Consider the following 115343-nt stretch of genomic DNA (forward strand, 5'->3'; position numbering starts at 1 on the left):
ATCATGACTTCGGCCGCGCTCGCGACCGCGGAACGCATGGCGCAATCGCTCGTGCAGGCATAAGGAGACTTTCGCATGGACAAGAAACTGAATATCTCCGACGTGACGCTGCGCGACGGCAGCCACGCGATCCGCCATCAATACTCGATTCAGAACGTGCAGGACATCGCGCGCGCGTTGGATAAAGCGAAGGTCGACAGCATCGAAGTGGCGCACGGCGACGGGCTGCAAGGTTCGAGCTTCAACTACGGCTTCGGCGCGCATAGCGACCTCGAATGGATCGAGGCGGTGGCCGAGGTGGTCACGCATGCGCAGATCGCGACACTGCTGTTGCCCGGCATCGGCACGATTCACGATCTGAAGGCGGCGTACCAGGCCGGCGCGCGCATCGTGCGCGTCGCGACCCATTGCACCGAGGCGGATATTTCGAAGCAGCACATCGAATATGCGCGCGAACTTGGCATGGACACGGTCGGCTTCCTGATGATGAGCCACATGACCACGCCGGAAAACCTCGCGGTCGAAGCCAGGAAGATGGAGAGCTACGGCGCCACCTGTATCTACGTGGTGGACTCGGGCGGCGCGCTGACGATGAACGACGTGCGCGCACGTTTTCGCGCATTGAAGGCGGTGCTCAAGCCGGAGACAAAGACGGGCATGCACGCGCACCACAATCTGTCGCTGGGCGTGGCGAATTCGATGGTCGCGGTGGAAGAGGGCTGCGACCGCATCGACGCGTCGCTCGCCGGTATGGGCGCGGGCGCGGGCAATGCGCCGCTCGAAGTGTTCATCGCCGCGGCGGAACGCGCCGGCTGGAATCACGGCACCGATCTGTACACGCTGATGGACGCCGCCGACGACATCGTGCGTCCGTTGCAGGACCGTCCGGTGCGGGTCGATCGCGAGACGCTGGCGCTCGGCTATGCAGGCGTGTATTCGAGCTTCCTGCGGCATGCGGAAGTGGCCGCGAAGAAATATGGGCTCAAGACGGTCGACATCCTGGTCGAGTTGGGCAAGCGCCGCATGGTCGGCGGCCAGGAGGACATGATCGTCGACGTCGCGCTGGATCTGACGCGCGCGTCCGCCAAGGAGATTGTTGCCTGATGACCTGACGTGCACGGCTGCGGCGCGCGTGAGCCGTGCATTGTCGAGACCGCCAGCAATATCGCCACAAGAGCGATGCTGATTCAACCGGATCGGCCGTCGTCGCACGGTCGGCGGCATGTATCTGGGTATCGTCGTTGCGCTGGCGGCGTTGCTGGGCGCGAGCGGCGGCACGTCGATGGCATGGGGCGGCTTGCTGGCGGGGTTGTTTCTCGTCGGCGGGCAGTCGGTGTTGTACGCGCTCGCCAGCAGCCTTTACCCGACTGAAGTTCGCGGCACGGGAGTGGGCGCCGCCGTCGCGGTGGGGCGCATGGGCTCGATTCTCGGGCCGTTGATCGCCGGGCAGTTGCTGGCGATCGGTCAAGGCGCTTCTGTGCTGTTGAGCGCGAGCATTCCGTTGATCGCCATCGCGGCAATCGCGGCATGGCTCGTGGTCAGCAAGTCCGCGCCTCGTTATACCCCGGCTGCCGTGCAGTAGATCCGCGGCCTGACAAACTGTGCGGGCTCGCTATCGATGGCGGCCCGCAGTCACTTAACTCGTGAAACAAAGGGATTCAACATGAGCTCACAAGCACCGGCATTCACCGAAGCGTCGACCAGCCGATTCGTTCGTATCACGGAAGACGGGCGCGACATGCAGCTCCACTACAACGATGTGGGGCGGGGCGCGGAAACGGTCGTGATGCTGCACGGCTCGGGACCGGGCGCGACCGGCTGGGCGAACTTCAATCGCAATGTCGAGCCGCTCGTGGCCGCAGGGTATCGGGTCATCCTGATGGATTGCCTGGGCTGGGGCAAGAGCGATCCGATCGTCTGCAAGGGCTCGCGCTCCGAGCTCAACGCGCGTTCGTTGAAGAGCCTGCTCGACGCGCTCGACCTCGCGCGCGTGCATATCATCGGCAACTCGATGGGCGGGCATAGTGCGGTGGCGTTCGCGCTGGCCGAGCCGAAGCGTGTCGGCAAGCTGGTATTGATGGGCGGCGGCACGGGCGGTCCCAGCCAGTTCGTGCCGATGCCGACCGAAGGCATCAAGCTGCTGCAAGGCGTCTACAAGGAGCCGACCATCGAGAACCTGCAGCGCATGATGAACATCTTCGTGTTCGACGCAAAAGCGCTGACCGAAGATCTGATGAAGGCGCGGCTCGACAATATCCTCGCGCGCCGCGACCACCTGGAGAACTTTGTCGCGAGCCTCGCGGCGAATCCGAAGCAGTTCAACGACTTCGGTCCGCGGCTTGGCGAAGTGTCCGCGCCAACCTTGGTGATCTGGGGACGCGACGATCGCTTCGTGCCGATGGACGTGGGTCTGCGCCTCGTCGCCGGGATGCAGAATGCGGACATGCATATCTTCAGCCGCTGCGGTCATTGGGCTCAGTGGGAGCATGCGGAGAAGTTCAACCGGATGGTGGTCGAGTTTCTGGGCCGCTAAGCCTGTTTGCAACCTGTTCGCGACCGGCGCTCGGCAAGCCGTTGTGACGGCTTGCCGAGCGCTGGCGCATTAACATGAATCGCAGCGCGCGGCCCGCTGCGCGGCAGCCGACGTTGGCTTTTGAGTTAGCCTTCGCGAGGCGCTGCCCGAGATCACGAAGCTGAGTGCCGCGGCCACCATACGCCGATTCCGCCGTAGAGCATCACCCAACCAAAACCCTGCATCAACGCAGCATGCACGATGCTGCCCGATGGGTCGATTCGTGCTAGCGCGGGAATTCCCGCTCGGATTGCTTCGACATCTCCCGCCGCAATCTTTTCTGCCAACCAACCGAGTTCCGCTGTGTCGGGCGTGGCCGGCAGGCTCGTCTTCAGATTTTGGATACCGACACGCTCACTGCCGGCAAGATAGCGTTGCTGTGCACCAAAACTGTGCAAAACGAGTTTTAACGTGAGCGAGTGTTTGTTAAGCGTCTGCAGCAAACCTTTGATTGAGGGCGCATGCTGATGCGTATGATTCCCGCCGGCCAGCTATTTTGACCGTTGAGTCATCTATAAGACATCTGTCTTAAGACAGGGTGTATTGGCCTCTAAGCCTTATCTGGCGGGGCTCGACCCCGTTGAGCGTGGTTCCGCGACATGTTTGTTTAGCAGCGAATCGAGGAAAACGCGCATATACTCACGGTCGGGCCGTAAAAAGTAGTGCGCGTAGGTTGCGCTGCGTTTTTGCTGTTTCGTCGCAACTTCGCTAGCTCAGCGCTACCACGCTCTGTCTATCACTTCATTTAGCAAAGCATCGAACATGTCCACATCGCCGAAGATCATCTACACCCTGACCGACGAAGCGCCTGCTCTGGCGACTTACTCGCTGCTGCCGATCGTCAAGGCGTTCACGCGCTCGTCCGACGTGATCGTTGAAACGCGCGACATCTCGCTCGCCGGCCGGATCATTGCTGCATTTCCGGACTACCTGACCGCGCAACAGAAGGGTTCCGACGATCTGGCGGAACTGGGTGGACTCACCACGCGTCCGGAAGCGAACATCGTCAAGCTGCCGAACATCAGCGCTTCGGTGCCGCAACTGAAGGCCGCGATCACCGAACTGCGCGACCAGGGCTACAAGCTGCCGGCCTATCCGGACGTCGCGACGACCGACGCCGAAAAGGACGTCAAGGCTCGCTACGACAAGATCAAGGGCAGCGCGGTCAACCCGGTGCTGCGCGAAGGCAATTCGGACCGCCGCGCGCCGCTGTCGGTCAAGAACTACGCACGCAAGCACCCGCACAAGATGGGCGCGTGGAGCGCGGACTCGAAGTCGCACGTCGCGCATATGAGCGGCGGCGATTTCTACGGCAGCGAAAAATCGGCGCTGATCGCAGCAGCCGGCGCGGTGAAGATCGAACTGACGGCCGCTGACGGCACGAAGACGGTCCTGAAGGAAAAGACGGCCGTGCAAGCGGGCGAGATCATCGACGCTTCGTTGCTGGGCAAGAACGCGCTGCGCAGCTTCATCGAAGCGGAAATCGCCGATGCGAAGAGCAAGGGCGTGCTGTTCTCGGTGCACCTGAAGGCCACGATGATGAAGGTGTCGGATCCGATCATCTTCGGTCACGTGGTGTCGGTGTTCTACAAGGACGTGCTGACCAAGCACGCCGACGCGCTGGCGCAAGTCGGTTTCAACCCGAACAACGGTATCGGCGATCTGTACGCGCGCCTGAAGGATCTGCCGGCCGCTACGGTTGAAGCGATCGAAGCCGACATCAAGGCTCAATACGCGCAACGCCCGCAACTGGCGATGGTCAATTCGGACAAGGGCATCACCAGCCTGCACGTGCCGAGCGACGTGATCGTCGACGCGTCGATGCCGGCGATGATTCGCGAGTCGGGCAAGATGTGGGGCGCGGACGGCGCACTGCACGACGCCAAGGCGGTGATTCCGGACCGTTGCTACGCCGACGTTTATCAGGCGGTGATCGAAGACTGCAAGAAGCACGGCGCGTTCGACCCGGTCACGATGGGCACGGTGCCTAACGTCGGCCTGATGGCGCAAGCCGCTGAAGAATACGGCTCACACGACAAGACGTTCCAGATTCCGGCCAACGGCGTGGTCCGCGTGACCGACGCAGCCGGTACGGTGCTGATCGAACAGCCGGTGGAAGCGGGCGACATCTGGCGCATGTGCCAGACCAAGGACGCGCCGGTCCAGGATTGGGTCAAGCTGGCGGTCAACCGCGCCCGCGCCACCAACACGCCGGCCGTTTTCTGGCTGGACGCGGCTCGTGCGCACGACGCGCAGATCATCAAGAAGGTCGAGCAATACCTGAAGAACCACGACACCAGCGGTCTGGACATCCGCGTGATGACGCCGGTCGACGCGACCAGGTTCTCGGTCGAGCGCATCCGCGCCGGCAAGGACACGATCTCGGTCACCGGCAACGTGCTGCGCGACTACCTGACCGACCTGTTCCCGATCATGGAACTGGGCACCAGCGCGAAGATGCTGTCGATCGTCCCGCTGATGGCCGGTGGCGGCATGTTCGAAACCGGCGCCGGCGGTTCGGCACCGAAGCACGTTCAGCAACTGGTTGAAGAAGGTTTCCTGCGTTGGGATTCGCTGGGTGAATTCCTGGCGCTGGCCGCGTCGCTCGAACACCTGAGCAATGCGTATCACAACCCGAAGGCGCAGGTTCTGGCCAAGACGCTGGACCAGGCTACCGGCAAGTTCCTCGACAACGACAAGTCGCCGGCGCGCAAGGTTGGCGGTATCGACAACCGCGGCAGCCACTTCTACCTCGCGATGTACTGGGCCGAAGCACTGGCCGCGCAAACCGAAGACGCGGCGCTGCAGGCGCAGTTCGCCGGCGTGGCGAAGGCCATGGCCGACAACGAAGCGAAGATCGTCGAAGAACTGGGTGCGGCGCAGGGCAAGCCGATGAACATCGGCGGTTACTATCGCCCGAATGTCGAACTGACGAGCCAGGCAATGCGTCCGAGCGCGACGCTGAACAAGATCGTGGACTCGGTTGCTTGACCCGGTTGCCAATATACCCACGCAAGCAGCGAAGTACCCGCTGAAGTAAGCAGTAAGCACGACGATGGCGCTCAAGAGCGCCATCGTCGTTTCTACTTCCACGTGGCCAGCGGTCATGCCGACCATCACACGTGAACGATTTCCCAATCGGCCAGTTTCTCTGGAATTTCAAGCGTCGACGTGTCGTCGCCTTCTGGCAGATGCGGGCAGATCAAGCCGCGCGCGAGGTCGTCGGCCGCCTGTTGCGGGCTGGAAAACTCTCCGAGGGTTTCGTTGCCGTAGGTTGCCTCCCAACCGTCCTGTCCCGGCAAAATGTAGAACGCTCCCTGGGTCGAGCCAAAGCGAAAGCCTTTCATTTTTAGTCTCCCAATTGCCATTTAAAAAACCACGATGCCCTGGTGGCTTCATGCGTAAGTTGAGGAACCGGGCCGACAGCGTTTTTCCCGGCTCATCCAACTCGACTGCGTGAAGCGCCTGCTCTTGTGAAGGAGTCTACGTCAGCGGACTGCGGCGCAAGTGGCTGTTGGATAGTTCGATCTATCAAAAAATAGCGTTTAAAAATAAAGGCTTGCAAGCATCATTTTGTGATGTGCAACGTGGGGCGACATTGCGAAATGGCGAATTTGTGCCACGCACCACGATTTTTTACGAAGCAACGCATCATTCCGCATCGTGAAATTTTGGCGTCCCGCGCGATCCTTGGAGCGTGAGCCGGGTGGCAATGCGGCTCGCAGGGCGCCTTCGTCCGGTTCAAGCCAGAATCTGGCGGAGAAATCCAAGCATGATGCGATTGAATTGCGCCGGCCTTTGCAGCGGCGCGAAATGGCTGACGCCAGGCAGCATGATCAACTCCGCGCCAGGAATGCTGCGGGCGAGATAGTCGGCGTGCTCCGGCTTGATGAACTCGTCGTGCTCGCTCTGCACGATCGCAACCGGCACACGGATCTGAGCCAGTTGCTGCGCCGAGTAGTTGGGCTGCGTTCTCATCATTTCGCTGACTGCGCCGACGAACGCGTCGAAGTCGTCAGGCGTCGCCGACAGTTGCGCGTAGTCTCTGGCATGCCGGCCGAAGCATCGGTCGATCACCGGTGTCGGCACAAACGGCTTCGTGCCGCTCGGGTCCATGTTGCAGCCGAAGAAGAACACGCCCGCCACGCGCCCGGGCGCGATGCTGGCCAGCACCATCGCGATGCAGGCGCCGTCGCTCCAGCCCACCATCGCAGCCCTGTCCAGATGCAGTGTGTCCATCACGGCCAGAACATCGGATGCCATCAACTCGTACCGGTAGGGGCGCGTGTCGCGCGTGCTGCGGCCGTGGCCGCGGCTGTCGATCACCACCACGCGATGACCCGACTCGACCAGCGCCGGAACCTGATAGCCCCAATTGCCGCTATGCCCGAGGCCGCCGTGCAGCAGAATCACAGGCGCGCCGTCGCCATATGCCGCGTACCAGATGCGCGCGCCGTCGTGCTCGACGTAGCCGCTTTCGTCCGATGACGGCAACGGCGCCGCGCCGTGTGCTTCGAAATGTTCGAGGTTATCGTCGTGTTGGGCAGTCGAGGGTGCCATCGTTGTCTCCATTGCGTCTGGACTCGTCAGGCTGCACGCTTCACACCCACCCGAGCCAACGCCACCACGTCGCGGCGAACAGCAGAAGCAGCAGATACCCGAAGATCGTCAGCACGATACCGACGCGCGCGAACTGGCGCGCGGTGAACGTGTCCGTGGCGAGGCACACCATGTTTTGCGGCGCGTTGATCGGCAGCACGAAGCCGAAGCTGACCACGTAGCCGAGCAGCATCGTCATGCCGAGCCGGCTGAAGTCGCCCTGCATCGACTGCAGCACGGCGATCAGGATCGGCAGCATCGCGGAGGTCAACGCGGTGGCACTGGCGAAACCCAGGTGAATGAGGATCAGGAACGCGGAGAGAATCGCAAACGCGGTGAACGCGCTCGCCTGATCGAGGCCGGTGTGATGCGCGACGAGGTCGCCGAGCCACTGGCCGGCGGTGGTGGTGAGCAAGGCCGTGCCGAGACTGATGCCGACCCCGAAGACGATCACCGTCCCCCATGGAACGCGGCTTTGCACGGTTTTCCAGTCCATCACGCCGACGCGCGGCAGCATCAGGATCACGAGGCCCACATAGGTGACGGAGGTGGTGTCGAACGGATGCAGCTTGCCTTCGGTCGCCCAGAAGAACAGCAGGCCGATGGCGACGCCGAGCAGGCGCTTTTGCGGACCGGTCATCGGCCCGAGTTCGCGCAGCGAGCGCGCGACCGCTTCCTTGCCGCCGGCGATGCTGTCGGACTCGGGCGGCAGCATCTTCAGCACGATGAACAGCAGCGCGGCCGACATGATGATCGCCCACGGCGCGCCGGCGATCAGCCAGTCGAGCCACGTGACGCGCGCGCCGAGCATCTTGTCCATGAAGCCGACCGTCAGCAGATTCTGCGCGGCCGCTGTCAGGATGCCGACGTTCCAGATACTGGTGCCCTGGGCGACCACGATCATGATGCCGGCCGCGATATTCGAACGCTTGTCCACGCCGAACGCCGAGATCACGCCGATCATGATCGGCACGACGCAGGCGCTGCGCGCGGTGGCGCTCGGCACCACCAGCGACAGAACGATCGTCACGGCGATCGAGCCGATCAGGATGCGCCGCGTCGTGGTGCCGATCAACGACAGCGTGACGAGCGCGATGCGCTTGTCGAGGCCGGTGATCGTCATCGCCGCGGAGATGAACAGGGCGCCGGTCACCAGCGCGAGCGCCGAATTCGAAAAGCCGGCGAGCCCCATGCTGATTCCCGCCGACGTGCCGTAGATCACGCTCGGGTCTTTGATGGTGGGCGCGGTGCCAATCAGAAACGCGATTAGCGAAGTGATGATGATCGCGCTGGCTTCGTACGAGACGGCTTCGGTCAACCAGACGACCACGGCGAACGCGAGAATGGCGAGCATGCGATGCCCGGCTGGCGGCAGCGTGGCGGGCAGCGGCAGCAGCAACACGACGATCATTGCGACGACGCTCGCGACCAAACCGATCGGCACGCTGTGTTTGGCCGGAGGGGAACCCGCACCGGGTTGAGCTTCGGGTTTCGATACGCTCATGCTTGTCGCTCCTTAGGTGGCGTGCTGCTTGCCTTATCCTTCGTTTCAAGCGGTGGCATTGATGATCGAAAACCGCTGTCCTTGACGGCCTCGATCTGGAAATCGAAATGACGGCGGCAATCCCTGCGCGCCCCGCTGATTGAATCACCGAACCCGTGCAGGGGTCAATCGCGTCTGACGCGCTCGCGTGGGCATTGCCTTTGTGAATCCGATGCGCGTTCGCCGAGCGTTTCAACAGCACGATGAAGCAACAGGTCATTCATGCTCGCGTCTTCGGAAGCGACATGGGCGAGCACGCGCGTTCAGTGAGTTGCGGTGAATTCGAGCAAATATTCGCGCCGATTGCACACACGAGCGATTTCAAATGCAGGCAGCTGCGGCTAGCCGTCAACCGCCCGCTTTACTCAACTCGTGCGCACGCCGCAACCGTTCGCGGCTGTTGCTCAGATGCATGCGCATCGCCGCACGCGCATCGTCGGCGTCCCGCCGTTCGATCGCGCGATAAATCATCTGGTGCTCGCCGAGCACGTTGCGCAGATGCTCGATATGGTCGAGTTCCGCGATCTCGGCGGAACCGAGCCGCGTGCGCGGGCTCACCGCGCGGCCGAGCTGGCTGAGCACGTCGAAGAAATAGCGATTACCGCTTGCGCGCGCGATCTGCAGATGGAACTCGATGTCGTGCGCGAGCGTATCGGTGCTGCCGCGTTCAAGTTCGGACTCGAAGCGCTCCAACGCCGCGCGAATCTGCTTGAGGTTCTGCTCGGTGCGTCGTGTGGCGGCGAGCGCGGCTGCGGCGGCTTCGACGTCGATACGAAATTCGATGATGGCCATCACGTCCAGCATGCTGGACAGGTCGGCGGCGGCCAGCTGCATTGGCTTTTCGGCGGCGGGCGCGAGCACGAATGTGCCGATGCCGTGACGCGTCTCGACCACGTTAGCCGCTTGCAGGCGCGAAATTGCCTCGCGAACCACGGAGCGGCTCACGGAAAGCTGCTTCATCATCGCGACTTCGGTGGGAATGCGGTCCCCCGGCCTCAGAGCGCCGCGGCGAATTTCATCGGAAAGGGTGGCCACCACCTTCTCAGTTAGGCTGCTCATTTTTGTGGCTTGTTGACTAATCGGCTGGAATGCAGAAGTTCGCGCGTGAGTGACGGTGTCGGGCGGATTGGGCCGGCCATCATAGCGCCGGTCGGCATCGGGAGCGTTCCCATGGCCGGATTTCCCGGAAAGTATCGCACAGGACTTTACTCGATTCTCGCGCGTTCGACGGCGCTCGCTCCGGCTATTTTGCCAGCGGTTATAAACGTGCGATGCCGGTGGGGTTGAGAAAGTTGGCGCGTTGATATGGACCGCTGCGCTTCTTCCCAAGGATGGTTTGCAGGCGGGTGTCATGGCAGTTGCTCTTAAGTGCGTTTCCAAATGAAGTTCAAGTCATCCGACGTCCTAGCTCAATTGGGTCCAGCCTCGGCGGAGCGGTCGCTTAGTCCCGTAATCGCCATATAAACAAGGGATATTACAGGGTAAACACCCGATTGGAATCCATCAATAGACGGAGGTAAACTGTCATCAGACAACATATCACACGTTAGGCCGCCGGCGTGGCCGATACTGGAGGCAACTTTGACATCCGCTCTCACCCCCGCACTCGACCCGCTGGATTCGGCGGTTTCGAAGGTCAAGCGGCACGTGTTGCCGCTCTTTCTGATCATGTTCATCGCGAACTACGTCGACCGTGTGAACATCGGCTTCGTCAATTCGCACATGCAGACGGACCTGGGCATCGGCGCTGCGGCTTACGGCCTCGGCAGCGGGTTGTTCTTTATCGGCTATGCGCTGTTCGAAGTGCCGTCGAACGTGTTGATGCAGAAGTACGGCGCGCGCGCGTGGCTTACTCGCATCATGGGCACGTGGGGGCTGGTCGCGGCGGCGGTGGCGCTCGTGATCGCGGCGTGCGGGCTGTTTGCGTCGACGTCGGGCAATCCGGTCATGTCGTTCGTGGCGATCTGCTTTTCGGCGATCGGCTTCAAGGCGGCTTCGTCGCTTTTCTGGCCGATCCCGCAGGGCTACCTCGATGCACGTGTGGCAGCCGGCGTGATCGCGCTGATCAATTCGGTGGGCAACCTCGGCGGCTTCTTCGCGCCGGCCACGTTCGGTTATCTGCAGCAGCACACCGGTTCGATTACCGGCGGTCTGTATGGTCTGGGCGTGGCGTCGCTGCTCGCGGCAGCGGCCGGCTTCCTGACACGCAATCGCCGCAGTGATCGCGCCATGCTGCCCGACCAGTTGCACAGCAAAGCACATTGACTACACTGACGCTCACCGCGCTCAGTCACGAGTCACGCGCTTGCCAGTTTACATCCGGTATCGGTGTCGAACGCGATCGTACGTCGCGATGATTTCCAGCGGCCGGCTTACTTACTCAACGGATCTTATTTCCATGTCCACGAAACCCACTGAATCGAACGCCACGCCGATCGTCACCGAGCTGCGCGTCGTGCCGGTCGCCGGCCGCGACAGCATGTTGTTGAATCTGAGCGGCGCGCATGGTCCGTTCTTCACGCGCAACATCGTCATTCTGCGCGACAGCGCCGGACATACCGGCGTCGGCGAAGTACCGGGCGGCGAGAGCATCCGCAAGACGATCGACGACGCGCGTCCGTTCGTCGTCGGTCAGTCGATCGGCAATTTGCAAGCTATCCTGAACAAAGCGCGCACGCAGTTCGCCGACCGCGACGCCGGCGGCCGCGGCCTGCAAACGTTCGATCTGCGCACCACGATTCACGCGGTGACCGCGCTCGAAGCCGCCCTGCTCGACCTGCTCGGCCAGCACCTGGGTGTGCCGGTCGCGGCCTTGCTCGGCGAAGGCCAGCAGCGCGACGAAGTGGAAATGCTCGGCTATCTGTTCTATATCGGCGATCGCAAGAAGACCGATCTGCCGTACGTGAGCGGCGCCGATGGCCGTGACGACTGGGAGCGGGTCCGCACTGAACAAGCGCTGACGCCTGAAGCCGTCGTGCGGCTGGCCGAGGCCGCGCAGGCGCGCTACGGTTTCAACGACTTCAAGCTCAAGGGCGGCGTGCTGCCCGGCGACGCGGAAATCGAAGCGGTCACCGCGCTCGCCGAACGCTTCCCCAACGCGCGCGTGACGCTCGACCCGAACGGCGCATGGTCGCTGGCGGAAGCGGTGCGCCTGTGCCGCGACCAGCACGACGTGCTCGCTTATGCGGAAGATCCGTGCGGTGCGGAAAACGGCTATTCGGGCCGCGAAGTGATGGCCGAATTCCGCCGCGCGACGGGCCTGCCGACGGCGACCAACATGATCGCCACCGACTGGCGTCAGATGGGTCACGCGATCCAGTTGCAGTCGGTGGATATTCCGCTGGCCGATCCGCATTTCTGGACCATGCAGGGCTCGGTGCGCGTCGCGCAGATGTGCAACGACTGGGGCCTGACGTGGGGCTCGCACTCGAACAATCACTTCGACATTTCGCTGGCGATGTTCACGCACGTGGCGGCCGCGGCGCCGGGCAAGATCACGGCGATCGACACGCACTGGATCTGGCAGGACGGTCAGCGTTTGACGCGCGAGCCGCTGCAAATCGTCGGCGGCAAGGTCAAGGTGCCGCAGGCGGCGGGACTCGGTGTCGAGCTGGATATGGACGAGCTCGAGAAGGCGCATGCGCTGTATCAGCAGCATGGACTGGGCGCACGCGATGACGGTGTGGCGATGCAGTATCTGATTCCGAACTGGAAGTTCGATAACAAGCGCCCGTGTCTGGTGCGCTGAAGCTTTGATGAGGCGGGCGGCGGCGCGGGAGATTGCGCTTGCTCGCCCGTGCTTGACGCCGCTTATGCGAGGGCACCACCTCGAGACGTAGCTGGAGCGCCGATCAACTCCGCCGAAACACCACATGCGAGATCCGTTGCACCAGCAACGCCGCCGCCAGCGACGCAACGGCAGTCAGCCACACGCCGATATGAATCGACTGCACCAGCGCATCGCGTGCGGTATCGATCAACGCCAGCGTATCGAGCCCTGACGATTTCATATCCGCGAAGAGCTTCAACCGCGACGCTTCATCGATCAGAATACGCAGATCGACGAAGCGAGGCCGCCATTGCGACGCGGCCGGTTCGCCGAGCACGCTCATCGTGCGCGTGACGACGTCACGGTAGTGATGCGACACCACGGTCGCGACAATGCTCGTGCCGAGCATGCCGCCCACCATCCGCGTGGACTGCAGCAGCGCGGTCGTGATGCCGAAGCGTTCACGCCCGGCAATCTCCTGCCCGAACACATTCAGATTGTTGAGGATGAAACCGAGGCCGATGCCGATCGCGCCCATAGGCAATACGATCCGCAAGTGCGGCGTAGCGGGATTCGCGAACGTCAGCGCGATCGACGCGAACAGCAGCAGCACGAAGCCGATCGTCAGAATCTGCGTGGGCTTCTTCATGTGAATCACGATGCGCGTGTTCAGCAAGCTGCCGAGCGCGATACAGGCCGCGATCGGCGTCGCGATCAGGCCGGCCTGTTGCGGCGACAAGCCGAAGCCGCCTTGCAGCAACAACGGCGCGAAGAAGATCAGCGAAAACATCACGAAGCCGGACAGCATGCCGAGCGTGAACAGCGTCACGAGCCGCGGATCCTTGAACAGGTCGAGCGGAATGATCGGATGCGTGGCGCGCTTTTCGCACACGAACAACGCGATCGCGCCGGCGATCACGCACACCCCCAATATGACGTTGCCGCTGGTCAGCCCATTCTTCGGCACGGCTTCGATGAAAGTCTGCAAGCCGGCGAGCACCGCGGCGACCAGCGCCGCGCCGAGCCAGTCGATCTTGACCTCGCCTTGCTGCGGACGCCGGAAGCTCGGCAGATGCGCCCAGATGAAATAGAGCGCGGCGGCGCCGACCGGCAGATTGATCAGGAAGGTGGAGCGCCAGCCCCAGTGTTCGCTCATCCAGCCGCCCAGCGACGGCCCGGCGGCCGTGCCGATCCCGTAGGCGGCGGCCAGCACCACTTGCCAGCGCACTCGCGTGCGTGCGTCGGGAAACAGATCCGGTATCGATGCGAACGCGGTGCCGACCATCATCCCGCCGCCGACGCCTTGCAAGCCGCGCGCGATCACCAGAAACAGCATGTCGTTGGCGACGCCGCACAACACCGAGGCCACCGTGAACGTGATCACCGCGGCGATCACGAAACGCTTGCGGCCGAAGTAGTCGCCGAGCCGCCCGAACACCGGCACTGTCACCACCGACGCCAGCAGGTACGCGCTGGCAATCCATGCGAAGTACTCGAAGCCATGCAGTTCGGCGACGATGGAAGGCAACGCGGTGCTGACGACCGTCTGGTCGAGCGCGACCAGCATGTTGACGAGGCCGATGCCGAGCATCGCAAAGAGGGCGTTTCGAAAGGGCAGAGCAGTGGCAGTCGGGTTCACGGAGCTGGCAAAGGGCTGATCAGGGTGGGCGCCGCGCGGCGGGTCGCGGGCCAGGGTCTTGACGACTATGTCTTCTAGTTGTCTGACCTCTTGTCGGGGATTATACGGGTTTTCACTTAGTCAAAACTATTTCTCGCTAGTTCGAAAGAGATCGGCGCATCGTGGGATCGCGCTTTCGCGGCAGCCTACGCGCAGAGAGGCCAGCCGCGCAGCGCGTGCATAGCGTCGGTTGCTGACCAACGCGGGACCATGGACGCGCCGATGGAGGCGATTGAGGCCGGCTCCCGCTATCCCGACCGGGAAAATCAACCGATCTTTGCCGTCACCCGATTGACTCAGTCAACTGGTCGTCGCGCTCTTTACAATCAAATTGGATAATGGCTTCATAAGTGATTCATGAATTGTCCAAAAGTTTGAGTAAAGCTGATTCCCGATCGAATAAATAATTTTTTGGCAAGGAATTGGATGGTTTTATTTCCGCAGCGCTTCCGGAATAAAAAAGGCCGACACAATGTGTCGGCCTAAAGATTCTGGCGTCCGAGGATTGCTTGCCAGAACCTGAGAGACGTTAGCCAGGCGATCTTGCGATGGGCCGGCTGGCCTTTCATCTTGTCAGAGACGCTGCGGGGCTTCGGCAGAACCTGCCGCACTGGCGCTATGCTAGCGGCTTCGTCCACCCCGAGGAGCAACCGATGAAACAGCCAGCAGGATCGATGATCACTTTTAGCCGCCCCGACGGCCAGCAGGTTCAGGGCTATCTCGCGAAGCCGCAGAAACTGGAGGGCGCGCCGGCCATCGTCGTGATTCAGGAGTGGTGGGGCGTGAACGAGCAGATTCGCGGCGTCGCGGACCGGCTTGCGCAGGCCGGCTATCTGGCGCTGGTGCCCGATCTCTACCGCGGCAAAACGACGGTCGAAGAGGAAGAGGCACACCATCTGATGAGCGGACTCGATTTCGGCGATGCGGCCACTCAGGACGTGCGCGGCGCGGTCGACTATCTGAAGCAGCACGCGGCGAAAGTCGCCGTGACCGGCTACTGCATGGGCGGCGCGCTCACCTGGCTCGCGCTGTGCAATATTCCTGACGTGGCGGCCGGCGTGGTGTGGTACGGCTTCCCGCCGCTGGAGTATATCGACGCGTCGAAAATCAAGGTGCCGGTGATCGGTCACTGGGCTTCGCAAGACGAGTTCTTCCCCGCTGAAACGGTCGACGCGCTGGAGAAAAAGCTGACCGAGGCCAACGTCGATGTCGAGTTCCATCGCTATCTGGCGCATCACGCGTTCGCGAATGAAACGGCGGTCGGGCCGGGCCGTATCGCCAAGACGCAGTTCGATCCGGTCTGGTCGCAGCAAGCGTGGGACCGCACGCTGACGTTCTTCGGCCGCACGTTGTGGAAGTGAGCGGCACGCTGGCCGGTCAGGAAGCGGTTCGCCTGGCATGGAAGCGTCGGGACTTCGCCGGTCATTCATGGCGCTCTTGAGGCCGAGCGGCGATGACGCGCTCAATCGTGTCCCTGAATGCTTGCGGTGTGCCGACACGTTGGCGCGGCACACCGGCAAGCCTTCCTTTAAAAACCAGAACGGCAAGAGACGCTTCACGCTCAGAGCTTCGAGCCGCCATCCACATGCAGCGTTTCGCCGGTAATCCAGCGCGCGTCGTCCGACGCCAGAAAGGCCACTGCGCCGCCGATGTCGTCGGGCTGAGCCACGCGTTTCAACGCCTGCATGATTCAACGTGAGTTCGCGTCCCGCGTCGGTCTTCGTGAAGTTCGACATGTCCGTTTCGACGACACCCGGCGCGACCGCATTCACACGGATGCCTCGTTCGCCGAGCGCCGACGCGAAATGCTTGACGAGCGTATCCACGGCGCCTTTGGTGGCCGCATAGGCCGGCAGCGTGCCGACCGCTGCACGCGCCGCGAGCGACGACAGCAGGACCACGCTGCTGCCCTTGCACATCACCGGCAGCAACTGCTGCATGAGAAAGTAAGGCGCGCGCACGTTCACGGCGAACAGATCGTCGAAATCTTCGACGGTCGTTTCCTCGATACTGACCGCTTTCGAAATGCCGGCGTTCGCGACCAGAATGTCGAGGCGCTGACCGACCACCGCGCGTACCTGTTTCGCCAGCGCGTGCGGACCGTCCGCGTTGCGCAGATTCGCGGCGACCTTCTGCGCGTTGCCGCCAGCCGCGCGAATTTCGGCGACCACGGCGTCCGCTTCTTTTTCTCCGCTGCTGTAGTGAACGAGAACCTGCGCGCCCGCTTTGGCGAGTGCGAGGGCGCTGGCGCGGCCGATGCCGCGTGAAGCGCCCGTCACGAGCGCGGTCTTTCCGGTGAGGTTGTTCATGGCGGGACTCCGTTGAGTTGATTGGAATGCCTGTGGGGTAGCGGGCGTTCGTGCGCGTGCTTGCGTGTTTGTTTGCGCAGTTCAGTCGTTGCCGGACAGAAACTGTCCGACGTGTGCGACGAAGCGCTCCGGATACTGATACAGCGAGCCGTGGTTCGCATCGGGGTAAATGATCAACTGCGCATTCGGGATGTGCTGCTGAAGAATCCACGAATTGATCGAGTAGATGATCACGTCGTTGTCGCCGTTGATCACGAGCGTCGGCTGCTTCAGCGCCTTCAGATAGTCGAACGGGTTCTCGCGCGGTGCGCCCCACTTGGCGAGCGCGGCGAGCTGGGCCGGCGCGACCTTGTCGTTGGCTTCGGGATCGCGTCCTTCGGTGCGTAGACGAAAGCGTTGCAGGAACCTGCGGCCGGCGGCCTGGCTCGCGTCAGATGGCGAGAAGTGCACACGCAGCCACAGATGATCCGGTTGCGCGTACGTGGCGCCGAAAATGTCCTGCGCTTCGGGCGTGAGCGAGTCCATCGCTTCGCCGCTGCGCGGGCCGGTGCCGACCAGAATCAGACGGCGCACCAGCTCCGGTTCGGCGAGCGCCAGCGTTTGCGCGATCAGCCCGCCCATCGAAAAGCCCAGCACGTCGACCGTCGTGAGACCGAGCGCCTTGATGAACGCAGCGGCATTGGCCGCCGTCTCTTCGATCGATTCCGGCACTTCGCCGGACGTGCTGGCGATGCCCGCGTTGTTGAACAGGATCACTTCGCGTGTCTGCGCAAGGCCGTCGGTGACGGCCGGATCCCAATGGTCCATCGTGCCGGTGAAGTGGACGTTGAACACGAGCGGCACGCCCCCCGTCTTGCCAAAGCGGCGATACGCGAAGCGGATGCCATTGGCTTCGACGTACTGCGTCGGGACGGTTTGATGAGTATGGCGGGGCGCGGCAACGACGTTCGAATCGATCGGCTGGTTCATTTCCGGTTCCTCTGCGATATAGATGAAAGGCATGGAGCGAGGGCGGGTGTCAGGCCGGGTGGTCTTCGGTCTGTCTTCCGCGTCGCTGCCTGATGGGTAATGTAGTGATGACTTGCGCAAAGGAAAAAGACTTTGTAGGCTGATGGGCATGCCCGTGAGGCATGCCTTGTCGCACGACTCAGCGAGGGGTGCATGGAGCTTCGACATCTACGGTATTTCATGGCGGCCGCCGAAACCGGCAGCCTGACGGTGGCCGGCGCAACGGCGCCTGCATACGTCGCAGCCGTCGCTGAGCCGCCAGATCCGCGATCTTCGCCAGTGCTGAAGCTCTTTCTTTCCAGAGCCGACGAATTGATGGCGCAGGTCGCGTCGCATTCAAGCTGAATCGACGAAGCGCGCACGCTGTTCGTATGCCGCTCGCGCGCGCGGCTATGCTTGCTGCATGACTCTGATCAAGCATGCGACTACCAACGTCCCGCGCGTGAAGTTTTCGCCGTCTGCGGCTATGATGCGCAAATAACGAAACCGGCGGGGAAAACCTTGAAGACCGATTCCGTAGCGACGCACGCAGCCGCCACGGCTTGCGTCTACAGCCACTTTGATACGCACCACGAAACACCACGCGCGCAAGTGCTCGCATGGCGAGACCGTCTGGGTCATTTCCTCGACGTGCCGATCTCGCGCCAGCAACTGGCCGATGGCTTCAACGGCAGTATCGACAGCTACCGCGTTGCCGATCTGACCTTCATGGATTGCCAGACCGATCCGATTTCGCAAACCCGGTCGGTCGCGCGCATTTCCACGGATTCGGTCCGCCAGTTCGTGTTTCATGTGGCCGTCGAAGGCACGATCGAAACCGGCGCGGGTCTTTACCCGAAACGCAAGGCGGTGCAGTCCGAGCCGGGCATTCTCGCGCTCGATATGAACCAGCCGATGCAGATGACACGCAGCGCCTGCCGGGTGCTGGCGTTTTTTCTGCCGCGTGAGTTGGTGGAAACCGTGTTGCCGGAAGCGGAGTCGATTCATGGCCGCGCGATCGAATATCACTCACCGCTCGCCCGGATGATTCCGGCGCATCTTGCCCACCTGTGCAAGACACTGCCCACGATGAGCGCGCCCGATGCGTACGACGCGATGCGCACCTGTGCGATGTTGATTGCGGCGGCCTTCGGCAAGGAGGCCGGGCTGACCGGCAATGCGCGCGCGGCGGCGCGCACCGCGATGTTCGCGACGGCACGCCGCTATATCGACGCGAATCTCGGGCAGATGGATCTCACGCTCGAAAACGTGCTCGCCGCATCGCAACTTTCGCGGCCCACGCTGTACCGGCTGTTCGAGCCCGAGGGCGGGCTGGTCACTTATATTCGCAACCGCCGGTTGCGCGAGGCGGCCGATGAATTGCATCGCTACCCGCACAAAGCGATCGTCGAGGTCGCTTATGGTTTGGGGTTCAATAGCGCGTCGGATTTCAATCGCGCGTTTCGTCGTGCGTATGACATGTCACCGAGCGATTTCCGGGCGCTGACGCTTCGGCAAACGCCTTGAGGTCTCGCTATAACCGGAGTCGATCAGGGCAATGCGCCCGGCTCGACTGACGCTGGCCGATATTAACGGGCCAACCTTATGGCATGCTTAGCCGCCGCATTGAGCGGACGCGTCCTCGCGTCGAGACGTGTAATCTGTCGGCACGCAAGCTCAATCGCTCAATGAACGCGCGTCGGCAACCGAAGCCACGCAGCGTGGGCAATCAATCAAATTAAAGGAGATGAGAACGTGGTGAAGATCGATCCGGAGCGCTTGCTGAGCGACCTCAAACGGCTGCGCAGTTTCGGCGCGACCGGCCCGGGCGTGGTCCGGCTTGCGCTTTCGCCGGTGGATCTGGCGTCGCGCCAGTGGCTCGTCGAACGGATGACGCAGGCGGGACTCGACGCTGGCATCGACGGCATCGGGACTGTGTTCGGGCGTTCGCGCAACCGTGGTCCGGCACTCGTGATCGGTTCTCATACCGATACGCAGCCGACCGGCGGCTGGCTCGATGGCGCGATGGGCGTGATCTACGGACTGGAGATCGTGCGCACGCTGGCGGAAAACGTCGCGACGAAGCATCTGGCGGTGGACGTGGCGTCGTGGATCGATGAAGAGGGCACCTTTTCCGGCTTGCTCGGCAGCCGCAGCTTCGTGGGCGATGCCCTCGACGAGTCGATTCGCGGCGCTACGAATCGGCAAGGCCAGCATCTCGAAGACGTGCTCGAAGCCGCGGGCCTGGCCGCACGGCCGCGTGCACGCTTCGAACCCGGCCGCCAGGTCGCCTATCTCGAGCCGCATATCGAGCAGGGCGGCCGGCTGGAAGCGGCTGGGAAATCCATCGGCGTCGTCACCACGATTGTCGGGCTTCGCGAGTTGCGCTTGCGCTTCACGGGCCAGCGCAACCACGCGGGCACCACGCCGATGGCAATCCGGCGCGACGCCGGCGCGGCGCTGGTCGCCTTTATCGCAACGATGAACGACGCGTTCGCGCAGCTCGCGGATGCCGACACCGTCTGGACCGTGGGCCGCATCGAGCTCGACCCGGGCTCGCTGAGCGTCGTGCCGGGCGCGGCCGACATGTATCTGCAATTCCGCGATGCGAATGCCGCGCGCTTGCAGGCGATGGAAAGCAGACTCGCCGAACTGGTGCGGGACTTCAATGCGCGCAATGGGGTGAGTGCGGAGATGACGACCATTGACGAGCCGATGGAACCGGTGAGCATGCAGTCAGCGCTTGCGGAGCATCTCGCCAGAGCCGCCGAGGCGGTTGCGCCCGGGCAATGGCTTCGCATGCCGAGCGGGGCGGCGCACGACGCGCAGGTCATCGCGCGCTGCATGCCGGCCTGCATGATGTTCGTGCCGAGCATCGGCGGCGTGAGTCACGACTTCATCGAGGATACGGCCGAGGAGCACATCGTCCTCGGCTGCCAGGTCGCGGCCACGGCTGCGGCCGCGATTCTGCAAGACCAGTGGGCGAAGCGGTCGTGACGAGCGTTGGCGTCGCTGATGCAGCCGATGAACCGCCAACGCCGTCACGCGTCTTCCGCCGTACCCGTTATTTCCATTTCGAGCCGAGTTTATCCAGCCCGGCTTTCATCAGGTCTTCCGGCACCATCGCAATGCGCATTTCGCAGTCGGCGTTGAACTTCAGGAACCATGGCTCCGCGAGCGCGGGAATGGCCGACGCATCGTCGATGTTCACTGCGAGCACCGCGCCACGTTTGCCACTCTGCTCGGTGAAGTAGACGGTTTCGGGTTTCGTCTCGTCGAGTATCTTCGCCATCACTTCGCCGATGCTGCCATCGCGCACCATCGTGTTGAACGGTTCGTGCGGTATTTGTATGTTGAGAAGCATGCGCATGTCTTCCTCCTGGTTGATGCCCAACGGGCATCTTAAGGATAGGAGCTTTATGCGTCGCTGTTAGGGTCCATGTCGGCCGATTCATGGTTCATGGCGGCCGCCGCCAAAGTTGCCGCGAGTTCCGGTTGCGCTTCCTTGCGTTCGCTGTAGCGATCGGTCAGATAATCAGAACGGTCGCGCACCAGCAGCGTGAACTTGTACAACTCTTCCATCACGTCGACCACGCGGTCGTAATAGGCTGAAGGTTTCATCCGCCCATCGGCATCGAATTCCTGGTAAGCCTTCGCGACAGATGATTGATTGGGGATCGTCACCATCCGCATCCAGCGGCCCAGCACACGCAACGCGTTGACCGCGTTGAACGACTGCGAACCGCCGCAAACTTGCATCACGGCGAGCGTGCGTCCTTGCGTCGGACGCACGCCGCCGCTTTCGAGCGGCAGCCAGTCGATCTGATTCTTGAAGACGGCCGTCAGCGTGCCGTGCCGTTCCGGGCTGCACCACACCTGTCCTTCCGACCACGCCGATAGTGTGCGCAGTTCGACGACCTTCGGGTGATCGGCGGCAACGCTGTCCGTGAGCGGCAGATCGTGGGGGTCGAAGACCCGCGTGTCAGCGCCGAAATGGCGCAAGATGCGTTCGGCTTCGAGTGTGAGAAGCCGGCTGAACGAAGTGGGACGCAACGATCCGTAGAGCAGCAGGATTCGCGGCGCGTGTTGCGAGACCGTCCGTGGTTCGAGCTTTTGCGGGTCCGGCGTGTGCAAATGTGGGCCGCTGATATTCGGAAGATGTTCCGGCATTAACGGATCCTCCGTCCTGTACTGTCGACCACCTGCTCGCCGTCTTCCTTGGCAAACGCGCGTTGCTGCCCGGCGGGCAGGATATCGAGCACCAGCTCGGACGGCCGGCATAAACGCACGCCGAGCGGCGTGACCACGATCGGGCGATTGATCAGGATAGGGTGGGCGAGCATTGCATCGAGCAATTGCGTATCGGTCAGGGACGCGTTCGCGAGGCCGAGTTCGTCGTACGGCGTGCCTTTTTCGCGCAGCACGGCGCGCACGGTGAGCCCCGCGCGCTCGATCAGACTTTTTAACGTGTCCCGATCGGGCGGATTCTTCAGATACTCGATGACTTCCGGTTCGATGCCTGCATTGCGGAGCATCGCCAGCGTATTGCGCGACGTGCCGCAATCCGGGTTGTGGTAAATGGTGACGCTCATACACGTTGTCCTTTGATGCGGTGTTTTGCCTCGTACCAGTGCTGCGAACGATTGACGACACTGACCACCAGCAGCATGACTGGCACTTCGATCAGCACGCCGACCACGGTGGCCAGCGCCGCGCCCGAATGAAAACCGAACAGACTGATCGCCGTGGCGACCGCCAGCTCGAAGAAGTTGCTCGCGCCGATCAGACTCGACGGACCCGCGACGCAATGCGCGACACTAAGCCGGCGATTGAGCAGATAGGCGAGGCCGGAGTTGAAGAACACCTGGATCAGAATGGGCACCGCGAGCATCGCGATCACGAGCGGCTGTTCAACGATGGCCTGGCCCTGGAACGCGAACAGAAGGACGAGCGTCGCGAGTAGCGCGCTGATCGAAAAAGGCCCGAGACGCGCTATCGCCTGCTGGAGATGCGCGTCGCCTCTGGCCAGCAGGCGCCGGCGCAGCCACTGCGCGAGGATGACTGGAAGCACGATGTACAGGCCGACCGAAACGATCAAGGTGTCCCACGGCACGGTAATCGCGGACAAACCCAGCAGCAGGGCCACGAGCGGCGCGAAGGCGACGATCATGATCGAGTCGTTGAGCGCGACTTGCGACAAGGTGAAATACGGATCGCCCTTGCACAGTTGCGACCAGACGAACACCATCGCCGTGCACGGCGCGGCGGCGAGCAGAATCAGACCGGCGATATAGCTGTCGAGCTGAGCGGCGGAAAGCCATGGCGCGAATACATGCCGGATGAAAATCCAGCCGAGCACCGCCATCGAAAATGGTTTGACGAACCAGTTCACGAATAGCGTGACGCCGATGCCGCGCCATTGGCTTTTCACTTGCGTCATCGCGGCGAAATCGATCTTGACCAGCATCGGAATGATCATTACCCAGATCAGCACGCCGACTGGAAGATTGACCTGCGCGACCTGCATGCGCGCTATGGCCTGAAACAGCCAGGGCAGTACCTGCCCGAACAGTATGCCGCCGACGATGCACAGCGCGACCCATACCGTCAGGTAACGTTCGAAGAAGCCGATCGCGGGCCGCGCGTCGGGAATCGTGGTGTATGTGGTGGTCATTTTTCGCAGCAGCCAGGCAGATTGCTCGCCGCGCACGTCGCGCCGGCGCAGCAGTTTTCCGTCAGGAAGCCGATCAGGCTGGTCATCGCGTCGAAGTTTGCTGTGTAGAAGATGAAACGACCTTCCTGGCGCGACTTGACCAGCTCCGCGTGCGACAGGTCCTTCAAGTGGAAGGACAGGCTCGAAGGGGAGACCCCCAACTGCTGCGCGATTTCACCGGCGGCCATGCCATCCGGCCCGGCGACGATTAGTGAGCGGAAAATCGCGAGCCGCGATTCATGAGCGAGCGCGCCGAGCGCGCGTACCACGAGGTTCGAGTCCATGCCTCGAACCATACGCTATTTGTTTTTATATTTCAAGAAGTGTTGAAATGACGTGACGGCACATGCAATGGTGCTTGCGATGATATGGCCGCATAGACGGGTGTTGCCGTGTCGTGTCACGACGCGTTCAACTCTACCCGGTAATCGCGCGGCAACGGCTTGCCGCGCATCCGGTCAGTTGCCGAACAGCGATGCTTGCGTCCCACGGCTCGGTGCGTGGCGTGCGGGCTTCGCCTGTGCGTTGACCTCGGTTGCCCGCGTCTGAATTGGCGTCTGCGCCCGCGTATCGGCCGCCGCTTCCAGCGAAGTCTGGCCGGCTTCCAGGGACAGCAGAAGCATCTTGTTGGCCAATCCACCAGCAAAACCGGTCAGCTCGCCGGACGCGCCGATCACGCGATGGCACGGCGCGACGATGGAGATCGGATTCCTGCCGTTCGCCGCGCCGACTGCCCGCACCGCGTTGACATTGCCGATCTGCTGCGCGATCTCCGCGTAGCTGCGCGTCTGGCCGAACGGGATCGTCAACAGCGCGTGCCAGACTTTCTTCTGGAAGTCCGTGCCCTGAAAGTCGAGCGTGAGATCGAATTCGTGCCGCGTGCCGGCGAAATACTCGTTTAACTGCCGCTCGGTTTCGATCAGCACGGCACGGTCATTCGCTTCGACCAACTCGCCGAGACGCACCCGGTTCGGCTTGTCGTTCTCCCACAGAATCGCTGCGAGGCGCTCACCGCTGGCTACGAGCTTCAGCTGGCCGACCGGCGAATCCATCAACTTGTATGCGTACGTCACTTTGCTTGCTCCTGACTGGTTGGAGGTACAGAGGCGGACGAGGCCGGTCTGCGAACCCGCGCTGAAAGCGCGCCCATATTCGACAGAGTGAACCTTGTTGTCTGTGGAGACACTCCAGATCTTGCTATCTGATTCGTACTCGTCCTTCATGTTCCAGCAACCATGGCTGGAAAGCGCCCGACCTGTCACTGTACAGTCCTTTTCGATTCCATTCATAAGATGTTGCCGGCTTCGCGGCCCGATTAGACACTCACGTATCCGGATCGATCCGCTCCAACAAAAAGCTTGCAACCGCATCCTGCCCGCGACTCAGTAGAATTGATACCTTCGATACGACGCGCACCGCTACCCGGACAACTTCCTTACCATTGTGACGACGACATTAGAACAACTGCGGGCCGGACAACTGACGGGCACGCGCCAGCTCAAACTGGCGTGCGGCCTCGACGAATTTCCGCGCGAGATTTTCGAGCTCGCCGACACGCTGGAAGTACTCGACCTCTCGGGCAACGCACTCTCGACGCTGCCCGACGATTTGCCGCGACTGAGCAAACTGCGCATCCTCTTCGCGTCCGATAACCCGTTCACCGAGTTGCCGGAAGTGCTGGGCGAGTGCTCCCAATTGAGCATGGTCGGCTTCAAGGCGAACCGCATCCGCAAGGTGTCGGGCAAAGCGCTCGCACCGCAATTACGTTGGCTGATCCTCACCGACAACGAGATCGAAGCGTTGCCCGCGGAGATCGGCGGCTGTACGCAATTGCAGAAGCTGATGCTGGCAGGCAACCGGCTGCGCGCGCTTCCCGACGAACTGGCCGCCTGCTCGCGACTCGAACTGCTGCGTCTCGCGGCGAACCAGCTCAGCGGACTGCCGGACTGGTTGCTGCGTTTGCCGCGGCTCTCATGGCTGGCTTACGCGGGCAATCCGTTCAGCGAGGCGCTGGAGACGGCGGCGCTGAGCGATACGCCGATCGCCGGGATTCGATGGGATGAACTGAAACTCGAACAGCAATTGGGCGAGGGGGCTTCCGGCGTCATCTATCGCGCGCAACTACTGGCGGACGGCAACCGCGCGGCGCGCGCGGTCGCTGTCAAGCTGTTCAAAGGCTCTGTGACCAGCGACGGCTTGCCCGACTGCGAAATGGCCGCTTGCATCCGAGGCGGCGACCATGCGAACCTGATTCCGGTGGCGGGAAAGGTGCAGGATCATCCGGCGAACACGCACGGTCTCGTGATGGAACTGATCGACCCGCAATTCGGGAACCTCGCCGGTCCCCCGAGCCTCGCATCGTGCACGCGCGACATCTACGCCGCCGACGCGCGCTTCGAAGCGGGTGTCGTCTTGGGCATCGCGTATGGTATTGCAGCGGCGGCGAGTCATTTGCATCAGCGAGGCGTCATGCACGGCGATCTGTACGCGCACAATATTCTGCATGGCGACGAGGGGCGGGCGCTGTTGGGCGATTTCGGTGCAGCCTCTTTCTATGCCGCTGACGATCGCGATACCGGCGTTGCGCTTCAGCGCCTGGAAGTGAGGGCGTATGGCTGTCTGCTCGAAGAGTTGATCGACCGCTGCGACGTTCTGGACGCACAGGCGGATATCGCATCGAAGCTCATCGCGTTGAAGGACCGTTGCCTGAGCGAAGCGATCGACAGCCGGCCGCTGTTCGATGAAATCGCGGCCCGTTTGCTCGCGCTGAAGGGCGATTGATGAACAGCACGCGTGGACCGAGGCGTTGTCAGCGGCTCGCTGCGCATTCATTTGAACGCAGCACGGTTATTCATCGGCCCGGCCCAGGAGGAGAGAACCCATGACGCAGAACATGCGCCGTCGCACGCTGCTTGCCGGCGCGCTGGCCGCCGCCGGACTGAGCGGGGCGACACGTGTCGACGCGCAGGGCGGCAAGCTGAAGATCGCGCTCGTGCTGAAATCGCTCACCGATCCATATACGGTGGCGATGGCCGACGCCGCGCAGAATTACCAGCAGCATTACGCGTCGCAATTCGGGTTAACGATTCGGGGAACGGTGACAACTGGTTGCGCGTTTCAGTCCTGTGCAAGCCGGGGGTTAGCGGGCGACATCCGCAAACACGCGAAACTGGATGGATGGTTGCGGAAATTGATGGGTATTGACATGTCGATGTCTGCATTATCATCAGGAATGCAGATGGAAATGACGTGGCCGTGCATGACGCGATGCGCCATCGGGCAACAGCATGCACCTGCGATGACACTTAGCAATAATGCCGCAGGTTGATCATCGTATAGGCGAGCGTTTTGAATGCGTAGTGGACCGCACTGAGACGTTCGAAGCGCAGTAGCAGCCGGCGGAACTTATCTTCCCAGGCAAAGACACGCTCAATGGTCCTGAAGCGCTCCTCGAAGATGGCCGGGTCGAAGCGCAGCTTCCGACCACGCTTCGGTGTTTTACGGCCACGCGGGTTCTCTGGAATGTTCGGAACCATGCCCCGGTTGAAAATGGCCTTGCGGTTGGCCCGGCAGTCGTAGACGCCGTCCAGGCTGACGCGCACGCCTTTCAGGTCCATGCCGATGGCGCGCGCCATCTGGCTCAGTCTGGGCAGCGCGTCACACAGCAGGGGCGATTCGTTGCGGTTGCCCGCAGCGGTGACGAACGGCGCGATGACGTTGCAGTCACGATCGCAGAAGGCCACCACCTTGTCGCCTTTCAGATGTTTATGACCACTGTAACCGAGATTGTCGCCGCCTTTTTTCGCCGCCGTCGTGCCGTCGCCGTGAATGACCGTCAGATCGAGCAACTGATCCCTATGAAGCTTGCCGACCGAGCCCGCAAAGATGGCGTCCATGCAACCCGCCGCCTGCCAGCGCCGCATCGCGCGGTAGATGCGGGTGTGGTGAATTTCAGGACGACCCAGGCAATCCTTATCGATCGGCAGTGCCTTCCACTGGCATCCCATATAAAGCACCTGCAGAACGTAGTTGAATATCCGGTGCAAACTTAGCTGCGGCGGCGGTCCGCGCCGACCGCGGATCAGGTGGGGCAAGACAAATTCTTCAAACTGCGCAAGGCTCAGTCTCACCGGAATCGCTTGCCAGCGGTGCTTTCCATCCATTCAGGGCATCCATAAATCTGGACTTTAACCGATCCGGCGCCCAATAGACGATCATCCAGTCCCTGCAAGGCCCGCAGACAAATTCGATCACTAGAAAAAACGCGCAACCAGTCGGTTGAAGGCGGTGACTGAACGCCGCAAGCAGACAGAGCTGTCGAGGGTGATTGAAACGCCGCTGCAACTGGTCACTGCCGCGACTCGTTGAACGCGGGAGAACGATGGCAGCTCGCCCGCGTTGCAGCGGTTGCGGTAAGCGGCCTGCGGTCGCCCGGCGGGCTGGTCTCGCACCGTGCGCGCTCAGGTGTCCAAGCGTGCCCAACCGCGCTCGCCGTTCACGCGCCGGAGCCTGCGGGATACCGCTTCGAGCGGCTTGGCACCGGTTTTTCGCGTGTCGCTCGGCTGAGCAGCATGGGTATTTCGTCGAGATGCAGCAGTGTCAGGTCGCCCCCATATACAAGCCCCGTATCGACGTTGATGACGTTTGCACGCACCATCGGCTTGCGCGATGGCGTGTGTCCGACGACGACGGCCGCCACGCCGTCGATGTGGCCGCCGGGTTCACGCCATCCCGACGCGAGCCGCTGCAACAGTTGCGCGGCGGCGCGCCGCAACGAGGCCCATCCGGTTGCTTTGCGTGACTTCCAGCGCGAGCGATCCCAGATCACTTTGCGGCGAATCGGCCCGTTACGGTTCTCCTGTTCGAGTGCCCGGACCATTTGAGACCAGGATTGCAGCGGCACATTCGCATGCACGATGCCGATCAGGCCAAAGTCCGTTTCGATTTCGATCGCATAGGGCAGCGCTGCCATGTAGCTCACGATGTCGTTCACCGACTGCGTGTCTTGCGCCATATCGAGCAGCCATTCGCCGCCATTGCAGCGAACCGACGAATCCTTGCCGCCGTGCCGATGCCAGCGCACGATGATGTCCTCGTGATTTCCACGCACCGATTGAATGCCGTACCGTCGCACAACTTCGAGTACGGACGGCGATTCGAAGCCTCTGTCCACCAGATCGCCGACAGCGAAGAGCCTGTCGCGCGACGGGTCGTACTGACGCAACTCCAGTTCGCGTCGAAGTGGAGCGAAACAGCCGTGCAGGTCGCCTACGACGAAGTCACGGCCGGAGGTGTTCTTTCTATAGCGTCGGACTGGTGAGAATGTCTGCTGCATGTTGTCACCGCCAGGAGGTTAGCGTGGAAACGACGAAAGGCTTCTGATTGGTTGGCGCGCGCGTGTGGCGTGTATGCGGTGTTGGCCCGGGAGCCACTCTCGCCGGTTAGTGCCTCGGTGTGGGAGAGCAGTGGCGGCCTTGCCTCAGCGCTTGCAGCGCGCGTCATTTGATTGTCATGAACTGCACGGGTAACGCGCTTGCCCGGCGATGTTGTGCGCACCTTGCAGTGTCGATCGCCAATTGACGGCTAGCAGTGTCGATTTGTAACGAGGTGTGTTGACGAGGATGGGCTTCAGTCGTCCGGTCCGAGGTTTTCGCTGCGCAGCAGCCCGGACAACCGGGTGCTGGCAGGGCCACGTGACATTGCCGCTCGGGCTGACCCAATAGAGATACTTACTGTCCGTTACAAGTGATGCGCCATTGCACCTCGTCTTTCCACTTGATGGGGTTTCGGAACCGATGCACTGGACAGAACAAACGTGTTTCGCGAAGCGCGCTCCTGGTCTCGGGAAGCAACCCAAAGACGTTGACTTTTCTCTCCGCATTTATGCCGCGATTCATTGCGCATGAGCGTGGATTGCCAGAGCAGCTCATCATCATGTATTTGACAGTTGCCGGCATCGTCGCCATCGTGCACACAATCTATTCAGTCACTACCGTAAAAGTCTCAGATCCATTTCGGACAGGAGAGTCAGGCTACACTCCCGGTTCATCCAAGGTGCCTGACCAAATGACCCGAATGCAGAGTGTCGTCGACGTGCATGTTCTGTTCCTGAACGACAAGGACGAGTGTCTTTTCATCCAGAGAGCCAACACCGGACACAGAGACGGTCAGTACTCGCTGGTCGCAGGTCATCTTGAACCCGGGGAATCCATCGAGGCGTGTGCGATCCGCGAGTCGAAGGAAGAGGCGGGCGTGACGATTGCACCTGGCGCGCTCGACTTCACGCTGGTGATGAGGCGTGATTCGGAACAGAACCGCATCAGCTTCTTTCTGTCATGCCGATCGTGGCAAGGCATTCTGACAAATATGGAGCCGCACAAATGCTCCGGCTTTGTCTGGGCGAAACTGGACAACCCTCCCGCTCCGACCGTCGATTACGTTGCAAATGCGCTCGAACGCATTCGCGAGGGCGTCCTGCTTGCCGATTTCAAGGCGTAGGCGCGCTGACTCGGGCATTGAGCTACATGCAGATCGACCACCGCCGCATTCCCATGCAGCGGCGCGGCAAAAGAAGGCGTTTCAAACGCCTCCATGAGTGCTTCTAAACTGACTGGGCGCGGAAGTGGCGCAGGTCTACGCGACATTGCCGACGGGGCTCGGCGAGCCGCCCAAGCGCCTGGTCGGCTGGGCCAAGGTCGCGCTCGCCGCCGGTGCAACGCAAACCGTCAGCGTGACGATTCCGGCGCAACGCTTCGCGACCTGGGATGTGGGCAGTCACGCGTGGAAGGTGAACAGCGGCACTTACACGCTGCTCGCGGGCACGTCGTCGCGTGATGTCAATGCGCTGACGGCAAGCGTGAGCTCGAGCGCGCACTGACGAAGCATCGCGTCTAAGGAACGGGGCTTCGGCGTTGTGCCGCGCCGAAGCCCCGCCGACACGAGCTAGTCTCGCCAGCTCAACGGTCGCGCGGCAAAAGTAATCTGCACGGATTCACCTCGATTGCAGTCATGAGTTCCTGAAGCAGATCACACTCTCATGGTTGGCCTTTCAGTGCCGGGTGGGAATACACACCACGATCCGTCATCGTGTCTGAAGAAAAAAATCGCCAGCAAGCCGGTCGAATGTAACGCTTCGACGCACACATAGCGTCTCTGATTCGCACCCATGCGACTAAACCGTGTGACGTGAGCTGGCATCGCCGCAGTGGGCGCCAGCCACTTTTCGACCAGCAAGCGCAGGGACCTTTGACCGGTGTTCATCGTCGTCTCCTTCGAACTCTTTCCTGTCGCGCAATGGCGAGCGCTGTTCTGCTACGAAACCGAGCGCGGAAAAAATCTTGCGGCTCGCCTTCGCCCAGCTAAATGCATGGGTCATGCCAATCTCGTCGCTGTGATGTCAAGCCGTTGATTTTATGGATGTTTCTGTACGTCTAATGGCGCTTGAACAGGTGCCGGTTGCGCAAAGCGTTCGATTTCCGGACGGTGCTGTATTTCGGGCATAGAATTCAGACGGAGGTGCGAGCCTGTATGGCGAGTGGGTCGTGAATGATCGCTGATGGGCACAGCCGCACACGGAGACAGCATGAAAGAGACAGGCACGCCAATGGACTGGTTTTCCAGTCCGGATCGGGACGCGAGCGTGATGGCGGCGTGGGAGCGTTTGATTCAAGGCGACCAGCCGCCCCCCGGTGCCCTGCGTGGGGTCGTTGACGATTCCTGGCACCGATGCCTCGATGGCCGGGTGGCCCCCGATGCTGCCGGTGCCCCATTGCCGCTCGAAGAAGGGGCCCTGTTCGACTTGCGCATCAGGAACGATCGCCTGATGCATGCCAGCGTGCCGCTGATCCAGCAGACACGTGAGTTCCTTTCGCAGACGGGGACCATTCTGCTGCTCACGGATCCGGACGGCCTGATCCTCGAACTGGCCGGCGACACGCGTATCGTAGAACCGGCCGGCGAGGTCCGGTTGATACCGGGTTGTAACTGGACCGAGCTCAGTTGTGGCACCAACGCGATCGGCACCGCCCTCGCTTTGCAGCAGCCGGTACAGATCCATGGTTCGGAGCATTTCTGCGCGGGTATCAAGCAGTGGACGTGTTCTGCCACGGTGATCCGCGATCCGCTCGACGGCACCGTACTCGGCGTACTCGATGTGTCGGGGCTTGCGCAAACCTACAGCCAGCATAGCCTGCCGTTTATCGTCTCGATGGCCGGGCGGATCGAGAGCCGACTTGGGAAGCTCGCAATGGAGCGCCGGTTGCGCCTGATGGAGCGATGTATGGCTTACTGCTCCGGTCGTACGGACGGCGTCGTCGTGGTGGACGAGTCGGGACGTCTCGTCAGAGCCAACCCGCAGGCGCCAGCGGCTTTTGCGCGGCTTGGCGCATCAGGCGCACTGGACAACGCTTTTCCGATCCCCGACATCGCCAGGATTGCAGGCGGGTCCATGTCGCCGCAAGCACCGGCGTGGTTGCGCCTCGCACGAATTGAACGCGTCACCGAAGGCGCCGACACCCTCGGCTTCATGTTGATTGCGCCGGCTGGCGCTCGGCGCGCCGCTTCGTTGTCCGACGCGATGCCGGTCGCCGAGCCCACGCCTCGGGCGGCGTTCTCTCGCATCGTCGGCGCGAGCCCTGCACTGCGCGCGGCAATCCAGAAGGCGCAGCAACTGGCCAAAGCCTCGGTCCCGGTACTCCTGCTGGGCGAAACCGGCGTCGGCAAGGAGTTGTTCGCGCAAGGCATTCATCAAGCCAGCTCGAGGGCAGACGGCCCCTTCGTCGCCCTGAACTGCGGTGGCTTGTCCCGCGATTTGTTGAGCAGCGAGCTGTTTGGTTACGCGGAAGGCGCGTTCACCGGCGCACGCAGGTCAGGCATGACCGGGAAAATCGAAGCGGCCAATCACGGCACGCTGTTCCTCGACGAGATCGGCGAAATGCCGCTCGACATCCAGCCGCATTTGCTGCGTGTGCTGGAGGAAGGGGAGCTCTATCGGTTGGGCGAGACCGTGCCTCGCAAGGTCGACTTCCGTTTGATCGCCGCCACGCATCGTGACCTGCGTGCGGATGTCGCTGACGGGAAATTCCGCATGGATCTGTATTACCGGCTGGCCGTCACCAACATCTCGATACCGCCGCTGCGCGAACGCAAGACGGATTTGCCCGAGATGATCGAGCACTGGTTGAGCGTCTCGCGCGAGCGGTACGGCGTAACCCATGCCGTCTTCGACGACGTGGCGTATGGATGCCTGCTGAACTACGCCTGGCCAGGTAACGTCCGCGAGATGCGAAATGCGATCGAGGGTGCGGTACTTATGGCCCGCGACGGAATCATTACCGTCGCCGAGCTGCCACCCGAAATCGGTGCTTTGGCCGTTTCTCCTGGGGGCGTTCGAGATCCGGCGTCCGCCGGGATGTCTGCGCTTGCGCGCCAGAAGGTCCGCTCGCTGGAAACGGCGGAAGCAGAGTCGATTCGCTTTGCGATCCAGCAATGCCAGGGCAACCTGACCGAGGCGGCCGCGCAGCTCGGCATAGCAAAAAGCACGCTGTATCAGAAGATCCGGAAGTACGCGTTGGTGCGTGACCCTGGCGTCACCCGGCGCGTCAGCCGATGACGTTGAATGCGCTCTACTAGTTCTCGCACGTCACGCTTTCCGTCAGCCCTGCGTTCGAATTCCGCTCTCCAAACGGCCAACCGTTCAGGAACCGGTCGTTGTGCGACAGGTCTCGTCCACCGCGAGCGTGCCGGTAGTTCCCCGCAAAGCCCTTCTATTCAATAGTTTGCCGACCAGACGCCGATTCGGCAGTCAGTGGCATATCCCTTGCCTTTAGCTCCTCCGAAGCGAATCGCAATCACCGCTTCGCAGCGCGCCTCCCCGTCGAGGCGATGTTCAATCAAGGAGAGCTGGAGACACTAATGGAACAGCAACTTTCACACGTCCAGGTACTGGGCATCGATGCCGGCGGCACGATGACCGATACCTTCTTCGTGCGCTCGGATGGCCGCTTCGTGGTTGGTAAGGCCCAAAGCAATCCCGCAGACGAGTCGTTGGCGATTCTGGAGTCATCCAAAGACGCACTAGCGCAGTGGGCGCGCGAAGTGGACGAGGTCTATCCCGAACTGGTGACCTGCGTCTATTCCGGTACGGCGATGTTGAATCGCGTCGTTCAGCGCAAGGGCCTGGATGTCGGGCTCATTTGCAATCGCGGCTTCGAGCAGATTCATTCGATGGGGCGGGCCATCCAGAGTTATCTCGGCTACGCGCTGGAAGAGCGCATCCACCTGAACACCCACCGCTACGATGAACCGCTTGTCCCGCTTTCGCGTACCCGGGGCGTGACGGAACGCACCGACGTTCAGGGTGAAATCGTCATCCCACTGCGCGAAAACGAAGTGCGCCAGGCGACGCGCGAGCTCGTGAATGCCGGATCGAAGGCGATTGCCATTTGTCTTCTGCAGTCGCACAAGAATGAATCGAGCGAAAAACGCGCTCGCGATGTCTGCCGCGACGAACTGAAGCAAATCGGCGTGGACATCCCGGTCTTCGCGTCGGTCGACTACTACCCGTCGCGCAAGGAAAGCCACCGCACGAATACCACCATTCTCGAAGCCTACGCGGCCGAACCGTCCCGGCAGACGCTGAAGAAGGTCAGCGACCGCTTCAGGAAGCACGGTGCCAGGTTTGATCTGCGGGTGATGGCCACGCACGGCGGGACGATCAGCTGGAAGGCCAAGGAGCTCGCACGCACCATTGTCTCCGGTCCGATCGGGGGCGTCATCGGCTCGCGGCTGCTTGGCGAAAGACTGGGCTACGAGAACATCGCGTGCAGCGATATCGGCGGCACCAGTTTCGACATGGCGCTGATCACCAAGGGCAACTTCGCGATCGCCTCCGATCCGGACATGGCTCGTCTGGTGCTGTCGCTGCCGCTGGTAGCGATGGATTCGGTGGGCGCGGGAGCGGGCAGCTTTGTGCGGCTCGATCCTTATAGCGGTTCCATCAAGCTCGGGCCCGATAGCGCGGGTTATCGCGTGGGTACATGCTGGCCGGAAAGCGGACTCGATACGGTGTCGGTGTCCGACTGCCATGTGGTGCTGGGCTATCTCAACCCGCACAACTTCCTCGGCGGCGCGATCAAGCTCGACGTCGAACGCGCACGGCAGCACATCAAGGCCCAGATCGCCGATCCGCTTGGCCTCTCGGTGGAAGATGCCGCTGCAGGCGTGATCGAACTGCTCGATCTCAGCCTGCACGAGTACCTGCGCGCCAACATCAGCGCGAAGGGTTACAACCCCACCGACTTCGTGTGCTTCTCGTACGGCGGGGCTGGACCGGTGCATACCTACGGCTATACGGAAGGCCTGGGCTTCAAGGACGTGATCGTCCCTGCATGGGCAGCCGGATTCTCCGCGTTCGGCTGCGCATGCGCCGACTTCGAGTACCGCTACGACAAAAGCGTGGATATCGCGGTCGCGCCGGACGCGCCCGACGAACAGAAAGCGGCAGCCTGCTCGGTCATCCAGGAAGCGTGGCAGGAACTGGCCGACAAGGTCGTCGAGGAGTTCGTCATCAACGGCTTCAAGCTGGAGGACATCACGCTGTTGCCCGGCTACCGGATGCAGTACATGGGACAACTGAACGACCTCGAGATTACTTCGCCGATCAGCGGCGCCGCCACTGCCGCAGACTGGAAGAAGATTACCGACGCGTTCGAGGAGACCTACTCGCGGGTGTACGCGAGTTCCGCCCGCTCACCGGAACTGGGCTTTAGCGCCACGGGCGCGATCATGCGCGGCCTTGTCGCCACGCAGAAGCCCGTGCTGCCTGAGGATCCGGAGGCGGGCGAAACGCCGCCCAAGTCCGCGTATCTCGGCAAGCGTCCGTTCTATCGCCACAAGACGTGGGTCGAAGCCGACCTCTGGCAGATGGAGTCGCTCATGGCGGGTAACCACATCGTGGGGCCAGCCATCATCGAGTCCGCCTCCACCACCTTCGTCGTGCCGGATGGTTTCGAAACCACGCTCGACAAGCACCGTCTGTTCCATCTGCAAGAAGTGAAGTAAGGAGACGAAAATGAACCTCATGTCATCCAGGGAAGTCGGCCAGTCCGATCTGCTCGCCAACGGCAAGACCCTGAAAGCATTCCGCGCCGAGATCATGGAACGCACCAGCAAGACGGGCCATTACAACGGGCTCGCCCGGCTCGAATTGCGCGAGAAGGACCCGATCGGCTACGAGAAGCTGTTCTCCAAGATCCGCGGCGGTCTCGTGCACGCTCGCGAAACCGCCAAGAAGATCGCTGCGTCGCCGATCGTGGAGCAGGAAGGGGAACTGTGCTTCACCCTGTACAACGCGGTCGGCGACTGCGTGCTGACCTCCACCGGCATCATCATTCACGTCGGCACGATGGGCGCCGCGATCAAGTACATGATCGAGAACAATTGGGAGGACAACCCGGGCATCAACCCGGGGGACATGTTCACCAATAACGACTGCTCTATCGGCAATGTCCATCCTTGCGACATCGCGACGATCGTGCCGATCTTCTGGGCCGACAAGCTCATCGGCTGGGTAGGCGGGGTGACGCACGTGATCGACACCGGTGCGGTGACGCCGGGCTCCATGTCGACGGGCCAGGTCCAGCGCTTCGGCGACGGCTACCAGATCACCTGCCGCAAGACGGGCGTGAACGACCAGCCGCTGCGCGACTGGCTTCATGAAAGCCAGCGCTCGGTGCGTACGCCGAAGTACTGGATCCTGGACGAGCGCACGCGGATCGCCGGTTGCCACATGATCCGGGACATGGTGGAAGAGATCATCGCCACCGAGGGCTTTGAAGCCTACGAGAAATTCAGCTACGAGGTTATCGAAGAGGGCCGTCGCGGCTTGCAAAGCCGCATCAAGGCGATGACGCTGCCCGGCAAGTACCGCAAGGTAGCCTTTGTCGATGTGCCCTATGCGCACGAGGATATCCAGACGCCTTCGGCCTTTGCCAAGATCGACACCATCATGCACTCGCCGGTGGAAATGACGATCCGGCCCGACGCTACATGGCGACTGGATTTCGAAGGCGCGAGCCGCTGGGGATGGCACACCTATAACGCGCACCACGTGGCGTTCACAAGTGGCATCTGGGTCATGATGACCCAGACCCTGGTGCCGACCCAGCGCATCAACGACGGCGCCTACTTCGGCACGGAGTTCCGTCTGCCCAAGGGCACGTGGATGAATCCGGACGATCGCCGCACCGGGCACGCCTATGCCTGGCACTTCCTGGTATCGGGGTGGAGTGCCATGTGGCGGGGGCTCGGCCAGGCGTACTTCAGCCGTGGCTATCTGGAAGAAGTCAACGCCGGCAACGCCAACACATCGAACTGGCTGCAAGGCGGCGGCATCAACCAGGACGGCGAGGTGCACGCGGTCAACAGCTTCGAGGCCTCGTCGTGTGGCACGGGCGCCGGCGCCATCAAGGACGGTCTCAATCATGCGGCCGCGATCTGGAACCCCGAAGGCGACATGGGCGACATCGAGATCTGGGAGATGGCCGAACCGTTGCTCTATCTCGGGCGCAACGTCAAAGCCAATTCCGGCGGCTATGGCAAGTACCGCGGCGGGTGTGGTTTCGAAACCCTGCGCATGGTCTGGAAAGCCCAGGACTGGACCATGTTCTTCATGGGCAATGGCTACATGAACAGCGACTGGGGCTTCATGGGCGGCTATCCGTCGGCCACCGGCTACCGGTTCGAAGCGCACCAGACGGGCCTCAAAGCGCGCATCGCGCAGGGACTCTCGCTGCCGCTCGGCGGCGACACGAATCCCGACGCACCGGACTACGAGCGGCACATCGATGCGACTTCCAAGGTCAAGCGCGACAAGCAATGCATGACGACCGAGGATTGCTACGAAAACCACGACCTGTACCTCAATTACCTGCGCGGCGGTCCGGGCTTTGGTGATCCGCTCGATCGGGAAACAGAAGCCATTGCAAAGGATCTCAACAACGGATTTCTGCTTCCGGAGTTTGCCGAGAAGGTCTATGGCGCGGTGTTGGCGCAGGACACAACGGGGATCTGGACGGTCGATGCGCAACAGACCCTGAAGCGCCGTGGCGAATTCCGCAAGGAGCGGCTTGCCCGCTCGTTGCCGACGCGCGAATGGATGAAGGAAGAGCGTGAACGGGTCCTCACCAAACATGCGTCGCGCCCCGTGCGTCACATGTTTGCAACCAGCTTCGGGTTGTCGCAGAAATTCCTCGACGACTTCCGGAAGTTCTGGGAGCTGCCTGCCGACTGGAACATGACCGAGGCAGAACTGGACGTGCCGTCCTACGGCTCGAAGTACAGGATGGATCTCTCGTTGCTGCCCGACGTGACCACCGTGGTTCAGGTCGAAGAGTAATCGGTCCCGATATCGAAGCGAATCAAGGAGTAGCGAAATGTCTGCTTACACGAAAGAACAGGTCGGCAATCTGGTCGATGGACGACTCGACTGGGATACGACCGTACGCATGTTGTCCATGCCGAAGGATCATGAGCGCTTTAGTCAGTATCTCGAAGTGTTGCAGGGAAAAGTCTCGTGGCCCGACAAGATTGTCTTGCCGCTAGGACCGCACCTGCATATCGTGCAGGCCGCGAAAAGCAAACACTGGCTGGTCAAATGCGACTGCGGCCATGAGTTCTGCGACTACCGCGAAAACTGGAAACTGTCTGCCAACGTCTATGTGCGCGACACAGAGGAGGCCATGCTCGAAGTCTATCCGCAACTCATGGCGCCCGACACCCAGTGGCAGGTCTACCGCGAGTACTACTGTCCGAGTTGCGGAACCATGCACGACGTCGAAGCACCGACGCCGTGGTATCCGGTGATTCACGATTTCGAGCCGGACATTGAGGCGTTCTACAAGGACTGGCTGCAGTTGCCGGTTCCCGAGCGCGCTGACTAGCGCTTGGCTCAGGGCGCAGTTGTCTCGCGCCCGGTTCTCGCAGCGGGCGGCGCCCTTCCATCGAATGGCGCCGCCGCACTGTGGCTCGCAGTGTGGCTTTCTCACAGCCCGCACGTTGTTTGATGCGCCGCAGCGAGCGGACTGCGCGCGCCTGCGAGCCGCTTATCCTGACCGTTCGAAAATCGAACGCGACCCGTGCGGCCATCGTCCGGAAATCAACCGTTCGCTGGAGCGCTGAGTTTCCTCTTCAGGTGTGCTCGCGGTGGCATCGATCTTGCCCTTCTTCTCGCACGAGCCGGCTGCATCCGCCATGTTGCGGTGCGGTATAAGACGGCATGAAGAAGGAGACAAGTCATGGATATGCCGGATGCCACGCAGATGTTCTCGAACCCTGGCGACGAAGCGTTCGTCATGGCCGCCTGGGAGCGGTTTCTGAGCGGCGGAGAAGCACCGCATAGTGTCGTGCGGCACCTCGTTGACACGTCGTGGCAGCGCTGCCTCGATTGGCAGGTGGATCCCACGCTGGGCCATGCGCCGCCGCCGCTGGACGAACATCTACTGTATTCGTTGCAACACAGTCACCGCGATCTGGTCGAGGCGAGTGCTCCGGTGATGGCGCATGCACGCGACTTTCTTGCGCAAACCGAAACGGTCATGGCGCTTGCCGAGCCGGCCGGCACCATCCTGAATCTCGAAGGGGACCCCGCTACGATTGCTTCCGCACACGGGATTCAGCTCCTGCCCGGCGCGTCCTGGAACGAGATGATCTGCGGCACCAATGCGATCGGCACGGCGATCGAGGTCGGCCAGCCCGTGCAGATTCATTCTGCCGAACACTTCTGCGCCGGCATCAAGCGCTGGACCTGCTCAGCGAATGCGATCCGCGACCCGCGCGACGGTACGATTATCGGCGTCATCGACGTGTCCGGCCTATCCGAATCCTACAATCGTCACAGCCTGGCGCTGGTCGTCACGGCCGCCAGCCGGATCGAGAGCCGTCTTGCTGCGCGGACTATGGAATTGCGCTATCGGCTGCTGGATCGCTGCATGAAGCGCCTCGCGATGCTGGCGTCTGACGGCGCCGTGGTGTTCGACCATGGCGGCTATCCGATCAAGGCCAATGAGCACGCTGAAGCTGCGATTGCGGCAGCCGGCGGCGATTTTTCGCTCGCCCGGCCTGGACGGATCCTGGCGCTCGCCACCGACTCCGCAGTCACCAGTGTGACATCCACGGATCTGCCTCACTGGCTCCAGCCCGAGTGGATCGAGCCGGTGATCGACGATGGCAGGCGCATCGGCAGCTTGCTGATCGTGCCGTTCGCGCAACGCCACGGTTCTGCGCGCAAGGTCAGCGGCGCATCCCGTTGCGGCGCCGCGGGTGTATCGACGGCCGGCTTCGAGCGCATCCAGGGTGAAGCGCCGGCATTGCTCGAGGCCGTGGACAAGGCCCGGCAGATCGCGCGTTCACGTGCGCCGGTGGTGTTGCTCGGCGAGACTGGCGTGGGTAAGGAACTGTTCGCCAAGGGAATCCACCACGCGAGCCAGGCGAAGGAGGGGCCTTTTATTGCGCTCAACTGCGGCGGCCTGTCACGCGAACTGCTCGCCAGCGAACTCTTCGGCTATGGCGATGGCGCCTTTACCGGTGCGCGCCGAGGAGGCGCGCTAGGCAAGATCGAAGCAGCCAATGACGGGACCTTGTTTCTCGACGAAATCGGCGAAATGCCGGTCGATCTGCAGACGCATTTCCTGCGTGTGCTGGAACAGGGGGAGATCTATCGGCTCGGCGAAAGCGTCCCAAGGAAGGTCACCTTTCGTCTCGTCGCGGCGACCAATCGCGACTTGAGAAAGGAGGTCTCAGAAGGGCGTTTTCGAATGGACTTCTTCTATCGCGTCGCGGTGACCAGTATCCGCATTCCGCCGCTGCGCGACCGTCCAGGGGACATTCGCCGCCTCACGGAATATCTGGTCCAGAAGGTCGCGACGGAGCTTGGGCGGGCTTGCCCGCCGGTGGACGACGAAGTGGTTGCCGCGCTCTGTGCGTATTCATGGCCGGGGAACGTCCGGGAGCTTCAGAACGTGGTGGAAAGCATGCTTCTCACGGCAGGCTCAGGGAGTCTTACGCTCGCTGATCTGCCACCGGAGTTGCGCGCGAGCGATGAGCCGAGCCGCGCCGGATGCGACGAACTTTTGTCCCGCGACGGCCGGGGCAGCATGGAAGCGTCGGAGCTGGGGGCGATCCGCAGCGCGATCGCCCTCTCTCGCGGCAACCTGACCTCCGCCGCCAGGCACCTGGGTATTGCAAAGAGTACGCTGTACCAGAAGCTCAGGAAATACGGCCTGGATCGAACGCTGGTTGAAATCCGGGACCAGGGCCGTTAGGAGATTCGGCGACTGAAGCTAACTGGCGGACATTGAAGCCGCCATCGATGATGCCGAACGTAATGACCGCACTTTGCGCGCGCCGCAGAAACCGCTGCCAGCCGTCCTGCGCTCGCACTCACAGCACAACCCACTGGCGCAATACGGGCGAGCACTTGGGCGCCTGTTTCTGCTCCGTATGCTCGCCAGGACGGAAGTAGGACCGGTTATACGCTTTAATCGGGCGCGGCATGGTTCTATTTTCAAGGAGAGATGTCAGCGACCACACTGGTGTCGACGCTTAATCGACGGTGAAATCAGCAGGCACCTGTGGTTCTTTGGCGTAACGGAACACATTCAGGTCGTCAAACTGGATTGCGGGCGTCCGGCCGGATATGAGGTCCGCAAGAAGCTGCGCTGAGCCGCACGACATAGTCCACCCCAGCGTGCCATGCCCGGTGTTGAGGTAGAGGTTGGGTATTGCAGTGTGGCCGACGATTGGCGTTCCATCTGGTGTCATCGGACGCAAGCCGGTCCAGAAAGTAGCCTTCGATGTATCGCCACCGCCAGGAAAGAGGTCGTTCACACACATCTCCAACGTGTCGCGGCGAGCCTCACGCAGACGCTTGTCGAAGCCTACGATTTCAGCCATACCGCCCACCCGGATGCGCTTGTCGAATCGTGTGATGGCAATCTTGTAGGTCTCGTCGAGAACGGTTGATACCGGCGCGCGTGCTTCATCGGCGATAGGAGCAGTGATGGAATACCCTTTGAGCGGATAGACCGGAATCTTGACGAGACCGGACAGGAAGTTCGTCGAGTAGGAGCCGAATGCGACGACGAACACATCGGCATGGATCAGTTTTGCGCCATGACGCACGCCGACGACTTTGCCGCCCTCAACGAGAAGACCGTCCACCTGCGTGTTGTAGCGGAACGTCACGCCGGCTTCCTCGGCCAACGCGGCGAGTCGAGTAGTGAACAACTGGCAGTCGCCGGTCTCATCGCCCGGTAAGCGCAGTCCGCCGGTCAGCTTGTGCGCGGTCGCAGCAAGTGCGGGCTCTGCCCGAGCAAGCTGGTCTCTGGTCAGCAACTCGTACGGGACATTCGCTTCCTTCAGAACAGCGATGTCCTTGGCTGCACCATCAAACTGCTGCTGCGTCCGAAACACCTGCAGGGTGCCGCCCGTCCGCCCCTCGTACTGAATGCCGGTTTCGGCCCGGAGCACCTTCAGGCAGTCGCGGCTGTATTGCGCGAGTCGAACCATACGGTTCTTGTTGATCGCATAGCGCTCCGCCGTGCAGTTTTGCAGCATCTGCCACATCCACTGAAGCTGGAACTGCTTGTCTGCGTCGTCCGGTCTGATAGCAAGTGGGGCGTGCTTCTGGAACATCCACTTCACTGCCTTGAGCGGAACGCCCGGCGCCGCCCACGGCGCAGCGTAGCCCGGCGAAATTTGCCCCGCGTTTGCGAAGCTGGTTTCCAGCGCGGGGCCTTGCTCCCGGTCGATGACCACGACGTCATGGCCGGCGCGAGCAAGGTAATACGCGCTTGTCACCCCAACGACCCCACTGCCCAGAACAACGACTCGCATGTCAATCGACCCCGACGTCAGGAAAAAGAATTAAGCAGGTAGAAAATTCTGCCGAACCGCGTGATATTCAGTGGATTGTTGGATGCTAATTAAACTTAGGCAGTTTGGGATATTGTTTATCCGGGTTTTTTGGTTGAAAGAACTAGATGTGCCACTGCGACGCCATCGAAAGGCGAGGTTCTCGGGCTTACCCGTGTTGCGGCATCCGGACCCGCCGTATAGCAGTCGTTAGCGCATCCAGTGCCTTCGCTTCGTTTTCGGCAGCGATCCGGCAGGTCGCGGCGTGCTGACCGGACACGATGAAGGCTGCCTGACTGAGTAGCCGCCGGTGGTCGGCGGCCCCGCTAGCGGAAACCATGAGGCCCATGACGGCCTTCCGCGCAGATACGTCCACCGTGTCGACGCCGATTCGGTCTCTCGCTGCGATGAGAGATCAAGCCGGATCGTCGGCACGCGGAAGTGATACTGAAAACAAGGTCTCCACATCGTTGGACCGCACTTCGATCGCGCCGTGATGGGCCTTGGCGATTTCGCTTGCGATATACAGACCCAGGCCAAGGTTACCCGCCCTGTCGTCTGTGCCCTCATGGACCGACCCACGCATCAACGGATCGAACATACGCTCAAGCATTGACGCCTCGATAGCGGGTCCACAGTTGCTTACCTCGATACGAACATGCGTTACGTCGCCAGTCACCGTCACGCACACGGGAGTGTCTTGCGCTCCATACTTGATTGCATTAGTGACAAGGTTTCCCAGCAATTGCTGCAGGCGCGGGCCGTCCCAGACCCCCTGAGAGTCACCGCTTACACGCAACTCGATCTGTCGGTCAGGATGAATGGCTCGTAGTTCGTCCAACTCGTCATCAAGCACATTCGCCAGATTGACGCTCGTGGGCGTTATTTTGATGCCCAAGCCAAGTTTGGTCCTGTTGAAATCGGTGATGTCATCAAGCAATGCCTGCATTCGGGCTCCGCTGCGGATCAGCCGGGCGGCGGCACCCGATACCCGGTCCCCGGCATTAAGTGCCGCCAGATACGACGCAGTGACCTGAATCGCCTGAAGGGGATTCCGCATGTCATGGCCCAGCATGCCAAGCAGGAGGTTACGGTTTTGCTCGACCTGCATACTGAATAAGGTGACCGATTCAGCCAGCGCCTGATCGATCGCTTCGTTGAAGCGGATTACGTCGTCCAGATCAGGCGATTCGGGCACGCAATCGTCCATCCAAAGGCGCAGCACGCTCGCGCGCAGTGCGCGATATTCAGCGGCGAGCTGATTGATATTGAAGCCCGCCCGTGCCCTCAGAAGAGCATGTGTTTGTGCGGCTGTTTCGGTCGCATCGGTGAGCCGGGGGGCCCTCCCCAATGATTTTTCACGTTGGGCCTCTCTGGTCTGCGAACTTCGCAAGTCCTTTGCCACGGCATGCAGGATCTGCTCCGCGTGATCGCGCAACCCCAACGATTCCATGTTTGCCGCCGCCGGCAGGAGGGTAGCGGCGAACGCCTCCCATTGCGCGAGAATCGGCTCCATGTCTCTCAAGATAAAGTCAGCCAGTCGCATGGGCGTCTCCAAAACGGGAACGAAGCGTCGAGGTCCGATTAATGCAACTATGTTACGCGGAAATCAGGGGCGAACTTTGAGCAGCAGAAAGCCCGCCGGCCAACGGACAGAACAGACAGTGCAGTCATGCCTTAAGCCAGGGACGCCTGACCAAATGCAGCTCCCCCAACTTTTGCACGCCCTCACGCAAGGCGACCGATCCCGATCTCAAGGTACGAAATTTGCGCGACCTCATGTCATGCGTCGCGAGACGGCCGACGCATTGCCCGGTATGCGCGTCGTGCCGGTATCGAGTATCGCGTTTGCCACGTCGGAGACCGCCATGACTACCAATATCGATCCGACGGCTGCGCCGCAGAGCCAAACCGACCCATGGCTGGGGAAACTGGGCCCAGGCCTCGTGACCGGGGCTGCAGATGACGATCCCAGCGGCATCGCGACGTACTCGCAGGCCGGCGCAGCCTTCGGCTACAACATTCTATGGACCGTGCTGCTGACCTATCCGCTAATGGTTGCGATCCAGATGATCAGCGCAAGAATCGGCCGGGCAAGCGGCCACGGGCTGGCGACGAACCTGCGGCGTCACTATCCGGTTTCGCTGCTCTATGGTGCGGTCACACTGCTGCTGGTCGCCAATACGATCAACATCGCGGCGGACCTGTCAGCCATGGGCGCCGCCGTCAACCTGCTCGTGGGAGGTCCCACTCGCGTTTATACAATCGCGCTGGCCGCGCTGTCGCTCGTGTTGCAGGTCTTTGTGCCGTACAAGCGATACGTCCGCGTGCTCAAGTGGCTGACGCTTGCACTGCTCGCCTATGTCGGGGTCGTGTTCGCCGTCAGGATTCCGTGGATGACCGTTGCCGTTCGGACTGTCGTTCCGCACATTACGTGGAGCGGCAGCTACGCGACGACAATCGTCGCGGTATTGGGTACGACCATCAGCCCCTATCTGTTTTTCTGGCAGGCGTCACAGGAGGTCGAGGAACTTCAGGCGGCCGACGGCGAAGTTGCGCTAAAGAAAGCGCCGTCGCAGGGCCGGCGGCAACTCGAACGCATCGGCATCGACACCTGGATCGGTATGGGCTTTTCGAACCTCATCGCGTTTTTCATCCTGCTGACGGCCGCCGCGACACTCCACGCACATGGCGTGACCGATATCCAGACCTCGTCGCAGGCCGCTGCCGCGCTCGAGCCGATCGCCGGAAAATTCGCGTTCCTGCTGTTCAGTGTCGGTATTGTCGGTACCGGACTGCTTGCGCTACCGGTGCTGGCGGGGTCCGCCGCCTACGCGATGGCCGGTGCATTCAGCTGGAAGAGCAGTCTGGAACATGAACCGAGGCTCGCGAAGCGGTTTTACGCGATCATTGTTCTCGCGACACTTGCCGGTCTCGCGCTGGGTTTCACGTCACTCGATCCGATCAAGGCGCTTTACTGGAGCGCCGTCATTAACGGCGTGGCGTCGGTCCCGATCATGGTGCTGATGATGAAAATGGCCTCCCATCCCCGCGTCATGGGCGAGTTCTGCATACGGGGAACCCTGCGGATCGTCGGCTGGATGGCGACCATTGTGATGGGCATTGCCGTCGCGACGATGTTCGTGATCTCCGCGGTGACGTAATCGCCGCGAGCGGGGTTTCATGAGCGGGGCAGTGCAATCTGCATGCCGGTGACACCGCAAACGCTGTTCCCGGCACGCACCGTCGAGGGATACCCTGTTTAGTCACCGCCACACGGATCAGTGTTCGACTGCCTTCCGATTGAAGGTTTAAAGGGAGGGACGACGATCATGCCGCCGAAAAGGTCGCAGACCGCGGGCACGTTCGCGCGGAGCCCGCGCGGGTATGCCGCTTGCGACCGTACCAGCATCATCTTTTTCAGGAGGTGGATCATGGGCTCTATCAACCCGCAACGTGGCACCCGCCGTGGCGGAGCGAACATCGTGGGCGGTGGTGTCGGCGCAGGGCCGGGGCCGGACATCATGGCTGCGGCAACGCTCGATGGAAACAAGGTCATGTCCTCGGACGGCGAACACGTAGGCAAGATCTCCGACATCATGCTGGACGTCCAGAACGGACGCATCGCCTATGCTGTGCTGTCCGAGGGAGGTTTCCTCGGGATGGGTTCTAACCTGCACGCCATTCCGTGGAATGCGCTCACGCTCGACACGGATGAGAAGTGCTTCTATGTCGACATAGCAGCGCAGCTCCTCAAGGACGATTCGGGGTTCGACAAGGATCACTGGCCAATGATGGCGGATCCGAAGTGGGGAGCTTCAACGCACAGCTACTACAACAGGCAGCCGTACTGGATAACAACCCAGGAAGTGATGGACGACGACCTTTCGACCAGGCCAGGCGAGCATTAGAAACTGAGCGGAGGGTTAGCCTGTCGCAATGGATCTCTACACCGCCGCGTTCTACGTGGTGGCGTAGAGACCCGGCCATCAGGCAAGGCCGTCACCCCGCACGGATCCCGCAATGGACCGTTTGAGTCAAACCTGCTAAGCACGCATCAGTCGGATGTCCGTCCCTGCCGATTGCGCAAGCGCCCTGCCTTCACCTGTCGAGGCGTGACTGCCTGCCCGGCGGCTGCCGGATCAACGCAATTCGACGCACATCGGCTGGTGATCCGAAGCGCGGCTGTGCGGCTCGACATCGCACACTGCAATCCGTGGCATGAGGTTATCCGTGACGAAGATGAAGTCGCACGCGAAGGGGCCTTCGGGCCACTGCTCGCGATCGTACAGACCGACGGTGGCGGCGCGCAACTCGCCAGGGTGCGCGCAAGCCCATGCGTCGACGAAGGCGGGAGCGTCTGGAATGGGGTCGAGCATCCGGCGATACGCGGCATCCTCGAACGCGCTGTTGAAGTCGCCACAGAGAATGGCGCTCGTCGGCCGCGCTGTGTCGGCGAACGGACTGTCCAGTTTTTCGCCCTTCGCGGGACGACGCGCATGATCGCACGCTTCGTGATGCAACGCCCGCAGTCTTCCGACTTGCGCGAGCCGCTGAATTTCCGAATAGAACTCCAGATGCGTGCTGATGATACGCAGCGGGCCGATATTGGTCTCGATTACCGCTTCGAGCGCGACGCGCAGCATCGATGGTTTGGCCGGATCCGCCGGCCACGGCAGTGAATGCCGAAGCACTTGCCTGACGGGCAATCGGGTCACGATAGCATTGCCGAATTGCCGGCGTTGACGGCCCGCCCCCGGCGACGGAAGATCGGAGCCGATCGCGTCGATGACCGTCATGTCCGGCAGCAGCCCGGCCAACTCGGAGAACTGGTCGGCGCACGGGTGGCCCTTCAGTCCGCCGGCTGCCGGCTCCCGGTCGAAGCCGCGTGTGACTTCCTGTAGGCACATGACGTCGAAGTCGCATAGCGCACGCGCTTCCCGCACGATCCGGCCGAGGTCCACCTGGCCGTCCACACCGCAACCCCACTGAATGTTCCAGTCGACGAGCTTCATGGCGTCCTCCCAGGCAAGGCAAGTTACCAGTTTATCGCTGCGTTACCGATGCGTTGCGGGCTGGCGTCCCGCCATCGTCGGCGTAATTGCGCTCAACCGGATCGCGGATTGCTGGTTCGTATCTGTCTCGTTCGACCTGGTGAATGTGGTGTAACGAATGAGCAAGGCGGCTGCCTGTCCATTGCGCGTTTTGGCACGCGCCTGCACCTGATGCTGCTAAACGGAGCGGCGAGCACGTTTCGATGGTCGGTCCGACTCCACCAACGGCAGGGCGCATCGAGCGTGACGCGTGAGCACCCCCTATGCGAAGCGACCGAGAGGCCGCTTCGCGTCACGGCCCCACTCACGGCACCGACTGCACAAAGGCGGCGCGCATGGGCAATCAGGGCAGCGCGTAAGCAATCACATAGTCGCCCATCCTGGTGCCAAACGCGTTGAATACCGCATATACCATCACCACACCGCTGATGATCAGCGTGACGCCCAGTGCGATGGCCGGCGACTTCGGCGACGCGGCGAAGCGGCGATAGACGAACGGTAGCAGCAGCCAGATACCGCCGATCAGCAGCTATATCCCCGACAGGGCCGCAAAGACGACGGTCAGCGCGCGCGCTATCGAAAAAGAGTCGGACCTTTGCATCCTGCTACCTCCAGAGAATACTGCAGCGGGAAGAGACGAACGCCCGGCGAGCGAGATGACTTGATCTATCCAAAGTCAAGACCGACGTTCGATCAGCGCTGGCACGATTCATACCGCGCTGCGCTCAACGGCGTCATGTGCCCCTCATTCCTCACGCCCTCACACACCGAAACCCCGCATACACATACTGATAATGCGGCTGAAACCAGTTTCGGAAAGCCGGTCGCAGCATGCAGCGCGCAGTGCGCGCCGAACCGCCTTTGAGCACGTAATGCTGCCCGTCGAAAAAATTGGCCGAATAGCCGAGATAAAACGGAAACGCTTCGAAGCCGGGCAGCGCGTCGAATACCGTCGAGGTCCATTCCCAGCCATTGCCGAATTGACCTTCCACGCCGAACGCGCTGACGTTCTCCGGATGCGCGTCGACCGGCTTCGGATCCCAACTGCGAAAATCGAAATTGCCCGACGCCGCGAGCGGTGCGCCGTGTGCCGCACGTTGCCATTGCGCCTCGGTGGGTAAGGCCTTGCCGGCCCAGCGTGCGTAAGCGCTGGCTTCAGCATGGCTCACGTACACGGGCCAGTCGAGCGGCAACGGCACTTCGTCGAACATCGTGCGCAGCATCCATGCGCCATCCACGCCGCCTGTTTCGACACTTGCCTCGCGCCGCGACCAGCAGGCGGGATGCTCGATGTGCTCGGCCTCCTTCCATGCCCAATCTTTCTCCGACCACCACTTCGGTTCACGATAGCCGCCGCCCTCGATGAACTCGAGAAACGCGCCGTTCGTCACCATGTGGCGATCGATCTCGAAGGCGGGCACGTCGATACGCATTTCGCCGAACTCGTTGTCCCAACCGAAATGGCCGGCATCGCGCGACATGCCGAGCACCGTTGCGCCGGCCGGCACGCTGATCATCGACGACAACGCTTCCCGACGGTCTGGATGCGTCACCACGGCCTCGCGCAGTTCGGTGACCTTCTGTGCAAGAGGCAATTGATGAAGCATGTACGCCAGCGTTTCGGCATGCATCAACCGATGTTCGATCGCGACGTTCAGCAGTTGCCCGGATACCTCAGCATGCGCGCCGTCACGGCCGAACTGCGCCACATCCGCGCGGCCAGCGAGCGCATGGTCGATCTGCTCGCGCGCCCGCAACGCATACTCGCGTACGGTGTCGAGCGACGGCCAGTCACCCGGTTGATCGGTCGGGAAGCTGCCGTCGACAGGGTCGATGCCGAAAGCGAAAAGCTGGTCGAGTTCAGGCGCGAACGCGGGCAACTCGCACACGCGGTGATCGAGCAGATTGCGATCGAAAGCTTCCAGATGGCCGATGTAAAACACCATCCGGTGCCGCTCACGGATCGGCCGTTCATACAGAAATTCGGGTTTGACGATCGCAAACAATGCGTCAGTGATCTGACGCGCGTCGATCAGACGCTGGACGAGCGGGTGACGTGGGGCGGGGTCGCGATTCATTTCGCCGGGTCTCCTTGCGGGGGACGGACTAAAGACTGTACCCGCTCGCAGGAGCCATGCCAAGGCGAAAGCGCGCTAAAAGAAGGTGGGCGGGCGCCGGCCAGCCCCCGGCATGCGCGTCAGATCTGCCGCAGGCCTGCCAGATCGACGATCCGGATGTGCTTGCCTTGTGTGTCGATCAGGCCGCGCTTTTGAAATCTTGACAGGGTGCGGCTCACGGTTTCGAGCGTCATGCCTAGGTAGCTGCCCATGTCCTCGCGCGTCATGCGCAAGTTGAATTCGGCCGAAGAATAGCCTCGTTGCGCATTGCGCTCCGACACGTCTAGCAGGAAGGCGGCGACCCGTTCGTCCGCGGACAGTGAGCCGAGCATCATCATCTGCGCGGCTTCACGAACGATCTGCGCGCCCAGCAGTTTGTGCATGCGCTCCTGCATCGAGCTGATTTCGCGGCACAGCAGCTTGAGCGCGCTGTAGGGGACGATGCAGACTGTGCTGTCTTCGAGGGCGACGGCGCTGCATGCGTGCACGTCCTCGCTGATGCCGTCGAGCCCGAGCGCTTCGCCGGCGAGGCGCAGCCCCGTGACCTGCTCGCGGCCGTCACGGTGCGCCATGACGGTTTTCAGCGACCCGGAACGCACCGCGTAAATGCTGTCGAAATGGTCGCCGCTGCGATACAGGGCTTCGCCGCGCTGTACGGAGCGCGCCGTGCAGATGAGCGTTTCCAGCTTCGAGAGTTCGTCGGACGACAGGCCTTGGGGCATGCAGAGCTGCCGCATCGAACAGCTCGAGCAGCGAGCGGCGGTGCGAGCGGTCGCCCGCACCGGTGCCGCCCGCCGGCCGCTGCGCGCCGGCGACGAACTTGCGGCGGAACCGTCGGTGCCGGTGGAGCGGGTAACAGCGGAAGGAGTAAGCATGTTCTGCGGGCGATTATCAGAGTGATGGCGGATTGTCCCACCCGCCGCACCCCCGATTTGGCGACATAGTGACGCGTTCAGTTGGTTAGGCGTCTTGAGCGATGTCGCGCTCTTGTGGGTGAATGGGCTATGGACTGCTACGTATCTTGTGAGCGGGTGTATCGGCTCGGGTTTCAGCGATGAATTGCGTTGCGCGCTGCCGCCCTACGCACCAGGTGGCAGCCGCAATGCGCTTGGTAGCTGGCTCTCAGGCGGGTTCCTTATCCTGACCTGCGGCGGAGGGAATCAGCAGCACGGGTAAGGTTGCCTGGCGCACGCAGCGCTCGGCGACGCTGCCGAGGATCAGCCGTTGAAAACCGCGCCGACCATGCGTGCCCATGACCAGCAGGTCCGCATTGAATTCGGCGGCGGCCTTTAGCACGATATCCGAAACATCGCCGAGCGAGGATGCCTCGCTGACGGCGGGGTCACCCTTCACGCCTTGTTCGGCCATGGTTTGGGCGAATTCCGCGCGGAGTTCCCTGCCTTCTTCGACCAGACGGTTGCGCAGTATGGACGGGTCGTAGCCGGGCGCTTCGAAATACATGGGCGTGTTTTCGACGACATAGAACGGCCGCAGAACAGCACCGTTGGATTTGGCGAGCGCGAGGGCTGCTTCGAATGCACGGCGGGAAGTATGGCTGCCGTCGACAGCTACAAGAATGCGTGTGTACATATCGACTCCGCGTCTGAAAAATGCGCATGCCGCAGCCGTTTCACACGGCCAGGCTCGTTGGTCTTTTATACCAACGAAGCTTAGATCATTGCTGAAAAAGATGCACTCAACCAGGATGTAAATCAAACACTTGTCAAATTTTCGATGACGACGTTTTGGCCGGCAAGCCCGATATGACGGGCGTCGGCGACGCCTGGATCAACTCAGTACGCGTATCTGTAGTGAATCCTCGGCAGGGTTGGCCTTACAATTAGGACATGTTCAGACAAGCTGCCTCAGCCCCGCTGATGACCGAGCGCAAAACCACGGGCTTGCCCGACAAGATCTACGGCGACATCCTCAATCGCATTCTCGAAGGCGAGTACAAGGAAGGGGAGCGCTTGCCGACCGAGCACGCGCTGGCCGAACGCTTTGCGACGTCGCGGCCGACCGTGCGCGAAGCGCTGGCGCGCTTGCGGGCGGACGGGATCATCATGACGCGGCACGGCTCGGGCACGATGGTCGCGCGGCGGCCCGATCCGGACGTGCGCCGCTTTGCGCCGCTCGAAACGCTGTCCGATATTCGCCGCTGCTATGAATTTCGCATCGTGACCGAGGCCGGCGCGGCCGAGCAGGCGGCGCTCAAAGCCGATTCCGACGACATCGCCGCGATTCAGCACGCCTGGAACGAGCTGGAGCGCATTATCGAAACTCGCGGCATCGGCGCGCAGGACGACTTGATGTTCCATCTGGCGGTGGCGCGCGCTTCGAAGAACCCGTTTTTCATCACGGTCATGTCGTTCATCGAAGAGCAGATCCTGTTCAGCATGAACCTGTCGCGCAACCTGTCGCTCGTCAAGACAGTGGAGCGGCAGCGGCTCGTCCAGGCCGAGCATATGGAGGTGCTCGACGCGATTCGTCGCAAGGATCCCGCGGCTGCTGGAACGGCGATGCGCGCACATCTCGCCAACGCGCTCGACCGGATGTTCGGCTCCTGAGTTTCCCGGCGCTGCCGATGCGCCGCAGGGTGCGGCGATCCCGGCAACGCGCATACCCTAAGCCGCAAACCAGGCCGCAGCTAAGCCGCAATAAGCCGCAGCTAAGCCTCAGCTAAGCCGCAGCTAAGCCGCAACTAAGCCGCAACTAAGCCGCAACTAAGCCGCAACTAAGCCGCGGCCGCCATCGGTCCGAACAAGGCGGTGAGGGTCTTGGGACTCACCGCGACATTCAGCGCCACCGCCCGCTCGACACCGATCTGCACCGGCGCGCCGAACCGGCTGATGTCAATGCCGGTCCTGCGCAGCAGCCGTTCGATCGGCGTGGTGGTCACGGTGACGTAGCGCGTGATGCCCATCCGCTGCGCGAACCTCATGACTTCCTGGATAGCCTGAATCGTCATGTCCGTGAAGCCGAACGACTGTTCTTCGCCACCGGTCTCGATCGCAAACCGGCTCAGTTCCCAGATATGCCGCCCGACCGGTGCCGGCGCACCGTGCAGCAATTGGGGGAAGGTGTCCTTCAGCATATTGGGCCCCTCGGTCGGCATCAGGCGCCAACAGCCGCGCAGCTGCCGGTCCTCCCCCTGGATCAGCATGTAGTGCGGCCCGAGGGCGTCGTAGCCGTCGATCTCCATGCCCGCGATGGTCGGGACATCCCACCCGAGCCGCCCGTGAAACACCCGAGCCCGCAGCCGGTACATCTCGTTGATGTCCGCGTTGTCAAATTCCTGCCGCATTCCAATCCGAATCGCTGTTTGCATGACGTTCTCCTGAACGTGTTGGGATACCAATACGCTGGAAAACTTATGCATTCTGAATCGTCCTGCCACCTACCTACCTGGATAGGTGTGCATGCTTATCGGGTAACGCAGAATTCGAGACACGTATCCGCACCCAACCGACAAGGCACAAAATGGAACTTCTCGAAAATCACTGGCAACCGCAAACCGGCCTTCCGACGCGCCCGGCGGAGGTCTCCTCGGCGGTGGATCGCGTGCTGATCATTGCTTACCGCAAGAAGAAAAAAGAGAGCCAGCGCCGCTTCTGGGCACGCTTCGGCGTCACCCAGTCGCGCGGCAGCCGGTTCGAATCCGGTGCCGAAATCCCGGCGCCGGTGTCGATCCTGCTGGGTCTGTACTTCACCAAAACCGTTTCCGACGCCGATCTGGGCCGTGCCGAACGGGTTCTGTACAGCCGCGACGCCGCTGCGCTGCTCAACCCGGGTCAATAAGCCCGAGTTGCGCCGCAATCACGGCTGCCGCACGCCGCGAATTCACACCGAATTTCGTCCTGATGTTTTTCATGTGGAAGTTCACTACGGCTTCCGAACAGTTCAGGATATGGGATATTTCCCACGTGGATTTGCCGCGTGCGGTCCATTTCAGGCATTCGCGTTCGCGCGGCGTGAGCTTGGGCAATAAGGTCTGAGCGTGCGTATTCAGATGGCGCTGGCTGGTGTCGATAACCAGGTCGCGCAATAACACCAGATTCGGCAACGCGGCGTTGACATGGCGCTGGAATGCGTCGGTCGGATTGCTGTCATTGACGAAGCACATCATGCCGGCTTGCTGGTTCGGCCCATGAATCGGTACCGTCACCCCGGCGCGCAGGCCGTATGAGCGGGCTTCCTCGTACAGGCATTGTTGCGCCGTGGTCGCGAAAATTTCCGGCGACCAGATCAGCGGCGCGGCGCGCGCCATGCAGTGCTCGACGGTCGGGTCGATATGCACCAGCCCCTCCTTGTCATACGTCTGGCGCCATGCCGGCGCGTAGGTGCTGCGTATGTATGCATCTTCCAGACGCATGGTCGGGCGCGGCAGCATGGCGACCAAAAGCCTGTCGAAGCCCCACGTCTCGGCGAGGCCCGCAATTGCACCGAACCATTCCGCCTCGTCGGCGGCGTCCAGTAGCGGTGCCATCTGCTCGATAAAATGTAGCGACAATTTCTTAACTCTCTCAGGCTCGCAAACATCCCGTTGCGGTTAATTGCGGTACGGCATTCCGTCCGGCTGCTTTTATCTGCACAATCTATCACCAAAAAATATTTCGCAACGGCGGGCGAGCTTTCAAAAGACAGCACGGCAGTGGCGGCTCCGCGACGAAACGGATGAATCGCTATTCTTATCTGTTTGTTAGCCTGATTAAGGTTCACCGGCCATTGAAATAGGTAATTCTCTCGCAGCGGTCATTTTGATGCCTTTCGCCGGCAATATTATTACCGATTGATTTTTATTAACCGCTATGCCGAATTGTTGGGCAAAACCACGCTAATTGCCTATGCCGGTGGTTGCTGCCCACAATGTGGCGATGTCGTGCGCTATCCGCCAGGCTCTATTGTCATGTAAAAGTGACACTTCGCAGTTCACTATCTTTCGGTTCGGGTAATGAGCTGGCGCCGATGCTATTAGACCCAAGTTGTTTGACAACATTGCGAAGCCAATGCAAATCTGCGCGAGTTCGGCCTCGCGGCATGGACCACGGGCTCGGGGTGTGTCGCGCCGCGCATGGTCATGGCCTTGCTGCAAGCGGCCAAAAGCGGCGATCGCGAGACCGCGCAACGTCTTTACGACGCGTTCATGCCGCTTGAAACCCTGCGCGACGACATCTCGCTGATCCGCGTGCTGCACGATGCGGTCACGTTCTCGCAGATCGCCGGCATGGGGCCGATTTTGCCGCTGCTCAGTTCGACGCCGCCCGAACATCATGCGAAGATCAGCCAGGCCGCGCGAGCACTGCTCGCACTGGAGCGCAAATTCGCGCACACCAACCCATCCATCTCCCAACCCCAAGCACCAGCATGACCGACAACAGCCGACGCTATCCCGATCCCGCCATCCGCGTATTCGATCCACGCTTCAAGTCGCTGATCCTGGCCTCCGCTTCCGTCGAGTGTCTGTATCAAGGCACGCGTTGGTCGGAAGGACCGGTGTGGTTCGGCGACGGACGTTATCTGCTGTGGAGCGACATCCCCAACGACCGCATTCTGCGCTGGGACGAACCGAGCGGCACGGTCAGCACGTTCCGGCAGTCGTCGAACAATGCGAACGGCCACACGCGCGATCGCCAGGGCCGGCTCGTCAGTTGCGAGCACCTGACGCGCCGCGTGACGCGCACCGAATACGACGGCTCGATGACCGTGCTCGCCGACCGTTATCGCGGCAAGCGTTTCAATTCGCCGAACGACGTGGTCGTGAAATCGGACGGCTCCATCTGGTTCACCGATCCGACCTTCGGTATCGACAGCTTCTACGAAGGCGAGCGCCAGGAGTCGGAGCTGGCGGCGTGCGTGTACCGGATCGACGGCCAATCGGGCGACGTGTCGATGGTCGCCGACGCTGTGCTCGGGCCCAACGGCCTCGCGTTTTCGCCGGACGAGTCGGTGTTGTACATCGTCGAATCGCGTGGCGAGCCGCGCAAGATTCGCGCATTCGATGTCGACGGCAACGGCACGACGCTATCGAACAACCGCGTGCTGATCGACGCGGGCCCCGGCACGCCGGACGGCTTGCGCATCGATGTCCACGGCAATCTGTGGTGCGGCTGGGGCATGGGCACCGACGAGCTCGACGGCGTGCGCGTCTTCACGGCGCAAGGCGAGCCGCTCGGCCACATTGCATTGCCGGAGCGCTGCGCAAACGTGTGCTTCGGCGGACGCCATCGCAACCGGCTGTTCATGGCGGCGAGCCACGGGCTGTATTCGCTGTATGTGAACACGCAGGGCGTGCAGGGCGGCTGATCGCGCATCACGGCGCAACGCATGCTCCGGTTGCTTGACAACGAATCGTCCGACCTCATCGTCGGCTCCGGGTTTGCCCTTGGATGCAGCGAGCAAACCATTGAGCAACAAGGATTCCTCGCAAAAACAGCCAATTTCGGAGGCGCGCGCCGTCGCGAGTATTTGCTTGACATCGGCTGTTCCGCTTCGCTATGTTCCGTTGGTAGAGAGACACCGTCGGCAGCGCATCTGACCGGCGGACTTCCATACCAGGAAGCGAGGAGACACAATGACTGTTTCGCGCAGGTTGTCGTTCAAGCTGGTATTCGTATGTCTCGCGGCGAGCGCCGCTTTCGCATCCGCCGCGCACGCGGCCGATCCGGTCACGATCAACATCGTCGACGTGGCCGGCAATCTCCAACTCACGCAAAAAGGCTTCGAGGCCTTCAAGGCGAAGTATCCGAACCTCGTCGCCAACCTCACGTTCACGAACGCGCCCGCACCGCAGTTGCCCGGCAAGATCAAGGCGATGCAGGCGGCGGGCCGCTCCGACATCGATCTCGTGCTGACCGGCACCGACGCGCTGGCCGCCGGCATCGAACAGAATCTGTGGATCAAGCTGCTGCCCGACAACGCGGCGCAGTTCCCCGGCGTGCTCGACAAATACGCGCCGGGTCCGCGCAAGATGCAGGACCTCGCGCAAGGCTACGGTCTCGAAGTCGCGTATATGCCGGCGGGTCCGCTGCTCGAATACAACCCCGCCAAAGTCAGCGATCCGCCGAAGACACCCGAGCAGCTCTTGCAATGGTGCAAGGCGCATCCGGACAAGCTGATCTACGCACGGCCGGCCAACTCCGGTCCGGGCCGCACGTTCCTGATGGGCTTGCCGTATGTGCTCGGCGACAAGGACCCGCAGGACCCGATTCACGGCTGGGACAAGACGTGGGCCTTCCTCAAGCAGCTAAACGATTGCATTCCTTACTATCCGGGCGGCACGTCGGCGGTGATGAAGGAACTCGGCGAGGGTACGCGCGACATGACCGTAACGGTGACGGGCTGGGACATCAATCCGCGCGCGCTCGGTATCGTGCCGGCCGAATTCCGCGTGCAGTCATTCGACAACATGACGTGGGTGAACGACGCGCACTACATGGTGATTCCGAAGGGCGTGCCGAAGGAAAAGCTCGACGTGATCTACAAGATGATGAACTTCATGCTCGAACCGGCGCAGCAGGCCATGACCTATGACGACGGCTATTTCTATCCCGGTCCGGCGATCAAGGGCGTGACTATCGGGCAGTCGCCCGAGCACAGCCAGGAAGTGCTGAAGAAGTATGGCCGGCCGGAGTATGCGAAGCTGCTGGCCGAGCGTCCGCATGTGCTGCCTTTGAACGCGGCAGCGATGGTCGCGGCTTTCAGGAAGTGGGACAGCGAGGTCGGCGCACAGAAGACCAGGTAGCCCACGCATCAGCCAGGCATGCCGTCGCGATTCACGCGTGACATGTCGACACGTCGGTACGTGACGCGTGTCACGCGTATCAGGAAACCGCCATGAAGCATCACTTTGAGCAGTTGCGGCTCGATTCGGTGAGCCGCAGTTTCACGAACGCGCAAGGCCAGCCGATCGCGGCGCTGCAGGAACTCGATCTGACGATCCAGCGCGGCGAGTTCATCGCGTTGCTGGGGCCTTCCGGTTGCGGCAAATCGACCGCGCTCAACTGCATCGCCGGTTTGCAGCCGTTGAGCGGCGGCGGCATCTGGCTTGATGACAAACGAATCGACGTGCTGCCGCCGGAAAAGCGCGGCTTCGGCATGGTGTTTCAGAACTACGCGCTGTTTCCGCACATGAGCGTGCTCGATAACGTCGGCTTCGGGTTGAAGATGCGCGGCGTCGGCAAAAGCGAATCCATGCGCCGCGCGCGCGAAGCGCTGCAACTCGTGCAACTGGTCGGGCATGAACACAAGCTGCCCGGCCAACTGTCCGGCGGGCAGCAGCAGCGCGTGGCGATTGCGCGCGCGATCGTGATTGAGCCGCCGCTGATTCTGATGGACGAGCCGCTGTCGAATCTCGATACGAAACTGCGCATCGAAATGCGCGCGGAGATTCGCCGCATCCATAGCCAGCTCGAACGCGCGACGCTCTACGTGACGCACGATCAGGATGAGGCGCTGTCGATGGCGGACCGCATCGTCGTGATGAAAGAGGGCGTGGTGCAGCAGGTCGCCACGCCGAAAGAGGTCTACACGCGGCCGCACAATCTGCATGTCGCGCGTTTCATGGGCTATCGCAACGTGGCTGAATTCACGCTCGACGGAACGCAAGGCGAAGCCGTCGCGGTGAGCGCGAACGGCGTGCGTCTGCTCGGCACGCCGATGGCCGGCTTCGACAGCAAACGCGTCGGCGTCGCGCTGCGTCCCGAGGATATGGAGTTAGCCGCGCCCGGCGCGGACAACGCATTCGACGCGCTGGTGAACGCCGTCGAATACGGTGGCCACGATTCGTTGCTGCGTGTGCAGACCGCGTTCGGCGATTTGTGGGCGCGCATCGTCGGCGAATTCGCCGAAGGCGAGCGCATCAGTCTGCGGGTGCCGCCGTCAAGCGTGCTCGTCTACGCCGCCGAGGCCGCATGAACACGCCCACGCTGTCGCCGCCGGGTTCCCCGCCGCTCGCGCCGCGCGACGCCAAGGCGTGGCTGGTCACGCCGGCGTTGCTGTTCATCGTCGCGTTGTTCATCTATCCGTTCGCGTACGGTCTCGTGTTGTCGTTCCGGCCGATGAACGGCGGCGGCCCGTGGGCCAACTATCTGACGTTCTTCACCGACACGTCGATGTGGCCGACGATACTCGTGACCCTGAAGCTCGCGGTGCCCGCGACGTTCATCAACGTCGGCGTGTCGGTGCCGGTGGCGTTCGCGTTGCGCCGCTATTCGCGCTATCAGAAGATCGTCACGACGCTGCTGGTGATTCCCGTCACGCTCGGCACGGTGCTGATCGCCGACGGCATGCTGACCTACTTCGGCCCGAACGGCTGGTTTCCGCAAGCGTTGCAGGGCCTGCATCTGTACACGCGCGAAGTGCGCCTCACGCATAACTTCTGGGGCGTGCTGATCTCGCTGATCGTGTCGGGCTTTCCGTTCGCGTTTCTGCTCACCCTGTCGTACGTGACCGGCATTGACCCCACGCTCGCGAGCGCGGCAGCGACGCTCGGCGCGAGTCCGTGGCAGCAGTTTCGCCGCATCTATTTGCCGCTGCTGATGCCGGGGTTGACGATGGCGGCGTGCCTGTCGTTCGTGCAGGCGTTCTCGGTGTTTCCGTCGGCGGTGCTGCTCGGCGCGCCCGCGGGTCCGACGCGCGTGATGTCGATCGCCGCGGCCGAAGCCGCGTTCGAAAGCTACGATTATTCGCTCGCATCCGCGATCGCGATGGTGATGGGCTTCGTGCAATTGGTGGTGGTCGCCGCGCTGCTCGGCGCGCGCCGCTTCTTCTACAGCGGTCCGACAACCGGAGGCAAAGGCTGATGACGACCGAGCGTCGTGCGGCGCAGCCCGCGTGGTCCGCGTCCGCTTCGAAACACCACGACGACGACGGCGCGCGTGAACCCGCCAGGCGCGAGGCGCAGCGCGCCAGCGTGCCGGGCCGCGTCTGGCGGGTGCTGGTGCGGGCCGTGATGGTGTTCTTCCTGCTCAACGTGGTGTTGCTGATTGCCACCGTCGCGGTCAATTCGGTGGCGACGCGTTGGTTCGGCACCTTGTTGCCGCAAGGCTTCACGCTGCACTGGTACGTGCAGGCGTGGCGCGATTTCCAGCTCGCGAGCGTGCTGTGGGTGACCATCGAGGTGGTCGGCGCGGTCGTGCTGCTGTCGGTGCTGCTCGGCGTGCCGGCCGCGTATGCGCTCGCGCGCGTGCAATTTCCGGGCAAGCGCATCGCGATGCTGATCTTCCTGCTGCCGTTGATGGTGCCGCCTGTCACGTACGGCATTCCGATGGCGACCGTGATGTACAAGGTCGGCCTCGCCGGCACGCTGAGCGGCGTGATTCTGGCGAACCTCGTGCCGGCACTACCGTTCGTGATTCTGGTGATGACGCCGTTCATCGAGCAGATCGACCCCAATCTCGAAGCGGCCGCGCGCATTTTCGGCGCCAACACGTTCCGTTATTTCCGCTATGTGCTGCTGCCGTTGCTGGTGCCCGGCATGCTCGCGGCCGGACTGCTGGTGCTGGTGCGCACCATCGGCATGTTCGAATTGACTTTCTTCACCGCGGGCCCTGCGACGCAAACGCTGGTGGTCGCGTTGTACTACGCTGTATTTTCAACCGGCGTGCGCGCCCCGCAATCGATCGATGCGATGGCGATGATCTACATGGCGATCACGCTGATCTGGGTGCTGATCGCACTGCAATTCGTGAGCCCGACGCAGATCGTGTCGCGCGTGAAGGAGCAGAAGCGCTGAAGCCCTCCCGACGACATTCGTGGAGCAGACGTTGACGAAGAGAAAGACCCCCGAGGAGTTGCGCAGCCACCGCTGGTACGGGGTGAACGATCTGCGTTCGTTCGGCCATCGCTCGCGCACCGCGCAGATGGGTTACAACCGCGAGGAGTACGCGGGCAAGCCGGTCATCGCGATTCTCAACACGTGGAGCGAGATCAACGCGTGCCACACGCATTTCAAGCAGCGTGTCGAGGAGGTGAAGCGCGGCATCTGGCAAGCCGGCGGCTTTCCGGTCGAGCTGCCGGTGCAGACGCTCTCCGAGCCGTTCCAGAAACCCACCACGATGCTGTACCGCAATTTCCTCGCGATGGAAGCAGAAGAAACGCTGCGCTCCTATCCCGCCGACGGCGTCGTGCTGATGGGCGGTTGCGACAAGACCACGCCCGCTTTGCTGATGGGCGCGATCTCGATGGACCTGCCGGCGATCTTCTTGCCCGCCGGCCCGATGCTGCGCGGCAACTGGAATGGCGTGACGCTCGGTTCCGGCTCGGACGTGTGGAAGTACTGGGCCGAACTGCGCGCGCAGACGATCACGCAGGACGACTGGCAAGGCATCGAAGGCGGCATCGCGCGCTCGCCGGGGCACTGCATGACGATGGGCACCGCGTCGACCATGACGAGCGCCGCCGAAGCGCTCGGCTTCACGCTACCCGGCTTCGCGTCGATTCCCGCCGCGGATTCGCGGCACGCGCAGATGGCGGTGAAGACCGGCATGCGCGTCGTCGAGATGGTGTGGGAGGATCTCAAGCCGTCGGATCTGCTCACCGCCGGCTCGGTCGACAACGCCGTGACCACGTGCCTCGCGCTCTCCGGTTCGACCAACGCGATCGTGCACATGATCGCGCTCGCGCGCCGCGCGGGCATCGAGTTGACGCTCGATCGCTATGACGACATCTCGCGCCGCACGCCGGTGCTGGCAAACGTCCGGCCGACCGGCGCCTATCTGATGGAAGATTTTTTCTATGCGGGCGGCTTGCGGGCGCTGCTCGCCGAACTGGGCGACCTGATCGACCGTGCGCAGAAAACCGTCAACGGCCGCACGCTTGGCGAGAACATCGAAGGCGCGCGGATATTCAACGACGATGTGATTCGCCGCCGCGACAAGCCGCTGCTGCCCAACAGCGGGCTCGCGGTACTGCGCGGCAATATCGCGCCCGACGGCGCCGTGATCAAACCCGGCGCGGCCGAGCCGCGACTGCTGCTGCATACCGGCCGCGCGGTGGTGTTCAAGGACTACAATGACATGGCCGCGCGCATCGATGACGACGCGCTCGACATCGACGAGAACTGCGTGATCGTGCTTCAGCATGCCGGGCCGGTGGGCGCGCCGGGCATGCCCGAATGGGGGCAATTGCCGATACCGCGCAAGCTGCTGCAAAAGGGCGTGCGCGATATGGTGCGTATCTCGGATGCGCGCATGAGCGGCACGAGTTATGGCGCGTGCGTGCTGCACGTCGCGCCGGAGTCGTTCGTCGGCGGGCCGTTTGCGCTGGTGCAAAGCGGCGACATGATCGAGCTGGACGTGCTGCGGCGCAAGCTCAACCTGCTGGTGTCGGACGCAGAACTGGCGCGCCGCAAGGCCGCTTGGGTCAAGCCGGCGCCGCGTTTCACGCGCGGCTACGGCGCGATGCACCAGCTGCATGTGATGCAGGCGAATCAGGGCTGTGACTTCGACTTCCTGCAACGCGGCGGCGCGTATGGGGGCACGGCCCCGGACGCGGACCAGCCGGGCGAGCCGGAGATTCACTGAGCGGATTCGCGAGGCGCGATTCAACGAGTTTATCCAGGGCCGTGGCGAAAGCCGTGCTGCCGCCATGGAGCGGCGACACGTCGAGAGGGGCACGCGCTGCGGCACGAGCGCATCGCGTGATTCCCGTGCACTTCCCGTCAAACCATCAATACCCCACGCGATACACCTGGCCCGTCTGCGCACCTTCCACGCTGCGCACATAGGCGAGCGCCGCGCGTTGCGCCGGCACCGGCTCGAAGCCGCGGAAGTAGGGCGCATAAGCATCCATCGCTTCGGTCAGCACGGTCGGACTCACCACGTTGATGCGGATGCCGCGCGGCAATTCGATCGCCGCGCCACGCACGAAACCTTCGAGCGCCATGTTGACCGTGGTCGCGCTCGCGCCCAGGCGGATCGGTTGGTCGGCGAGAATGCCGCTCGTCAGTGTGAACGAGCCGTCGTCGTTCACGTATTGCTGGGCGGCCAGCACCACGTTGATCTGACCCATCAGCTTGTCGCGCAGACCGACCCAGAACTGTTCGACGCTCATGTCCGGCAGCGGCCCGAAATGCACCTTGCCGGTCGCGGTGACGACGCCGTCCACTTTGCCGATCTCGCGAAAGAGCCGCTCGACGCTCGCCGGGTCCGTGCTGTCGACGCGATACTGGCCCCGCGTCGCGCCCACCTCGATCACTTCGTGGCGCGCCTGCAACTCCGCACTGACCGCCTGGCCCAGCGTGCCGGTGGCGCCGATCACGACGATTTTTTTCATCTGATGCTCCGTTGAGCGTTATTGACATGCAGCCGATTGTGTCGGCATGCGGCCGGAAGAAAAAGCCGCTGCGGCGCCGAGATCCTGCAACCCTCAGTTTCTAATCGAAACAAATCGAGGCAAAGCGCGCACCATTATTCAAACGATGCGCGCCTTTGAAATTCGCTGATTAACAGCAATAAACGCGGAAATTCAAACGCAAACGCAAACACGCGCATGCCGCGCGCAAGCTTATTTCACCCGATGTAATTCGATCACGCGTGTGGGCCGCATATGATTCAGCGCGTAATGGACGCGGCCGCGCTCTCTGCGGCTGCGCACCGGGCGATCATCGAACTCGTAGTCGGCCGGATGCGCGCCTTGCGGTTCGATCATGCCTTTGTCGATCAACGTGTAGCCCGGCTCCAGCGCGAGCAGCAGGTGATTGCCGCCAACCCGGCTGTCGAAGCCGGCCATGCCGTCGAGCGCCTCCGGCACGCTGTTGGTCAGGCTCGCGTTGCTGGTGGTGATCTCGTCGGGCGAGATCGGGCTGTAGCCCGCGATGCGCGCGGCTTCGAGGTTTTTGCAGTCGGTGTCGACCGTGCTGTCGTGCGTGCGGTCGTTGTGCAACTCCGCCGAGCGCGGGCCGCGGGTGCCCGGTTGCCTGGTGGCGTCCGCTGGCTTGACGATATCGCTGTTCATCATGCGTTCTCCTTTGAAGAGGACATGGTTGAAGGTCAGCAAAACCCGTTCCGTCTGGCACGCCGCCCTTGTGTGCGTGACTTGCAATGTGCTTGCGTCACGTTTGCAACGCTATACATGCGATGGGCATTTCGCCAGGCGATTGCGTCGAGGATTCTTTTCGTTTTTTTTAATGGACGCGTATTTTCTACAGAGTATGATCTTACTCCGACGAGCGAAGCGCGGTTAAATTGACGACATGGCCCCGGCTATCCCATCATGGTTGGAAACAACGAACGGCCGCGCTACTCAAAACATTTTACGGGGCCGTCAGGGCGGGTGACACATGCACTTCGATGCTGCATTCACACATCGCGGCTATTTGTTGAATTGCGCGCCAGCGCGCGCCGGCGACGGCACTTGGCAACCTTATGTGGTCATCTCGCGCTCGAGCGACGGCGAACTGGTCGCCAACCGTTTCTTCCCCACCGAGTTGCGCTTTCCCGACGAAGCCGCGGCGATTGCCCATGCGCGCGACTGGGCGGTGCGCTGGATCGACGCGAGCAGCGTGACCATCTGAAGCAGGCGCGCGGCGCAGCGTGAGCGCAGGCGAACCGCGTGCCAGCCGGCCGGGCGGTGCTGCGCGAGCCGCGGCAAAACGCGGTAATCTCTCGGCATAATCACTTCAAATCGTGCTTGCCGCACGGCGTCGTCCTTTTATGCCTAACGTGCCTTCCCATAACTGGGGCCTCGAACAGATCGTCGCGGAGTTGCGCGCGTCGCGTGAACAACTGCATCGCACGCGCCATCCGCTCGGCATTCGCGAGTTGCCGTCGCGCGAAGCGGTGGTCAACATCGTCGCCGGCCTGCGCGCGGCGCTTTTTCCCACGCATTACGGCGCGCCCGATCTGACCGACGAAACCGTCGACTACTACGTCGGCCATACGCTCGAAAGCACCTTGCGCCTGCTCGCCGAGCAGATTCGCCGCGCGTTGCGGTTTCTGCCCGAGTTCGGCGCGACGCCCGACGCGGAACTGCAGGAGCGCGCGTTCGACGTCGCTCGCGAATTCGCCACACAGTTACCGGGGATTCGCGCGCTGCTGGTCAGCGACATTCAGGCGGCCTTCACCGGCGATCCGGCCGCGCAGCACATCACCGAAATTCTGCTCTGCTATCCGGGCGTGTGGGCGATGACCCACCACCGCCTCGCGCACGCGCTGCATCGGCTCGGCGTGCCGCTGCTGGCACGTTTCATCAACGAGATCGCGCACTCGGCGACCGGCATCGATATTCACCCGGGCGCGACGATCGGGCCGAGCTTCTTTATCGACCACGGCACGGGTGTCGTGATCGGCGAGACGGCGATCATCGGCGAACGCGTGCGGTTGTATCAGGCGGTCACGCTGGGCGCGAAGAGCTTCGCCGCCGATGGCGACGGCGCGTTGATCAAGGGCAACGCGCGTCATCCGATCGTCGAGGACGATGTCGTGATCTATGCCGGCGCGACGATACTCGGGCGGGTGACGATCGGACGCGGCTCGGTGATCGGCGGCAACGTGTGGCTCACACATAGCGTGCCGCCGGGCAGCAGCGTGTCGCAAGGCAAGGTGCGTGAAGGTGAGCGTACCGATGAGGGGCGGCGATGATGCGCGGCGCGCATTGCCCGTCTCGTTTCAATCATCACGGCTGACGCGCTGGGGCCGATTGCGCGAGCGAAAGCGCGCATCGACGACGATCCCGCTGCCACGCTCACGCTGGCCGATCTCGCCGCCGATAGCGGCCTGAGCCGTTTCCAGTTATTGCGCGGTTTCGCGCATCAGATGGGCTTGCCGCCGCACGCCTACAGGATGCAGCGGCGCATGGCGCTCGCAAGGCAGTTGATCGCGCGTGGCGCGACGCTTGCCGACGCGGCGGCAACGGCGGGCTTTGCCGATCAGAGTCACATGACGCGAGCGTTCGTACGCCTGCTTGGCGTGACGCCCGCCAACTATGCGGCTGCGATGCGGTAACGCTTATCCCACGCGCAGATGCCGCAGCAGCGACAGTTCATGCGCGCCATGCCACCAGACATGCGCGCCGATAAACCAGGCCGCCGCCCACGAAGCCGCCACCACGATCAGATCGCAGTGCCCGCTCTTCCACAGATTCAGCGAATGCCGGCCGGCAATCCACGGCACGCCGAGCGGATTCGGCCAATCGGCGAACAGGTGCATCAGCCCGCCGCACGCGAAGCCGAATACCGGCGCGGCATAGATCGAATGCCCGAGCCAGTGATAGGAAAACGCCAGCAGCGCGAGCCACCCCACGCCCCAATGCGTCAACGTGCGATGCGTAATCCACAGACGCCGCGCGCGCGACCACCACGCCACCTCGAGCCAGTCCGGCGCGGTACTTCCGGCCACCCCCGCGAGGAAACTCAACAGCGCGCCGAGATGAAATGAGGCGTCGTCGCCAATGCGCGCGACGATTGCCGCCGCAATGACGCCGGCTGCAAAACCGGTCGCGTGATGTGCGTTGCTCGATGCCATCGAAACTCGCGGCGCGGTGCGTCGCATGAAAGATAAAGGGCGGCTATGTTCGCAGATGAGCAGATAAAAAAATAGCCGCTGCGCGAGATAAAAATTCGCGCAGCGGCGTGGCCTTCACAACACTGTTGCGTGACCGGAATCTCAGGTCGCGCAGCGTGCGATGTCGAAGCGCATTTCCGGTTCCGGCGGATCGTCCGGCGCATTCGCCGGATGCATCACCTTGATCACCGAGCCCGCGTTGAGCGGCGTCAGCGTGACGAAGTACGAGTTGTTCGAATCCGGGCCGACGGCGAGTTCCGTCGCCGCGCCGACGTGCGACATGCGCACGCGCGGCAAACGTCCTTCGAGGCAATCGGCGATATAGGCGGGCGCGCGTTGCGATGATACGTACATCATCGGCACGGACGCATCGCGGGCGGGGCCGCTGGAGGAGCCGCAGGCAGCGAGAGACGCAATCACGGCAACAGCGGGTGCTAACAGGAGAAGTCTTTTCATGATCCGATCGTCGGCGTCCCCGGTGGTGCGCGGGAACTTGGGGCCCGGGCGAAGCGCAACGCGTTTTCAGCGCAACGTCGTGCTTCGCGACGAAGCCGCCGTGCAACCGCGGCGACATGGCGGCAGGTGAGGCGGCTTCGCTCAGTATACCCACCGTGTGCTCGCGCCGTCACTACCCGCCGTTATCCGTCGTACCCGTCGTTACCCACCGCGATCGTCACCACTACGTCAAATCGTAAGCGCCGTATAAAAAACCCGCGACGTGCTCGTGTCACGCGCGGGTTGAAACGCAACAGGAATGGATAGATTCGCGCTGCAAGCACCACGTGGAAAACCTGGAAGCGGTGACGCAGACCGACAGCCGCGGCGACCTGATTACCGGTCGACGACGGCGCCAGCGTGTTGATTGCCGCCACGTTCGCGCCGAAGTTGCCGAGTTCACCCGACGCATGCTGATACACGCCTTCCACATACACGTCGGTACGCTTGCTAAGCGCGTAGTCAGTCATATTCTCAGCGCGACTTGTCCGTTCGTCAGAGGGACGCGGCCGGCGCGCGTGGGGCGGGTAGAATTGCGTGCTTGAGATGTGTTTCCGCCCCGCGAACGTGAGTGAACCTGTAATGACCGATACTTCCCTTCCATCGTCCGACACCGCTGCTGATTTCACGACGGAAGGCTTGTCCGCCCTGGACGAAAGCGTGCATGAATCGCGTCTGTGGCGCGACGACGGCTGGACCGCGCGCGTCATCAAGAATGAAGACGACGAAGGCTGGGCCGTCGAAATGATCAAGGACGGCGAAGCGGAACCCGCGCTCGTCGGACCGTGGACGATGGGCCGCAACAAGAAAGATCCGAAGCCGCTCGACACGTCGGCGTTCAACACGCTGGTGAAGACCGCGTCGGAAGTGCTGCGCCGTCATGAGCAGCAACTGCGCGCGCAACTGCATAAAGAAGTGCGGGTGGCGAGCGCGGATGGCAACGACGAACTCGACATCACGCTGGACATCGTCCCCGACGAAGACGAACCGTACGCGCTGCTGACCGCGCTCGACACCTTCGGCGAGCAGCTCGCGCAAGTGCAGGTCGCGCCCAATTTCAAGCTGAGCAAGGCGAGCGCCGCGGCATGGGTTGACAACGAATTTCGCCGTCCGGGTTAGCGGGCATGCGGCTCAGCTTGCCTACCGGAAGCTGAATTTAACATTACTAAAACCTGTCAATATAATTTCATATTCGTTTCATAGAATTCTCGCGTCATAGCGGCGCGAGCGTGAACCATGCGGTTGTGGATCTGAGTGCGTGCCGGCTGTGCCTCCACCCACACTACCCAATCCATGGATCACGACAACATGGCAGAGACGCTCGACCTTTCCCGCCGCAAGGCCCTGAAACTCCTCGCCGGTGCGCCGATGTTGCCGCTAGGCGGTCTCGCCACGGCGTCGATGCTGAGCGCTTGCGGCGGCAGCGGCGACGATCTGGCGACGCCGGTCAAGCCGGTCGCGAACTTCGTCTCGGCGGCATTCGGCAGCATGGCCGCGCCGACGCTTGCCGATCCCGCCGCGATGGCGAAGACCACGGTAGGCTCCACGCTGACGGTGCAATTGAGCGACGGCAGCAGCCGCACGTTCAAACTGGCCTATCAGCCGTTCTTCGTCACCGGCGACAGCGTGCCGAACATCAACGGCGGGACGATCCTCGCGGGCGGCTATTTCGATATCGGCAATCAGCCGATCGTCGATAGATCGGTCGCGGGCAAGGAGCGCCAGTTCTACTCGGATTGCCCGGACGGCAGTTCGCTGATCAAGCTCGACAAGCCCACGGTCAAGGGCCTCAAAGGCAACGCGGTATTCGCGGTCGTGCAGTTCGAATACGCGACCCGCGACCAGAGCCTCGTGTCGATGTACGGTCAGTTGCCGTCGCCGATCGCCGTGCTGACGCTCGATCAGGACCCGGCCACCGGCAAGCTCACGCTGGCGGGCTATCACAACGTCAATACGTCGAAGGCGCACGGCTTGTGGATCACTTGCGGCGCGAGCCTGTCGCCTTGGAACACGCATCTGTCGAGCGAAGAGTACGAACCGGACGCGACGACGATCGCCACCAACAGCCAGTTCAAGGGCTTCAGCCGCAGCCTGTATGGCGACGAAACCACCGCGAATCCGTATCACTATGGCCATCTGCCGGAAGTGACGGTCAATCCGGACGGCACCGGCACGATCAGGAAGCACTACTGCCTCGGCCGCATCTCGCACGAACTGATTCAGGTGATGCCGGACCGGCGCACGGTCCTGATGGGCGACGACGCGACCAACGGCGGCCTGTTCATGTTCATTGCCGATCGCGAAGCGGATCTGTCGGCGGGCACGCTGTACGTCGCGAAGTGGTCCCAGGTGTCGTCGAGCGGCGCGGGCGCGGCCACGCTTGCGTGGATCAACCTGGGCCACGCCACCAGCGACGAAATCGAAGCGCTCGCCAACCAGCTGCGCGCGAGCGACATCATGGACGTCGCGACCAAAGACCCGGCCGATGCGACCTACACGAAGATCAACTACAACGGCACCTTCAACTGGGTGCGCATCAAGCCGGGCATGAACAAGGCGGCGACGTTCCTCGAAACGCATCGCTATGCCGCGCTCGCGGGCGGCAGCATGGGCTTCACGAAGCTCGAAGGCACGACGGTCAATATCAAGGACAAGGTGCTGTATTCGGCGATGTCGCGCATCGAGAAATCGATGGTGCGCGGTCATGCCGCGTCGACCGACGTGGCCGTTGACAAGGCTATCAGCGCCGGCGCGGTCTACGCGCTGAACATGAAGGGCGGCCAGCGCGACCGCAGCGGCGGCGCGATCGACAGTGCATGGGTGCCGGTGGACATGGCCGCGCCCGCGGCGCTGGTCGGCGAGGACCTGTCAGCCGCCGATGCGCTCGGCAACACGGCGAATCCCGAGCGCATTGCGAACCCGGACAACCTCAAGTTCTCCGAGAAGCTGCGCACGCTGTTCATCGGCGAGGACAGTGGCATGCACGTGAACAATTTCCTGTGGGCATACAACGTCGATACGAAGACGCTCGCGCGGGTGCTCTCGTGCCCGGCCGGCGCCGAGTCGACCGGGCTGCATGCGGTCGACGAGATCAACGGCTGGACTTACGTAATGAGCAACTTCCAGCACGTCGGCGATTGGGAAAGTCCGTTGCACGACAAGATCCAATCGACGCTCGATCCGCTCGTGCGCGCGAACTACAAGGACCGCTTCGGTGCGACCGTCGGGTATCTGACTGCGGATCCGGCGGCGATCAGGTTGTAGGGGCGGGGCCGGCGAACTTGGCGCGGCTTGCGATCGAAGGCATCACCGAGCGAGGCGGGCCGATTCGCGATCCGAATCTCAATTGCCACTAACCCATTGCGTGCGCCAGAAACAGGTGAGGCCCCACATGGGGGCCTCATAACTTCGCGGGAGCGCCGCCTGCCAGTCTCAACTGCGCTTGCAGAAAATCGCCGTGACGAGCGGCGCCACATGGTGAACGATCGCCGTGCTGCCGCTTCCGGCAAGCGCGTTCTGCACTTTGGATTCGCTGCCGAATACCACGACGCCGTAGGCCGAGCGCGCGACCGGCTCGCCATCGCCGACGCGGAACATGGGGTCGTCTTTTTCATAGCCGACCACCGCGAACACACGAAAACCGAACGCGGTCAGATCGGCGCCGGACGCCGGCGAGAACGCATTGATCGAATTGTGTTCGACGCGCGTCGGCGTCGGATCGATCATCTGCTGCTGCGCGAGGTCGGCAATGAACTGGTGACCGCTTTCATTGCAGGTAAGCGGCGTGTCGAGGGATGCGGCGAAACTGCTGAGCGGCAGCGCGGCCGCGAGAAGAAGGAGTACAGAAGAAATAAGACGTTTCATAAGCGTGAGTGGCGGCCCCGATTCGATGTAGTGGTTTTGCACCGGTTGGCCGCGTGAGGCCCAGACCCGAAAGACGCTGCGCATCGAACTGATTCCGTGTCAATAGGCGCAACAGGTCTCGCACTGTATCGCGATTCGGCAAATCTTGCTCGGCGGCTGACGCATATCGGTAACGTCCGAACCTCAAAGAAACATACAGGATGAAAGCAATCTTTTTCGATCCCGTATATATTTCCGGGTTATGACATCGCGACCTCAAACTCCAATTAATGTTCCGCCGCCGCGCACCTGGGACGCCAGGCTCGCCCGCCGGCTCGTGACTCCGCTAGTGAATACCCGGGTCACGCCGAATCATCTGACTACACTGCGCTTGCTGATCGGGCTGGCAGGCGCGCTGTGCCTCGCTCACGGCGAATTTGCGTGGGCCAATGCCGGCGCGCTGCTAATCGTGCTGTCGAATTTCGTCGACCATACCGACGGCGAACTCGCGCGCATCGGCGGCAAGTCGAGCCGCATCGGTCATTTTTACGACCTCGCGTGCGACGCGCTCGTCACGGTGATGTTGTTCGTCGGCATGGATGTCGGCGTGGGCGCCACCCAGATCGGCGTGTTGAAGGTCGCGCCGGGCGTGCTCGGCGCAGCGGCCGGCGTGGCGATCGCGCTGATCTTCTTCCTGCGCATGCGCATCGAGGAGATAGCCGGCAAGGCGGGCACGAAGCAGGCGTCGGTCGGCGGTTTCGAAACGGAAGACGTATTGTACCTGCTGCCGATCGTCACGCTGACGAACGTCGTGATGCCCTTCGTCGTGGTCGCGTCGATCGGCGCGCCGCTCTTCGCGGTCTGGGTCGTGGTCGACTACTGGCGCGTTGCGCGCCGCGCCGCTCGCCCGGCGGCCGTCGCCGCCGGCGCTTCCGAGACCAGTCAAACGTGGGTCCGCAAATGAGTACGCACGCCGAAGACGACGTGATCGCCGCCGTGTCGGTTGAGCCTTCTCCCGTTGCGCCGCCGGCCGCGCCGAATGCCGACCGTGCGGTCGCGAGCCGCACGCGCACGTTCGACAACCCGCGTCTGCGCAAGGACTTCGCCGCGCAGGACGCGTTTCTCTATCTGGAAGACTTCCTCGCGCCTGAAGTCACGGCCCAGCTCGTCCACAGCGCGCGTGCGCTGCTCGACGAAGTGAACCGCAACTATCTGCCGGGTCACAAGCAGGGCGGCAGCGTGAGCCGTCACACGATCGACCGCCTCGCGCCGTTCATCGCCGAGCTGTATCGCTCGAAGGAACTGATCGGCTGGCTCGAGCAACTGAGCGGCGACAAGCTGCAGGTCTCGCCGGCCGACGACCCGCATGCGTACGCGCTGTACTACTACACGCGGCCGGGCGATCACATCGGCTGGCACTACGATACTTCGTACTACGACGGCCGCCGTTACACGCTGCTGCTCGGCGTGATCGACGACTCGTCCTGCCGGCTCGACTACGAGCTGCACACGCGCAATCCGGATGTGCCGGATCAGCCGGGCTCGGTGCAGATTCCGCCGGGCGGGCTGGTGTTTTTCGACGGCGACAAGCTGCGCCATCGCGTCACGCCGGCCGGCGCGAACGAGCTGCGCGTGTCGCTCACGTTCGAATACGTCACCGATCCCAACATGCGGCCGTGGCGCCGTTTCATCTCGAACATGAAGGACGCGATTGCGTACTTCGGTTTCCGTCAGGTGTTCCGTCAGATGGCATCGCGCGGCAAGGATCGCGCATGAGCCGCGCGGCTCTGCTTCTGTTGTCGATCGGGACGGCGCTGTTCGTCGGGCTGCTCGCGTGGCAGGGGTTCGGCTCGGTCGCCTCGACGCTGCTCGCGGCGGGTTGGGGGCTTGCGGTCGTCGCGGCGTTCCACGTCGTGCCGCTGGTGCTCGATGCCGGCGCGATCTCCGTGTTGTTCCAGCGTCGCCGCGACGGCGCGCATCACGATCTGTCGTTGCGCGACGCGCTGTTCGCGCGCTGGATCGGCGAATCGGTGAACAGCCTGTTGCCGGCCGGGCAGATCGGCGGCCCCGTGGTGATGGTGCGGCAACTGTCGCAGCGCGGCATGCGCATGCGCGATGCGGCCGCTGCGATCACCGTCAGCACGACCGCGCAGGCGCTCGCGCAAATCGTCTTCGCACTGGGCGGGCTGCTGCTGTTCGGCGCGTCTGCCGCGCATGGCGCGCTGCACGACCTGCAAACCGCGACGCTGATTGCCACCGGCGTGCTGGGCGCGATGCTCGCCGGTTTCTACTATGCGCAACGGCGCGGTCTGTTCGGCCGGCTACTCGGCGTGGTCTCGAAGGTCTTCGGCAAGCGCGACTGGTCCGCGCTGATGACGCGCGCGGAAGCCGTCGATGCCGCGGTGCAGGCGCTGTACCGCGAGCGTGGCCGCGTGGCGGCGAGTTTCGTATTGAGTCTGGTGGGCTGGATCGTCGGCACGGCCGAGGTGTGGCTCGCGCTGCGCTTTCTCGGCCATCCGGTCGACTGGCTCGACGCGCTGTTGCTAGAGAGCATCGGGCAAGCGATTCGCGGCGCGGCGTTCATGATTCCGGGCTCGCTCGGCGTGCAGGAGGGCGGCTATCTGCTGCTTGCGCCGCTGGTCGGGTTGCCGCCGGATGCGGCGCTGGCGTTGTCGCTCGCCAAGCGCGCGCGTGAAATCCTGCTCGGCTTGCCGGGCCTGCTGGTTTTGCACTTCAGCGAAAGAAGCTGGCAACGGCGGCGCGCCACGGCGCGCGTGCCGGTTGCCGATTAACCTCCGTATTTTTCAAAGGACCGCGCATGCGTGCCATCATCCTCGCGGCGGGCCTCGGCCTGCGTCTTCAACAACCGCCGCAAGCTCAGTTCCCGAAATGTCTGCTGCAGTTCGACGGCATGAGCCTGCTCGAACGGCATCTGCAGATGCTCGAAACCGCCGGCGTGACCGACGTCGTGCTGGCGCTCGGTTTTCAGCCGGAGTCGGTGCAGGCGGAACTGGAACGCATCAACTGGCCGCACAAGGTGCAGACCGTGCTGAACCCGCGTTTCGATCTGGGCAGCGTGCTGACGGTGCATACGGTGGCCGAGGCGCTCACGCGCGGCGGCGACGTGTTGTTGATGGACGCCGACGTGCTGTACGACGAGGGCATGCTGAGCGCGCTGGTGGCGGGTGAGACGGTCAACCGCCTGCTGATCGACTGCGATTTCGAAGCCGGCGACGAGCCCGTCAAACTGTGTCTGAAAGACGGCGTGCCGGTCGAATTGCGCAAGCAGCTCGCGGTCAATCTCGAGTACGACACCATTGGCGAGTCGGTCGGGTTCTTCCGCTTCCGCGAGGAAACCGCGCAACGTTTTACCGAGATCGTCGCCGGCTATGTCGAAAGCGGCCGGGCCAACATGCCGCACGAAGAAGCCGTGCGCGATCTGCTGCTGGAGCGCAGCCACGTGTTCGATACCGCCGACGTGACCGGCGCGCCGTGGATCGAAATCGACTTTCCGAACGACGTCACGCGCGCGCGCACCGAGATCCTGCCGCAATTGCAACCGCTCGTCAGCGCGTCGCGCTAGGCGGCTGTGTGAAGGGCTCCTGAAGCATCCCGCTGTATCTCGCGAAGGTGAACCGGCTGCACGCCGGTTCACCTTCGCTTCGTTGTGCGCTGCTTGCGCGTCGGGCACACAACGAAGCGACACACTCAACTGCACGAAACCCCCTCGCGCAACAACAAATGTTGCCGCTGCAATGCCATAATCGACGCTTTACATCGACGGCGTAGCAGCCCGTCGCCATGCCAATGCCTCTCGCTTTAGGCACTTTCATTGTTCCGCTGATCGTCGCGTGCGCGATGTTCATGGAAAACGTGGACGGCACGGTCATCGTGACGTCGCTGCCGGTTCTGGCGCGCGATCTCGGCCAGGATCCCATCACTCTCAAGCTCGCGGTCACCGCCTATGTGATCGGCCTCGGCGTGTTCATACCGATCTGCGGCTGGGTGGCCGACCGCTTCGGTTCGCGCACGGTGTTCCGCACGGCCATCGGCGTCTTCATGGCCGGCTCGCTGATGTGCGCGGCTTCCACGTCGCTGGGCACCTTCGTGGTTGCGCGCTTCGTGCAGGGCATCGGCGGCGCGATGATGGTGCCGGTGGGCCGCATCATCATTTTCCGTTCGGTGCCGAAGTCGGACTTCATCCGCGCGGTCAACTATCTGACGGTGCCGGCTTTGCTCGGGCCCGTGGTCGGGCCGCCGCTCGGCGGGTTCATCACGACGTATCTGCACTGGCGTCTGATCTTCGTCATCAATATTCCAATCGGCCTGCTGGGCATCTGGCTCGCGAACAAACACATCGCCAACGTGCGCGAAGCGCATCCTGGCCGGCTCGACTGGACCGGCTTCGTGCTGTCCGCAAGCGGGGCGTCGCTGTTCATGCTGGGGCTTTCGCTGGTGGGCGGCGAACTGGTGTCGAGCCGCGTGTCGATCAGCATGTGCGTGAGCGGTGTGGTGCTGTTGCTGCTTTACGCGTTGTACGCGAGCCGCGTCGAATTGCCGGTGCTCGATCTGCGGCTTCTGCGCATTCCGAGTTTTCATGCGAGCGTGGCGGGCGGCTCGCTGTTTCGCATCGGCCTTGGGGCGGTGCCGTTTCTGTTGCCGCTCGCGTTGCAGGAAGGCCTGGGCATGACCGCGTTCAGAGCGGGGTCGATCACGTGCGCATCCGCGTTCGGATCGATCTTCATGAAGGCGGCCGCCTCGCGCATTCTCGAACGTTTCGGCTTTCGCACCGTGCTGATGTTCAACGCGGGCTGCGCGGGACTTGCAATCGCGGTCTACGGGTTGTTCTTTCCCGGCACGCCGCACTGGTTGATCTGGTGTGTGGTGCTGTTCGGCGGCTTCTTTCCGTCGTTGCAGTTCACGTCGTTGAATACGTTGGCGTATGCGGATATTCCGGGCAGCGACGTTGGCCGCGCAACGAGTGTCGCGAGCGTGATCCAGCAGATCTCGTTGGGACTCGGCGTGACGATCGCGGGCATCGTGCTGCAGATTTCGCACAACCTGCAGGGCCATTCGACTATCGTGTTCTCCGACTTCTGGCCGGCGTTCCTTGTGGTCGGGCTGTTCTCGTTCCTGTCGATTCCGGTCACCGCGCGTTTGCCGCCAGGCGCAGGCAATGAAATCGCGCGCGGCAGTCGCGGGAATGCGTGAAGGGTTGGTGGGCGGCGCGGTCTCTACCGCATTCATACCGCCAGTGCCCGTTCCGGCACACTCGCGCCGCACCTCATTCCGACCACGCTGTGCATGTATGCAGCACCCATCCAAGGGAATGTTGCAGCTTCGCAAACTGTGGGTGCGCATGTTATAAGCCCAAGGCAGCCTGGATTGTCGTCAGATGAAACAGTCGTCCTGGGGGATATTCGATGAGTTTGTTCCGCAACGCCAAAACTTCAGCCAGCGGCTTCGCGCTGGTCGCACTCGTATCTGTATCGGCCGGTTTTCTCGAGGCCACGCCCGCAGTCGCGAAGGCGCCTGCGAAAGCGCAGCCGGCTGTCCTCACCGCCTCCGCGATCGCGGTCGCGGACAAATATAGCGCCGACGCCGCCGAGCAGATCTTCAAGGAAGGCGGCAACGCCGTCGACGCGGCAGTCGCGATTGCCTTCACGCTTGCCGTAACGTATCCGGAAGCGGGCAACATCGGCGGCGGCGGTTTCATGACGCTCTATGTCGACGGCAAGCCGTACTTCCTCGACTATCGCGAGCGCGCGCCGCTGGCCGCGACCAGGAACATGTACCTCGACGACAAGGGCGACGTCATCAAGGACATGAGCCTGTTCGGCTATCGCGCAGTGGGCGTGCCGGGCACCGTCGACGGCATGTGGCAGGCGCAGCGCCGCTTCGGCAACCTCAAGTGGAAGCAGGTGCTCGCACCGGCGATTCACTACGCACGCGACGGCTTCGAAGTCAGCGAGCAATTGCAGGAGCGCCGCGACGCGGCCGCGAAAGACTTCGCAGGCAAGACCAACTTCGACACGTACTTCGGCAATCTGAAGCAGGGCGTCAACTTCAAGCAAGCGGATCTCGCCGCGGTGCTGCAGCGTATTTCGGATCAGGGCGCGAAAGATTTCTACTCGGGCAAGACGGCAGATCTGATCGCGGCGTCGATGCACGGTCACGGCCTGATCACGAAGGCCGATCTGCAGCAGTACAAAGCCGTGTGGCGTGAACCGATCCAGGCCAACTGGAACGGCTATCGCGTGATCACCGCGCCGCCTCCGAGCTCGGGCGGCATCGGCCTCGTGCAACTGCTGAAGATGAAGGCCGACCTTGCGCCTGACTTCAAGGACGTCGCGCCCAATTCGCCGCAATACGTGCACCTGATCGCGGAAATCGAGAAGCGCGTGTTCGCGGACCGCGCGCAGTATCTCGGCGATCCGGACTTCTACAAGGTGCCGGTCGCGCAATTGACCGACGACGCCTATATCGCCAAACGCGCCGCCGAAGTCAATCCGAACACGCCGTCGGACACGAAGAGCGTGCAGCCGGGTCTGGGCACGAGCATGCCGGAGAAAGCGGAAACCACGCACTTCTCGGTGATCGACAAGTGGGGTAACGCGGTGTCGAACACGTACACCATCAACGGCTATTTCGGTTCAGGCGTGGTAGCGGACCGTACCGGCATCGTGCTGAACGACGAGATGGACGACTTCTCCGCGAAGCCGGGCGTCGCGAACATGTTCGGCGTGGTGGGCAGCGACGCGAATTCGATCGAACCGAAGAAGCGCCCGCTCTCGTCGATGAGCCCGACGATTCTGACGAAAGACGGCAAGGTCTTGCTCGTGATCGGCACGCCGGGCGGCTCGCGCATCTTCACGTCGATTTTCCAGGTGATCAACAACGTGTACGACTACAACATGCCGTTGCAGGAAGCGGTCGGCGCGATGCGCTTCCATCATCAGCTGTTGCCGCCGAACACGATTTTCTGGGAGCCGTACAAGCCGATCGAAGGCGAACTCGCGCAGCAGATCGAAGCGAAGGGCTACGTGCTGAAGGGGCAGGATTTCAGCGGCGACATCCAGGCGATCAAGGTCAACGGCAATACGCCGGAAGCGGCGGCCGATCCGCGTGGCCGTGGTGTGACGCGGGTGATTCAGTAAGCGTTCTTTGGAGCGCTCATCGCTGAGAAAAAGGCCTCGCGCTCGATTGAGCGCGAGGCCTTTTTTCTGGGGGCCTTGCTGAGCCCGAGAGCGACCACGCTGACCGCGTTGTCTCAGCTCGCCTGCTCGACCGGCGTCAACGTCAGTTCGAGCCGTTGCGCGCCACGCAGCACCGTCACGCTGACCGGCTTGTCGATACGCGACGCGTCGAGCGTGCGTTGCAGGCCATCCACATCCTGCACGGTCAGCGCATCGATCGCGACGATCGTATCGTCGGTGCGCAGACCGCCGAGCGCGGCCGGGCTGCCTTTGACGATCTCCATCACCTGCACGCCGCTCTCCGAGCTCAAGCCGAAATAACGCTGCGTGCGACGCGACAGCGGCCTCGTGGTGCCGGCCACGCCGATATACGCGCGCCGCACGCGGCCGTGCGCGAAGATCTGCATGATGACCCACTTCGCCGTATCGATCGCCGTCGCAAAGCAGATCGCCTGCGCGCCGGGAATGATCGCGGTATTTACGCCGATCACCTGGCCCGCCGAGTTGATCAGCGGACCGCCCGAGTTGCCGGGATTGAGCGCGGCGTCGGTCTGGATCACGTCGTAGATCATGCGGCCGGAGGTCGACCGCAGCGAACGGCCGAGCGCCGATACGACGCCCGTCGTCACGGTTTGCGCGAGGCCGAGCGGGTTGCCGACCGCGATCGCAATCTGCCCGACGCGCAGCTTCGACGATTCGCCGAGCTCGACGTGCGGCAGCGGTTCCGGCGAGCCGATGCGCAACACGGCCAGATCGCTGCCGGGGTCGTCACCGACCAGATCGGCGTCGAATTTCGCGCCGTCGGCGAGCGTCACCTGAATGTGCGTGGCGCCGTGTACGACATGACTGTTGGTGAGCAGGTAGCCGTCGGGCGTAAACAGAAAGCCCGAGCCGGTGCCGCCGCGCGTGCCTCCGCGGCGCCCGGACGGCTCGCCGGGCAGCCGGCGTTCGACGGCGATGAAGGCGACCGCCTGCTGGACGCGTTCCAATGCGCCGATCACGGTGCGGGAATAGGCGTCGAGCAGGGCGTCGTCGGATATGGTGTTGAGTGAATGGGGCCCGGGGGCGTCGGATGCGGCGCGCGACAGGTCATCGATGACGCGTGGACGGCTTCCCATGGCGATGCTCCGGATGGACGGACCCGTAGATGCAGGGCGCGGGGAGCATTTTCAAGGGCGCACGCGGAGCACGGGCGTGGGTGTGGGGTGTGAGACACTTTCCCCCAACCACGTCGAGGAGACACTTCATGCCCGCAGCCACGCCATCGTCCTCTGCAGACGCGCAGACAGAACCTCACGTCGAATCGCTCAGCGCGATCACACTCGCCACGCGCGACATGCCGCGCGCGGTGTCGTTCTACGACGCACTCGGTTTCCCGATGAAATTCGGCGGTCCGCAGGAGGCGTTTACATCCTACGCGTTCGGCGGTTCGTACCTGAACCTGATCGTCGATACGCGCGCGCCGGTCAACTGGTGGGGCCGCGTGATCATCTACGTGTCCGACGTCGACGCGCTCTACCGGAAAGCGCTGGCGGCGGGATTGAAGCCATCGCTCGAACCGTCCGATGCGCCGTGGGGCGAGCGCTATTTCCACATCACCGATCCGGACGGCCACGAACTCAGTTTCGCGCGGCCATTGCGTTAGCGCCGGGTGGCCGTGCAAAACTCGCTATCATGAATGTCCACCGCGCGTGCTTGTCGCGCGCGTGCAGCGATTGCGCCAACGCGTGCCTGCCGCCAGGCAGCCGCCCGGATGGCCGCAGCGGTAACACGGCTGACACCTGGCGCTTCGATAATCGAGCGCGCTCGCGTCGCGCTTGCCGCCGCGCGCCTAACCATTTCTGTTGCCAGGAGAGCCGCAATGAAAGAGCAGGATCCGAGACCTGAAGCCGAATGGCTGGCAGAGCGGCAACGCCGTTTCGAGGAAGACCTCATCGATGCGTACGACGAGGAACTCGAAATGGAGGTCGACGACCGCATCATCGACGGCGCGGACGGCTTCACGCCCGAGCATCGCGAAGCGCGCAAGATGTACTTCCGCGAACTGTTCCGCTTGCAGGGCGAGCTCGTCAAACTGCAGGACTGGATCGTGCAGACCGGTCATCGCCTCGTGGTGATTTTCGAAGGACGCGACGCGGCCGGCAAGGGCGGCGCGATCAAGCGCATCACGCAGCGGCTCAATCCACGCGTGTGCCGCGTCGCGGCGCTGCCGGCGCCGAACAATCGCGAGCGCACGCAATGGTATTTCCAGCGTTACGTATCGCATCTGCCGGCGGGCGGCGAAATGGTGCTGTTCGACCGCAGCTGGTACAACCGCGCGGGCGTCGAACGCGTGATGAATTTCTGCAGCGATGAAGAGTACGAAGAGTTCTTCCGCTCGGTGCCGGAATTCGAAAAAATGCTGGCGCGCAGCGGCGTGCAGATTCTCAAGTACTGGTTTTCGATTACCGACGAAGAGCAGGAAATCCGCTTTCAGAACCGCATTCACGATCCGCTGAAGCAGTGGAAGCTGAGCCCGATGGATCTCGAGAGCCGGCGCCGCTGGGAAGCCTATACGCAGGCGAAAGAGGTGATGCTGCAGCGCTCGCACATTCCCGAGGCGCCGTGGTGGGTGGTGCAGGCCGTCGACAAGAAGCGCGCGCGGCTGAACTGCATTCATCACCTTCTGAGCCAGGTGCCGTATCACGAGGTCGAGCATCCGACTATCGAATTGCCGGCGCGTGTCTATCACGACGAGTACAGCCGCCAGCCGGTGCCGGGCTCGATGATCGTGCCTGAAGTGTATTGAGGCGATTCTTGATTCGATGAAAAAAGCGCGGCGATGCCGCGCTTTTTTCATCCCGCGGCCGATCGCCCGACCGGCCGTCGTCCTGACCGGCCGTCCTGACCCGCGACCCTGGAACGCCATCCGGAACACCCAGTACAAGCCCGCCGCCAGCGCGATCGACACCGGCAGCGTCAGCACCCACGCAAGGATCAGGCTGCGCACGGTGCCCCATTGCAGGCCCGAGCCGTTGGCCGCCATCGTGCCGGCCACGCCCGACGACAGCACGTGCGTCGTGGAGACCGGCAAGCCATACATGTCAGCGGCGCCGATCGTGACCATCGCCACCATTTCAGCCGACGCGCCCTGTCCGTATGTCAGATGCTGCTTGCCGATCTTCTCGCCGACCGTGACGACGATGCGCTTCCATCCGACCATCGTGCCCAGACCCAGCGCAATGGCCACGGCCACCTTGACCCACGTCGGGATGAACTTGGTGGCGTGATCGGTTTGCGTCTTGAAGTTGTTGATGATCTTGGCATGCTCCGGCGTAAAGAGACGCGGCCGATCGTGTGTCCAAAGATAGTCGGTCGCGCATCGATACGACATTGAATGCGGAAAAAATTCCCTGGCCGCCCGCACGCGGAATGCCCGCCTCGCACGGCTTTTCAGATGCGGGTCGACCGGGACATGCGGTGCGAATACCCGCAGGGAACTATTTTTGCTACGCTGCGAGTAAAGCCGATTCAGGGAGCGTCGATGAAGCGAGACAGCGGGAAGATGGACAAACGATCCGCCGCCAGCGATCCAGCCAGCGACGCGCCGTCGGCGCAGGCGGCCTTCGCGTCGTATGCGGCGCCGCTCGTCGATCACGCGATCGAGCTCGCCCATGCGGTGCGCGAAGACACGTCGCCCGAAGCGCTGCACAAGCTGCGCGTCTCGCTGCGGCGTTTGCGTTCCCTCTGGTGGGCCTTCGAGCCCTTGCTGGAGAAGGGCGAGAATACCCGCCAACGGGCGTTGTACAAGTACCTGGCCACGGCGGCCGGCCAGACGCGCGACTGGGACATCCTGATCGAATTGCTGGCGCACGAGGACAGCGGCGCATCCGGCATGGCGCCCAAACTCCAGGACGCTCGCGGCGGCGCGTTGGCGATCAGCCGCGAAACGCTGTTGAACGCCGACGTCAAACATCTGCTGCGCGAGGCGTTGACCGATACCTCCAAAGAATTGAATACCGCGCATGAGCGCGTGCCGCTGCGCAAATTCGCCACTCGACGCGTGGACGCTTCGGAGCGTTCACTGAAGAAGCGCATGAAACACGCTGGCCGTGCGAAGCGCTCCAACTACGCCGCCTTTCACGATGTCAGGAAAGCGGGCAAGAAGCTGCGTTATCTGCTCGATTTTTTCGAACCGGTTTTGAACGATAACCGTAAGCGCACGATCAAGCGTTTGAAGCAGATTCAGAAACGCTTCGGAGCGCTGAACGATGTTGTCGCGAGCGAGGGGTTGCTGCGTGACCATGCCGCGTCGCTCGCCGGGTCCGCCGACACCGAGGCGGCGCTGCACTGGCTCAAGCAGGAGCGCAAACGCCGCATGCGCTGCGCGGCTGGATTGCTGCGCAAACAGTAACGAGGGTGAGGCTGGAAGGCGCGTTCGATGACGCACGAATCGTCGGCGTGAGCGGAGCGCTGCGTGGCGCTCGAAGGCGCGAAGCGCCCCGCGAGCCTCACGTGCCCTGACTGCTGCGTTGTGCGATCACGCTGCGCGGCGCGAACCCGCGCAGCGTGATTGCACCGCGCGTATCGTCGCGCGGCTGCGGCGCACGTTTGCCGTTGTTCAGTTCGTCGGCCGGCGCGAGCGGCTCGACGGGAAAGCCGCGTCGCTGCCAGGCGTCGAGGCCGCCCCGCAGCGCACGAATTCGCGTGTAGCCGTTGCTGCGCATGCGTTGCGTGACCTCGACGGCGGTCGCGCTATCCGGGCAGATGCAGTAAATCACCATGTCGTACGCGCGCAGCGCTGCGTCGATCTGCTCGGGCGAGTGCGGATCGAGCGCCAGCGCGCCGGGAATCCGGCGCGGCGCGCCGAACGCCGGCGACTCGGGACGCGCATCGAGCACTCTCGATGGCGCGATGTGGCGCCACCTCCCCGCAGCTCTTTGCGACGCCGCCGCCGATCCGGCGTTCGCAAACCGGCGCCGCGCGCGGCGGCGCTGATACAGACGGTAGAGGAGAAAAATCAGCGCCGTGCCCACCAGAATATCGGCGATCGTGCCGCCGCGGGCTTCGACGAACGCGTGCAGCATATGCAGCTGCCTCTCCGCGGCGGCGCCGCCGAGCAGCCAGAAGGTGGCCCACGCGAGCGCGCTAGCCAGATCCCACGCCGCGTATATGCGGATATCGACGGCGGTCGTGCCCATCAGCGGCGGCGTGATGAACCCGAGTCCGGGGACGAACTTCGAGATCGACACGAGCGGCACACCGAAACGCTCGAATAGCGAGCGTGCGATTTCGAGTTTGGAATCGACGGCGGGAGACAGGCGGCCGAGCATCGCGAGCAGCTTGCAGCCATAGAGGCGGCCGGCGGTGAACCAGCTGCCGTCGCCGAGCACCGCGCCTGACACCGCCGCGCCGAGGATCGGCCAGAAGGACAACGTGCCGGCGGCGATCGCCGAGCCCGCGAACAGCAGCATCGGAACCGCGGGGATCGGCACGCCGAGGCGCGTCAACAGTACGTTGAGGAATACGACTGCGCCACCCCAGGTTGAAACCGCCGAAGACGGAAATTCTACCAATTGAGGCGCTCCTGTTCGTGCGATGGATCCGGTGCTTCGGGGGACTGCATGGGCTGCATGCAAAGTGTGTTCCCAATGCGCGGGCCGGCTCATTTCCTGATCGACCGATGCTCCGTTCGATCAGGATACCCGATGGATCATGCAGCGGGATGCCGCGCAATCGCGCAGCCGGACTTGCGTGGCGCCCTACCTGGCGAGCTTGCCGGTGCCGCTGGTACGCGACGCGCACCCGACTCGCTGGCGCGTGCCCGGTCTGCAATTTCGTTCAAGACTGTCGGTGCCTGTCCACCTAATCTGCGTGCTGGTTCCAGTCGCGTGCGTGCTGGGCGCGGTATTGCTTGCCACCTTCGGCCGGTTGCGCGCGATGCGCAGCGCGGCGTGACATCACGTGACGTGACGCGGCGTGACGCCACGGGCCGCGCGAGCGTCGTTCGACTCAGGTATTGGCGACCGACACCACGCCCGGATTGCCGACGATCGCAAGAAACTCGCGACGCGTCGACGGGTCCGTGCGGAACGTGCCCAGCATGCGCGACGTGACCATCGTCACGCCGGCCTTGTGCACGCCGCGGGTCGACATGCACTGGTGCGCGGCTTCGAGGATCACCCCGACGCCCGCCGGTTGCAGGACGTCGTTCAACGTATCGGCGATCTGCACGGTCATCTTTTCCTGGATCTGCAGCCGCTTGGCGAACGCATCGACGAGACGCGCCAGCTTCGAGATGCCGACCACCCGATGCTGAGGCAGATACGCGACGTGCGCGCGCCCGATGATCGGCACCATGTGGTGTTCGCAATAGCTTTCGAAGCGGATGTCTTTCAGCACGATCATTTCGTCGTAGCCGTCCACTTCGGAAAAGGTGCGGGCAAGGAGCTCGCGCGGGTCGATCTGATAGCCCGCGAAGAACTCCTCATACGAGCGGATCACGCGTGCCGGCGTGTCGAGCAGGCCTTCGCGCTGTGGATCGTCGCCGGCCCAGCGCAACAGCACGCGAACGGCGGCTTCAGCTTCGTCGCGGCTCGGGCGCTCCACGGCCGCTGCGGGTTTGGTTTTCTTTGCCTTGCTGCTGGTCATGCGTCGTTCCTCCGGGATCGCGCGTCGACGCTACACGGGGCGCGCGGGGTCAATGAGTGCGGCCATTGTTCCATGTTTTGCGCCCAATCGTGCCGATGTCCCCTTTCGGAGTCGGGGCGCGTCTGCCCGGAACCCGCCGGGATACTCATTTTGGCCACTCGTCCATCGCGTCGTTGAAGAGTTCGGCGACCACGCCGCGCAGCCAGCTCAGGCGCGGATCGTTATGAAACTTGCGATGCCAGTGCTGGCGCAGATCGAAGCGCGGCAACGGCAACGGCGGCTCGACCAGCGTGATCGATGCGTGCTCCGACACATACGCGAAGCCGATCGCATGCGGCACCGTCGCGAGCAGATCGCTGCGCGCGAGGATGAACGGCAGGCTCATGAAGTGCGGTGTTTCGAGCACCGCGCGGCGCTTGATGCGTTTCTTTTCCAGGTATTGCTCGAGCACTTCCTGGCTGCGTCCCTCGGCGCGCACCACCGCATGGCCCGACGCCACGTATTGAGCGAGCGTGAGCGGCGCCTTCGAAAGCGGATGGCCGGTGCGCATCAGGCAGATGAAGCGGTGCGTGAAGAGCCGTTGCTGGAAGAAGTTATTGCCCGCCAGATCGGGGAAATAGCCGACCGCAAGATCGACGTCGCCCGATTCGAGCCCGCGTTCCACCTGCGACGGCGACAGCGTCACCGAGCGCAGATTCGCGGACGGCGCGCGTTCGGCGAAGAGTTGCAGAAGCCGCGGCAGGAAGACGATTTCACCGACGTCGGACAGCGCGATCGAGAAGGTATGCGTGCTGGTGGCCGGGTCGAAGTCCTGCACGGCGAGCATGCCTTTCTCGATGCGCAGAAGCGCGTCGCGCGCGGCGGGCAGGATCGCGAGCGCGCGCGGCGTGGGCTCCATGCCCTTCGACGTGCGCACGAACAGCGGGTCGTCGAAGTATTCGCGCAGACGGCCCAGCGCGGTGCTCACGCGCGGCTGGCTCACGCCGAGCTGCTCGGCAGCGCGGCTGACATTGCGGGCGTCTTCCATCGCGACCAGATAGGGGATCAGGTTCAGATCCAGATGTGTCTCGGACATGCTTGGTTGGCCTGCGGCGCTGGGGTGGGGCTGAAATGCGGCTATTTGCTATTGGCATAAAGGGTAGTTGAAAAATCGCCCTCATAGATAGTGTGATTTTTCTTTGGCGCGGCCGGCGAGCGTGACAGCGCAAGTTGGCCGGGGGCGTGCGTGATCCGCCAGGCGCAGCTTCGCAGCACAACGAAAGCGTCATTGTTGCGGGCAAGAACCTATGATTAAGGGGATTTCCCGGCCTTGACAACCCGCCCGAAGGACAACCATAATCGCCTGAGCGTTCGCTAAACGAATCCATGTTCATATATCGAACAAATCGGCAGTGAACCAACCGAAGGCGCCAGCCCGCATCTGCACCCGGCGAGCCGCCGCCAGCATTGGCCCGGAGACCGTCCCGCAAGCCCCGCCGTGTCACGGCGGCGAGCCCGGCGGCACGTAGCGCCCCACAAGGAAATTCGACATGATCAACAAGATTTTCGAGTCACTTCAGTCGGCGGTTGCCGATGTCCACGACGGCGCGACCGTCATGATCGGCGGCTTCGGCACGGCCGGCATGCCGTCGGAGCTGATCGACGCGCTCATCGAGCAGGGCGCGCGCGAGCTCACCATCGTCAACAACAATGCGGGTAACGGCGACATCGGCCTGGCGGCGCTGCTCAAAGCCAAGCGCGTGCGCAAGATCATCTGCTCGTTCCCGCGCCAGACCGACTCGTATGTGTTCGACGCGCTGTATCGCGCGGGAGAGATCGAACTCGAACTGGTGCCGCAAGGCAACCTCGCGGAACGCATCCGTGCGGCGGGCGCGGGCATCGGCGGTTTCTTCACGCCCACCGCGTACGGCACCAGGCTCGCAGAAGGCAAGGAAACCCGTCTGATCGACGGCCGGCATTACGTGCTGGAGTCGCCGCTGCATGCGGACTTCGCGCTGATCAAGGCGTACAGGGGCGACCGCTGGGGCAACCTGATCTATCGCAAGACAGCCCGCAACTTCGGCCCGATCATGGCGAGCGCGGCGAAAACCGCGATCGTGCAGGTGTCGCAAGTGGTGCCGCTGGGCGCGCTCGATCCGGAAAACATCGTGACGCCGGGCATTTTCGTGCAGCGCGTGATTGAAGTGCCGCAAGCCGCCCATGCCCCGACGCCCAATCCTCACGACGCTGCCGCCTGAACCGGAGACCCGACATGAAAAAACTGACCCGCGATGAAATGGCCAAGCGCGTTGCGCTGGACATCCCCGAAGGCGCCTACGTGAACCTCGGCATCGGCGTGCCGACGCTGGTGGCCAACCACCTCGGCGCCGACAGGGAAATCTTCCTGCACAGCGAAAACGGCCTGCTCGGCATGGGCCCCGCACCCGCCAAAGGCGAGGAAGACGACGAGCTGATCAACGCCGGCAAGCAGCACGTCACGCTGCTGACGGGCGGCGCTTACTTCCACCACGCGGATTCGTTCGCGATGATGCGCGGCGGCCATCTGGACTTCTGCGTGCTCGGCGCGTTCCAGGTGTCGGCCAAGGGCGATCTGGCGAACTGGCACACCGGCGCGCCCGACGCGATTCCGGCGGTCGGCGGCGCGATGGATCTGGCGATCGGCGCGAAGCAGGTCTACGTGATGATGGAACACCTGACCAAGCAGGGCGGGAGCAAGATCGCCGCCGAGTGCACGTATCCGGTGACGGGCGTGGCATGCGTGGACCGCATCTATACGGACCTCGCGATGATCGACGTCACCGAGCAGGGTCTCGTGGTGCGTGAGATTTTCTCGGACATCGATTTCGACGCGCTGCACAAGCTGACTGGGGTGCCGCTGATCGACGGCACGCAGGCGGCTCGCGCTGCTTGACGCAAACCGCGAGCGAGCCGCGCGCCACGCGCTGCATTACGTAAGCGGCAAGTGCGCGGCGCGATACGCGTCGGCTCGACGCGGCGCGCGACGTCTCAGGGTCATGGAACGGGTATGAGTCATGAGCCTCATACCCGCTGACATGACAACCTGAACGACGTGCCGGCCGCGTTTGGCGCACTATACGCCGCAACGCCGTGTGCGGTACGCTGTCTACGGTACAAGCGGCACCGAGCGCTACTGAGCTGCGCTCCAGCGCTTGCGTCAAACGCATCGTGCCGCGGCGCGCCTCGCACGTCGCGCAACATCTTCACTCCCGGTTCCCTCGCACATCGACGTCATCATGCTCGACTCCAGCGCCCGTCTGACCGGCCTCCTTTGCGGCACGCAGCCGATGAACGACATCTGGGCGCCGCGTGCCACGCTGCAACGGATGCTCGACGTCGAAGCGGCGCTCGCGCGCGCTTCGGCCGCGCATCAAGTGATTCCCCAATCCGCCGTGCCCGCGATCGAAGCGGCCTGCCAGGCCGATCAGCTCGACGCCGACGCGCTCGCGCGCGACGCCGCGCTCGGCGGCAACCTCGCGATTCCGCTCGTCAAGCAACTCACCGCGCGCGTCAAGGCGGCCGACGCCGAAGCATCGAAATACGTGCATTGGGGCGCGACGAGCCAGGACATCATCGACACGGCGACGGTGCTGCAATTGCGCGCCACCTTCGATCTGCTCGACACCAGCCTGCAAGCGACCTGCGACGCCGTGGCGAAACTCGCGGCCACCCATCGCGCGACGCCAATGATCGGCCGCACCTGGCTGCAACAGGCGCTGCCAATCACGCTCGGCCTGAAATTCGCGCAATGGCTCGATGCGCTGCTGCGTCATCGCGAGCGGCTCGATGCGCTGCGCGCGCGCGTGCTGGTGCTGCAATTCGGCGGCGCGGCGGGCACGCTCGCGAGTCTGCGCGAGGCTGCGCCGCAAGTCACCCAGTCGCTCGCAGAGGAACTCGGCCTCGCCGTGCCCACATTGCCGTGGCACACGCAGCGTGACCGGATCGCCGAAACGGCGTCGCTGTTCGGCATGCTGATCGGCACGCTAGGCAAGATCGCGCGCGACATCTCGTTGCAGATGCAAACCGAAATCGACGAACTGGCCGAGCCCGCCGCGGCCAGCAAGGGCGGTTCGTCGACGATGCCGCACAAGCGCAACCCGGTCGGCTGCGCCGCCGTGCTGACCGCCGCGACGCGCGCGCCGGGGCTGGTCGCCACGGTGTTCGCCGGCATGGTGCAGGAGCACGAGCGCGCGCTCGGCGGCTGGCAAGCCGAGTGGGACGCGCTGCCGGACCTCGCGCGTCTCGCGGGCGGCGCGCTCGCCAATATCGAACAGATCGCCGCCGGGCTGAACGTGAACGTGCCGCGCCTTGCCGCGAATCTCGACGTCACGCATGGCCTGATTCTCGGCGAAGCGGTGATGCTTGCGCTCGGCGACAGCATCGGCCGGCTCGACGCGCATCATCTGGTCGAACGCGCGTCGAAGGCCGCGATCCGCGATGGGCAGACGCTCTTCGACGTGCTCGCCGCCGACCCCGCCGTCACCGAACATCTTCCGCTCGAGCGTCTGAAGCAGTTGCTCGACCCCGCTCAATACGTCGGCCAGGCACACGCTTATGTGGACGCCGCGCTGACATTTCACACCACGCGCGCCCAGCGCGCCCAATCCAAGGAGTAACCGGCATGCCCTACGCCGCAGTCAACGGCACCGAGCTTCACTATCGAATCGACGGTGACCGTCACGGCAAAGCGCCGTGGATCGTGTTGTCGAATTCGCTCGGCAGCGATCTGTCCATGTGGACGCCGCAAGTCGCGGCGCTGTCCAGACACTTTCGCGTGCTGCGCTACGACACGCGCGGCCATGGCCACTCGGAAGCGCCGAAAGGTCCGTACACGATCGACCAACTGGCCGGCGACGTACTCGGCCTGATGGATACGCTGAAGATCGCCCGCGCCAATTTCTGCGGGCTGTCGATGGGCGGCTTGACCGGCGTCGCGCTGGCCGCGCGTCACGGCGACCGTCTGGAGCGTGTCGTGCTGTGCAATACGGCGGCGCGCATCGGTTCGCCGGAAGTGTGGGTGCCGCGCGCCGCGAAGGCTCGCAGCGAAGGCATGCTCGCGCTGGCCGACACGGTGCTGCCGCGCTGGTTCACGGCCGACTACTTCGAGCGCGAGCCGGTGGTGCTGGCGATGATCCGCGACGTGTTCGTGCACACCGACAAGGAAGGCTACGCGTCGAATTGCGACGCGATCGACGCGACCGATCTGCGTCCTGAAACGTCCGGCATCAAGGTGCCGACGCTGGTGATCAGCGGCACGCACGATCTGGCCGCGACGCCGGCGCAAGGCCGCGAACTCGCGCAGTCGATTCCCAGCGCGCGTTACGTCGAGCTGGACGCGTCGCACATTTCCAACATCGAGAAGGCCGACGCTTTCACGAAGACCGTGCTCGACTTCCTGACGGAGACGAAATGAACGACGAAGACCGCTACGAAGCCGGACTCGGTGTGCGTCGTGCGGTGCTGGGCAGCGCGCACGTCGACCGGTCGCTGGCGAACCGCACCGAGCTGACGGACGAGTTCCAGAATCTGATCACCCGCTATGCGTGGGGCGAAATCTGGACGCGTGACGGCTTGCCGCGTCATACGCGCAGCCTGCTGACCATCGCGATGATGGTCGCGCTCAATCGCAGCGAAGAACTGGCGCTGCACCTGCGCGCCGCGAAGAACAACGGCGTGACGCGCGAGCAGATCAAGGAAGTGCTGCTGCAAACCGCGATTTATTGCGGTGTGCCGGCGGCTAATTCGGCGTTCCACCTTGCCGACAAACTGTTCCGCGAAGACGACGCAGCGGCGGCGGCGAAGCCGTAACGCTGTTCGCAGTGTGGCGATAAAAAACGCGCGCCGGTGAACGGCGCGCGTTTTTTTATGCAGCCCCGCGTTCGTGTGCGCTTTCGTTATCGCTGGTCTTTACCGAAGCCAGGCTTGAGGTCGATGCTGCAGCCGCTGTTGCACCCGTTGCCGTATTGACCGCCGCATTCGCCGGCAACTGCAAACGCACCGCACGCAACACCGTGTCCTTGATGACCTCGCGCCAATGTTCGAGCGCGGCCTTCTCCATCAACGGCTCGCCGAGAAAGGCGCCCAGCGTGTACTGATTGGCGTTATAGAAATAGCCGAGCGACGCGATCATCAGATACACGTCGCGCGCTTGGACGTCGGCGCGAAAAACGTTTTGCGCTGAATTTCGTCTCATGTGCTTCGCCGGCCCCCGGAGGGGTTTGACGTACCATCTTGCCGTTGACGTGTGCGCGCATGGTGCCGCACGCGCTGCAACGATCTGCCGATCGTGCCGTATGCGCTTGCCGCGCACGCGCCGTTCGGCAAGCTGCCGAGGGTCGTGATGCTTTCGAATTTGCTGGTACAGCTGGTCAACGGACTCGCCGACGCGTCGACGCTGTTTCTCGTCGCCGCCGGTTTGTCGCTGATCTTCGGCGTGACGCGCATCGTCAACTTTGCGAACGGCTCGTTCTATATGTTCGGCATCTACGTCGCGTACAGCATCGCGAGCCGCTTCGGGCACACGACAGGCGGCTTCTGGCTGTCGGTGCTGGCGGCTGCGCTGGTGGTCGCGGTGCTCGGCGCGCTGGTCGAAATGATCGTGTTGCGGCGCATCTACCAGGCACCCGAATTGTTCCACCTGCTCGCCACCTTCGCGCTGGTGCTGATCTTTCGCGATGCCGCGCTGTGGCTGTGGGGCCCCGAAGATCTGTTCGGACCACGCGCGCCGCATCTGGCTGGCGCGGTCGATTTCCTCGGCCATCCGCTGCCGACTTATGACATCGCGCTGATCGTGATCGGCCCAGTGGTGCTGCTGCTGCTCTGGTACGCGTTGACACGCACGCGGTGGGGCACGCTGGTGCGCGCCGCGACGCAGGATCGCGAGATGCTTGGCGCGCTCGGCATCAATCAGGCGTGGCTGTTTACCGGTGTGTTCTTCGTCGGCGCGTTTCTCGCGGGTCTCGGCGGCGCGCTGCAAGGGCCGCGCATGTCGGCGAATCTGTCGCTGGATCTGGAGACGATCGGCAACGCGTTCGTGGTGGTGGTGGTCGGCGGCATGGGTTCGATTCCGGGCGCGTTCATCGCCGCGCTGATCATCGCGGAGATCAAGGCGCTGTGCATTGGCATCGGCCATGTGACGATTTTCGGCGTGGGCCTGTCGTTGAGCCGCTTTACGCTGGTGGCCGAATTCGTCGTGATGGCGCTCGTGCTGGTAGTGCGGCCCTGGGGTTTGCTTGGCCGCGCGAGCGCCGCGGTGCGTGGGATGGCGGCGCCAGAAACGCCGTTGCGTCCGGCGGGCAAGCGCCTGAAGTGGCTAGCTGCGCTCGCGTTGCTGGTCCTCGTGCTCGCGCCGCTCGCGGCCAACGCGTTTCCGTACATGCCCGTGCTGCTGGTCGAAATCCTGATCGCCGTGCTGTTCGCGACGAGCCTGCATTTCATCATGGGACCGGGCGGCATGCACTCGTTCGGCCACGCCGCTTACTTCGGCCTTGGCGCATACGGCGCCGCGCTGTTCCTCAAGGTGCTGAATCTGCCGATGGAAGCCGCATTGCTGCTCGGACCCTTGTTGGCGGTGGGCGGCGCGCTGGTGTTCGGCTGGTTCTGCGTGCGCCTGTCGGGAGTTTATCTCGCGATGCTGACGCTTGCGTTCGCGCAGATCGTCTGGTCGGTCGTGTTCCAGTGGGACGACGTGACCGGCGGCAGCAACGGCGTGCTTGGTTTATGGCCGTCGAACTGGCTGTCGTCGCCGGTGGCCTTTTACTACCTGACGCTCGTCTGCGCGGTAATCGGCGTGTACTTGCTGCGCAAGATGCTGTTCTCGCCGCTGGGTTACGCGATGCGGGCGTCGCGCGATTCCGTGTTGCGGGCCGAGGCGATCGGTATCGACGTGAAGCGTGTGCAGTGGGCGGCGTTCGTGATTGCGTCGCTGTTCTGCGGGCTGGCAGGCTCGCTCTACGCGTTCTCGAAGGGGACGATCTCGCCGGAAGTGATCAGCGTGAGCCGTTCGGTGGACGGTCTCGTGATGGTGCTGCTCGGCGGCTTGCAGACCTTGAGTGGACCGATTATCGGCGCGGCTGTGTTCACGTGGCTGCAAGACACCGTCGCGCGGCAGACCGACTATTGGCAGGCGCTGCTGGGCCTCGCGATCCTGTTGCTGGTGATCGCGTTTCCGCAGGGGATCGTCGGCTTTATTCGTGAGCGCTTCGGCGACTACACCGCCGACCAGGCCGACGGAAGCTCCGAGTCGCCTTCGCAACGCGCCGCAGCGATCAAGGAGGGGCTATGAGCTTGCTGCGCGTTTCCGGTCTCTCCAAATCGTTCGGCGGCCTGAAGGCGGTCGACAACGTCTCGTTCGATCTCGAAGCCGGTCAACTGCTGGCCCTGCTCGGCCCGAACGGCGCCGGCAAGACGACCTGTTTCAACATGGTCAACGGGCAGTTGCCACCGTCGTCCGGATCGATCCGCCTCGACGGTCAAGAACTGGTTGGCATGCGACCGCGCGATATCTGGCGGCTCGGCGTCGGCCGGACATTCCAGATTGCCGCGACCTTCAATTCGATGACCGTGCTTGAAAACGTGCGGACGGCACTGGTCTCGCGCGAACGCAAGACCTTCAGCCTATGGAAGTCCGCGGGCTCGCGCCACGCCGACGAAGCCTTCGCGCTGCTCGAACAGGTCGGCATGGGCGCGGATGCGAACCGCGCGTGCGGCGTGCTCGCGTATGGCGACGTGAAGCGCGTCGAATTGGCGATTGCGCTCGCCAATCGCCCGAAGCTGCTGCTGATGGACGAACCCACCGCCGGCATGGCGCCGCAGGAACGCAACGAGTTGATGGCGCTGACCAAACGTCTCGTCACCGAGCACAAGATCGGCGTGCTGTTTACCGAGCACAGCATGGACGTCGTATTCGCGTACGCCGATCGGATGATCGTGCTCGCGCGCGGCAAGCTGATCGCCGAGGGCAACGCCGAGGCGATCCGCAATGATCCGCGCGTGCAGGAAGTCTATTTTGGCACTGGCAAGACCTTTCGTCCGCACGCGCCGCTGCATGACGTGGCAGGTGGCCGTCAAGGACAAGGAGCGCGGCAATGAGCGAGCCGATACTGAAAGTCACCGGCCTCAACGCATTCTATGGGCGCGCGCATATCCTGTTCGACGTCGGCCTCGAAGTCGGCCGGGGCGAAGTTGTCGCGCTGATGGGCCGCAACGGCGCCGGCAAATCGACGACGATGAAAGCGGTGATGGGTCTGCTGCCGCGCCGTCACGGCGAGGTGACCTTTCGCGGGCAGAGCATCACCGCGTTGCCGCCGTACAAAATCGCGCGGATGGGCATGGGCTTCGTGCCCGAAGATCGCCGCGTGTTCGCGGATCTGACGGTGATGGAGAACCTCGACACCGGCCGTCAGCCGCCGCGCGAGGGCGCGCCGCAATGGACGCCGGAAAAGCTGTTCCGCCTCTTTCCCAATCTCGGCGAAATGCCACGTCGACCCGGCGGCCAGATGAGCGGCGGCGAGCAGCAGATGCTGACCGTCTCGCGCACGCTGATGGGCAATCCGTATCTGGTGCTGCTCGATGAACCATCGGAAGGCGTCGCGCCGGTGATCGTCGAACAGATGGCGAACATGATTCTCGAACTCAAGCGCGAAGGGCTGTCGATTCTGTTGTCAGAACAGAACCTGCACTTCGCGGAACTGGTCAGCGACCGCGCGTATGTGCTCGAAAAAGGGCAGATCTGTTTTAGCGGCACGATCGGCGAACTCGCACGGAACGAAACAGTCAGGCGCGCTTATCTCGGCGTGTGAATCCAGTGGCGCGCGGCTCTTCGACGGCGCGAGCCCGGATAACCTGATTCGCGTGATTCTCGACGGCATCGGCTCGCCTGCGCGGCCCGAACTCGGTACGATGCCGGCTTACCGCGACAGTTTCAACGACGCCCGGTCGCCTGATAAAAATCACCAGCATCACGCAATCCTTCTGATAACGGAGAAACGCATGACCACGCGCGCAGGATGGATCTCTCGCCTTACGGTGTCGACGGTGTGCTCGCTTGCCGCGCTGGGCGCGAGCGCACAGCAGACCATCAAGATCGGCGAGATCAACAGCTACAAGGCGCAGCCCGCCTTTCTCGGGCCTTACAAGAACGGCTGGAATCTCGCGCTCGAACAGGTCAATGCGGCGGGCGGCGTGCTCGGCAAGCAGCTCGAAGTGGTCTCGCGCGACGACAACGCCAATCCTGGCGACACGATCCGCGTCGCGCAGGAACTGATCGCGCGCGAGCAGGTGCAGTTGCTGTTCGGCGGGTTCCTGTCGAACACCGGCCTCGCGCTGACCGACTTCGCGAAGCAGAAGAAGATTTTCTTCCTCGCCGCCGAACCGTTGACCGACAAGATCGTCTGGGCCGACGGCAACAAATACACGTACCGTCTGCGTCCTTCCACCTACATGCAGGTGGCGATGCTGGTGCCGGAAGCGGCCAGGCTGAAGAAGAAGCGCTGGGCGCTGGTGTATCCGAACTACGAGTACGGACAGTCCGCGGCGGCGACGTTCAAGAAGCTGCTGAGCGCTGCGCAGCCGGACGTGCAGTTTGTCGCCGAACAGGCGACGCCGCTCGGCAACGTCGACGCGGGCGCGGTGACCCAGGCGATCGCCGATGCGAAGCCGGATGCGATCTTCAACGTGCTGTTCAGCGCGGATCTGGGCAAGTTCGTGCGTGAGGGCAATACGCGGGGTCTGTTCAAGGATCGCAGCGTGGTGTCGCTGCTGACCGGCGAGCCGGACTATCTCGACCCGTTGGGTGCGGAAGCGCCGGCCGGCTGGATCGTGACGGGCTACCCGTGGTATTCGATCGATACGGCGGCGAACAAGAAGTTCGTCGAAGCGTATCAGGCCAAATATCACGACTATCCGCGGCTGGGCTCGGTGGTGGGGTACTCGGCGCTGATGTCGATTGCGGACGGCATCAAGAAGGCCGGCTCGGTCGATTCGGACAAGCTTGCCACCGCCTTCAAGGGCCTCAATGTGCAAACGCCGTTCGGGCCGATCACCTATCGCGCGCAGGACAATCAGTCGACCATGGGCGCGTATGTCGGCGTGACGGCGTTGAAGGACGGCAAGGGCGTGATGACGTCGTACCGGTATATCGACGGCGCGAGCGTTCAGCCGTCGGATGCCGAGGTCAAGAAGCTGCGGCCTGCTGATTGAGCGGATCGAGCGCTTTGCGTGAGCGGCGCGTTATCTGGTTCGTGTCTTCGAGTCTGCACGCTGGTGGCATCCGACGCCGCCAGCGTGCGGAAAACAAGTCTGCTGCCAAAGACACGGACGGCTACTCCTCCGCGTCGTGCTCGATGACAAAGCGCCTCAGATAAGCGAGCACGGCGGCTTCGACCGCGCGATGATCGGCGGTGCTCCTGGAGCCCGCATTCTCCTCATCGCCGAACAGGGTGGATGGCGCGTTGTGTACATCCACTTCCTGGCCTTCACGAAATACGCGAATCTCGTGAACGTCTTCCGCGTATTCGGCGATCCAGTGCACGCCTTCGATATGCGCACCCGCGCGAACGGTAGGTATCTTCATGGACGTCTCCCGTCGGGCTGGACCACGGCGCCAACCCTTGCCAACACCATACCCCGTCCCGCTGACGGGCGCGAGCCCCGCCGGGTAATTCACCGACGTTGCGCGGCGATTCGGGCGCTTTGGCGAATTGACATCGGCGGCCGGCCCGCGCTCCACCGTGCCGTGCGCGGGCGCGCAAATGCGCGAAACCGCCCTGCGGACGGCGCTTCGCGGTGGCGTCACGCGCCGCTGGCCGCGTCCGCAGAGCCATTCCGGCACAGCTGTTGCTGCATCACACAGGCCACAGCCAAACTGGAGAACCGTCATGCCCGAACAGAAAACCCTCAAGCGTGCCGCGGCGGATAAACGCGCCGGCAAGTCAGCGAGTACTCAGGCGGGAGAATTCGTCAAGGAGCAGGTCGACAAGGTGCGCGCCGGCAAGCACGGCGTCAGGTCAGCGAGGCAGGCGATTGCGATCGGCCTGTCGGAAGCACGCCGCGCGGGTGTGGCCGTGAAGTTACCGAAGAAAGGCACAACCAGCGAAGCGACCCGCAAGAAAGCGGAGAAGGACAGCGCCGCCGGCCAGCACAAGAGCACGGCGTGAAAGAGCGCGGGCACGGAGTCGACCGCAAAGCGTTCGCGCGCCCCGACCAATGCGTTGAAGCGGGAGAGCAGCGCCGGTGCATCGCCGGCGGCGATGTCGAAGCAGGCGAAGTCGGCGGCGGCCAAGCGCCCGGCGGCCAGCCGTTCTGCGGCGGCGAAGAAAGCTGCCGCGACGAAGGGCGCGGCGGGTCGCTCAGCGGCTGCAAAAAAGGCGGCGCATACGCGGGCCTCGCGCGCGCATCACTGATGCTTGCTCCGGCGTGGGTGCGGAGCTTGCGCGTTCTTCGGCAAACCTGCGCGTACGTCCCAAACACGTGCTAAACAAAAGCGGCGCATGCAAACGCATACGCCGCTTTCGTTCGAGCGTGGCTGTTACGGTTACTGCACGGTCGCCAGCACGTCGCCCACGGTCTTGAAGATGTGCGCGATCTGCTCTTCGTTGATGATGAGCGGCGGCGAAAACGCGAGGATGTCGCCCGTGAACCGCACCAGCACACCTGCCTCGAAGCATTTGACGAACGCTTCATAAGCCCGCGCGCCCGGTGCGCCGTCGCGCGACTCGAGTTCCACGCCGGCGATCATGCCGAGGTTGCGCACGTCCTTCACGTGCTTGGCGCCGCGCAGCGAGTGGGCGGCGGCTTCGAACGTCGGCGCCAGCGTGGCCGCGCGCTCGAACAGGCCTTCGCGTCGATACAGGTCGAGCGTCGCCACCGCGGCGGCGGCTGCGGCCGGGTGCGCCGAATACGTGTAGCCGTGGAACAGCTCGATCGCGCCTTGCGCGCCGCTGTTGACGATCGTGTCGTGGATCGTGCGGCTCGCCGCGACCGCGCCCATCGGGATCGACGCGTTGTTGATGGCCTTCGCCATCGTGATCAGGTCCGGCGTGACGCCGAAGTACTCGCTCGCGGTGGCCTTGCCGACGCGGCCGAAACCGGTAATCACTTCGTCGAAAATCAGCAGGATGCCGTGCTTCGTGCAGATCTCGCGCAGCTTCTGCAGATAGCCTTGCGGCGGAATCAGCACGCCGGTCGAGCCGGCCACCGGTTCGACGATCACCGCGGCGATCGTCGACGCATCGTGCAGTGTGACGATGCGCTCGAGTTCCTCGGCCAGGTGCGCGCCCCACGCGGGCTGGCCCTTCGAGAACGCGTTGTGTTCGAGATTGTGCGTGTGCGGCAGATGATCGACCGCCGGCAGCAGCGCGCCGGAGAAGGTCTTGCGATTCAGCGCGATGCCGCCGACCGAGATGCCGCCGAAGCCCACGCCGTGATAGCCGCGCTCGCGGCCGATCAACCGGGTGCGCTGCCCTTCGCCGCGCGAACGGTGGTACGCGAGCGCGATTTTCAGCGCGGTGTCGACCGACTCGGAACCCGAGTTCGTGAAGAAGATGCGGTCGAGGCCGGCCGGCATCAGCTCGGCGACTTTGGTGGCCGCTTCGAAGGCGAGCGGGTGGCCCATCTGGAAGGTCGGCGCGAAGTCGAGCGTCGAGAGTTGCTGGGTGATTGCGGCGACGATCTCATCGCGGCCGTGGCCCGCGTTCACACACCACAGACCCGCGCAGCCGTCGAGCACCTCGCGCCCGTCGGTGCTGCGGTAGTACATGCCCTTGGCCGATTCCAGCAGGCGCGGCGCGGCCTTGAACTGACGGTTGGCGGTGAAGGGCATCCAGAAGGACGACAGGTCGTCGATGACGGGGCGCGAAGTCATGTGGTTATCTCCTCGAAGTGGTCCCCCAAGGGGACTTCCTTCGGGGCGTAGCGAAACTGTAGCGTTCGCGGTTTAATGACGGCATAAACAGTTGACGCGGTGTGGTGCTAACTGTGTTGGTGGATTGGCGCCAACTGTGTCGATGGACTTCGTACGCCGACCGGCGGGTTGTCCGGCGCCTCACCACCTGGCCGCTTGCCGCGGTCCGCTTCTACGCCTTGATTTCGCCCTGACCATGATCGAACTAGAACTTGAGCGCGACCGACGCGCCGCTCCGACGCTCGTCGAGCAGGTGGTGCAAGGCTTCGCGCGCGCCATCGAAGCGCAGTCGCTGCGCGCGGGCGCGTTGTTGCCGTCGGTGCGGCAGCTCGCGCAAAGCCATGAACTGAGCACGTTCACGGTCACCGAGGCGTACAACCGTTTGGTGTCGATGGGCCTCGTGGTCGCGCGGCGCGGCTCCGGCTATCGCGTGGCCGCGCGCGCGCCGTCCACGCGCGCCACCGTCACCGACTGGCAGCCGCCGAGCCTCACGGCGACCTGGCTGCTATCCGACGTGTTCGCCGATCATTCGGTGCCGATCAAGGCGGGCGGCGGCTGGCTGCCAAACGAATGGATCAACGAGACCGGCTTGCAGCACGCGTTGCGCGCGATCAGCCGGGTGCCGGCGGCGCGGCTTGGCGACTATGGGCATCCGTACGGGTTCGCACCGTTGCGCGAGCGGATCGCCGAACAGCTCGACCGGCGCGGGCTGCCCGTCGACGTCTCCAATGTGCTGCTCACGCAGGGCGCGACCCAGGGGCTGGATCTGATCGTGCGCACCTTGCTGCGTGCGGGCGACGTGGTGATCGTCGAAGATCCCGGCTATTGCAACCTGCTGCAGATTCTCAAGCTGGCCGGACTGGTCGTGCACGGCGTGCCGCGTACGCCGGCGGGTGTCGATACGGATGTGCTCGAAGCGCTGGTCGCGCAGCACAAACCGAAGGCGATCTTCGTCAACACCACGCTGCAGAATCCGACCGGCGCGACCTTTGGCATGTCGGCGGCGTTCCGTTTGCTGCAGATCGCCGAGCGTCAGCGCATGTGGGTGATCGAGGACGACGTGAGCCGCGAACTCGCGCCGTCCGGCGCGCCGCTGTTCGCCGCGCTGGAGGGCTTGCAGCGGGTGCTGTATGTCGGCGGTTTTTCGAAGACGGTGACACCGGGGCTGCGTTGCGGCTATGTGGTCGCCGAGCAGGCGGTGTTGCGCGAACTGGCGCGCACCAAAATGGCGGTGGGCTTGACGTCGTCGGAAGCGATCGAGCGGATCGTCGACAAAGTGTTGCTCGAGGGGCGCTACGCGCGTCATGTCGAAGCGGTCAACGAGCGGCTCAAACTCGCGCACGCGAGCGTCGAAGAGCGGCTCGATGCGCTCGGTCTCGAGGTGTTTCATCGGCCGCGCGCGGGGCTCTTTCTGTGGGCGCGTTTGCCGATCGAAGCGGAGCGGGCCGGCGAAGTGGCGACGGCCGCGCTCACGCATGGCATCTGGCTCGCGCCGGGCTCCTACTTCCGCCCCGACGATGCGCCGAGCGCCTGGTTCCGTTTCAACGCGCCGTACTCGACCGACGACGCGCTGTGGCGCTTCATCGAGCGAGTCGGGCAGGGGGCCTTATAGGTTCGTTGGGTGCTTCGCTCAGGCGGCGCGGCCGAGCAGCTTCAGCGCGATCGGATACAGCGAGAACACCAGCAGCAACGCCATCGCCACATTGAAGATGCGCAACCGCTTCGGGTCCGACAGCACCTGGCGCATCGCGGTGCCGAAGCCCGCCCACAGACAGATGCACGGAAAGCCGACCGCGTAGAAGATCACCGCCATCGCGACGGCGTTCATGCTGAAGTTATCGCTGAGGTGGAGCGTGGTGGCGGCGGTCAGCACCATCATCCATGCCTTCGGATTGACCCACTGGAACGCGATGGCTTCATGAAACCGCATCGGCCGGCGCTCGCCTTTTTTCACCTTCAACTCGCCCGACGTGCCGATTTTCCACGCGAGATACAGCAGGTAGGCGACGCTCGCGACTTCGAGCACGGTGTACAGCACGGGGAAATGGACGAAGGCTTCACCGAGACCGATGCCGACCGACAGCATCAACAGCACGACGCCGAGACTGATGCCGGACAGGTGGGGCAGCGTGCGGCGAAAGCCGAAGTTGACACCCGAGGCCAACAGCATCGTGTTGTTCGGACCGGGCGTGATGGTCGTGACGAGCGCGAACAGAATGCCGGCGGGCAGCGCGCTGAGACTGAGGAAAGACATGATGGCTCCGGTGTCGGCGAGAGGACGATGGAGCACATTCTAGCGATGTGGGCCGGTACAGTACCGGTACGGTTGGTGAGATGATGTCCGGTACGGGTAAGCGGCGTGGGAGCCAAGCGTATTCACGATGGGCAAGCAACGCCAGTCCTCATTGCCTCTCGGGCCGTGGCAATGATGCCGCACGCCCGGCCACCCGGACCGCCTTTTGTCATTCCGCACCAGCGCTTCTTCCATTCCCCGTGTGATCGTAGAAAGCTTGATGGCAATCGGGCCAGGTCTTTAGACGTGCCCACGCGCTGGCCGCAATGGTGTTTGCCACGACTGCCACGAAGCATCCAGAAAAGGATGAGCTGTGCGTGTCATCGACGACGGATCGAGACCGCACTCTTAGCCGTTTCACGCCGAGCATCCTCGCCAAAGCATAGTGGAGAAGCGACAAAAGACGGCGCCTGCGCAGGTTCTTTGACAATCTGAATCTTATAACCGTCATTCATGAAAGCAGTCCACTTCGACCCAGGTGGAGCGTGATGGCAGGACACTACGTAAAGGATTCCATAACAACCAGGCCATCCGTTCGGAATCCGTATATAAGCGCGAACCGCTGGAGCCACTGCAGGTCGTCCGCAAAGACCGGCGATCACACGGGATCAAAGCAAGCGAATTCTGACGGCGGAGGTTCCCATGAATGCGACCAACGACGAAAAGCCGAGTTTGAACCTGAGAGACGATATCGCCCGCTGCGAGATCTGCATCTCGCTCGCAGCACGCGCAGGCGTGCGAATTCCCGAATACATCCTGCGCGCCGTGAAGAACGCGTACGCGGATCTGGAGGCAGGCAAGATCAGCCCCAAAAGAGAATCCGCGTTTTATCACGCGATGGCGTATATCGTGGCGAAAGCGCCTTATCCCAACGCGAAAGTAGCGGACGATCTGAAACGGTGCTCGGAGGTTGTGTCGCACGCGGGACTCAACGGCAAGAAGCTCGCGGAATCGGATGTCGATGCGCTCGCCGCCGCGCGCCAGGCGCAGAAGGATTTCACGTGGTCCGCCACGGTCGAAGTGCCGTTCTATGACGCGATGAGCCGTATCACCGAAGCCGTCGCGCCGGTCGTCGGCGAAACTGTCGGCGCCGAAGCGCGCAAAGGCGCGCGCAAAGCAATCAGGAATTATTCGCTCTCCGCGGCGGCGCTCACGTTGCTCGTGCTCGCGCTTTCGTGCCTGCTGTTCGCGATCAAGGAGATATCGGACGACATCAAGGTCGGGATCCAGAGCAACGACCCGATCTCCCTCGTGATGCACAACCAGTTGCAGGCTTATGACGCCGCGATCAAGAAGGCAAACGAGAATCCGACGCACGACGCGCTGGCGCAGGTGCAGAATTCGCCCGAAGCAGACGCGATCAAGGAAACTCTGCAGAAGTTCGCGACCAACAACCGTCAACTCTATTCCGACATTCAGCGAACGGGGACCATCAGCAAGTTTTTCTTCTGGGTGCCGAATGCGCTGGGCGAGCGGCTCTTTGCGCTCTTCGGGGAAGATTGGGGAGACGACTGGGGCATCGTGAAAAAACAGTATGCGAAGAATTGCAGCAAGGCGGACATCGCAGGGTCCACCCTGCCTGCCTATTGGGAGTGCTCGACTGATTCCATGCGCGCCGCGCTGGAGATCGATCTGCCGCTGTTCAACATCGGCCTCTCCCCCGACAAGAAAACGGTGATTCCCGAAGACACGGTGAATCAGGGCTTTCAGAAGATCGCCCTCTACCAGCAGATTCGCGCGACGGCGAAGTATGCGCAGGACAATATCCTGACCTTCGTCGGAATGACGACGGGCTTCGTGCTGCCCATCCTGTATGCATGGCTCGGCGCCACCGCCGCCATCCTGCGCAGGCTGCGCGACGACACCGCCGCGTGCCTCTTTCACCCGGAATATTCGAAAGTCGCCAATCGCTCGCATGTCACCACAGCGGTGATCGTCGGCATCTCGATCGGGCTATTCAGCGACATCGTGCAGGAGGGAAAGACGCTGTCTCCACTGGCAATCGCGTTCATCGCCGGGTATGCATCGGACAAGTTCTTCCAGTTCCTGGATCGCCTCGTGGCGACGCTGTTTCCGTCGGACTCCAGCCGGGGACAGCAGTTAGCCGAGCACAAGGGCGAAAGCCAAACGCGCGCGGAAGGCACGCGGCGACCCGCGCAGTCTTGAGGAAATGTATGTCCGGCGGCGCGGGAGGATCGCAGTCGTGGGGGACGCGCGGGCTTGCATGGTGAACGAGTGTGCGTTCAATTGCGCGGCACGTCCACGAATCATCGGCAGCAACATGTCGGGCATCGCGCTCAGCTCTGCGAGCCGCTCAGAATCGCGAGGCTCGGGCAGTAGTGCGTCGCGCTAAGATACGCAGCCTGTTGCGAGCGAACGCCTGCGCTGCTCGAAGCTGGATGAATGGACTGCTGTGGCCGATGAAACGAGCCTCACCGCAATCTGCTTGATTTGCCTACTTCTCGAACGCCGAGAACCGCGCATCGGCCAGGTTGTCGAGTAAAAAAATCCTATTTTTGGCCGAACATTGATTCACTCTGCCATTGGCGATACCCTTAAATCGTTCGTGTTCGTCGAATGCTGGTCAACCGGAGACAACCGTTTCGTGAAGCAAGCGTGGGCTTTCTCCTGCATCCTCGCCTTGAGCGCGATCCTCTGCGGATGCGGCAAGGACGGATCGCAAAACGCTACTCAGGAACCGGGCGCATCCGCGAGTCAGGCGCCCGGTCAGCCTGGGCAGGCCGCGAGCGGCACACCCGCCGCATCGGGCGCGCTGGCCGCCGTCACCAAGGCGCAGTTGCCGGGGGAAGCAGCCGAAACGCTGCGTCTGATCAAAGCGGGCGGGCCTTTCCCTTTTGGCGAGGACGGTGTCTTGTTCCGCAATAGCGCGGCATTGCTGCCGCAGCATCCGCGCGGCTACTACCATGCCTACACAGTTCGCACACCTGGCTCGGCGGATCGCGGGCAGCGCCGCATTGTATGTGGTGGACCGCGCAGGCAGACTGGCGACTGCTACTACACCGACGATTACTACGCCAGTTTCAAACGCATTGCGGAATAACTTGAGCCAATGAAAGACGCCCCATGCCTCCTATAAAGGAGACGTCGGGGCATTGCGTTTTCAGAGACCAAACGCAACCCCACGCATATAAATCCAGATGACTCGGGCCTTTGCAATCCGGGATGCCATCTGATTTCGTTCGCCATCGTTTCTCTCCAGTCGTTGCACCACGTCCTTATGTCGAGAATGACCGCCAATGCGATGAGCCGCCGGCACCTGCTGACGCTGATCGGCAAGAACCTCGGCGCGGCCGCCATGATGCAAGGCATGGGTACGCTTGGGTTCGCCGCTACCTCGACCTACGCCGGACCGATCAGACTCGATGGCGCACCCAAAGGAACGCGAATTCTCGTGCTCGGCGCGGGCATTGCTGGCCTCGTCGCGGCCTTTGAGTTGAGGAACGCGGGCTACCACGTGCAGGTGCTGGAGTACAACGACCGCGCAGGTGGTCGGGCCTGGACTGTCAGGGGCGGTGATCGCTATACAGAACTCGGCGGTGCCACCCAGTACTGCGATTTCGCCGACGGACTTTATCTGAACCCAGGACCGTGGCGCATTCCGTATCACCACCAGGGCGTACTCGACTATGCAAAGCGCCTGAAGGTGTCGCTCGAGCCCTTCATCCAGGTCAATTACAACGCCTACCTGCATTCGACGGAGGCTTTCGGTGGCAAGCCGCAACGATTCCGGGCGGTGCAGACCGACTATCAAGGCTATGTTGCCGAACTGCTGTCCAAAGCAATCCGCAAGGACGCACTCGATGATGCGTTGTCAGTCGAAGATGCGGATCTGCTACTCGAATCCCTGCGCCAATGGGGCGCGCTCGGTTGGGATGGTCGCTATCAGGCGGGCCGGCAAAGCAGTGAACGCCGCGGATTCGCGACCGCGCACGGCGGTGGGCTGATGCCCGAGGCCGTACCGTCGGATCTACTCCCGCGCGACCCCTTGCTTGCATCGCGTTTGTGGCAATGGCTCTCGTCTGGCAACGAGCAGGATTTCCAGAGCAGCATTTTTCAGCCCGTCGGCGGCATGGACAGAATTGCCCATGCGCTTCATTCGCAGGTCGCGAGCGCCGTCATGTTCAACGCAAGAGTCACGGCGATCTTGCAGGACGAGCAAGGCGTCACAGTGCGCTATACCGATACGACCACCCGGACCGAACGGAACGCGCACGCAGATTGGCTGGTGTGCACCATTCCGCTCTCGATTCTGAGTCAGATCGACATTGCGGTCGGCCCGGCCATGCGCGCCGCGATCGATGCGGTGCCCTACGAGACATCGGTGAAAATCGGCTTGCAATTCGGCCGGCGATTCTGGGAAGAAGACGAGCAGATCTACGGCGGCATCACGCATACTGACCTGCCGATCTCGACGATCGGCTATCCGGCGACAGGTTACGGATCGACCGGTCCTGCGGTGCTGCTCGGCGCCTACATGTGGGGGCCCGCCAGCTATGAGATGGGTGCGCTGCCCCCTGCCGAACGGATCGCGGTCGTATTGAGCCAGGGCAGCCAGATTCATCCGCAGTACGCGCGCGAGTACCAGAACGGCTTCGCGATGAGCTGGAGCCGGTCACCGTTCACGAACGGCTGCTTCGCCGCATGGACGGATGCGTTGAGAAAAGCGCATTACGCGAATCTCTGTCAGATCGACGGACGGATCGTCCTTGCCGGAGAGCACGCTTCCCATATCCCGGCATGGCAGGAAGGCGCCGTGCTGTCGTCACTGGATGCGATCACCCGGCTGCATCGGAGAATCGTCAATGGATAGGCCGACGCTGATCCTCTGCGTGATGCTGATGGCCTTGCTGATGGGAGCCGGGGCGGTGTCGGCTCAAGCCGTGGCACAGGACGCACCACGCACTTTCACGATTTCGCCGGGCGACCGCTTCACTGAAAAAACCGGCGAAGCGCTTTACAACGCTAGCTGCGCGGGATGCCATATGCCGGATGGAAAAGGCGCACAGGGCGCGGGTCACTACCCGGCGCTCGCTGACAACCCGGCAGTCGAAGCAGCGCCCTACGTCATCGTCAACGTACTGCATGGCCGAAAGGGAATGCCATCGTTTGGCGACGCGATGAATGACGATCAGGTCGCTGCTGTCGTCAACTACACGAGAACCCATTTCGGCAATCGATTTGCCGGAAGTGTCACGCCGAGCGAGGTTAGAAGTTTGCGCTGAGTTCACGTGGCATGGCTATCGCCCGGCCTCTTACCCGCACCTACCTCCATCGCTTCACGAGACCTATGGCCCGATGTACCCGGGTCTGTCCTTACGCCAACGTCGGCCCTCGATGTCCGCTTAAGTGCCCCACACGTTCGGTGCTGTCCCCTTGACTCACGGCATGCGGCCCCTCGCGATGATCCGGAGTTCGGCATCCTGCCGCTAAGGGAATTTCCCCACTGCGGATTTCCGCCGATATGCCGTTATTCAATTGCGGCGGGCAGATGGCGCAGCCAGATGTCTTTCAACGGCCTTGCAATTTGGAAATAAAGTGAACCGTCTTAGTTTGAATACAAAGTTATGGCTGGCCTTGCTGGTTACGTGGCTGGGCCTTCTGTTCCTCGGTGGCTGGGCCGCCATGCAATCGCGCAACACCATGCTGACCGGGCGCAAGGCCGCGATCGAAGACGTGGTCAACGCGGCGAACGGAATTGTCGCCGAATACGCGAAGATGGCCGAGCGAAACGAGTTGACGCAGGCGCAAGCGCAGCAGCAGGCGATGGCGCGGCTCTCAGCCATGCGTTTCCCCGGCAATGGCTACATGATCGTTACCACGGCGCAACCCGTCGTCATCATGCATCCGGTACTCGCCGATCTGCGCAACAAGGACGTGAACACCTATGCGGACACCAACGGCAAGCTTCTGTTCGTAGAGATGGTCAAGCTCGCGCAGGCGAGAGGTGAAGGCTTTGTCGACTATATGGCGCGCCTGCCCGGCAAGACAGACCGGGTTCCGAAGATCGCTTTCGTGAAGCGCTTCGCGCCGTGGGACTGGTATCTGATCTCAGGCGTCTATGTCAACGATGTCGATGAAGCTTTCAGGACTGACCTGCTGAGTTACCTCGCGATGATCTGCGTGATCGGCAGCCTCGGATCAGTCGCGCTCGTGATGATCATCCGCAATGTCAAACGCAGCCTCGGGGGCGAGCCCGCGTACGCGGCCACGGTTGCAGAAGCGATCGCGGATGGCGATTTCTCACACGATGTCACGCTCGGCGCTGGCGATAGCGGCAGCATGCTGTTCGCAATGCAGCGCATGCAGCACCGGCTGGCCGACACAATCCGGCGCATTCGCGGCGGGACGGAGACCATTACCGTCGCCGCCGAGCAGATTGCGGCGGGCAACCTGGACCTGTCGGCGCGCACCGAACAGCAGGCATCGTCGCTCGGCGAAACGGCGGCGAGCATGGAACAACTGACCGCGACCGTCAAGCAGAACGCGGACAACGCGCGTCAGGCCAACCAGATGGCGCTCACCACTTCGCGTATTGCCGGTGAAGGAGGCGCGGCGGTGCAGCAGGTGGTCGATACGATGCAGACCATCGCGAGCAGTTCGGTACGGGTCGTCGATATTATTTCGGTTATCGAAGGGATCGCATTCCAGACCAACATCCTCGCGCTCAATGCGGCTGTCGAGGCTGCTCGAGCGGGTGAGGAGGGCCGGGGTTTTGCCGTGGTCGCCGGCGAGGTTCGCAACCTCGCGCACCGCAGCTCGGAAGCAGCCAAGGAAATCAAGCGTCTCATCGAGGATTCGGTCGAGCGGGTCGAAAATGGCAAGGCGCTGGTGGAAAAGGCGGGCAATACAATGCAGTCGCTGGTTCATTCCGTACAACACGTAACCGATATCATCAGCGAAATCTCCACGGCGTCGGAAGAGCAGACACGCGGTATCGAGCAGGTGAACGTCGCTATTGCGCAGATGGACGAGACGACGCAACAAAACGCAGCGATGGTCGAACAGGCAGCCGCCGCGGCGCAGTCCATGCAGGAACAGGCACAGATGCTTCGCGACCTCGTCAATGTGTTCCGTCTCGGCGCAATGAGCGCGTGAGCTCGGCGAGGCGTGGCCATACGGCCACGCCCCTTACTTTTGCGAGCGCATTCAACGCCCCGCCAATATTCCCATAGGAAGAAGTCGCGATCGAGTTCGTCGAACCGCTTGTGCTACCTCATCCAGCCAATCGCGCCAGGAAACTACCTCGGGCACGGCCCGGTCGACTGCCGAACCTGCAATAGCGCGCGCACCTCGTGCCCACGTTGCGATTGTTTGCCGTCGAGCGCGTCGAGCAGGTGCTGCGCCGCAAGCCACCCGATCTCAGCGGTGTCGACTCGCATTGTTGTCAGCGCGGGGCGCATCTCTTTCGCGATCGCGAGATCGTCGAAGCCTGTCACGGACAGTTCGCCGGGAATCGCGATCCCCCAGATCCTCCGCTTCGCGCAGCACCCCAAGCGCGATGTGGTCGTTGCCGCAGATGATCGCGCTCGGGCGCTCAGTCTGGGATTGCCAGATCGCGCGCAGGCTGCGCCGCCCGAAGCCGATCGTCGATTCGCCTTCGAGTAAATGCTCTGGCCGTACCGCGAGGCCGTGCTGGTCGGGGGCCGGGTTGTGTCCGGGGTATCGAGGGAATCGGGCATCGGGTTATGCAGCAGAGGGCCAGTCGGGAACGCCCGCCATCTCAGAGGTGCAAGTATGAGAGCGCGTTTGCCGGGTAAACACCCGATCATCGATGGCCGAATGGCCGCAATGACAGTGAGCCGAGCCGAATCGTTGAAATCTGCTGGCCGCCCCCTTCGCTAAGCGGAGAGCGCAGCGTCCACCGCAGGCAGATAGCTGTTGAAGCCCGCTTCCGCGAGGGCTGCGCGCGCGCGCTTCAGTTCGCGCCGCGTTTCTTCACTAGCTCGGTCTTGCTGCGTGCGAGCGAGGGCGCGGCCGCGCGCCACAAAAAGCTGCGCCCACGGCAGCGGCTCGGCGCACGTATAGTCTTCGAGCGCAGCGACATAGCGCAATGCGCCGGCCGCATCGCCGGCGGACAACATCGCGTCAATCGCGTCACGGTAGAACCACAGATGATTGTGACCAACCGCGCCGCGCCGCAGCATGTCGGCGCCTTCGGCGAGCAGGCGCGCGCGTTCGCCGTTGTCGTCGACGGCGCGGCTCAGTGCCCCCACGGCCTTGGGTGCGCTGAACTGCGTACCCACCTCGCAACAGATCGCCAGCGCTTCACGCAGCAGATCGGCGGCCTCGCGCCGACGCCCGCTTTCGAGCAGGACGCGCGCTCGCATTTCCATGTTCTGCGCTTCGAAGCGGCGAGCGCCCAATTGACGGATGATCTGCATCTCGCGCTCGAGGTGGGCGAGAGTCGCCTGCATGTCGCCCATTTCGTAGCAGGCAAAGACGCCCAAGGTTTCGCAGAGCATCTGCGCCCGCGGCTGGCCGACCAGCGCCGCGGCGCGTGCGGCGGCGCTGACGTCCTCGCGCGCCGCGCGTGCCTCGTTGAGGAAGATCCTGCTGAAGCCCACCATCGAACGATTGGCGACCTCGATCCGGCCGAAGCCGTGTTCGCGGCTCAATGCGACGCACCGGCTGAAGTGCTCGAAAGCGGTGCGCATGCGTCCTTGCGCGTAGGCGGCATCCGCGATGCCGCCAAGCGCACGCGCCTCGGCTTCGGGCGAGCCGAGCCGCGTTGCGTAGGCAAGCCCAAGCTCATGCTCGGTACGGCAGTCATCGATCCTGCCAAGCGGAAAGAGGATGTTGCCACGCAGGTGATGAAGGCGCGCGAGTTCCGCGACCTTATCCAGACGCTGCGCCACGTGCTGAGCCGCGTCGAGCAGAGAGAGGGCTTCGGCGAGGCCTTCACTCACCCGCAGCCCTTCGGCGAGCCCTATCTGCGATTGACAAAGCTCCGCCTGGTCCGGCGCCGCGGCTACGGCCGCGCGGTATGTCGCGATCGATCCGGCGATGTCGCCGAGATCGCGTTGGAGTTCGCCCCTGAAGCAGATCAGCGCGTGGCGATCGCTAGCCGTTTGCGCGATCTGCAGACCTCGCTCGACTAGCCGGAATGCCGCCTCGGTCAGGTAGGCCGCGCGTTGCGCGAGCGCGGTGTCGAAGTAGGCGCGCGGTGCCCGTTCGTCCTCGGCGCGATCGAGATGTTGGGCGTGAAGCACCAGGTCGGTCGCCGCAAACCAGTCGGCCGCGCGGCGGTGCAACTCGCGTCGGCGCGCGTGCAGCAGCGTCGAGTAGACGCTCTCCTGGATCAGCGCGTGGGCAAACAGGAAATCGTCACCTTCCGGCACGACGAGCGCGTTGGCGACGAGCCCATCGCAAACGTACTCTGGTGTATCGATCAGCCGCCGCAGCAAGGCGAGGCCAAAGCGCTGGCCGATCACCGCGGCGGCCTGGAACGCCTCGCGGTCGCGCGCGCCCAGCCGGTCCATGCGCGCCAGCACGAGGCTCTGGATGGTCGCGGGAACGGCTTCTTCGCTGCCTTCCTCGGCGTTATGCAGGAGTTGTTCGAGGAACAGCGGATTGCCGCCGGCGCGTTCGATGCAGGCCCGCGCGACCCGCTCGCTCGCATCGATAAAGCCGCCGGCCAGGTTCAGCGCCTCGTCGCTGCGCAGCGGGCCCAGGTCGATCGTGACGAAGGGCGTGCCACGACAACCTGCGCGCCATGCCGCGTCGAGCGCATCACCGTCCACGCGCGAGGTCATCACCAGCAGGCCCGGACCGTTCGCGATCGCGACGGCGAAGGCGGCCAGATAACTGAGCACCTGCGGATCAGCCCAATGAAGGTCTTCCACGACAATCATGCCTGGCTTGCGCCGGCACACATCCGCGCTGATCGCTGCTGCGACCGCACGCTTGCCGCGCGTGCGTGCGGCATTGTCCATCGCGTCGTAGAGCGTGCGCCATTCGTCGGTTTGCGGGAGGTCGAGGATGTCGTGGAGAAACATCAGTTGATCGGGACCGACGGCCCCGGACGCGGCAACCTGTGCCGCGGCGGCGCGCCGTTCGTCGGCGCTGGCCGCCGGCCGCAGGTCCAGCAGGCTGTCGACGATCGTGCGAATAGGGTCCTGGTCCTTGCCCACGCCGAAATCCAGAACGAGGGCGCGGTGGCTGGCAAAGCCCAAGGTTTCGGCGAAGCGGCGCATCTCGTCGACGAGCCGCGTCTTGCCGATGCCTGCCTCGCCGCGCACATAGACGACGTGGCCGGCGCGCTGCTCAAGACACGTATGCGCGAGGCCCTTGAACTGTTCGAGTTCAGCCTTGCGGCCGACAAATACGCCGCGGCTTGCCGTGAGCGGTTCAAAGGCGACGCTGCGCAGACGCCACACGCGCACCGGCGCGTCGATTCCCTTGAAGCGCATCGTGCCGACGGCATCGCTCAGCACGACGTTGCCGAGCGCGCGATGCACGCTATCGGAGAGCAACGTCTCCCCCGGGCCGGCGGCGGCGACCAGCCGGGCAGCGAGGTTCACGGAGTCGCCGAGTACCGTGTAGTCCTGAACGTCCGCGCGCTCGAACGAACCCGCGACCACCTCGCCGCTGGCGATGCCCACGTGTGCCCTTAGCGGGGGCGATGCGTGCTCGGCCAGCCCGTTAAGTGCCTCATGAATTTCCAGCGCGGCGCGCGCCGCGCGCAGCGGATCGGTGTCATGCGCGCGTGGCGCGCCGAAGATCGCCATCACGGCGTCGCCGATGTGCTTGTCGATCGTGCCGCCGTAGCTGAGCACGATCCGATCGACGAGCGCCGTGTAACGTGCGGTCAATTCGCTTAGCTCTTCGGGGTCGAGCGTTTGCGACAGCGCGGTAAAGCCGCACAGATCGGCGAACAGAATGGTGACCTGGCGCCGCTCGCTTGCGGGCACATTGACGACTGCGGGCGATGCCGCGCGCCGCGCGGCGTCGCGCTGATCGGCGATCGCCGCCAGCAGGCGCTTGCGGTGGCCGAGCGAGACGACGCCGAGCTCTTTCAGATCCGCGTCGTTGAGTTGCTCCAGCATCGAGACATCGATGTCGTTTTCGGTAAATGCGGGGGCGTATTGCTCGAGCCCCAACGCATGCAGCCACTGATCGATATCCATCACCGCCGCCCAATCCGATGCGTTCGAACGCGCTTGCTCCGGCGCTGTTCACTGTCGCGACAGGCTGTCGAACCGGCTTCACACACCGGGCCGCGCGGCGCCGGCGGATCATACGAATCGACGCCGCGCCTGCCACCGCAAAACGCGTAGCCGGCGCACTGTGCCCGGTGTTCCAGTATGGGTCACAAAACACAGTGTACGTCTGGCGTGACGGACACGGACAACGGACATGAGCGGTGCCGCACGCGGATTTCGCCGGCAGCACGGCAGCATGACTGCGTGGCGTAGTGCGTTGACACTGGCTGCGGCGGCGACGGATACTGCGTAGCGAATCGGGCTCGATATCGGGCGAGCAGGCAAGTGCCACATGCAGTCGTTCGTCATCCGGAACAATGGATAACGTTTGAACCACGCATCACCGCAGCCCGCCGCGCGCATCGCAACGCCCAGGCGAGACCCTATCCGCTCTCACGGGGAAGCACTGTGAAGCAAGGTACTCCAGGTTCCTTATCCGAGGTCCGCTCCGGAATCCGCATCAGAGGTCTGCTCGGAGACCTGACGGCCGGTATGGTGTCGATGTTGGTCATGCTCTGCTACGCCATGAGTCTGGGCACCATGATCTTCAGCGCGGATCTCGCCCGTTACGCCGGACTCGGCGTGCCCACCGCCTTCATCAGTTGCGTCGTGACCGCACTCGTGATCGCGTTGACGAGTTCGATGCGCATGAACATTGCCGGACCCGACGGCAACGCGACGGCGTTTCTTGCCGGTGTGGCGGCCGGCGTCGCGAGCAGCGCGCGGGCTGACGGCGGTACGCCCCAGACAATCCTGTTGACGGTGCTGATCACCATCGCGTTGTGTTCGGTGGTGACGGGCATCATTCTGTACGCCGTCGGTTCGTCGAAGCGCAGCCGTTCGCTGCAATTCCTGCCTTACCCGGTCGTGGGCGGCTTCCTTGCCGGTACGGGCTACCTCCTGCTGGCTGGCGCGTTTCGGGTCGTGACCGGCGAGCCCTTGAGTTGGGACACGTTGGCGCTGGTGAAGCACGTGAGCTGGCTGGTGTGGACACCCGCAGCGCTGGTGTGCGCGTTAGCCACGCTGCTGTCGCACACCTGGAAACACGCTGCGGCGTTGCCGGTTACGCTCGCACTCGGTGTCGCGCTGTTCTATCTGCTGCTGGTTGCAGCAGACCTGTCGGTCGACGACGCCCGCAAAACGGGTTTGTTGCTACCGCACGTGGCGCTGCATCCTATCCGACTTCCCGAGCTGCGTTGGCCGGCATCGCTCGCGCATGGCAGCGTCGACTGGCCGGCGATCGGTGCGCACTTGCCGGAGACGCTCGTCGTCACATCGATTTCGGCCATCACGATCCTGATGAATTCGACCGCGATTGGCGCAGCCACCGGTGAGGACATCGATCTGAACCGCGAGATGCGGGCAGCCGGCATTGCCAACATCGCGAGCGGGATGTTAGGCGGGATGGTCGGTTACCAGTCGTTCAACCGGTCGATGCTCAATGCGCGCGCCGGCGCGACAAGTCGTCTGGCCGGCGTGATCGCCGCGCTTGCCTGCCTGTTCGTGCTGGCCGTCTCGCCGGACCTCGTGGCGCTGTTCCCGGTGCCGGTGCTGGTCGGCTTGCAGCTCTTCATGGGGCTCCGTCTGTTGATTCAGTGGCTGGTCGGCGGGTATCGCAAGCTCAACTGGCATGAGTATCTGCTTGTCCCGCTGATTCTGGGCGCCATTGCGTTCTACGGCGTCATCACGGGTGTGGTGGTCGGGGTGATCGCCGCCTGTGTGATGTTCGCCTTGCTGTATGGCCGTGTCAGTTGCGTGCGTATGGAGTTCGACGGCAGCACGCGCACGTCGAATGTCGAACGCAGTATCGAGGCAGTCGCATTGCTTCACGAACGCGGTGCGCAGGTGTGCGGAATGTGCTTGCAGGGGTTCCTGTTCTTCGGCACGGCCAATTCGATCTTGCAGCGCGTACGCGAACGGCTGGCCACAGGCGGGCCGCTGCCCGTTCGCTTTGTCGTGCTCGACTTCGCGTCGACTAACGGCATGGACGCGTCGGTATCGATTAGCTTCGTCAAGCTCAGGCAGTTGTGCGCGACGAAGAATGCGGACCTGGTGCTGACCGGGTTGCCGATGCGCTCGCGTACGCTGCTCATGAAGACCGGCACGCTGAATCTCCGGATTCACGAGTTCGCTACGCTGGATGCCGGGCTGGAATGGATCGAGGAAGCGCTTCTCGCGGCGGATTCTCGCGCGTTGCCTCGCGCTGAGGAAGATTTTCACGCGATGTTCGCGCAGCATTTTTCGCCTGCCGCGCTCGCGAAGTTGCTGGCCCTTCTGGAAGTGCGCGAGCTTGATGCGGGGCAAGCGGTGTTCCATCGTGGTGAGCCGGGGGACGCCATGTACTTTGTCGAGCGCGGCCGTGTCGCGGTTTTGCTGCCGCTTGGCGACGGGAGGTCTCTCAGGCTGCGCTCGTTTGGGCCGGGTACGATCGTCGGCGAGATGGCGGTGTATACGCAGCAGCAGCGTAGCGCGGATGTTCTCGCGGAGGGGCCGGCACGTGTGCGCCGTTTGACACTTGAGTCGTTGCGTGACCTCGAGAAGGATGACGCCGTGACCGCGCAGCAAATTCATCGTTATGTCGTCAAGGTCATGGCGTCACGTCTTGCAGTCGCGGACGAGGCCTTGCGCGCGGCGCATTGACTGGCGAGCGGTTGTTGCTGGTGTAGATCGCGGTTGGGGAGCGTGCCTGGTTCGGGATGGGAATGTTGGTTGCGGTTGTCTTCGTTGTGGTGCCGGTTTTTATGTCATTGCCGCGCAGGGTTGGACTCGGCATAAGTGTTGGTGCGGTGCTGCGTTCCGGGTCTTGCAGGGATGGCGCTCCGATTGGTGGCTTTCGCAAAGAGGCATGATCGATCAATGCAAACCAACTGAGGATTGCTCGCGCGGGGAAGCGACGTGCCGTATGTGAGTACGCACGAGTCAGCGCGCAGCCTGTTGCCGAAGGTGGCGCGATTCGCAGGCGAGACCGGATTGCGTGGGGTTTGGCTGGTCGCTGTCAGGCAGGTAGCGGACGGTCATTCCACAATCTTTCTACGTGCTTGTATTTGACCGACCCGATGTCTCTGGCTTCTTTCCGCTTGCGCCCGCAAGCGTTGTATAGCCTCGGCGGGGTCGTCGGCAATGTGATGGGATAGGCGTCAGGTGTTAACCCGCCTGGATACACGGGCAATGCGACCTTCAATACCGCAGAACTGGGAGGACGGTACTACATTACGCCAGGGCTTTTGAGCGGAGTTACGTTCGACTACACGCAGCGAAACTCCGTCAAGGGCGACGGCGGAGCCAAATACATGCAGTTGGACGCCGGCGTGGATTATTTCCTCTCCAGGCGTACGGACGCGTACCTTTTTGACCGTCCTTCAACGTGCGCCAAGACGCGATTCGTTGCGCCCGTGAACGCAGAGCTCGGCGACGCTCAAAACACGATCTGATTGTTCGCCTGGTTCGGCATCGCGTAGTTCAGGACGACTGCGCCTCCCGGACCCATTTCGACGAATGCGACGTTTCCCGGGTGGACCGTTATCGCCGCGGGCGGATTCTGATTCCGCATAACAGGCGGGTTGGGCGGGTTATGCAGCACGATGGAGGTGAAGGTGATGGTGAGCACCTTCGCCTCGTCGGAATCGAGCGTCGCAACCATGTTTCCGTGTGCGTCGTTGAACGAGATCCGCAACGGCGTGGTGTTGGTGACGGGACTGCTGTTGAAGTTGACAGGCATGATCGCCTCCTCGGAGAAAATGTTATGCAGTGTTATCGGTGAGCCCTCGCTGTCCTGCCTCGGCTTCCACCAGAGCCAGATCAGTTCCTCGGTCTACGCTTCCGTGTCGCTGCTAGACGGCGACGCGCCGCTCGCCACGAATTCGCTGTCGAGCGCGTCCAGCACCCGGTTGGCGGGGGCGCTGCCGATTTTCAACTTGTCCTGCAGAACGAGCGCCCCCGTGACGTCCTTGCGGCTTCGCTCACGAGCCGTCACGTGCGCTGTGCCGTCCCCGGTCTT

96 protein-coding genes and 11 pseudogenes (1 of these 107 only partly in view) are annotated in these 115343 nt (G+C 63.0%); 63 read left to right on the plus strand and 44 right to left on the minus strand.

Translation table 11 applies throughout. From position 1 onward, the window contains the following. The 4 genes and pseudogenes from HV744_RS02280 to HV744_RS02295 all read left to right on the plus strand — a co-directional run. Window positions 1-63: the 3' portion of an acetaldehyde dehydrogenase (acetylating) gene (locus HV744_RS02280; protein ID WP_175147946.1), read on the plus strand. 879 nt of this gene lie to the left of the window's left edge; 63 of the gene's 942 nt are visible here — the last part of the coding sequence; its start codon lies off the left edge, out of view; its stop codon occupies window positions 61-63. A gap of 12 nt (window positions 64-75) precedes the next feature. Further along, window positions 76-1104 carry a 4-hydroxy-2-oxovalerate aldolase gene (gene dmpG / locus HV744_RS02285; protein WP_175147947.1) on the plus strand — a complete coding sequence of 343 codons (1029 nt, stop codon included), beginning with the start codon at window positions 76-78 and terminating at the stop codon, window positions 1102-1104. 85 nt (window positions 1105-1189) lie between these two features. After that, window positions 1190-1582 (plus strand): annotated as a pseudogene (locus tag HV744_RS02290) (MFS transporter); the annotation flags it as partial. A gap of 81 nt (window positions 1583-1663) precedes the next feature. Next, window positions 1664-2533 (plus strand): alpha/beta fold hydrolase, encoded by an 870-nt coding sequence (locus HV744_RS02295; protein ID WP_175147948.1) that lies wholly within the window; start codon window positions 1664-1666, stop codon window positions 2531-2533. 152 nt (window positions 2534-2685) lie between these two features. On the opposite strand, the gene HV744_RS02300 is transcribed toward HV744_RS02295, so the two are convergent. Beyond that, a complete protein-coding gene (locus HV744_RS02300) occupies window positions 2686-3015 on the minus strand; it encodes a hypothetical protein (protein WP_246278914.1) in 330 nt (109 codons plus the stop codon). Between the two features lie 319 nt (window positions 3016-3334). On the opposite strand from HV744_RS02300, the gene HV744_RS02305 reads away from it, so the two are divergent. Beyond that, window positions 3335-5563, plus strand: a complete 2229-nt coding sequence (locus tag HV744_RS02305) for an NADP-dependent isocitrate dehydrogenase (RefSeq protein ID WP_175147949.1) — start codon at window positions 3335-3337, stop codon at window positions 5561-5563. 125 nt (window positions 5564-5688) lie between these two features. Here the strand turns inward: HV744_RS02305 and HV744_RS02310 are convergent, their stop codons facing one another. From HV744_RS02310 to HV744_RS02325, 4 genes are all read right to left on the minus strand, one after another. Then, window positions 5689-5919: a hypothetical protein gene (locus HV744_RS02310; RefSeq protein ID WP_175147950.1), complete on the minus strand. Its 231-nt coding sequence runs from the start codon at window positions 5917-5919 to the stop codon at window positions 5689-5691. Window positions 5920-6313: 394 nt separating this feature from the next. Continuing rightward, a complete protein-coding gene (locus HV744_RS02315; RefSeq protein WP_175147951.1) occupies window positions 6314-7132 on the minus strand; it encodes an alpha/beta fold hydrolase in 819 nt (272 codons plus the stop codon). Between the two features lie 40 nt (window positions 7133-7172). After that, window positions 7173-8675 (minus strand): DASS family sodium-coupled anion symporter, encoded by a 1503-nt coding sequence (locus HV744_RS02320; protein ID WP_175147952.1) that lies wholly within the window; start codon window positions 8673-8675, stop codon window positions 7173-7175. A gap of 387 nt (window positions 8676-9062) precedes the next feature. Continuing rightward, window positions 9063-9773: a FadR/GntR family transcriptional regulator gene (locus HV744_RS02325; RefSeq protein ID WP_175147953.1), complete on the minus strand. Its 711-nt coding sequence runs from the start codon at window positions 9771-9773 to the stop codon at window positions 9063-9065. A 522-nt stretch (window positions 9774-10295) separates the two neighbouring features. On the opposite strand from HV744_RS02325, the gene HV744_RS02330 reads away from it, so the two are divergent. Together HV744_RS02330 and gudD are read left to right on the plus strand one after the other, a co-directional pair. Then, window positions 10296-10979, plus strand: a complete 684-nt coding sequence (locus HV744_RS02330) for an MFS transporter (protein ID WP_175147954.1) — start codon at window positions 10296-10298, stop codon at window positions 10977-10979. Between the two features lie 133 nt (window positions 10980-11112). After that, window positions 11113-12462: a glucarate dehydratase gene (gene gudD, locus HV744_RS02335; protein WP_175147955.1), complete on the plus strand. Its 1350-nt coding sequence runs from the start codon at window positions 11113-11115 to the stop codon at window positions 12460-12462. Window positions 12463-12565: 103 nt separating this feature from the next. On the opposite strand, the gene HV744_RS02340 is transcribed toward gudD, so the two are convergent. Then, window positions 12566-14074: an MFS transporter gene (locus HV744_RS02340; RefSeq protein ID WP_175147956.1), complete on the minus strand. Its 1509-nt coding sequence runs from the start codon at window positions 14072-14074 to the stop codon at window positions 12566-12568. Between the two features lie 740 nt (window positions 14075-14814). Between HV744_RS02340 and HV744_RS02345 the strand changes: the two genes are divergently transcribed. Next, window positions 14815-15522 carry a dienelactone hydrolase family protein gene (locus HV744_RS02345; protein WP_175147957.1) on the plus strand — a complete coding sequence of 236 codons (708 nt, stop codon included), beginning with the start codon at window positions 14815-14817 and terminating at the stop codon, window positions 15520-15522. 200 nt (window positions 15523-15722) lie between these two features. On the opposite strand, the pseudogene HV744_RS02350 reads toward HV744_RS02345, so the two are convergent. Further along, a pseudogene (locus tag HV744_RS02350) lies at window positions 15723-16470 on the minus strand (SDR family NAD(P)-dependent oxidoreductase). 81 nt (window positions 16471-16551) lie between these two features. Beyond that, the gene (locus tag HV744_RS02355) at window positions 16552-17439 is read right to left on the minus strand and encodes an alpha/beta fold hydrolase (RefSeq protein WP_175147958.1); all 888 of its coding nucleotides are present in this window, start codon (window positions 17437-17439) and stop codon (window positions 16552-16554) included. A gap of 192 nt (window positions 17440-17631) precedes the next feature. Here HV744_RS02355 and HV744_RS37065 point away from each other — a divergent pair. From HV744_RS37065 to HV744_RS02365, 3 genes and pseudogenes are all read left to right on the plus strand, one after another. Beyond that, a pseudogene (locus HV744_RS37065) lies at window positions 17632-17752 on the plus strand (LysR family transcriptional regulator); the annotation flags it as partial. Between the two features lie 227 nt (window positions 17753-17979). Next, on the plus strand, window positions 17980-18984 hold the full coding sequence (locus tag HV744_RS02360; protein ID WP_175147959.1) for a helix-turn-helix domain-containing protein: 1005 nt from the start codon (window positions 17980-17982) through the stop codon (window positions 18982-18984). A 228-nt stretch (window positions 18985-19212) separates the two neighbouring features. Next, entirely contained in the window at window positions 19213-20454 is a 1242-nt protein-coding gene (locus HV744_RS02365; protein ID WP_175147960.1) for a Zn-dependent hydrolase, read from the plus strand. A 67-nt stretch (window positions 20455-20521) separates the two neighbouring features. Here the strand turns inward: HV744_RS02365 and HV744_RS02370 are convergent, their stop codons facing one another. From HV744_RS02370 to HV744_RS02395, 6 genes are all read right to left on the minus strand, one after another. Then, a complete protein-coding gene (locus tag HV744_RS02370; protein ID WP_175147961.1) occupies window positions 20522-20827 on the minus strand; it encodes a panthothenate synthetase in 306 nt (101 codons plus the stop codon). A gap of 47 nt (window positions 20828-20874) precedes the next feature. Further along, window positions 20875-21627, minus strand: coding sequence for an arsenical resistance protein ArsH (arsH, locus tag HV744_RS02375; protein WP_175147962.1), 753 nt, complete (start codon window positions 21625-21627; stop codon window positions 20875-20877). Next, complete coding sequence (arsC, locus tag HV744_RS02380; RefSeq protein WP_175147963.1) at window positions 21627-22049, minus strand: arsenate reductase (glutaredoxin); 423 nt, start codon at window positions 22047-22049, stop codon at window positions 21627-21629. Before arsC ends, arsH begins: the two co-directional genes overlap by 1 nt. Next, window positions 22046-23131 carry an ACR3 family arsenite efflux transporter gene (arsB, locus tag HV744_RS02385; protein ID WP_175147964.1) on the minus strand — a complete coding sequence of 362 codons (1086 nt, stop codon included), beginning with the start codon at window positions 23129-23131 and terminating at the stop codon, window positions 22046-22048. Before arsB ends, arsC begins: the two co-directional genes overlap by 4 nt. Beyond that, the gene (locus HV744_RS02390) at window positions 23128-23454 is read right to left on the minus strand and encodes an ArsR/SmtB family transcription factor (protein ID WP_175147965.1); all 327 of its coding nucleotides are present in this window, start codon (window positions 23452-23454) and stop codon (window positions 23128-23130) included. The genes arsB and HV744_RS02390 overlap by 4 nt, the downstream gene beginning before the upstream one ends. 174 nt (window positions 23455-23628) lie before the next feature. Next, window positions 23629-24243, minus strand: coding sequence for a methylated-DNA--[protein]-cysteine S-methyltransferase (locus HV744_RS02395; protein ID WP_246278915.1), 615 nt, complete (start codon window positions 24241-24243; stop codon window positions 23629-23631). Between the two features lie 370 nt (window positions 24244-24613). On the opposite strand from HV744_RS02395, the gene HV744_RS02400 reads away from it, so the two are divergent. Continuing rightward, on the plus strand, window positions 24614-25951 hold the full coding sequence (locus tag HV744_RS02400; RefSeq protein ID WP_175147966.1) for a leucine-rich repeat-containing protein kinase family protein: 1338 nt from the start codon (window positions 24614-24616) through the stop codon (window positions 25949-25951). Between the two features lie 100 nt (window positions 25952-26051). Next, window positions 26052-26273, plus strand: a pseudogene (locus tag HV744_RS02405) (sugar ABC transporter substrate-binding protein); the annotation flags it as partial. Between the two features lie 202 nt (window positions 26274-26475). On the opposite strand, the gene HV744_RS02410 reads toward HV744_RS02405, so the two are convergent. Beyond that, window positions 26476-27333: an IS5 family transposase gene (locus HV744_RS02410; RefSeq protein WP_175147967.1), complete on the minus strand. Its 858-nt coding sequence runs from the start codon at window positions 27331-27333 to the stop codon at window positions 26476-26478. A 332-nt stretch (window positions 27334-27665) separates the two neighbouring features. Continuing rightward, complete coding sequence (locus tag HV744_RS02415; protein WP_175147968.1) at window positions 27666-28505, minus strand: metallophosphoesterase; 840 nt, start codon at window positions 28503-28505, stop codon at window positions 27666-27668. Window positions 28506-29032: 527 nt separating this feature from the next. Here HV744_RS02415 and HV744_RS02425 point away from each other — a divergent pair. Beyond that, window positions 29033-29668: an NUDIX hydrolase gene (locus tag HV744_RS02425; protein ID WP_343056374.1), complete on the plus strand. Its 636-nt coding sequence runs from the start codon at window positions 29033-29035 to the stop codon at window positions 29666-29668. A gap of 124 nt (window positions 29669-29792) precedes the next feature. Continuing rightward, window positions 29793-30047 carry a fibronectin type III-like domain-contianing protein gene (locus HV744_RS02430; protein WP_246278916.1) on the plus strand — a complete coding sequence of 85 codons (255 nt, stop codon included), beginning with the start codon at window positions 29793-29795 and terminating at the stop codon, window positions 30045-30047. Window positions 30048-30341: 294 nt separating this feature from the next. Here HV744_RS02430 and HV744_RS02435 read toward each other — a convergent pair whose 3' ends face one another. Beyond that, window positions 30342-30545, minus strand: coding sequence for a hypothetical protein (locus HV744_RS02435; RefSeq protein WP_175147969.1), 204 nt, complete (start codon window positions 30543-30545; stop codon window positions 30342-30344). A gap of 207 nt (window positions 30546-30752) precedes the next feature. Here HV744_RS02435 and HV744_RS02440 point away from each other — a divergent pair, with 207 nt between their 5' ends. From HV744_RS02440 to HV744_RS02460, 5 genes are all read left to right on the plus strand, one after another. After that, entirely contained in the window at window positions 30753-32780 is a 2028-nt protein-coding gene (locus HV744_RS02440; RefSeq protein ID WP_246278918.1) for a sigma-54-dependent Fis family transcriptional regulator, read from the plus strand. Between the two features lie 302 nt (window positions 32781-33082). Then, window positions 33083-35230, plus strand: a complete 2148-nt coding sequence (locus tag HV744_RS02445) for a hydantoinase/oxoprolinase family protein (RefSeq protein WP_175147970.1) — start codon at window positions 33083-33085, stop codon at window positions 35228-35230. 10 nt (window positions 35231-35240) lie between these two features. Then, window positions 35241-37565 carry a hydantoinase B/oxoprolinase family protein gene (locus HV744_RS02450; RefSeq protein WP_175147971.1) on the plus strand — a complete coding sequence of 775 codons (2325 nt, stop codon included), beginning with the start codon at window positions 35241-35243 and terminating at the stop codon, window positions 37563-37565. A 37-nt stretch (window positions 37566-37602) separates the two neighbouring features. Beyond that, window positions 37603-38109 (plus strand): acetone carboxylase subunit gamma, encoded by a 507-nt coding sequence (locus HV744_RS02455; protein WP_175147972.1) that lies wholly within the window; start codon window positions 37603-37605, stop codon window positions 38107-38109. Window positions 38110-38463: 354 nt separating this feature from the next. Beyond that, the gene (locus tag HV744_RS02460) at window positions 38464-40488 is read left to right on the plus strand and encodes a sigma-54-dependent Fis family transcriptional regulator (protein ID WP_175147973.1); all 2025 of its coding nucleotides are present in this window, start codon (window positions 38464-38466) and stop codon (window positions 40486-40488) included. A gap of 280 nt (window positions 40489-40768) precedes the next feature. Here HV744_RS02460 and HV744_RS02465 read toward each other — a convergent pair whose 3' ends face one another. After that, a complete protein-coding gene (locus HV744_RS02465; RefSeq protein ID WP_175147974.1) occupies window positions 40769-42061 on the minus strand; it encodes a D-amino acid dehydrogenase in 1293 nt (430 codons plus the stop codon). Between the two features lie 433 nt (window positions 42062-42494). Then, a complete protein-coding gene (locus HV744_RS02470; RefSeq protein WP_175147975.1) occupies window positions 42495-43625 on the minus strand; it encodes a sensor histidine kinase in 1131 nt (376 codons plus the stop codon). A 322-nt stretch (window positions 43626-43947) separates the two neighbouring features. Here HV744_RS02470 and HV744_RS02475 point away from each other — a divergent pair, with 322 nt between their 5' ends. Together HV744_RS02475 and HV744_RS02480 are read left to right on the plus strand one after the other, a co-directional pair. After that, on the plus strand, window positions 43948-45243 hold the full coding sequence (locus HV744_RS02475; protein ID WP_175148200.1) for an NRAMP family divalent metal transporter: 1296 nt from the start codon (window positions 43948-43950) through the stop codon (window positions 45241-45243). Window positions 45244-45513: 270 nt separating this feature from the next. After that, on the plus strand, window positions 45514-45990 hold the full coding sequence (locus HV744_RS02480; protein WP_175147976.1) for a PRC-barrel domain-containing protein: 477 nt from the start codon (window positions 45514-45516) through the stop codon (window positions 45988-45990). Between the two features lie 231 nt (window positions 45991-46221). On the opposite strand, the gene HV744_RS02485 is transcribed toward HV744_RS02480, so the two are convergent. From HV744_RS02485 to HV744_RS02500, 4 genes are all read right to left on the minus strand, one after another. Next, complete coding sequence (locus HV744_RS02485) at window positions 46222-47094, minus strand: endonuclease/exonuclease/phosphatase family protein (RefSeq protein WP_175147977.1); 873 nt, start codon at window positions 47092-47094, stop codon at window positions 46222-46224. 791 nt (window positions 47095-47885) lie between these two features. After that, on the minus strand, window positions 47886-49211 hold the full coding sequence (locus HV744_RS02490; protein WP_175147978.1) for an SUMF1/EgtB/PvdO family nonheme iron enzyme: 1326 nt from the start codon (window positions 49209-49211) through the stop codon (window positions 47886-47888). 119 nt (window positions 49212-49330) lie between these two features. Continuing rightward, a complete protein-coding gene (gene fnr / locus HV744_RS02495) occupies window positions 49331-50125 on the minus strand; it encodes a fumarate/nitrate reduction transcriptional regulator Fnr (RefSeq protein WP_175147979.1) in 795 nt (264 codons plus the stop codon). A gap of 247 nt (window positions 50126-50372) precedes the next feature. Next, the gene (locus HV744_RS02500) at window positions 50373-50840 is read right to left on the minus strand and encodes a universal stress protein (RefSeq protein ID WP_175147980.1); all 468 of its coding nucleotides are present in this window, start codon (window positions 50838-50840) and stop codon (window positions 50373-50375) included. 287 nt (window positions 50841-51127) lie between these two features. Here HV744_RS02500 and HV744_RS02505 point away from each other — a divergent pair, with 287 nt between their 5' ends. Beyond that, window positions 51128-51817, plus strand: a complete 690-nt coding sequence (locus tag HV744_RS02505) for a FadR/GntR family transcriptional regulator (RefSeq protein ID WP_175147981.1) — start codon at window positions 51128-51130, stop codon at window positions 51815-51817. A 167-nt stretch (window positions 51818-51984) separates the two neighbouring features. Here the strand turns inward: HV744_RS02505 and HV744_RS02510 are convergent, their stop codons facing one another. Then, entirely contained in the window at window positions 51985-52578 is a 594-nt protein-coding gene (locus HV744_RS02510; RefSeq protein ID WP_175147982.1) for an acyl-homoserine-lactone synthase, read from the minus strand. A gap of 152 nt (window positions 52579-52730) precedes the next feature. On the opposite strand from HV744_RS02510, the gene HV744_RS02515 reads away from it, so the two are divergent. Further along, window positions 52731-53048 carry a helix-turn-helix domain-containing protein gene (locus HV744_RS02515; RefSeq protein WP_175147983.1) on the plus strand — a complete coding sequence of 106 codons (318 nt, stop codon included), beginning with the start codon at window positions 52731-52733 and terminating at the stop codon, window positions 53046-53048. Here HV744_RS02515 and HV744_RS02520 read toward each other — a convergent pair. Further along, complete coding sequence (locus HV744_RS02520; protein WP_175147984.1) at window positions 53032-53736, minus strand: helix-turn-helix transcriptional regulator; 705 nt, start codon at window positions 53734-53736, stop codon at window positions 53032-53034. The genes HV744_RS02515 and HV744_RS02520 overlap by 17 nt on opposite strands. Before the next feature lie 516 nt (window positions 53737-54252). Here HV744_RS02520 and HV744_RS02525 point away from each other — a divergent pair. From HV744_RS02525 to araD, 7 genes and pseudogenes are all read left to right on the plus strand, one after another. Beyond that, window positions 54253-54618 (plus strand): annotated as a pseudogene (locus HV744_RS02525) (dihydrodipicolinate synthase family protein); the annotation flags it as partial. Then, complete coding sequence (locus HV744_RS02530) at window positions 54615-55553, plus strand: SMP-30/gluconolactonase/LRE family protein (protein WP_175147985.1); 939 nt, start codon at window positions 54615-54617, stop codon at window positions 55551-55553. The pseudogene HV744_RS02525 and the gene HV744_RS02530, both read left to right, overlap by 4 nt. 268 nt (window positions 55554-55821) lie before the next feature. Then, entirely contained in the window at window positions 55822-56991 is a 1170-nt protein-coding gene (locus tag HV744_RS02535) for an extracellular solute-binding protein (protein WP_175147986.1), read from the plus strand. Between the two features lie 92 nt (window positions 56992-57083). Beyond that, entirely contained in the window at window positions 57084-58163 is a 1080-nt protein-coding gene (locus HV744_RS02540) for an ABC transporter ATP-binding protein (protein ID WP_175147987.1), read from the plus strand. Then, window positions 58160-59050, plus strand: a complete 891-nt coding sequence (locus HV744_RS02545; protein WP_175147988.1) for an ABC transporter permease — start codon at window positions 58160-58162, stop codon at window positions 59048-59050. The genes HV744_RS02540 and HV744_RS02545 overlap by 4 nt, the downstream gene beginning before the upstream one ends. Then, entirely contained in the window at window positions 59050-59982 is a 933-nt protein-coding gene (locus tag HV744_RS02550) for an ABC transporter permease (protein ID WP_175147989.1), read from the plus strand. The genes HV744_RS02545 and HV744_RS02550 overlap by 1 nt, the downstream gene beginning before the upstream one ends. Before the next feature lie 31 nt (window positions 59983-60013). Next, complete coding sequence (gene araD / locus HV744_RS02555) at window positions 60014-61771, plus strand: L-arabinonate dehydratase (protein WP_175147990.1); 1758 nt, start codon at window positions 60014-60016, stop codon at window positions 61769-61771. Between the two features lie 145 nt (window positions 61772-61916). Here araD and HV744_RS02560 read toward each other — a convergent pair whose 3' ends face one another. Further along, window positions 61917-62522: a short chain dehydrogenase gene (locus HV744_RS02560; RefSeq protein ID WP_175147991.1), complete on the minus strand. Its 606-nt coding sequence runs from the start codon at window positions 62520-62522 to the stop codon at window positions 61917-61919. Window positions 62523-62753: 231 nt separating this feature from the next. After that, the gene (locus tag HV744_RS02565) at window positions 62754-63203 is read right to left on the minus strand and encodes a DUF3005 domain-containing protein (RefSeq protein WP_175148201.1); all 450 of its coding nucleotides are present in this window, start codon (window positions 63201-63203) and stop codon (window positions 62754-62756) included. Between the two features lie 325 nt (window positions 63204-63528). Here HV744_RS02565 and HV744_RS02570 point away from each other — a divergent pair, with 325 nt between their 5' ends. The 3 genes and pseudogenes from HV744_RS02570 to HV744_RS02580 form a co-directional block, all read left to right on the plus strand. Continuing rightward, window positions 63529-63762 (plus strand): hypothetical protein, encoded by a 234-nt coding sequence (locus HV744_RS02570; protein WP_042326247.1) that lies wholly within the window; start codon window positions 63529-63531, stop codon window positions 63760-63762. 139 nt (window positions 63763-63901) lie between these two features. Then, entirely contained in the window at window positions 63902-64828 is a 927-nt protein-coding gene (gene epsC / locus HV744_RS02575; RefSeq protein WP_175147992.1) for a serine O-acetyltransferase EpsC, read from the plus strand. A 48-nt stretch (window positions 64829-64876) separates the two neighbouring features. Further along, a pseudogene (locus tag HV744_RS02580) lies at window positions 64877-65191 on the plus strand (helix-turn-helix domain-containing protein); the annotation flags it as partial. A 3-nt stretch (window positions 65192-65194) separates the two neighbouring features. Here the strand turns inward: HV744_RS02580 and HV744_RS02585 are convergent. From HV744_RS02585 to HV744_RS02595, 3 genes and pseudogenes are all read right to left on the minus strand, one after another. Further along, window positions 65195-65710 (minus strand): metal-dependent hydrolase, encoded by a 516-nt coding sequence (locus HV744_RS02585; protein ID WP_175147993.1) that lies wholly within the window; start codon window positions 65708-65710, stop codon window positions 65195-65197. Window positions 65711-65851: 141 nt separating this feature from the next. Beyond that, window positions 65852-66205, minus strand: a complete 354-nt coding sequence (locus HV744_RS02590; protein WP_175147994.1) for a sugar ABC transporter ATPase — start codon at window positions 66203-66205, stop codon at window positions 65852-65854. Between the two features lie 338 nt (window positions 66206-66543). Further along, a pseudogene (locus tag HV744_RS02595) lies at window positions 66544-66708 on the minus strand (porin); the annotation flags it as partial. Window positions 66709-66826: 118 nt separating this feature from the next. Between HV744_RS02595 and HV744_RS02600 the strand changes: the two are divergent. Continuing rightward, complete coding sequence (locus tag HV744_RS02600) at window positions 66827-67363, plus strand: hypothetical protein (RefSeq protein WP_175147995.1); 537 nt, start codon at window positions 66827-66829, stop codon at window positions 67361-67363. A gap of 189 nt (window positions 67364-67552) precedes the next feature. Then, entirely contained in the window at window positions 67553-69508 is a 1956-nt protein-coding gene (locus tag HV744_RS02605; RefSeq protein WP_175147996.1) for a PhoX family protein, read from the plus strand. 168 nt (window positions 69509-69676) lie between these two features. Here HV744_RS02605 and HV744_RS02610 read toward each other — a convergent pair whose 3' ends face one another. Continuing rightward, complete coding sequence (locus HV744_RS02610; protein ID WP_175148202.1) at window positions 69677-70108, minus strand: hypothetical protein; 432 nt, start codon at window positions 70106-70108, stop codon at window positions 69677-69679. A gap of 241 nt (window positions 70109-70349) precedes the next feature. Between HV744_RS02610 and HV744_RS02615 the strand changes: the two genes are divergently transcribed. From HV744_RS02615 to ggt, 6 genes are all read left to right on the plus strand, one after another. Beyond that, window positions 70350-71051 carry a CDP-alcohol phosphatidyltransferase family protein gene (locus tag HV744_RS02615; protein ID WP_175147997.1) on the plus strand — a complete coding sequence of 234 codons (702 nt, stop codon included), beginning with the start codon at window positions 70350-70352 and terminating at the stop codon, window positions 71049-71051. Continuing rightward, window positions 71048-71863, plus strand: coding sequence for a HalD/BesD family halogenase (locus HV744_RS02620; RefSeq protein WP_175147998.1), 816 nt, complete (start codon window positions 71048-71050; stop codon window positions 71861-71863). The genes HV744_RS02615 and HV744_RS02620 overlap by 4 nt, the downstream gene beginning before the upstream one ends. Beyond that, the gene (locus tag HV744_RS02625; protein ID WP_175147999.1) at window positions 71860-72879 is read left to right on the plus strand and encodes a lysylphosphatidylglycerol synthase domain-containing protein; all 1020 of its coding nucleotides are present in this window, start codon (window positions 71860-71862) and stop codon (window positions 72877-72879) included. The genes HV744_RS02620 and HV744_RS02625 overlap by 4 nt, the downstream gene beginning before the upstream one ends. A 26-nt stretch (window positions 72880-72905) precedes the next feature. Further along, window positions 72906-73670, plus strand: coding sequence for a phosphocholine cytidylyltransferase family protein (locus HV744_RS02630; protein WP_175148000.1), 765 nt, complete (start codon window positions 72906-72908; stop codon window positions 73668-73670). A gap of 224 nt (window positions 73671-73894) precedes the next feature. Then, complete coding sequence (locus tag HV744_RS02635) at window positions 73895-75298, plus strand: MFS transporter (protein ID WP_175148203.1); 1404 nt, start codon at window positions 73895-73897, stop codon at window positions 75296-75298. 212 nt (window positions 75299-75510) lie between these two features. Continuing rightward, entirely contained in the window at window positions 75511-77244 is a 1734-nt protein-coding gene (gene ggt / locus HV744_RS02640) for a gamma-glutamyltransferase (protein WP_175148001.1), read from the plus strand. A 113-nt stretch (window positions 77245-77357) separates the two neighbouring features. Here the strand turns inward: ggt and HV744_RS02645 are convergent, their stop codons facing one another. After that, on the minus strand, window positions 77358-78401 hold the full coding sequence (locus tag HV744_RS02645) for a S1C family serine protease (RefSeq protein ID WP_175148002.1): 1044 nt from the start codon (window positions 78399-78401) through the stop codon (window positions 77358-77360). A gap of 128 nt (window positions 78402-78529) precedes the next feature. Here HV744_RS02645 and HV744_RS02650 point away from each other — a divergent pair, with 128 nt between their 5' ends. Beyond that, a complete protein-coding gene (locus HV744_RS02650) occupies window positions 78530-78928 on the plus strand; it encodes a VOC family protein (protein WP_175148003.1) in 399 nt (132 codons plus the stop codon). 216 nt (window positions 78929-79144) lie between these two features. Then, window positions 79145-80071: a polyphosphate kinase 2 gene (ppk2, locus tag HV744_RS02655; protein ID WP_175148004.1), complete on the plus strand. Its 927-nt coding sequence runs from the start codon at window positions 79145-79147 to the stop codon at window positions 80069-80071. A 111-nt stretch (window positions 80072-80182) separates the two neighbouring features. Here ppk2 and HV744_RS02660 read toward each other — a convergent pair. Next, window positions 80183-80602, minus strand: a pseudogene (locus HV744_RS02660) (inorganic phosphate transporter); the annotation flags it as partial. Window positions 80603-80806: 204 nt separating this feature from the next. Between HV744_RS02660 and HV744_RS02665 the strand changes: the two are divergent. Further along, a complete protein-coding gene (locus tag HV744_RS02665) occupies window positions 80807-81676 on the plus strand; it encodes a CHAD domain-containing protein (RefSeq protein WP_175148005.1) in 870 nt (289 codons plus the stop codon). Between the two features lie 97 nt (window positions 81677-81773). Here the strand turns inward: HV744_RS02665 and HV744_RS02670 are convergent, their stop codons facing one another. Next, a complete protein-coding gene (locus HV744_RS02670; RefSeq protein WP_175148006.1) occupies window positions 81774-82838 on the minus strand; it encodes a VTT domain-containing protein in 1065 nt (354 codons plus the stop codon). Window positions 82839-82977: 139 nt separating this feature from the next. Between HV744_RS02670 and HV744_RS02675 the strand changes: the two genes are divergently transcribed. Then, window positions 82978-83220, plus strand: a complete 243-nt coding sequence (locus HV744_RS02675; protein ID WP_175148007.1) for a hypothetical protein — start codon at window positions 82978-82980, stop codon at window positions 83218-83220. Window positions 83221-83274: 54 nt separating this feature from the next. Here HV744_RS02675 and folE read toward each other — a convergent pair whose 3' ends face one another. Then, window positions 83275-83913, minus strand: a complete 639-nt coding sequence (gene folE, locus HV744_RS02680; protein WP_175148008.1) for a GTP cyclohydrolase I FolE — start codon at window positions 83911-83913, stop codon at window positions 83275-83277. Window positions 83914-84058: 145 nt separating this feature from the next. Continuing rightward, window positions 84059-84988, minus strand: a complete 930-nt coding sequence (locus tag HV744_RS02685) for a LysR family transcriptional regulator (protein WP_175148009.1) — start codon at window positions 84986-84988, stop codon at window positions 84059-84061. 454 nt (window positions 84989-85442) lie between these two features. Between HV744_RS02685 and HV744_RS02690 the strand changes: the two genes are divergently transcribed. The 5 genes from HV744_RS02690 (at window position 85443) to pcaC (ending at window position 89739) form a co-directional block, all read left to right on the plus strand. Then, window positions 85443-86150 carry a 3-oxoacid CoA-transferase subunit A gene (locus HV744_RS02690; RefSeq protein ID WP_175148010.1) on the plus strand — a complete coding sequence of 236 codons (708 nt, stop codon included), beginning with the start codon at window positions 85443-85445 and terminating at the stop codon, window positions 86148-86150. Window positions 86151-86164: 14 nt separating this feature from the next. After that, a complete protein-coding gene (locus HV744_RS02695) occupies window positions 86165-86824 on the plus strand; it encodes a 3-oxoacid CoA-transferase subunit B (RefSeq protein ID WP_175148011.1) in 660 nt (219 codons plus the stop codon). A 343-nt stretch (window positions 86825-87167) separates the two neighbouring features. After that, complete coding sequence (locus HV744_RS02700; RefSeq protein WP_175148012.1) at window positions 87168-88547, plus strand: 3-carboxy-cis,cis-muconate cycloisomerase; 1380 nt, start codon at window positions 87168-87170, stop codon at window positions 88545-88547. 5 nt (window positions 88548-88552) lie between these two features. Next, window positions 88553-89344 (plus strand): 3-oxoadipate enol-lactonase, encoded by a 792-nt coding sequence (pcaD, locus tag HV744_RS02705; RefSeq protein ID WP_175148013.1) that lies wholly within the window; start codon window positions 88553-88555, stop codon window positions 89342-89344. Continuing rightward, entirely contained in the window at window positions 89341-89739 is a 399-nt protein-coding gene (gene pcaC / locus HV744_RS02710; RefSeq protein WP_175148014.1) for a 4-carboxymuconolactone decarboxylase, read from the plus strand. Before pcaD ends, pcaC begins: the two co-directional genes overlap by 4 nt. A 55-nt stretch (window positions 89740-89794) precedes the next feature. On the opposite strand, the pseudogene HV744_RS37075 reads toward pcaC, so the two are convergent. Further along, window positions 89795-90130 (minus strand): annotated as a pseudogene (locus HV744_RS37075) (TetR/AcrR family transcriptional regulator); the annotation flags it as partial. 141 nt (window positions 90131-90271) lie between these two features. Here HV744_RS37075 and HV744_RS02720 point away from each other — a divergent pair. From HV744_RS02720 to HV744_RS02735, 4 genes are all read left to right on the plus strand, one after another. Beyond that, window positions 90272-92215, plus strand: a complete 1944-nt coding sequence (locus HV744_RS02720) for an ABC transporter permease (protein ID WP_175148204.1) — start codon at window positions 90272-90274, stop codon at window positions 92213-92215. After that, window positions 92212-93021 (plus strand): ABC transporter ATP-binding protein, encoded by an 810-nt coding sequence (locus tag HV744_RS02725; RefSeq protein ID WP_175148015.1) that lies wholly within the window; start codon window positions 92212-92214, stop codon window positions 93019-93021. The genes HV744_RS02720 and HV744_RS02725 overlap by 4 nt, the downstream gene beginning before the upstream one ends. Further along, a complete protein-coding gene (locus HV744_RS02730; RefSeq protein ID WP_175148016.1) occupies window positions 93018-93731 on the plus strand; it encodes an ABC transporter ATP-binding protein in 714 nt (237 codons plus the stop codon). Before HV744_RS02725 ends, HV744_RS02730 begins: the two co-directional genes overlap by 4 nt. A 190-nt stretch (window positions 93732-93921) precedes the next feature. Further along, window positions 93922-95130 carry an ABC transporter substrate-binding protein gene (locus HV744_RS02735; protein WP_175148017.1) on the plus strand — a complete coding sequence of 403 codons (1209 nt, stop codon included), beginning with the start codon at window positions 93922-93924 and terminating at the stop codon, window positions 95128-95130. Window positions 95131-95251: 121 nt separating this feature from the next. Here the strand turns inward: HV744_RS02735 and HV744_RS02740 are convergent, their stop codons facing one another. After that, window positions 95252-95503, minus strand: coding sequence for a hypothetical protein (locus HV744_RS02740; protein ID WP_175148018.1), 252 nt, complete (start codon window positions 95501-95503; stop codon window positions 95252-95254). Between the two features lie 304 nt (window positions 95504-95807). On the opposite strand from HV744_RS02740, the pseudogene HV744_RS02745 reads away from it, so the two are divergent. Next, a pseudogene (locus HV744_RS02745) lies at window positions 95808-96332 on the plus strand (DUF6496 domain-containing protein). A 131-nt stretch (window positions 96333-96463) separates the two neighbouring features. On the opposite strand, the gene aptA reads toward HV744_RS02745, so the two are convergent. Further along, window positions 96464-97792 (minus strand): omega-aminotransferase AptA, encoded by a 1329-nt coding sequence (aptA, locus tag HV744_RS02750; RefSeq protein WP_175148019.1) that lies wholly within the window; start codon window positions 97790-97792, stop codon window positions 96464-96466. A gap of 235 nt (window positions 97793-98027) precedes the next feature. Between aptA and HV744_RS02755 the strand changes: the two genes are divergently transcribed. Next, complete coding sequence (locus HV744_RS02755; protein WP_175148020.1) at window positions 98028-99443, plus strand: aminotransferase-like domain-containing protein; 1416 nt, start codon at window positions 98028-98030, stop codon at window positions 99441-99443. 18 nt (window positions 99444-99461) lie between these two features. Here the strand turns inward: HV744_RS02755 and HV744_RS02760 are convergent, their stop codons facing one another. Continuing rightward, window positions 99462-100085, minus strand: a complete 624-nt coding sequence (locus HV744_RS02760; RefSeq protein ID WP_175148021.1) for a LysE family translocator — start codon at window positions 100083-100085, stop codon at window positions 99462-99464. Window positions 100086-100766: 681 nt separating this feature from the next. On the opposite strand from HV744_RS02760, the gene HV744_RS02765 reads away from it, so the two are divergent. The 5 genes from HV744_RS02765 (at window position 100767) to HV744_RS02785 (ending at window position 107240) form a co-directional block, all read left to right on the plus strand. Continuing rightward, complete coding sequence (locus HV744_RS02765) at window positions 100767-102290, plus strand: hypothetical protein (protein ID WP_175148022.1); 1524 nt, start codon at window positions 100767-100769, stop codon at window positions 102288-102290. A 439-nt stretch (window positions 102291-102729) separates the two neighbouring features. Further along, a complete protein-coding gene (locus tag HV744_RS02770) occupies window positions 102730-103185 on the plus strand; it encodes a ribonuclease (protein WP_175148023.1) in 456 nt (151 codons plus the stop codon). Window positions 103186-103362: 177 nt separating this feature from the next. Then, window positions 103363-104955: a flavin monoamine oxidase family protein gene (locus tag HV744_RS02775; protein WP_217469079.1), complete on the plus strand. Its 1593-nt coding sequence runs from the start codon at window positions 103363-103365 to the stop codon at window positions 104953-104955. Window positions 104956-104977: 22 nt separating this feature from the next. Further along, window positions 104978-105367, plus strand: a complete 390-nt coding sequence (locus tag HV744_RS02780; RefSeq protein ID WP_246278933.1) for a c-type cytochrome — start codon at window positions 104978-104980, stop codon at window positions 105365-105367. A gap of 313 nt (window positions 105368-105680) precedes the next feature. Continuing rightward, window positions 105681-107240 (plus strand): methyl-accepting chemotaxis protein, encoded by a 1560-nt coding sequence (locus HV744_RS02785; protein WP_175148025.1) that lies wholly within the window; start codon window positions 105681-105683, stop codon window positions 107238-107240. Between the two features lie 143 nt (window positions 107241-107383). Here the strand turns inward: HV744_RS02785 and HV744_RS02790 are convergent. Then, window positions 107384-107783: pseudogene (locus HV744_RS02790) on the minus strand (substrate-binding domain-containing protein); the annotation flags it as partial. Window positions 107784-107983: 200 nt separating this feature from the next. Next, window positions 107984-111271, minus strand: coding sequence for an adenylate/guanylate cyclase domain-containing protein (locus HV744_RS02795; protein ID WP_175148026.1), 3288 nt, complete (start codon window positions 111269-111271; stop codon window positions 107984-107986). 483 nt (window positions 111272-111754) lie between these two features. On the opposite strand from HV744_RS02795, the gene HV744_RS02800 reads away from it, so the two are divergent. Beyond that, a complete protein-coding gene (locus tag HV744_RS02800; protein WP_281363623.1) occupies window positions 111755-113986 on the plus strand; it encodes a SulP family inorganic anion transporter in 2232 nt (743 codons plus the stop codon). 775 nt (window positions 113987-114761) lie between these two features. Here the strand turns inward: HV744_RS02800 and HV744_RS02805 are convergent. Then, window positions 114762-115064, minus strand: coding sequence for a hypothetical protein (locus tag HV744_RS02805; protein ID WP_175148028.1), 303 nt, complete (start codon window positions 115062-115064; stop codon window positions 114762-114764). Between the two features lie 93 nt (window positions 115065-115157). Further along, window positions 115158-115319: a hypothetical protein gene (locus tag HV744_RS02810; protein WP_175148029.1), complete on the minus strand. Its 162-nt coding sequence runs from the start codon at window positions 115317-115319 to the stop codon at window positions 115158-115160. Between the last annotated feature and the right edge of the window lie 24 nt (window positions 115320-115343).

It is taken from the genome of Paraburkholderia ultramafica, from assembly GCF_902859915.1.
Taxonomy (GTDB): domain Bacteria; phylum Pseudomonadota; class Gammaproteobacteria; order Burkholderiales; family Burkholderiaceae; genus Paraburkholderia; species Paraburkholderia ultramafica.

Excerpts from the sequence above, each read along its gene's own strand:
- HV744_RS02560 (WP_175147991.1), bottom strand. The coding sequence starts at position 62,522 with ATGAAAAAAATCGTCGTGATCGGCGCCACCGGCACGCTGGGCCAGGCG.
- ppk2 (WP_175148004.1), top strand. The coding sequence starts at position 79,145 with ATGAAAGAGCAGGATCCGAGACCTGAAGCCGAATGGCTGGCAGAGCGG.
- arsB (WP_175147964.1), bottom strand. The coding sequence starts at position 23,131 with ATGACCACCACATACACCACGATTCCCGACGCGCGGCCCGCGATCGGC.
- arsH (WP_175147962.1), bottom strand. The coding sequence starts at position 21,627 with ATGCCGGAACATCTTCCGAATATCAGCGGCCCACATTTGCACACGCCG.
- HV744_RS02740 (WP_175148018.1), bottom strand. The coding sequence starts at position 95,503 with ATGAAGATACCTACCGTTCGCGCGGGTGCGCATATCGAAGGCGTGCAC.
- HV744_RS02760 (WP_175148021.1), bottom strand. The coding sequence starts at position 100,085 with ATGTCTTTCCTCAGTCTCAGCGCGCTGCCCGCCGGCATTCTGTTCGCG.
- HV744_RS02515 (WP_175147983.1), top strand. The coding sequence starts at position 52,731 with ATGGAACTTCTCGAAAATCACTGGCAACCGCAAACCGGCCTTCCGACG.
- HV744_RS02625 (WP_175147999.1), top strand. The coding sequence starts at position 71,860 with ATGAGCCGCGCGGCTCTGCTTCTGTTGTCGATCGGGACGGCGCTGTTC.
- HV744_RS02415 (WP_175147968.1), bottom strand. The coding sequence starts at position 28,505 with ATGCAGCAGACATTCTCACCAGTCCGACGCTATAGAAAGAACACCTCC.
- fnr (WP_175147979.1), bottom strand. The coding sequence starts at position 50,125 with ATGCTTACTCCTTCCGCTGTTACCCGCTCCACCGGCACCGACGGTTCC.
- HV744_RS02735 (WP_175148017.1), top strand. The coding sequence starts at position 93,922 with ATGACCACGCGCGCAGGATGGATCTCTCGCCTTACGGTGTCGACGGTG.
- HV744_RS02505 (WP_175147981.1), top strand. The coding sequence starts at position 51,128 with ATGACCGAGCGCAAAACCACGGGCTTGCCCGACAAGATCTACGGCGAC.
- HV744_RS02615 (WP_175147997.1), top strand. The coding sequence starts at position 70,350 with ATGACATCGCGACCTCAAACTCCAATTAATGTTCCGCCGCCGCGCACC.
- HV744_RS02475 (WP_175148200.1), top strand. The coding sequence starts at position 43,948 with ATGACTACCAATATCGATCCGACGGCTGCGCCGCAGAGCCAAACCGAC.
- HV744_RS02440 (WP_246278918.1), top strand. The coding sequence starts at position 30,753 with ATGAAAGAGACAGGCACGCCAATGGACTGGTTTTCCAGTCCGGATCGG.
- HV744_RS02510 (WP_175147982.1), bottom strand. The coding sequence starts at position 52,578 with ATGCAAACAGCGATTCGGATTGGAATGCGGCAGGAATTTGACAACGCG.
- HV744_RS02610 (WP_175148202.1), bottom strand. The coding sequence starts at position 70,108 with ATGAAACGTCTTATTTCTTCTGTACTCCTTCTTCTCGCGGCCGCGCTG.
- HV744_RS02455 (WP_175147972.1), top strand. The coding sequence starts at position 37,603 with ATGTCTGCTTACACGAAAGAACAGGTCGGCAATCTGGTCGATGGACGA.
- HV744_RS02545 (WP_175147988.1), top strand. The coding sequence starts at position 58,160 with ATGAACACGCCCACGCTGTCGCCGCCGGGTTCCCCGCCGCTCGCGCCG.
- HV744_RS02310 (WP_175147950.1), bottom strand. The coding sequence starts at position 5,919 with ATGAAAGGCTTTCGCTTTGGCTCGACCCAGGGAGCGTTCTACATTTTG.
- pcaC (WP_175148014.1), top strand. The coding sequence starts at position 89,341 with ATGAACGACGAAGACCGCTACGAAGCCGGACTCGGTGTGCGTCGTGCG.
- HV744_RS02355 (WP_175147958.1), bottom strand. The coding sequence starts at position 17,439 with ATGAACCAGCCGATCGATTCGAACGTCGTTGCCGCGCCCCGCCATACT.
- HV744_RS02320 (WP_175147952.1), bottom strand. The coding sequence starts at position 8,675 with ATGAGCGTATCGAAACCCGAAGCTCAACCCGGTGCGGGTTCCCCTCCG.
- HV744_RS02645 (WP_175148002.1), bottom strand. The coding sequence starts at position 78,401 with ATGGGAAGCCGTCCACGCGTCATCGATGACCTGTCGCGCGCCGCATCC.
- HV744_RS02590 (WP_175147994.1), bottom strand. The coding sequence starts at position 66,205 with ATGAAAAGACTTCTCCTGTTAGCACCCGCTGTTGCCGTGATTGCGTCT.
- HV744_RS02700 (WP_175148012.1), top strand. The coding sequence starts at position 87,168 with ATGCTCGACTCCAGCGCCCGTCTGACCGGCCTCCTTTGCGGCACGCAG.
- HV744_RS02695 (WP_175148011.1), top strand. The coding sequence starts at position 86,165 with ATGAAAAAACTGACCCGCGATGAAATGGCCAAGCGCGTTGCGCTGGAC.
- HV744_RS02550 (WP_175147989.1), top strand. The coding sequence starts at position 59,050 with ATGACGACCGAGCGTCGTGCGGCGCAGCCCGCGTGGTCCGCGTCCGCT.
- HV744_RS02305 (WP_175147949.1), top strand. The coding sequence starts at position 3,335 with ATGTCCACATCGCCGAAGATCATCTACACCCTGACCGACGAAGCGCCT.
- HV744_RS02650 (WP_175148003.1), top strand. The coding sequence starts at position 78,530 with ATGCCCGCAGCCACGCCATCGTCCTCTGCAGACGCGCAGACAGAACCT.
- HV744_RS02295 (WP_175147948.1), top strand. The coding sequence starts at position 1,664 with ATGAGCTCACAAGCACCGGCATTCACCGAAGCGTCGACCAGCCGATTC.
- epsC (WP_175147992.1), top strand. The coding sequence starts at position 63,902 with ATGCCTAACGTGCCTTCCCATAACTGGGGCCTCGAACAGATCGTCGCG.
- pcaD (WP_175148013.1), top strand. The coding sequence starts at position 88,553 with ATGCCCTACGCCGCAGTCAACGGCACCGAGCTTCACTATCGAATCGAC.
- HV744_RS02485 (WP_175147977.1), bottom strand. The coding sequence starts at position 47,094 with ATGAAGCTCGTCGACTGGAACATTCAGTGGGGTTGCGGTGTGGACGGC.
- HV744_RS02685 (WP_175148009.1), bottom strand. The coding sequence starts at position 84,988 with ATGTCCGAGACACATCTGGATCTGAACCTGATCCCCTATCTGGTCGCG.
- HV744_RS02480 (WP_175147976.1), top strand. The coding sequence starts at position 45,514 with ATGGGCTCTATCAACCCGCAACGTGGCACCCGCCGTGGCGGAGCGAAC.
- HV744_RS02730 (WP_175148016.1), top strand. The coding sequence starts at position 93,018 with ATGAGCGAGCCGATACTGAAAGTCACCGGCCTCAACGCATTCTATGGG.
- HV744_RS02535 (WP_175147986.1), top strand. The coding sequence starts at position 55,822 with ATGACTGTTTCGCGCAGGTTGTCGTTCAAGCTGGTATTCGTATGTCTC.
- HV744_RS02725 (WP_175148015.1), top strand. The coding sequence starts at position 92,212 with ATGAGCTTGCTGCGCGTTTCCGGTCTCTCCAAATCGTTCGGCGGCCTG.
- HV744_RS02675 (WP_175148007.1), top strand. The coding sequence starts at position 82,978 with ATGCAGCGGGATGCCGCGCAATCGCGCAGCCGGACTTGCGTGGCGCCC.
- arsC (WP_175147963.1), bottom strand. The coding sequence starts at position 22,049 with ATGAGCGTCACCATTTACCACAACCCGGATTGCGGCACGTCGCGCAAT.
- HV744_RS02340 (WP_175147956.1), bottom strand. The coding sequence starts at position 14,074 with ATGCTCGGCATCGGCCTCGTCAACATGCTGGTCGCGCTCGACCAGACG.
- HV744_RS02530 (WP_175147985.1), top strand. The coding sequence starts at position 54,615 with ATGACCGACAACAGCCGACGCTATCCCGATCCCGCCATCCGCGTATTC.
- HV744_RS02450 (WP_175147971.1), top strand. The coding sequence starts at position 35,241 with ATGAACCTCATGTCATCCAGGGAAGTCGGCCAGTCCGATCTGCTCGCC.
- HV744_RS02325 (WP_175147953.1), bottom strand. The coding sequence starts at position 9,773 with ATGAGCAGCCTAACTGAGAAGGTGGTGGCCACCCTTTCCGATGAAATT.
- HV744_RS02665 (WP_175148005.1), top strand. The coding sequence starts at position 80,807 with ATGAAGCGAGACAGCGGGAAGATGGACAAACGATCCGCCGCCAGCGAT.
- HV744_RS02585 (WP_175147993.1), bottom strand. The coding sequence starts at position 65,710 with ATGGCATCGAGCAACGCACATCACGCGACCGGTTTTGCAGCCGGCGTC.
- HV744_RS02445 (WP_175147970.1), top strand. The coding sequence starts at position 33,083 with ATGGAACAGCAACTTTCACACGTCCAGGTACTGGGCATCGATGCCGGC.
- HV744_RS02570 (WP_042326247.1), top strand. The coding sequence starts at position 63,529 with ATGCACTTCGATGCTGCATTCACACATCGCGGCTATTTGTTGAATTGC.
- gudD (WP_175147955.1), top strand. The coding sequence starts at position 11,113 with ATGTCCACGAAACCCACTGAATCGAACGCCACGCCGATCGTCACCGAG.
- HV744_RS02605 (WP_175147996.1), top strand. The coding sequence starts at position 67,553 with ATGGCAGAGACGCTCGACCTTTCCCGCCGCAAGGCCCTGAAACTCCTC.
- HV744_RS02780 (WP_246278933.1), top strand. The coding sequence starts at position 104,978 with ATGCTGATGGCCTTGCTGATGGGAGCCGGGGCGGTGTCGGCTCAAGCC.
- folE (WP_175148008.1), bottom strand. The coding sequence starts at position 83,913 with ATGACCAGCAGCAAGGCAAAGAAAACCAAACCCGCAGCGGCCGTGGAG.
- HV744_RS02315 (WP_175147951.1), bottom strand. The coding sequence starts at position 7,132 with ATGGCACCCTCGACTGCCCAACACGACGATAACCTCGAACATTTCGAA.
- HV744_RS02435 (WP_175147969.1), bottom strand. The coding sequence starts at position 30,545 with ATGACCCATGCATTTAGCTGGGCGAAGGCGAGCCGCAAGATTTTTTCC.
- HV744_RS02565 (WP_175148201.1), bottom strand. The coding sequence starts at position 63,203 with ATGAACAGCGATATCGTCAAGCCAGCGGACGCCACCAGGCAACCGGGC.
- dmpG (WP_175147947.1), top strand. The coding sequence starts at position 76 with ATGGACAAGAAACTGAATATCTCCGACGTGACGCTGCGCGACGGCAGC.
- ggt (WP_175148001.1), top strand. The coding sequence starts at position 75,511 with ATGAGTTTGTTCCGCAACGCCAAAACTTCAGCCAGCGGCTTCGCGCTG.
- HV744_RS02460 (WP_175147973.1), top strand. The coding sequence starts at position 38,464 with ATGGATATGCCGGATGCCACGCAGATGTTCTCGAACCCTGGCGACGAA.
- HV744_RS02520 (WP_175147984.1), bottom strand. The coding sequence starts at position 53,736 with ATGGCACCGCTACTGGACGCCGCCGACGAGGCGGAATGGTTCGGTGCA.
- HV744_RS02620 (WP_175147998.1), top strand. The coding sequence starts at position 71,048 with ATGAGTACGCACGCCGAAGACGACGTGATCGCCGCCGTGTCGGTTGAG.
- HV744_RS02470 (WP_175147975.1), bottom strand. The coding sequence starts at position 43,625 with ATGCGACTGGCTGACTTTATCTTGAGAGACATGGAGCCGATTCTCGCG.
- HV744_RS02635 (WP_175148203.1), top strand. The coding sequence starts at position 73,895 with ATGCCTCTCGCTTTAGGCACTTTCATTGTTCCGCTGATCGTCGCGTGC.
- HV744_RS02390 (WP_175147965.1), bottom strand. The coding sequence starts at position 23,454 with ATGGACTCGAACCTCGTGGTACGCGCGCTCGGCGCGCTCGCTCATGAA.
- HV744_RS02795 (WP_175148026.1), bottom strand. The coding sequence starts at position 111,271 with ATGGATATCGATCAGTGGCTGCATGCGTTGGGGCTCGAGCAATACGCC.
- HV744_RS02630 (WP_175148000.1), top strand. The coding sequence starts at position 72,906 with ATGCGTGCCATCATCCTCGCGGCGGGCCTCGGCCTGCGTCTTCAACAA.
- HV744_RS02345 (WP_175147957.1), top strand. The coding sequence starts at position 14,815 with ATGAAACAGCCAGCAGGATCGATGATCACTTTTAGCCGCCCCGACGGC.
- aptA (WP_175148019.1), bottom strand. The coding sequence starts at position 97,792 with ATGACTTCGCGCCCCGTCATCGACGACCTGTCGTCCTTCTGGATGCCC.
- HV744_RS02465 (WP_175147974.1), bottom strand. The coding sequence starts at position 42,061 with ATGCGAGTCGTTGTTCTGGGCAGTGGGGTCGTTGGGGTGACAAGCGCG.
- HV744_RS02755 (WP_175148020.1), top strand. The coding sequence starts at position 98,028 with ATGATCGAACTAGAACTTGAGCGCGACCGACGCGCCGCTCCGACGCTC.
- HV744_RS02805 (WP_175148028.1), bottom strand. The coding sequence starts at position 115,064 with ATGCCTGTCAACTTCAACAGCAGTCCCGTCACCAACACCACGCCGTTG.
- HV744_RS02765 (WP_175148022.1), top strand. The coding sequence starts at position 100,767 with ATGAATGCGACCAACGACGAAAAGCCGAGTTTGAACCTGAGAGACGAT.
- HV744_RS02540 (WP_175147987.1), top strand. The coding sequence starts at position 57,084 with ATGAAGCATCACTTTGAGCAGTTGCGGCTCGATTCGGTGAGCCGCAGT.
- HV744_RS02370 (WP_175147961.1), bottom strand. The coding sequence starts at position 20,827 with ATGCGCATGCTTCTCAACATACAAATACCGCACGAACCGTTCAACACG.
- HV744_RS02720 (WP_175148204.1), top strand. The coding sequence starts at position 90,272 with ATGCTTTCGAATTTGCTGGTACAGCTGGTCAACGGACTCGCCGACGCG.
- HV744_RS02600 (WP_175147995.1), top strand. The coding sequence starts at position 66,827 with ATGACCGATACTTCCCTTCCATCGTCCGACACCGCTGCTGATTTCACG.
- HV744_RS02410 (WP_175147967.1), bottom strand. The coding sequence starts at position 27,333 with ATGGATGGAAAGCACCGCTGGCAAGCGATTCCGGTGAGACTGAGCCTT.
- HV744_RS02500 (WP_175147980.1), bottom strand. The coding sequence starts at position 50,840 with ATGTACACACGCATTCTTGTAGCTGTCGACGGCAGCCATACTTCCCGC.
- HV744_RS02775 (WP_217469079.1), top strand. The coding sequence starts at position 103,363 with ATGTCGAGAATGACCGCCAATGCGATGAGCCGCCGGCACCTGCTGACG.
- HV744_RS02490 (WP_175147978.1), bottom strand. The coding sequence starts at position 49,211 with ATGAATCGCGACCCCGCCCCACGTCACCCGCTCGTCCAGCGTCTGATC.
- HV744_RS02690 (WP_175148010.1), top strand. The coding sequence starts at position 85,443 with ATGATCAACAAGATTTTCGAGTCACTTCAGTCGGCGGTTGCCGATGTC.